Source organism: Rhizobium sp. RAF56 (assembly GCF_052113965.1).
In the GTDB taxonomy this organism is placed as follows: domain Bacteria; phylum Pseudomonadota; class Alphaproteobacteria; order Rhizobiales; family Rhizobiaceae; genus Rhizobium.
Window position 1 is genome coordinate 1 of sequence record NZ_JBFRDU010000001.1, and the last position, 114,620, is coordinate 114,620.

Consider the following 114,620-nt stretch of genomic DNA (forward strand, 5'->3'; position numbering starts at 1 on the left):
GGTTCCGCATCGGTTTCGATGCCCTGCGAAACCATATCATCCATCAGCCCAAAAACGCTGAACTCGCATGGACAACCGCTTGCCCAAAACGCTTCCGCCAAACTTGAGTCGTGTACTGTGGTTTCGAAGAAAAACGGAAACGGTCTAAGGAGAGGACCATGGCAATCATCGAGCGCGAGCGCCACAGCGCGAATGGGGACGAGGCCGGCGGCGATCTGCGTCCGCCGGTGGCGGCGACCGGCGCTGCCGCTATCCGCATCCGCGGCCTCGAAAAGACCTTCGGCGGAAACCGCGTGCTGCGCGGCATCGATCTCGATGTTCCCGCCGGTCAGTTCGTGGCCGTGATCGGCAAGAGCGGCTGCGGCAAGAGCACACTGCTGCGCATCCTGTTGGGTCTGGACGAGCCAACCGGTGGTCATGTGACTTTCAAGACGGCCGGGGAAGAGGCGGCATGGCCGAACGCCCGCATCGTCTTTCAGGAACCGCGGTTGCTGCCGTGGGCGACGGTCGCCGACAATGTGGCGGTCGGGCTCGGCGAGGGGGCACCGCCGCTGGAGGCGAAGCGCAAGGTGGGCGCCGTGCTCTCTGAAGTGCAGCTCACGGAAAAGGCCGGCGAGTGGCCCGCCCGTCTCTCCGGTGGCCAGCGTCAGCGCGTGGCGCTTGCTCGCGCGCTGGTCAGCCGCCCCGGCATCCTGGCGCTCGACGAGCCGCTTGGCGCGCTTGACGCGCTGACGCGCATCAGCATGCAGCAGCTGCTCGCCCGCGTCTGGAAGGAACTCGGGTTCACGGCGCTGCTCGTGACCCACGACGTCAGCGAGGCTGTCCACCTCGCCGACCGTGTGGTGGTTCTCGACCAGGGTCGCATAGCGCTCGACCTAGCAATCCCGCACCCGCACCCCCGCCGCCACGGCAATCCGGCGCTTGCCGAGCTCGAGGGCAAGCTGTTGGCGGCGATACTGGGCGAGGAGAAAGTTGGCGCATAGCGCCCTTCGAGGTCCATCTCACTTGTCTACGTCCGCAGGAGGGGCGTCATCGTCCTTCACTTCTGCCTCGGAGGTTTCCGCAACATTCGCATTCGGTGCCGGCTTCTCGTCGGTGGCCGGCTTATCGCTCTGCGGCGGATCACAAGGTTGGCATTCGGGTTTGCAGTCGCGGCAGGCATCGTCATCGGGAAGATTGTCGAGCCGGGCAGAGCGCGGGCCGAGATTGTCGGACATGTCCTGCCATATCCGCCGCAGGCGGCGGATATGGATGTCATCCGAGATCCAGGCCATCAGATGCTCAACGCAGGCCTTCTCCCGTTTCGGCTCGGTCGCGATCATCCGGCGCGCCCAGAGGCAGTAGTCCTCGATCGACGCCAGCTTTATCGCGTCGCCTTCCTTGATGAAGGGCTGGATGCCGCTGATGGTACTGACGTCTTTCATGGTGCTGGTCGCCATCAGGAGGATGCCAGCGAATATCGTATCGTATTCGTCGGGGCCCGGCGTGCCAGTTGTACAGGTTGCCGTCCGGCCGCTGTTGAAATCGATCGCCCGCTCGAGGTCGAAGATCGTTCGCACGTTCATTTCCCGAAGCAGCAGGAAGCGCTCCAGTCCGGTCACGCAGCAGAGCTGCGCCTGCGCCACCCAGTCGATGCAGCGATAGATGCCAAAGGGCGTCTCGACGTCCAGCAGGATCGGGTTATAGGTGGCAAGGTTCTGGACGTCGAAGATGCCGCATTCCTCAAGGCGGAAGCGGGTCCAGTAGTCGATGCCGTCGATGACGTCGAGCGGCACCGCGCGGGTGATCCGATTGAAGCGATCGTCGTCCAGCTTGATCCAGCCGACGACGCTCTGCATCCGCACAAACAGGAATTTGACGGCACCGCCTGGCAGCATGGCCAGCAAGGGTGCCAACGCCATCCATACCCAGGAAATGTCTTCTGACGGTTTGGTACCCTCGCCGAGAAGCAACGTCTGCACCGGCGTGATCGGGTCGGGGAAAGCGCGGAAGAGGAGAACGACGACAATGACCGAGCTTAGTATCTCGGCGGATTGTCGCAGGAAGGTGTAAGCGGTGAGGTCAAAGACGGCGAGACTTCGCACGAAAATCCTGAGGGCGCTGACAAAAGCTCCGGCGAACGCGATTGCGCCGATAAGCTCCAATTGTTGGTTGGTGACTATGGGAGCGCCGCAAGAGGCGGCGTCCGCTATCAGGCACTTCCCTATTCCCAGGCGCAGGTAGCTGAAGCCGAAATAGGTCAGGATCGAAAAGCCGAGCGCCGACACCAACATCTGGAACCCGACGCCCCTCATCAGGCGCCGAGGCAGCGACATGGCCCCCTCCAGCCGTCGACGAACGGTCATGTCTGCGCCGGTAAGGTCGGTTGGCAGGAGATCGGAGGTATACTTGGAAACGGCGAACTCGAGCGACGGATTGGTCGGCTGCTGGCCGCCGGAGTTCGCAGGACCCGACACGGAACCCGAGGCGGCGCGATCGGTCGCGGGATAGGAGGCGACGAAGTCGCGCAGGTGACGCAACCGGCGTTTTCGCACCTGGGTCCGGCCATGCAGGAGGAGGAGCGGCGTCAGAAGCGCGATCGTCAGCGCTATCCCGTCGAGTTGCGCCCATAAGCTCTTGAGCCAAGGCAGCGCGATCAGTAGAACGCCCTGCCAGGAAGCATCCTGTACATGCTCCATCCCTACATCCCCCAACGCCGCAACGATGAAGCTACAGAATATTAGGGGTCGCTTCTATAAATCGGCTGCAATTCAGGGTTGGTTCAATCTCATGTCCTGCGCGAGCGTGGCGGCTTCCCCCTGCCTACGCCTCGCTGCGATACTTGGCGATCACAAGGTGCCCGGGCGTCGGCTTGCCGTCTTCCATGCGGACATTGATGTCGGTGACTTCGAGCACGTCGAAGCCGGTGTCGGCGAGGCGGTCGCGGATATAGGAAAGCGCGTGGGCGAAGCGCTGGTGCGGGCCGACCATGAAGGAGCGGCCCGCAAGAACGCCTTCGGGCAGCGTCTCGGAGGAAAAGATGAAAAGGCCGCCCGGCGTCATGTTGTCGGCTGCGCCAAAGAAGAGCGGCTCCAGCGCGCCGAGGTAAGGCAGCACGTCGGTGGCGGTGATGATGTCGAAGAGCTCCTCGTCGTTGTCGTCGAGAAAATCCTCGACTTCGGCGACGAAGAGGGTCTCGTAGAGATCCTTCTCGTGGGCGACCTCGACCATCTTTTCGGAGATGTCGATGCCGGTCATGTCGCCGACCACGTCGCGCAGCGTGCCGCCCGTCAGCCCGGTGCCGCAACCGAGGTCGAGCAGGCGACGGAACGGGCCGAGATGCAGCGCCTGCAGGCGCTGGCGCACCAGCATCGGGACATGATAGCCGAGCTGTTCGACGAGGACGTCTTCGAAGACTTCCGCATGCTGGTCGAAGAGCGTCTCGACATAGGCGTCGGGTGCCTTCATCGGCGTTTCCCCGCGCCCCATGGACGCGATCCTCACGGCCGCGCCGCCGTGGTCATCAGGATCGAGCTCGAGTACGTGCTGGTAGGCCTTGACGGCTGCGTCGACGTCGCCGGACTTCTCCAAGGCAAGCGCGCGGTTATAGGCCTCTGCCAGAGCTTCTTCATCGATCTTCTTCATGGCGTCACCTAGCATTCGTTTTTCAGTCCTCTACGGCGACTGCTTGCCTTTTGCAATGCTTTCGCGCTGGGAGCACAATCCCGTTTGCGGTGCTTGGCGCGCGGAGGGCGCGTTCGCAGCTGAAAAACAAAAAGCGCAAGGACCAAGAAAATCGGAGGATCGGCCATGGCTTCGGAACTTACAACACACACCTTGTTGGACAGCGGCGCCACCGAGCGGAAACGGCCTTCCTTGCCTGCCACAGCCTCCGAGATCACCAATACGCTTAGCCACTACTATCGCGGCGAACTTGCGCGCATGACCAGTTGGCGCGACCGCATCGACAGGACGACGAATTGGGCGATCACGGTCGTTGCGGCGCTGCTGTCGGTTTCGCTCTCGACGCCGACTTCGCATCATGGCGTGCTGATCTTCGGCATGATGCTCGTCACGCTGCTATTGCTGATAGAGGCGCGGCGGTACCGCTTCTTCGACGTCTACCGTGCCAGGGTTCGCTTGCTTGAGCGAAACTATTTCGCGCAGATCCTGTCGCCGGAGGCGGAGCTTCATCCGGATTGGGCCGCAGCGATTGCAAAGAGCCTGCGCGCGCCGGTGTTTCTGCTCAGCTACCGCGACGCGGTCCAGCGTCGGCTCGGGCGTAACTATTGCTGGATGTATTTCATTCTGTTTCTTGCCTGGAGCCTGAAAATCTCTACGCCGAAGCTGCAGGTGGAAGGGGTGGCTCAGTTGCAGCCACAATCCTGGTACTATGTGATCGACAACGCGGCTCTTGGCCCGGTGCCGGGCTGGCTGGTCATAATCCTCGTCTTGATCGCCAATGCCGGCGTTCTCTTCGCCACCGTTCACCGCGAAAGGGACGAGGGCGATCTGGCGCACGGCGAGGCGCATGTCTGACGCCGGGATCGACGGTTTGCCTCAATGGAGGATGAGTTCACCCTTTAGCGCGCGCCATTCCGTCGCCGAGATCAGCTTGCGGTGCACGTAACGCACGGAGTGGAGCGGTCCGTCCAGCCGCTCCTGCCAGAATTTCAGGAAACTGCGCATCTCGGGAAAATCCGGCGCCAGGTCGTAGTCCTGCCAGACATAGCTCTGCAGGATCGCCTGATGGTCGGGGAGGCGGTAAAGGATCTGCGCGGTTGTGAGCCCATAGCCCTTGAGCTGTTTTTCCATTTCAGTGTGCATGCGGTTCTCGCTTTCTCCTAATGCGCCCGCGAGTGGCGTGCGCCACCACGAAATGGAAGCACGCCAAGGTTAAGCGAGGCTTGAGAATTGTAGCAAGAACGCAATTTATGTCAAAAAATCAATATGTTGGCAACACATGGCAGGGAGTGCTGCTAAATGTGGGTGCCTAGTCGGAGTCCGCTCCGTCGCTCGTGATGGGCTTGAGGGCGAGGCTCGGACGTCAGCGCCCGTTCTGCGTGAGGGACCAGTGGGTCTGGACGATCTTCCAGCCGTTGGGGTCGTGCCGGAAGACCTCCGTGCAGTTCCAACGCAGGCGCCGTCCTTCGTTGCCTTCATAGGAAATGTAGTTGAAGGTCAGCACCGCGGTGTTGTCGATGAACTGCACCAGCGGATGAAGGATGTCGAAACGTGCCGCGATGATCTTCCCACGGACGCCCTCGTAGTAAGTCGTCAGCGCCTCCAGACCATCGAGACGGCGGGGCACTATCGGATCGAAATAGACGACGTCGGGTGCGCTGATCTCAAGAAAGCCGGATGGATCGCCTTTGCACCAACGCACCAGCGCCCGTCGCTCCATCGCGATGATCGTTTCAGCATCGTCCATACGGCCAGCCCAGCCCCCGTCGCGATCGAAACGAAAGCGACTGATCAGGCATGACACAAAGATCGGCTGAATTCAAGAACAGACAAAGAACGCATGGCGTTGCGCGAAACGCAAGCCAGTTCTCGAGCGCATCGCGGATGCCCGCCGCCGCTACGCTAGCGCTTCAAATGCCGCGTCAAGCGAGCCTCGATCGACGCCCAGAGGTGACGCAGGGCCTCGACGATCGCAAAATAGAAGATCGCCGCCCAGAGATAGGTCTGGTAGTCGTAGGTCTGCGAGAAGGCGTAGCGCGTCTGGCCCATCAGGTCGTAGACGGTGATGATCGCCACGACCGCGGAACTCTTCACCAGGATGATGATCTCGTTTCCGTAAGGCCGAAGCGCCACGATCAGCGCCTGCGGGATGACGACCTTATAGAGGGTGACCAGCGTGTGGATGCCGAGCGAGGCGGCGGCCTCGTGCTGGCCGCGCGGCACGCTTTGGATCGCGCCGCGCAGGATTTCGGCCTGATAGGCGGCCGTATTGATCGTCAGCGAGAAGAGGCCGCAATACCAGGCTTCGCGGAAGAACCACCAAAGCCCGACCGATTCGAGCTCCGGACGGAAAGCGCCAAGCCCGTAGTAGATGAGAAAGAGCTGCGCCAAGAGGGGCGTGCCGCGAAAGATGTAGATGTAGCCGTAGGCAAGGCCGTTGAGGAAGCGGTTCTTCGACATCCGCGCAAGCGTCACGGGTAGCGAGAGGATCACGCCGCAGATGAAGGAGATGACGACCAGTGTCACGGTGGTCCACAGGCCGCTTAGAAAGCGCGGGCCGTATTTGAAGAACTTGTCGTTGTCCCAGTTCGTCACCATGAGCAGGATGAGCGCCAGGCCGAACAGGATCCAGAGCGCCAGCAGGCCGTAGCCGAGAAGGCGCGCGGAGGTCACGGCCGTCTTTGTCCGCGGCGGTGCGGGTTGCGCCGGGATGAGAGCTGCGGCGTGGCTCATCGACGTACCTCCCCGCGCTTGGTCCAGCGATCGATGTAGCCGAGCCCCACCGAGGAGATCACGGCCAGCAGCAGATAAAGCAGGCAGGCGATCAGATAGAAGAAGAACGGCTGCTTGGTGTAGCGCACCGCGATGCCCGTCTGGCGCAGGATGTCGGAGAGACCGATGATCGAGACGTAGGACGTATCCTTCAGCAGGCTCATCCAGAGGTTCCCGAGGCCCGGCAGGGCGATGCGGATCAGTTGCGGAACGATGATGAGCGACATGGTACGGCCGCGGTGGAAACCGAGCGAATCCCCGGCTTCGTATTGTCCCTTCGGGATCGCCTTGAACGCCGACAGGAGAACTTCCGAGCAATAGGCCGAAAAGACGACGGCAAGGGCGATCATGCCGGCGACGAAGGCGTTGATCTCGACGCGGCCGTCATAGCCGAAGGAGGCGAGGACGGCCTGGATGAGGATCTGCATGCCGTAATAGACGATGAAGAGCGTCAGCAGCTCTGGCAGGCCGCGAAAGATGGTGGTGAAGATGCCGGCGGCGGTTCTGAGCGACCGCTCCTCGGACTGCTGGGCAAGCGCGACCAGGAAGCCAATCGAAAGCCCGACAGGAAGCGTGGCCAAGGCGACGCTGATCGTCACCTTCAGGCCAAAGGCTATTTCATCGCCCCAGCCAGCGTCGCCGCAAGCAATGATCGTGCCGCGGCCCAACCAGGTGAAGAGGCCGGCAGGCCCGCATAAAGGATCGAAAATCGTGTTCAACCAGGCCCAAAACGAGCCGAGGGCGGAAAACAATCCGCTCATGCCATAATTCCCCTGCGGCTTCACGCCGAATTTATCTTATCTTACTGTTCTCAATCAAAAATGGCGGAAGAGCAAGTCTTCCGCCATTCACCTGTCGCAAGAAATCTATAGCGGATCAACCGCCGTAGACGTCGAAATCGAAATACTTGTCCTGAATTTTCTTGTAGGTGCCGTCGGTACGGATCGTCTTGATGGCTTCGTTCAGCTTTTCGCGGAGCGCGTCGTCGCCCTTGCGAACTGCAATGCCGGCGCCTTCGCCGTTGATCTCCTTGTCGACGGGCAGGGTGCCGAGGACCTTGCAGCAGCTGCCGGATTCGGACTTCGTCCATTCCGAGAGAACGACGACGTCGTCGATGACGGCATCGAGGCGTCCGGAAGCGATATCGAGCTTGTACTCGTCGGGCGTCGGATAGAGCTTCAGCTCCGCATCCTTCATGTGGACGGTCGCGTAGTTGGCGTGGGTGGTCGAGGACTGCGCGCCGATGGTCTTGCCGGCAAGACCGGCATTGGTCGGCTCGGTGATCTTCGAATCCTTAGGCACGGCGACGGCCGGCGGCGTGTTGTAGACCTTGGACGTGAAGTCAACCTTCTTCAGGCGCTCCGGCGTGATCGACATGGACGAAATGATGGCGTCGAACTTCTTGGCCTGCAGGGCCGGAATGATGCCGTCAAAGTCCTGGTTCACGAAGGTGCACGTGATCTTCATGTGATCGCAGAGTGCCTGGACGACTTCGATGTCGAAGCCCTGGAACTTGCCCGACGCGTCGAGCGATTCGAAGGGCGGGTAAGTGGCGTCTGTGCCGAAGGTCAGTGTGTCTTCAGCCATTGCAGCGCCGCCGGCGAGCGACATGACGGCGAGCGACACGGCAGCGAGCAAACGGGTGGAATTGCGCATGTTCTTCCTCTCTGTTGGTGGCCGCCGGCTCTTGTTGTTTTCGACGGCGGCATAATCGGCTGCAGCTTTATTAGGCTCGCCTTAATAAGACACTCTTCTCGTTTTGAGCAAAAATGCAACGGGGTATTGCGTCGCATATGCGGGGTTAATGGGCCTTTTCAGGGCGGCAAGCTGAACGGTGGCTGGCAGTCATGTTCATGGCGGGTTAATTCCGCGCTTCCTAGAAAGTTCGGAACAAACTGCGGAAGGCCGTGATTTGGCCTCCGCCGGATCGGAAATCGGCCCCATTGCTTGACGATGTGCAGCATGGCTCGTTTTTCGAGACGAAGAATCAAATTGAAAGAGGAGACCTCATGGGTACCAGATCCAGACTGTTCGCAAGTGCCGCCTTTCCGCTGTTGTCGCTTTCGCTGATGCTGCAGCCGGCAGGCGCTGCCCTGTTGCGCGAGCCGGCGGTGGCACCCGTCAGCGTCGCGGCGGCGGACGTGCAGGGAGCTGATGGCATCGAGGTTGCCCAGGAGCAGACGCAACCGGAACAGCCACAGCCGCCGGCGGAGCCGCAGCAGCAGGCAGCGCCGGAACAGGCGCCGGCCGCAGCGGAAGAGGAATTGAAGCCCAAGCACAAGCAGCACGCGGCAGAGGGGCAGGGCGAAGCCCAGCCAGCGCCAGTCCAGGCAGAGCAGCCGCAGGCACCCGCGGCGCCAGCTCAGCCGGAAGCGCAGCCGGTACAAGCGCAGGAAGAGCAGCAGCCTCACAAGAAGCACAAGCAGCAGGAAGAGCCCGCAGCGCTGGCCCAGCCGGCCGTCGAGCAGCAGCAGGCCGCGCCCGCACCGGTAGAACAGCAGCCACCCAAGAAGCACCAAAAGCAGCAGGAGCAGTCCGCCGAACCGGCGCCGCCCGCCGCCGAGGTTCAGCAGCAGGCCGCACCCGCGCCGGCGGAACAGCAGCCGCCCAAGAAGCACCAGAAGAAGCAGGAACAGTCCGCCGAACCGGCGCAGCCAGCCGCGGAGGGCCAGCAGCAGGCCGAGCCCGCGCCGGCTGAACAGCAGCCTCCAAAGAAGCACCAGAAGAAGCAGCAGGAACAGTCCGCCGAACCGGCGCAGCCTGCCGCTGAACCGACTCAGCCAGCCGCGGAGGGCCAGCAGCAGGCCGCACCGGCACCTGCCGAACAGCAACCGCCGAAGAAGCACCAGAAGAAGCAGGAGCAATCCGCCGAACCGGCGCAGCCGGCCGGAGAGGCGCCCGCGCAGACCGAGGGTGCGAAGGAGGCGGTACAGCCCCAGCCGGCCCAGCAGCCACCGGCGCCCGAGAAGGCTGCCGCGCCTGCGGAAAACACGCCGGCTCCCGCCGAGCCAACCGCGCCCGCCAAGGCCGAGGCGGCACCAGCAGCACCTTCGGGCGGCGTGCAGGAAGCCGCACCGCTCGGCGGCGAGCAGGTCTCGCCCGCGGAACTCGAACGCCGCAAGAAGATCGCGGAGAACCCCGCCGCAAGCACAGGCCCGGTGATCTTGCCGGTGCAGAACGGCGCCGCCGTGCTCGACAGCGACAAGGACGCCGCCCGTCGCGGGCATCGTGGTCAACGTCAGAACGGTCAACAGAACGGGCAACAGGACGGACAAGGACAGGCCGCTCAGCCGGCAGCGCCCGCGACCGTGCGCGCGCCGACCTCGGATGCCGACGCGCAGCGTGTCGGCGGTGGCAACCAGGCTCCGGTTCGCATCGAGGCGGTGACCAGCGAACAGGGCCGGCGCCTTGACCGTCGTCCGTCTTTCGCAGCTCCCCAGGGGGCCCAGATCCAGGATAGCCGCGACAACCGCGTTATCATGAACTACGGCGACGGCGCCTTTGTTCGCCATGACGATTCGCGACGCTTCACCCGCGACGGCGAGCGCCCGGTTTATGAAGAGCTCGCGCGCGACCGCTATCGCGAAACCATTGCGCGCCCGGATGGTGATCGCATCGTCACCGTGCGCAACCGCTACGGCGACGTCATCCAGCGTTCCCGCATAGATGCGCGTGGCCGTGAATACGTGCTGTTCTACTCGCCGGAGCTGGAGGACCAGCGCTATGGCGACGACTACTTCCGCGATCCCGGCGACGAACTGCCGCCGATGCGGCTGCGCATCCCGCTGAACCAGTACATCATCGACACCAGCGGCGACCGCAACCGCGACTACTACGACTTCCTGCGCGAGCCGCCGGTCGAACCGGTGGAGCGGGTCTATTCGCTGAATGAAGTGCGCTACTCCGCCCGTATCCGTGACAAGGTCCGGCGCATCGACCTTGATACGATCACCTTTGCGACCGGCAGCGCCGATATCCCGATGGCCCAGGCAAAGACGCTGCGCGGAATTGCCGATGCGATCAGCAAGATCGTGGAAAAGGAGCCGAGCGAGACCTTCCTGATCGAAGGCCACACGGACGCCGTCGGCGCGGCGCAAAGCAACCTGATCCTGTCCGACGAACGCGCCGAATCCGTCGCCAACCTGCTCACGGATGTCTACGGCATACCGCCGGAAAACCTGACGACACAGGGCTACGGCGAGCAGTACCTGAAGGTGAATACGGCGGGTCCGGAACAGGAAAACCGCCGCGTTACCATCCGCCGCGTCACCGCGCTGGTGCGCCCGGTCGCGCAGCGGGATTGAGATGCCTCCCAACAGTGGCCGCCGGGAGAACGGCGGCCACTGTGCTGACCTAAGGCCATCGCCCGCGGCCTCTATCCCTTTTCAGGCAGCCCTAGCTTCGTCGCGATAAAGTCGGCGATCGTCTGCGTGTCGTCGAGATCGAAGACGGCAAGCGAGCCTGCGTCATCGACGGGGTGGTCGGAGGCGATGGCGACGATATGGGGGTCTTGCGGTGCGAGCGGCTCGCGATTGGCCGCTTCTTGCCGGCGCGCCTCGATCTTCGGGATCGGCTCGCGCTTGTACCCCTCGATCAGCACCAGATCGCAGGGTGCGATACGGGCGAGGATCTCCTCGAAGCTCGGCTCTGGGCCACCGCGCAGCTCGTGCATGATGGCAAAGCGCGTGCCGGACACGATCGTCACTTCATGGGCGCCGGCCTCGCGATGGCGAAAGCTATCGGCGCCGACCTTGTCGATGTCGAAGTCGTGATGGGCATGCTTGATCGTTGAAACCAGGTAGCCCCGGCGCGTGAATTCGGCGACAAGACGTACCATCAGCCCGGTCTTGCCGGAATTCTTCCAGCCGGCGATACCGAAGATCCTTGGGGCGGCTTGTGTGGTGTTTGCGGGCGACATCATCCTTCCAGGGCCTCCAGCCATGCTCGCGCCGCGATCAGGTCGTCAGGCGCATTGACGTTGAAGAAGGGATCGAACCTGCCTGCCAGCGTCTCGATCGCGGGAAAATTCACGCGCTTGACGGCGTGGCGTTCGAGGAAGCCTCTGACCCGGCGTTTCTCGTCCTCGGCGATGAAGTGGCGCAAATCATCCGCGGCACTGACCGGCCAGAGGCCGAATACCGAATGCTCGCGGCTTTCGCAGGTGGCGACCGCTATCTCATCCACAGCGCGGATCGAGTCGGCAAGCGTTGCGATCAGGTCCGGCGGAAAGAATGGGCTGTCGACCGCAACGGTCGCAACATGCGAGGCGGTGGGATGGTGCTCGATCGTGTGGAGCAGAGCGGCCAGGACACCCGCAAGCGGCCCGGCCTTGCCCTCGACGGGATCGGCGACGAGGTCGAGGCCAAGCGCATCGGGCCAGTCCGGATCCGCATTGAGCGTCACGCTCTTGGCCTGCGGGGCGACCCTCCGCGCAACGCGCGCCAACAGGGTTTCGCTTCCGAGGATTGCGAAGGCCTTGTTGCTGCCCATGCGACTGGAACGCCCGCCGGCAAGGATGACGGCGGGGATGGACTGCGGTGTCAGCGCCAAACCTCTCATCGGTCTATCTCTATGCCGGTACGCGCGGCTCGGATTCCTGGGCCAGCGGCGTTGCCTGCGGCCGCTTGCTTTCGCGATAGAAGGTATAGAGTCCGGAAGCGATGACAATCAGCGAACCGACGCCAGTCCAGAAATCCGGCATTTCGCCGAAGAATATCAGGCCGAGCAGCGCGGAAAAGATGAGGCTCAAATAGCGGAACGGCGCGACGACGGAAATGTCGCCGGTGCGCATCGCCTGGATTACCGTCTGATAGCCGATCAGTACCATGACGGCGGCGAGGATGATGTGGGTGAGCGACGTCGGGGTGATGGGCCTCCAGCCGCCGAAGGGCGCGATCAGCGCCGCACCGAAGAAGGTGATGAAGATCGCGGTGCAGACCGTCACCATCAAAGAGGGCACGTCCTTGTCGACGTAACGGGTCGCAAGATCGCGACCGGCGGTGACGAAGACGCTCGCGACGACGAGCAACGTCGCGGCCGTGAAGCCCTGCGGCCCTGGCCTGATGATGATCAGCACGCCGATGAAGCCGATGACGATCGCCGACCAGCGCCGCCAGCCGACGGGTTCCTTGAGAAACAGCGCGGCGAACAGGGTGACGGCGAGCGGCAGCGACTGCAGAATGGCCGAAGCGTTGGCGATCGGCATCATGCCGAGTGCGGTGATATAGGTGGCGGCGGCGAGCGCCTCGAAGATGACCCGCAGCATCACCATCGGCTGCAGAATGACCTTCCACGACCGCAACGCGCCCATGCGGCACGCCAGCAGATAGACGAGGATGCTTGTGACGATGCCGCGCAGAAACATGATCTGGCCGGCATTCATCACCGAAATCACCGATTTCGATAGCGCGTCGCTGCACGAGAAGGCGGCCATGGCCGCGGCCATGTAAAGTGCACCCTGCGTATTCCTCGTGCGCGCCATGAACCGATTCCCCCGTCTCTCCGTGCGCACGTCTAGCTTGGATCCGGCCGGATGAGAATGATAAGGAGGGCGAACTTCCTGAGGATGTGGTGTCTATTTGCGCCCACTGTTGCACGGAGGACGCGAGTTTGTTTGGAGCGTCGCCGGCGCCGGCCCGTCAGCCCCCGGTGACACTCATATGGCGGGCGACGGCGGGGCGATTGTGTTCCCGGTCGATGATGAAGTCGTGTCCCTTCGGCTTACGCGTGATGGCTTCATCGATAGCTGAGAAGAGCAGGGCGTCGTCGTCGGAGGCGCGCAGCGGCAGGCGCAAGTCGGCTGCGTCGTTCTGCCCGAGACACATATAGAGCGTGCCGGTGCAGGTCAGGCGCACGCGATTGCAACGCTCGCAGAAATTATGGGTGAGCGGCGTTATGAAGCCGAGCCTGCCACCCGTTTCCGCAACCTGGACATAACGGGCAGGGCCGCCGGTGCGGTAGCCGATATCGGTTAGCGTGAACTGACGTTCGAGATCGGCGCGAAGCTTGGACAGCGGCAGGTAGCGGTCCGTCCGGTCCTCCTCGATTTCGCCCATGGGCATCGTCTCGATGACAGTCAGGTCCATGCCGCGGCCATGGGCGAAGCGCAGAAGTTCGGGAATTTCCGCTTCGTTGAAATCCTTGAGCGCTACGGCATTCAGCTTGATACGGAGGCCGGCTTTCTGTGCGGCATCGATCCCCTCCATCACCTTGGCAAGATCGCCCCAGCGGGTGATGGCGCGGAATTTGTCGGGATCGAGCGTATCGAGCGAAACGTTGATGCGCCTGACGCCGCAGTCATGGAGTTCCTCAGCGTACCGGGCCAGCTGCGAACCATTCGTGGTGATCGTCAGTTCGTCGAGCTCACCGGCATCCACTTTTCGCCCGAGCGCACGGACGAGGAACATGATGTTCTTGCGAACCAAAGGCTCGCCGCCCGTCAATCTGATCTTGCGCACGCCCTTGGCGACGAAGGCCGAACAGAGGCGTTCCAGCTCTTCGAGCGTCAGCAAATCCTTCTTGGGAAGAAATGTCATGTGCTCGGACATGCAATAGCTGCAGCGGAAGTCGCAGCGGTCGGTCACTGAAACACGCAGATAGGTGACCGCCCGGCCGAAAGGGTCGATCATGGGGGACGTTTCCGCACCAAGCGGAGAGGCGCTGCCGACAGGGCCAACGATGCTATTCACGATAATCTCCACATCCCTCTAAATGTGTGCTTAGGCGATTGTTAGGTCAAGGGAAACCGCCGAAATGGACAGGCGGGCGTCCAGTTGCGCCTTCGTTCGGTCTTCAAAGCTCATGACAGCCGAACCCCGAGCGACTGCGTCCAGCGCAGACCGTCGTCCGTAGCACCGCGTGGGCGATATTCGCAGCCGACCCATCCGCCGTAGCCGAGACGATCGAGTTCCGCAAAGACCGCCCCATAGGCGATTTCACCCTCGTCGGGCTCGGCCCGGCTCGGCACGGCTGCGATCTGGACATGGCCGATCAAGGGCATGAATTTTCGAAGGCGGCGAAGCACGTCGCCCTGGCTGATCGCAACATGATAAACGTCGAACATCAGGGCCAGATTGGGGGCGGCGACCTCTTCGATCAGTTGCGCGGCCTCCTCAATGGTCGAATAGAAGTAACCCGGCCGGTCGCGCCTGTTGAGCGGTTCGAGGAGAAGCGTCAGGTCGGGTGCCTCGCGCGCGGCGAAGCTGAGGTTTTCCACGAACACGGCGCTCGCTTGCCGCTTCCTTTCCTGCGGCACGTTGCCGGCCAGCACATGGATCGCCGACGCTCCCGCTTCGCGCGCGTAGGCGATCGCCTGCAGCACGGACGCTTCGAAATCCGCCCGCCGGCCTTCCAGGGCCGCCAGACCGAAATCGCCGCTTGCCGCATCGCCGAAGGCGGCATTCAGCCCTAGCAGTCGGACGCCGTGCGCCACACAGGCATCTCGTACGTCCAGCGCCGGCGTGTCGTAAGGCCAGTGCAATTCGATTGCCACGAAACCAGCGCGGGCTGCTGCCTCGATCCGCGCGAGGAGAGGTATGTCCGGCCAAAGGAAGCCGAGATTGGCGGAGAATTTTGGCATGCGGTCGCATCTATTGGTCGGGACGGCCCGCCTTATCATCAGATTAGGACCGGCGAAAGCCGCAAGCCGGCGCTCGCAGGCAGCATATGGCGAAAACGGGCTTGCACCGCCGCAGATGCCGTCCTACTCCTCAAACATCCGGGACGAGCGTGGGGAAAATCGATGAGCGATGTCTGGCCGACCGAACTGAAGGTTTCAAAGGACCGGCAGCACCTTCTCGTGACCTTCGACGACGGCGCGCACTTCGATCTTCCGGCCGAGATGCTGCGTGTGCTTTCCCCCTCGGCGGAAGTGCAGGGGCACGGGCCGGGGCAGAAGCTGACGGTGCCGGGCAAGCGCAACGTCGCCATCATAGCCGTTACGCCGACCGGCAACTATGCCGTCCGCCTCGGCTTCGACGACATGCACGACACCGGTATCTACACCTGGGTCTATCTCAGGGAACTCGGCGAGAAAGGCCCTGAACTGTTTGCGGCTTACGAGGACGAGTTGAAGGCCAAGGGCATGAGCCGAGATGTTTCGGAGAAGCCACGCTGATAGGAAGCGAGGGCGCTCCAGCGTCATCCCGAGCTTACCCGGCACTCTGGTCCTGCCGTTCGTCCTGCTGCAGCAGGACGATGACTTGCTCCATGGTAGCGGCGATCGTCATGCACTGATCGATCGGGGTCTTTGCCAGCGTGCGCTCGATAAGGGCGGTCTGGATCGTCATCGCCTGCTCCGTCACTCGCCGTCCTTCACTTGTGAGGTGAAGTCGCCAGACGCGCTTGTCGCGCTCGTCGCCGCGCCGTTCGATCAGTCCGCGCTTTTCCATCTGCGGCAGGAGCATGCTCATGTTCGAGCGCCCCACCAGGAGTTTGTGCGCCAGTTCCTGCTGCGAGATTCCCTCGAAACGGTAGAGGTTGATCAGGATGTCTAGGTGCGGCGGCTTGAGGTCGAGGTCGTTCAAGGCGCGCGTCAACGACTGCTGCATCATCTGGCAGGCCCGGGCGACCGCGATCCAGCTGCGAAAACGGGGATGATCCCAAGGAAAGGCTTGATTTTTGTTCATCGTTGTACTTTTTATTGTTCAGTCTTGAGCATTTTCGGATTCACAATATGCCATCCAACGCGCTCAAGGTCACCCGCCTTGTTTTCTCCGGATTGTCAGCGCTTTCGCCGACGCTTGCCGGAAAGGCGGCTTTCCATCTCTTCTGCCTGACGCCGTCGCGCCGGCCGAAGGGGCAGAAGGCGAGGGCGGTTCATGCCGAGGGGGAGGCGCGGCTCAAAGGAGCGGAACGGATCGCGCTTTCTTTCGATGGTGGGCAGGCGTTCGCCTACCGCTGGAACGGCGGCGCAATGGGTCCGCGGCGGCGCTATCTCGTCCTGCACGGCTGGGGATCGTCGATCGCCTACATGACGGATCTGGTGCTTTCACTGGCCGAAACTGGCGCCGAGGTCGTGGCGCTCGATTTTCCCGGCCATGGCCGCGCTCCGGGTCGGTTTCTGAATATGCGGCTGGCAGTGGCGGCCATCGCTGCCGCGCAATCAAGATTCGGCCGTTTCGACGCGACGATAGGTCATTCCTTCGGGGGCGCGTCGACGATGGTTTCGGTGGCCGGGCTGTTGCCCGAAGTCACAGCGGTCGCGGCCGACAGGATGGTGGTGATCGGTTCGCCGAGCGAAATGCTCTATCTCTTCACAAGCTTCGGAAAGATGATCGGATTGAGGGCGCCGGCGCAAGCAGCGCTTGAGGCGGAGGTGGGCCGTGTCACCGGCCGCAGACTTGAAGAATTCGATGCAGGCGCGGCAGCGGGCGCGCTTGGCAAACCCGTTCTCGTCGTCCACGCCGAGGACGACAAGGAGGTGAGCGCTGATCACGCCCGTGCCTACGCTGCCGCCGGCGATCATGTCCGAATGTTCTGGGCAAACGGTTTCGGTCATCGCCGCATCGTCAGCGCCGAGCCGGTGCTTTCCGCCATCCGCGAGTTTCTCGACGAGCGCACTCCGGCCGAGCAAATGAAGGAACGTCCGCAGATCGCAGAGGCACCCATCGAGACCGAGGCCAGACGCGCGTCGTAGAATCCGGGAAAAGCTTTAGGTGGCGTCCGTCTTGTAGATAAGCCAGCTCTTCGCAAAGTCCTTCTGCATCCCCTCCTCGTAGAGGAAAGTGCAGTTGCGGCCGGTATTCTTGGCGCCATAGAGCGCGATATCCGTCTTGCTGTAGAGTTCGCCGGGTTCGGCGGCCTCCGATGCCATGCATACGCCGAGCGAAATGGTGATCGGTCCGTAGTTGATGCGGGTGCGCGAATTCTTGAACGGCGTGGCTTCGAGCGTTCGGCGAACGCGTTCGCACATCGTCATGACCTCGTCGGCGGTGTTGCCTTCGATCAAGAGCGCGAATTCCTCGCCGCCGGTGCGGGCAACGAAAATGTCTCGGCGCACATTGGCGCGAATGACGGAGGCCACGGTGGCGAGGATCTTGTCACCGACCGGGTGTCCGTAGCGGTCGTTGATCGCCTTGAAGTGGTCGATATCGGCCAGCACCAGTGCCGTGACCGGCTTGTTCATGGAATTGTTGAAGACAGCGGCAAGCCGGTCGTCGAAGGCGCGGCGATTTGAGAGCCGCGTCAGCGAGTCGGTATTGGCGATCCGCTTGTACTCGTCGAGTTCCTTGCGCACCTGGTCCATTTCCTGGGAGCGCTGGCTGACGTCCTCGACGGTCTTTTCGCCATGCGAGATCGTGTCGCCCGTGGCTTCGCTGAGGAGTGCGATGGCGTTGCGAAGGAGATCGGCGCTGGAGCTGTTCTTGGAGTTGATCCGGCGGACCGTTTCGCCGAGCAGCTTGTTGTAGCTCTCGAGTGAGTTCTGCTCCTGCCGCAGCACGCGCAGGACGTTGTCGAGTTCGGCAACGATCCGCGTGTGGGCGTTGTCGAAGACCGCGCCGGCATTGTGCGTGAAGTACTGCGCCCCCAGGGCGTCTAATTCTTCCTGGGTCGCCGTGCCGCCAAGGGCCGCGAGATCGCGCGTCAGCGCGGGATTGGATCCGATGTAGGCTTCGTAGAAAAGCTCGTAGTTGCGCGGTATGGGAGCAACCCCCATCGAGCGCATGGCGTAGGTTATTTGCCCCGCGACATCCGGAGCCGGCGCCTTAGGCGTAATCACCGAACTCATAGGCGAACTCCCAACCCCCAACGAGACACACTTACTATCTAACCGAGATTTCTTTTGAAAAGATTAATAGAACGAATGCTAAATTTTATATACTTCCCATGTATTTGAGTGACGTGCCCGGCTACTATTTAATACTGTCTCAAACGTGGAAAAGCGTTTCTGAAGGGGCGCCCAACGGCGCCCCTCCGAAGCTGGATCCGCTCAGCCCAGATTGAGCTCCTGGAAGAAATCATTGCCCTTGTCGTCGATGACGATGAAGGCTGGGAAGTCTACCACTTCGATCTTCCAGACCGCCTCCATGCCGAGTTCGGGATATTCGAGCACCTCGACTTTCTTGATGCAGTCCAGCGCCAAGCGGGCCGCCGGGCCGCCGATCGAGCCGAGATAGAAGCCGCCGTTGGTCTTGCAGGCCTCGCGCACCGCGCGTGAACGGTTGCCCTTGGCGAGCATGACCATCGAGCCGCCGAAGGACTGGAACTGATCGACATAGCTGTCCATGCGCCCGGCCGTGGTCGGGCCGAAGGAGCCGGATGCGTAGCCGGCGGGCGTCTTGGCGGGGCCGGCATAATAGACCGGGTGGTTTTTCATGTAGTCGGGCATGCCTTCGCCCTTTTCCAGCCGCTCGCGGATTTTCGCGTGGGCGAGGTCGCGGGCGACGATGATGGTGCCGGTGAGCGAGAGGCGTGTCTTGACCGGATGGCTGGACAGCTCCGTGAGGATGTCCGCCATCGGCTTGTTGAGGTCGATGCGCACCATCGATTCCGAGAGCTTCGCCTCGTCGATGTCAGGCAGGTACTTGGACGGGTCCGTCTCCAGCTGCTCAAGGAAGATGCCGTCGCGGGTAATCCGGCCCTTGGCCTGACGGTCCGCGGAACAGGAGACGCCGAGACCGATCGGCAGAGACGCCCCGTGGCGCGGCAGGCGGATGACGCGTACGTCATGACAGAAATACTTGCCGCCGAACTGCGCGCCGACGCCGAGGCTCTGCGTCAGCTTATGGATTTCCTTTTCCATTTCGACGTCGCGGAAGGCGTGGCCAAGCTCGGAGCCCTCGGTCGGCAGGCTGTCGAGATAGCGCGTCGAGGCCAGCTTGACGGTTTTCAGGTTCATCTCCGCCGACGTGGCGCCGATGACGATGGCGAGATGGTAGGGGGGACAGGCTGCCGTGCCGAGCGTCAGGATCTTTTCCTTGAGAAACGCCAGCATGCGATCCTGCGTCAACAGCGACGGCGTGCCCTGGTAGAGGAACGTCTTGTTGGCGGAGCCGCCGCCCTTGGCGACGAAGAGGAATTCGTAGGCGTCCGTACCTTCCTCATAGATGTCGATCTGGGCCGGCAGGTTGTTCTTGGTGTTCCTTTCCTCGAACATCTTCAGCGGCGCGAGCTGCGAATAACGCAGGTTCTTCTTTTCGTAGGCGTCCATCACGCCATTGGCGAGCGCGGAATAGTCGCCGCCCTCGGTCCAGACGCGACGACCCTTTTTGCCCATGATGATCGCCGTGCCGGTGTCTTGGCACATGGGCAGGACGCCGCCAGCCGAGATATTGGCATTCTTCAGGAGGTCGTAGGCCACGAACCGGTCGTTGTCGGTCGCCTCGGGGTCGGCGAGGATGGAGGCCAGCTGCGCAAGGTGTCCGGGACGCAGCAGGTGGTTGATGTCCGCGAAAGCTGCCTCCGCGAGCAGGCGCAGCCCCTCGGGCTCAACGGTGAGGACGTCCTGTCCCTTGAAGCTGTCGATCGAAACGAAATCGCCCGTCAGTTTGCGATAGGGGGTGGCGTCGTCGCCGAGGGGGAAGAGATCGTCAGCCATGAGGGGACCTTTCTAGCCGGGTGGGCATGGATTTTGGAAACCCTCTAGATCCGGCAAACGGCAAAAGCAATTGCAGAAAGACGCTGGCAAGCGCCGTTCCCAATCCCAATCGATTGAAAGCGGCGTGACCGCAGCATCCGCTCTGCTGGCGCCGAGAGCCGGTGAGATTCCCTATATCCGTAAAATTTGATCTTTTCCGCGAACCCGATCGAAGGACCGAATGGCGTATTGCGAGGTCACACCGTCAACATTTGCTGGACGGTCGGTTCACGAATGTCTGTCTTCAATCGGTGGCAGATCACCATCATATTTGACGCATACGGGCTCGGCGCTTCGAACGCGACCTGAGAGCCTAGGGAAACAGGGCGATGCATACCTCTCGTCATCATGTCATATCACCGCTGGCGGCAGCACTCGCCGTCTTTGCCGTCGCCCTCCTTCTGATTGGAAACAGCGGCTTTTTCCGTCAGGCATTTCAGCGGGAAATCCTTGCCTCCGTCGACCAAAGCGAGGTTCTCGGGGCGACGGACATGGTTCCCGAGAAGCCGGCTTCGTCCGCGACGGATCGCACGCTCGCGTCAAGCGTCCGCTGATCCGTCACAGGTCAGTGACATCGAGGTGCGTGCGGTCTATTTGGGTCCGATCATCGTTTCCGGGCGCACGATCGCGTCATAATCTTCCCCAGAGACCAGCCCGCTTGCGAGCGCTTCCTCCTTCAGCGTCGTGCCGTTCCTGTGCGCGGTCTTGGCGATCTTTGCGGCATTGTCGTAGCCGATCTTCGGGGCGAGCGCGGTTACCAGCATCAGCGAGCGCTCGAGCCCGGCCTTGATATTGTCCTCGCGCGCCTCGATGCCGACGACGCAGTTGTCGGTGAAGGAGACGGCGGCGTCGCCCAATAGCTGCACCGACTGCAGGAAATTATAGGCCATCATCGGGTTGTAGACGTTGAGCTCGAAGTGCCCCTGGCTGCCGGCAAAGGTCAGCGCGGCGTTGTTGCCGAAGATGTGGGCGCAGACCTGCGTCATCGCCTCGCATTGGGTTGGATTGACCTTGCCAGGCATGATCGACGATCCCGGTTCGTTTTCCGGCAGCGACAGTTCGCCGAGCCCGGCGCGCGGGCCGGAGCCGAGGAAGCGGATGTCGTTGGCAATCTTGAACAGCGCCGCCGCGGCCGCGTTGATCGCGCCGTGGCTGAATACCATGGAATCATGGGCGGCGAGCGCCTCGAACTTGTTCGGTGCGGTGACGAAGGGAAGGCCGGTGATGCCGGCGATTTCCTCGGCCACCTTTTCCGCAAAGCCGACCGGAGCATTCAGCCCGGTGCCGACGGCGGTGCCGCCCTGGGCGAGCTCGCAAAGCCCCGGCAGGCTCATCTCGATGCGCTTGATGGCGGAGGCGACCTGGGCGGCGTAACCTGAGAATTCCTGTCCGAGCGTCAGCGGCGTTGCGTCCTGGGTGTGGGTGCGGCCGATCTTGATGATGTGGCCGAAGGCTTCGACCTTGGTTTCGAGCGCTTCATGCAGATGCCTGAGCGCCGGCAGGAGATGATGGACGATCTCTTCGACGCAGGCGATATGCATGGCCGTCGGATAGGTGTCGTTCGACGACTGGCTCATGTTGACGTGGTCGTTCGGATGAACGGGTTTCTTTGAACCCATCTCGCCACCGAGCATCTCGATCGCGCGGTTGGAAATGACCTCGTTGGCGTTCATGTTCGACTGCGTGCCGGAACCGGTCTGCCAGACGACGAGCGGAAAATGGTCGTTGAGCTTTCCGTCAATCACTTCCTGGGCGGCGGCATCGATTGCCTTGCCGAGGGCTGGGTCGAGCTGGCCAAGAGCCACGTTGGCGCGGGCGGCGGCCTGCTTGACGATGCCGAGCGCTCGGATGATCGAAAGCGGTTGCTTCTCCCAGCCGATCTTGAAATTGCCGAGAGACCGCTGCGCCTGGGCGCCCCAATAACGGTCGCTCGACACCGCGATGGAGCCGAAGGTGTCCGTTTCCGTGCGTGTCGACGTCATTTCTATGCCTTTCCTTGGACATGGGAGCGACCGTGCTCCGCGGCTGCTTATATAGGTCCGTTCTCCGTCGCTGGGAACCTCGCGCGCTTATTCATCAAGGTGGTTGTCATGATCTATTCGACGCGCATTCGCGAAGCGTGCCTTTTATGACACGCTGACGATTTTTCGCGTTGGGGGAGAATTTTGGCCATCAAATAACAGCAAAAAATTAGGTAAAAAATTAACTAATACTTTCATAATTTTGTGTGAACTGAAGCGCGAGTCGCGCCGTCGCTTTCGTCACGCAAAGTTGAGGTGCTGCCATTATCCGGAGGGCTCGTCCATTGCCTATCTATTGAGTATTGCGATGACGAATGTCGCGCGCAATAGACGGCTGTGTCGTTGCCCTCGTTTCGAGCTACCTAATGTCACAGGGACTGATTTCAGAATGAAGCCTTTCACCAAGAATGCTGCATCGTTGCTGCTGCTGACGTGCAGCGTCGCGGCTTTCGCAGCCACCTCCGCGAACGCGATGACGCTGATGGAATTCCTGCGCGGCGGCAGGGGCAGCATACAGTCGCCGCAGATGAGCCCGTCCAGTCCGCGTCAGGCAGCGCCACGGGCGCGAAACACTGCGGAACTGAATGATCCGCTGCCGACCGTCAGCTCGCCGCGCTACTATACCTATAAGCCCGAACCGATGCGGCTCGTGGCTGTCGATAGGTTTGCCGATCCCGTCGTTACCGGCGCCGTCGTCTCTGCTGTCGATGTCAGCGTCGAGCCGGCGACGGTGCAGCGCCGCTACCTCACGGAAGCGCGTGTCATGGCGACCTCCGACGTCGCCAAGGCGTTGGAAGGCTACTATGGCGATCAGAACAGACCGCTTGTCTGGGTGTCGGGCAGCGAGATGAACGACAAGGCCAAGGCGGCACTTGCGGTGCTGGCCGATGCCGGCTCCGTCGGTCTCGATCCGGCCGACTACGTCGTACAGGTGCCGACCGGCAACGCGGGTCTCGATCCGGTCGATCGCGACCGTGCGTTGATGCAGTTCGAACTTAGCCTGTCGGCTAAGGTTCTCGCCTATGTACAGGACACCGTGCGCGGCCGCCTGGATCCCAACAAGATCTCCGGCTACCACGATTTCAAGCGCAAGGACGTGCGGCTCGACCCGGTGCTGAAGCTGATCAGCATGAGCCCGGATGTCGCCGCTTACTTGAGTAGCCGCAGCCCGTCGAACCAGGAGTTCACGGAGATGAAGGCGGAGCTGGCAAAGCTTCGCGCTGAATCCGATGCTTCCGGCGTTCATGTGACCGTAACGCTGGACGGCATCTTGAAGCCGGGCGGCACGTCGCCCGAACTCGCCGACATCGTCAAGGCGATCGAAATTCACGGTTCCGAGGCTCTGAAGCAGGAGCATACGGCGACTTTCTCCTCCTATCAGGGAACGCCTGATTACACACCGGAGATCGTGGCGCTGGTCGAGGGCTTCCAGAAGGAGCATGGTCTCAGCGCCGACGGCGTGATCGGCCAGTCGACCGTGCGGGCGCTTGTCGGCGAAAACAACGACGCGAAGATCCAGAAGCTCGTCGTCGCGATGGAACAGCTGCGCTGGCTGCCGGACGAACTCGGGTCGCGCTATGTCTTCATCAACCAGCCGGCATTCATGGTCTACTACCATAATAACAACAAGGAAGAGCTGGCGATGCGGGCCGTCGTCGGCCAGAAGACGCACCAGACATTCTTCTTCGAAGACGAGATCCAGACCGTCGAGTTCAATCCTTTCTGGGGCGTACCGCAGTCGATCATCATCAACGAGATGCTGCCGAAGCTGCGCGCCGATCCGGGCTATCTCGACCGCATGGGCTATCAGGTCGAGGTGAGCGGTCACGCGGTCGCGTCGTCCAGCGTCGACTGGTACGGTTCTACCGAGAGGATAGCGGTTCGCCAGCCGCCGAGCGACGACAACGCACTTGGCGAGCTGAAGATCCTCTTCCCGAACAGCCATGCGATCTACATGCATGACACGCCGTCGAAGAGCTTCTTCAAGAAGGACATGCGGGCCTTGAGCCACGGCTGCGTCCGTCTTTCCGATCCGCGCGGCATGGCGGCCGCCGTCCTGAAGACCAGCGTTGCCGATGTCGCCAGTCAGATCGCCGCCGGCCAGAACAAGGCCGTGCAGGTGCCCGAGAAGGTGCCGGTCTACATCTCCTATTTCACCGCCTGGCCTAACAAGGACGGCGTGGTGGAATTCTTCGACGATGTCTACGAGCGCGACGCCTACACGCTGAAGGCGCTCGAAGCGACGACCAAGGCCCGCGAAACGCAGATTTGAGCAGGGCTTCGTACTGAAAGCAAAAGGCGGCTCCTCGGAACCGCCTTTTTTGTTGGCCGTCTGTCGATCTCGTCTGACCTATGCCGCAACCAGCAGGCTTTCCACCAGCGCCGGCGTCAGCTCGTCGTAGTGGGCGATGATGCGGTTCGGGTTTAGCGTTTCGACGCCAACGTCGGAATAGCCGAAGGGTACCGCGATCGAGGGGACGCCGGCGTTGCGGGCGACCAGGATGTCGTTGATGCTGTCGCCGACCATGACGGTACGCGAAAGGTCGCCGCCGGCGCGGCTCACCGTGCCGATCAGATGCTGCGCGTCCGGCTTGCGCACCGGAAAGCTGTCACCGCCGGTCACTGCGTCGAAATGTCCCGTCAGCTCGAGGCGGTCCAAGAGCGCAACGGCGAGGGACTCCATCTTGTTGGTGCACACCGCAAGGCGAAAGCCGGCCGTCTTCAGCGCCGCCATCGAGGAGAGAAGGCCGGGGTATGGCTTGCTGTCACCGGGCATGGTGTCGGTATAGAACGCGATGAACCGCTCAAGAAGCGGGGGGAGCGCATCGTCCGAAAGCGGATGGCCTCTCAGCCGGCAGGCGCGTTCGATCATTGCCTTTGCGCCCTGGCCGACGAGGTGCGTCAGGTCCTCATAACCGACCGGTGCGAGGTCGAGTGCGGCGATGGTGTGATTGAGGCTGGTGATCAGATCCGGCGCGGTGTCGATCAGCGTGCCGTCGAGGTCGAATACGACGAGGGGAGATTTCACGGGGCTCAAGCCTTGGTGGAAGTTGATCCGCATCAGGTAGACGGTCGATGGGCATTTTGCAACGTCGCTTGAGGCCTGGCGAAGCGATCCGCATTTCTTGTAGACGCTGCTATTTTGGCTTCCGTTTGCCGAATGAGCCGTGTAAACAGCACTCCACCGGAAACAGTCGGAGCAAATGGCGCATGGACGCCCGCCAAATGAAGATCAAGGCCGCAGAGGCGGCTCTCGCCCATGTCGAGAGCGGAATGCGGCTTGGTATCGGGACGGGAAGCACGGCTGAGGAATTTGTACGCTTGCTGGCTGAGAAGGTCGCGGGCGGGCTCAAGGTCGAGGGCGTTCCGACCTCAGAGCGCACGGCGCGGCTTTGCCTCGAACTCGGCGTGCCGCTTAAGTCGCTCGACGAACTTCCGGAACTCGATCTCACGATCGACGGCGCCGACGAAGTCGATGGCGCCCTTAGGCTGATCAAGGGCGGCGGCGGCGCGCTGCTGCGGGAGAAGATCGTTGCGGCCGCCTCGACGCGGATGATCGTCATCGCCGACGAGAGCAAGGTCGTAGACACGCTCGGCGCGTTTCCGCTGCCGATCGAGGTCAACCCGTTCGGCCTGGTCTCGACGCGTCTGAAAATCGAGCAGGCGGCATCGCGGCTCGGACTTTCCGGTCCGCTGACGCTCAGGCAGTCAGCCGGCGAAAACTTCATGACCGACGGCGGGCACTTCATCCTCGACGCATCTTTTGGCCGTATTCCTGATGCAGAGGCGCTGGCCGCCGAACTATACGCGATCCCCGGTGTCGTAGAACACGGGCTCTTCATCAACATGGCATCACTTGCGATCATTGCCGGACCGGCAGGGGCGCGAACGCTGCAGCCGAAAAATATATAGGAGCACTGAAAATCATGATCAAAATAGCGGGTCTTGGCCGGTTTGCCGCTGCGACCATCGTTCTTTCAGGCCTTGCGCTCGGCTCCGCCAGCGCCCAGGACGTCACCGACGAGCAGATCAAGGCAGCTCGCGCGGCGATCGGCTCTCTCGGCATTACCAACCAGTTCGACGCAATTCTGCCGAACCTGGCCGAGCAGCTGAAGAGCACGATGATCCAGGCCAACCCGAACTTCCAGGACCAGATCAGCGCAACCGTGGACGCGCAGGCTTTGGCACTTGCAGCCCGCCGCGCCGATCTCGAGCGCGAGGCGGCGGCTACCTACGCCAAGAGCTTCACAGTTGACGAACTGAAGGCGATTTCCGACTTCTTCACGTCTGACGCGGGCAAGAAGTTCATCAAGGACAGCCCGATCGCGAACCGAGAACTGATGAAGGCAGCCGACATCTGGGCTCAGGGGATCTCCCGCGATCTCGCAAGCCAGAGCAACACGGCGCTTCAGAAGGTCGTCAAGGTTCCGGCGGCTCCGCCGCTTGCGGATGCCCAGGCGCCGGCTCCCGCCGCCAAGGCGGCCCCCGCCGCCAAGGCCGCTCCCGCCAAGGATGCCGCAGCGCCCGCGAAGAAGAACTAAGCCGTTCATAGGCGCAGTCTTTGAAAAGCCCGGATCCTCCGGGCTTTTCTTATTTCCTCATCGACCCCTATATGAGAGTGGCAACGGCTGCTGGCCGTGGCCGGCGCAACTTGGGCGGTGTTCAAGGCAGGAGCTTTTGCATGTCTTCTTACGATTATGATCTTTTCGTCATCGGTGGCGGCTCGGGTGGCGTGCGCAGCGCGCGCGTGGCGGCATCGCTCGGCAAGAAGGTCGGCATCGCTGAGGAATACCGCTACGGCGGCACCTGCGTCATTCGCGGCTGTGTGCCGAAGAAGCTCTTCGTCTACGCCTCACAGTATCACGAGCATTTCGAGGATGCGGCCGGCTACGGCTGGAGCGTCGGTGAGACGAGCTTCGACTGGAAGAAACTGGTCGCAGCCAAGGACAAGGAGATCGCCCGCCTGGAGGGGCTGTACCGCAAGGGCCTCGACAACGCCAAGGCTGACATCTTCGACACCCGCGCGGAACTGGTCGATGCGCACACCGTCCGCTTGCTGAAGAACGGCAAGACGGTGACGGCGGACCGCATCGTCATCGCCGTCGGCGGCGCCCCCAATCCGCACGCAGCCTTGCCCGGCCACGAGCTCTGCATTTCATCCAACGAGGCGTTTCATCTGGAGACGCTGCCGACCTCTATCCTGATTGCCGGCGGCGGCTATATCGCGGTGGAATTCGCCAATATCTTCCACGGCCTCGGCGTCAAGACGACGCTGATCTATCGCGGCGCGGAAATTCTCTCCCGCTTCGACCACGACCTGCGTAAGGGTCTGCATGAGGCGATGGAGGCCAAGGGCATCCGCATTCTCTGCCATGACGTGATGGAAGACGTGACGAAAGCGGGCGAGGGGCTTCGCGTTCGGACGAAAAACCACGGCACCCTCGACGTCGAGACTGTCATGCTGGCACTCGGCCGCGATCCAAACACCAAAAATCTGGGCCTTGAGGCGGCAGGCGTGAAACTCGACGAGCGCGGCGCAATCGTCGTCGACGAATATTCGCGCACCTCCGTGCCCAATATCTTCGCTCTCGGCGACGTCACCGACCGGGTACAGCTGACGCCGGTCGCGATCCACGAGGCGATGTGTTTCATCGAGACCGAATACAAGAACAATCCCACCAAGCCGGACCATCAGCTGATCCCGACCGCGGTCTTCTCCCAGCCGGAGATCGGCACCGTCGGCCTGAGCGAGGAGGACGCCGCCAAGGCCCACGCGGAACTCGAAGTCTACCGCGCCCAGTTCCGCCCGATGAAGGCGACGCTGTCGGGCCGCGACGAGAAGATGATCATGAAGCTGATCGTCAACGCATCGGATCGCAAGGTCGTCGGCGCCCATATACTTGGCCATGACGCTGGCGAAATGGCGCAGTTGCTCGGCGTGACGCTGAAGGCCGGCTGCACCAAGGACGACTTCGACCGCACCATGGCGCTGCATCCGACGGCTGCGGAAGAGCTGGTGACGATGTATACGCCAAGCTATCGGATCCGGAACGGCGAGAGGGTGTAAATCGCGTCGCGAAGTTCCTATCTTGGCTTCGGCCAGCGCGTCAAAACGCTGCAAAATCAACTCCGCGGGCAATGACGGAACTGGGCTAGGGCTGCTATGCAAGCCGCCATCAAAGGTTTATAAGCCCCGCGATATCGTGGACGACGGACATCAGGCGAAAGCCGGATGCAACACAGGTGAAGTGACATGGCACAGAACTGGACCCCGAATAGCTGGCGGCAAAAGCCAATCCAGCAGGTGCCGGACTATCCGGATCAGGCAGCGCTCGCGGCCACGGAAGCACAGCTGGCAACCTATCCGCCGCTCGTCTTCGCCGGGGAAGCGCGCCGCCTGAAGAAGCATCTCGCCAATGTAGCGGAAGGCAACGGCTTCCTGCTGCAGGGCGGCGACTGCGCCGAAAGCTTCGCCGAACATGGCGCGGACAACATCCGCGACTTCTTCCGTGCATTTCTTCAGATGGCCGTCGTTCTCACCTTCGGTGCGCAGCAGCCGGTGGTCAAGGTCGGCCGTATCGCCGGCCAGTTCGCCAAGCCGCGCTCGTCCAATATCGAGACCCAGGACGGCGTTTCGTTGCCAAGCTACCGCGGCGACATCGTCAACGGCATCGAATTCACCGAGGAAGCGCGCATTCCGAACCCGGAACGCCAGGCGATGGCCTACCGCCAGTCGGCTGCGACGCTGAACCTTCTGCGCGCGTTTGCGATGGGCGGCTACGCCAACCTCGAGAACGTCAACCAGTGGATGCTCGGCTTCGTCAAGGACAGCCCCCAGGGCGAGCGCTATCGCAAGCTTGCCAATCGCATCGCCGAAACCATGGACTTCATGCGGGCGATCGGCATTACGGCGGATAACAATGCGAGCCTGCGCGAGACCGATTTCTTCACGAGCCATGAGGCGTTGCTGCTTGGCTATGAGGAAGCGCTGACCCGCGTCGACTCCACCTCTGGCGACTGGTACGCCACCTCCGGCCACATGATCTGGATCGGTGACCGCACGCGCCAGGCCGACCACGCGCATGTCGAATATTGCCGCGGCATCAAGAACCCGCTCGGCCTCAAGTGCGGTCCGTCGCTGCAGGCGGACGACCTCTTGAACCTGATCGACATCCTGAACCCGGCAAACGAGGCGGGCCGTCTGACGCTGATCTGCCGATTCGGCCACGACAAGGTAGCCGACCACCTGCCGCGTCTGATCCGTGCCGTCGAGAAGGAAGGCCGCAAGGTCGTCTGGTCCTGCGACCCGATGCACGGCAACACGATCACGCTCAACAACTACAAGACGCGTCCCTTCGAGCGGATCCTGTCGGAAGTCGAAAGCTTCTTCCAGATCCACCGCGCCGAGGGCACGCATCCAGGCGGCATCCACGTCGAGATGACCGGCAAGGACGTGACGGAATGCACCGGCGGCGCTCGCGCGCTTTCTGGCGATGACCTCGCCGACCGCTACCACACGCATTGTGATCCGCGCCTCAACGCCGACCAGGCGCTGGAGCTGGCCTTCCTGCTCGCCGAGCGGATGAAGGGCGGTCGCGACGAGAAGCGGATGGCGATCACCGCCTGATCGGTGAGCGGCCTGCAGCGCCGCGACCGACTTGGAACTTAAAGCGAGGCCATCGAAGGATGGCCTCGCTTTTTTCTTACTGGACCAGAACAGGCTGTTGGCATCGCGCGTCCGTGACGCGGACATCCGCCTCTCCGACTTTCACGCCGAGGAGCAGCAGGGTGTTATAGAGAAGGTCATCCAGCGGTGCCGTCAGTCCCGACAGAGTTTTTGCGACAGCTGCCTCGACTGCGTCATTCGTCCCGAGCTTGATGAAACCGAGCAATTGAACATCGATCTTGGCGTTGGTGAGCAGCGAGGTCACCGTCGAGGTGAGCGTATCCTTGGTGGACACGTTCTTGATCGTGGCCGCGGCGATATCGGCGGCGGAGAAGCTCAGCGTACTCTTCGTCATGTTGGTGATGTTGACGCTGGACAATGCCGTGACCTTCGCGAGGCCCGAGTCGATCAGCGTGGCAGCCTTTACCCTCGGCTTGCTGGTGAAGTATGCAAACGACGCGGGATCGGCCTCGCCGAGTTCAATATCGGCAATGCCGGGTATGGCATCGACGGCGACGTTGGCATTCTGCGGACCGCCGCCGAGGCATGTGATATTCGCCAGATTACCCTCGGCGTAGGCGACTTCGACATAGAGCGGAACCTGCAGCGACAGGCCAGCGACAGCCGCCAAACCAGAAACGGTAAGCTTGAGTTGCACGCGGGTTTGGGCAGTACGGATCTTTGCGCCGACACCGCCGACAACCGTGGCCGGCGTTTCCTGCGGCGGCTCGCCGATCGCCAGCATCAAGGTAACGTTCGCGATGCCGGGAACTGTGGCGCCGAGATCCACTGCGACCTGCTTGTTCAGGTTGGCGGCGCGTGCCGACGCGTTGATAAGTGACATCGCGCTCGCATCAATGGAAAGATGCGAGCCGCTGCCGATCGGGCGTTGCTCCAGAGGCCCGAGATCGAGGATGTCGCCGATCGTGAATTTCACCTTGGTTGTGTTGGCGGCGTTCTGAAGGGTCTTCAGCGCGGCTTTTGCAGTGCCGGAAAGATTTGCCGACTTGGCGACGCTGTTCATGAACTGGCTGAAGGAAATCTGCGTGTCGAGCACATCGGAGTAGGTGAGCGCGGTCAGATTGAGATCGGTGGCAAGCGTGTCGATAACCGACAGGAGATTGACATCGGCGGATACCAGTGCGTCGTAATCCATGGCTTTCAGCGAGATCGTGGTGCCGAGGAGGCTGCCGAGAAGCCCGTTCAAAACGCCGCCGTTGAGGCTCGCCAGGCGCGAGCCGATGGAGAACGCGGCGATCTTTTGCGTCGATGCAGTGCCGACGGCAGCAAGCGTCGGAGCCGTCGAGATGGGTGATGCAAAGTACACTCTCCCCATCTGCTGGATTGCAACTTTCACCGCGTCATAAGGCTGCGCCCCAGCAACGAAACGCTTAGCCACGTCGGTTGCGGGATCGGCAACATAGGTGCCGGGAGTAATCGTTGCTATCCCGTCAAATTTGTTCGCCTCGGCGACTGCCAGTTGCACCAGATTTGCCTTCGAAACACCGCTAGTATCGGTCTGAATGATGAAATTCAGGCCGTTCTGCTGGAAGTTCACGCGGAGGTTCGCCTCGGCGTTCTTGGCGTCGGAGGCGGCGACCATCGCCGCAAGATCTGCGTCCTGCTGGAGCCTGCGCTGCTGCAGCGTCAGCATGCCGTAGTCGACACCAAGGCTGAGCGAATAGAGGACGAGCGGCGCGCCGACAGCGGCGGCGATGGCGATATTGCCGGCGCGACAGCCTTGCAGGCGGAAAAATTCGGTTGCCTTGAACATCAGATGCCCCCCATCCGAATGGTCGCGAAGCGTCTGATGACTTCATCGGGCAGGGCGTAGCTGAAGAGGTTCCAGATCGGCAGGTTGGAGGCGTCGTATGCGAGTGAAACGGTGAACTGATTGCTGTTTGCCGGGTCTTGCGTCACCGCGACAACCAGATTCTTGCGGTTCACAAAGCCGTCTCCGATCGTCGACCGGTCGATATAGGTCTTGACGAATTTTTCGCGCTCTGCATTGGAGACGCCCGCCACGGCGGTGCGGGCCGCATCGGCCGCGAGCTGTTGTATCGAGTGTGCCGCGGCGAGATAAATACCGTAGGCAATCAGGGTCATTAGGGTCAGAATAAAAATAGGCGCAATGATTGCAAATTCGACGGCTGAGGATCCGTCACGGGCTGAGGCCAGCTCCCGCGCTTTTCGCATTGATAGTCTCCACAAATATCGCTATAAAATATCGTCTTAGGAGTGTATTTTTGTTGATATGCAATAATAACAAGAATTGTTTGAAAGAGTTTAAGGCAAGAGACTATTTATTGCCTTTTACTGAGCTGTTTTGCAAATCGTTTTAGCAATAGTCGTGAACGATGTATTCGGTGTGCCGGAAAGAATGGTTAGAATCAGGTCAGCTATTCTAAATTCGCGGATATGATGTATTGCTAATATACTCAGCTGGCAAAAATGCATTATAAACGGAAAAACCATGACGGAAGAACATTCAGGCTCCTGCCTTTGTACGCGGTCCGCTTTCGGACACGTGGAGAGCTGCGCGAGGTGGTGGGCTGCCACTGCACGCAATGCCGCAAGCAGACGGGCCTCTACGTTGCCGCGACGAACGTGGCGCTCGACCGCATCGTCATCGAGGGCGAGGAAGCGATCACCTGGTTCAGTGCGAGTTCCTTCGCGCGCCGAGGCTTCTGCGGCACTTGCGGCTCGCTGCTCTTCTGGCAGGCGAACGAGGGCCAGGAGATCTCCATCATGGCCGGCGCCTTCGATAAGCCGACCGACCTCAAGCTCGCCTACCATATCTTCTGTGCCGACAAGGGAGATTTCTACGAAATCACCGATGGCCTGCCGCAATACCGGCAGGGACGGCCGGGGCTTGCCACGGCGGGATCAACGGATTGAATATCCGGCAGTCAACCCTTGGCGGTCAACGCCTGGGATAGCCGCGCGACGTCCTCGCGCAGCGCGGCAAGTTCGGCCAGCACCTTCACATCGATCTTTTGATGCAGCGACAGCACTTCGAGTTCGGCCTTCAGGTTGACCTCATAGTCCTTTGCGGCCTCGAAGCGGTCGCGCTCGGTCTGCCGGTTCTGCGACATCATGATGATCGGCGCCTGGATCGCGGCCAGCATCGAGAGAATGAGATTGAGGAAGATGAAGGGGTAAGGGTCGAAGGCGCGGGTTACGAGGACGATCGTGTTGACGACGCACCAGAATGCCAGGAAGACCAGGAAGGTGACGATAAACGCCCAGGACCCGCCGACGCGGGCGATATTGTCGGCCAGCCGTTCGCCGAGGCTCGCTCTCGCGGAGAAAGCCGCATTCACATCCGTGGATATGACCTTGCGTTCGTGGGCCTTCGCCAGCACGCGCTTTTCGATCTCGCCGAGTTCGTCGGCGGACTTGTCGAAATGCATGTGAATAAAGTTCGGCAGGGTGGACATGGGAGACTCCGGATATCTTGGCTAGAGCAGGTCTGCTTTTCTTTGACCGCAGATCCGCTCTATCTTTTTGTTTTCACGCAATTCCGGACGGAAAACCGTTTCACACTTTTCCTGGAACTGCTCAGGGCGCGGCGGCCGCAAGTATCCGAAGCTTCTCATGAATTGCAACGGCAAAGCCGTCACCGGTCGTCAGGTGCTCTGCCCGGTCAACCAGGCATGCGACGGGAAGAAGCGCCCAAGCCCATATTGATGGCCGAACATCATGTCGTATTGCAGGTAGCGATAGTCCCGTATCAGCGGATCGAGTTGCCTGTCGTCGCGGCCCCAGTCGGGAAATGTCTGGCTGTCGCGCGTTGCGAGCTGGTAACGGTCGACGATGTTGTATTTCTTCTGCACGCGGCCAAGGAAGCCCGTATAGAAGGGATGCTCGAAGCCGGCGGTCTTCAAGAGGTTATAGGGCAAGAGCGCCGGGCTGATGGTGCCGATATCCTTGCGAACGCCTTTCTTGCTCGACCAGATGACGAGCGGCGTTTCGTGCTCGCGCTTCATGACGTCCAGCGACGCCTTTCGGGTCGCTACCTGCTCGGGCATATAGCCGGTATCGGGATAGACGGTGCCGAGCGGCGGCAGATGATCGCCCCAGAGCACGATGATGGTCTCGCGATTGCGCTTGGACGCCCAGTCCATCAGCATCTTCAGGCTTTCGTCCGCTTCGCGCACGCCCTGGGCATAGGTGGCAAGGGTCTCGCGGTCGGCGTCCGGCAGATTGCCTTCCACGGCAACGGTGTTTTGGGCGTAGCGGTGCGCTTCGTAGGGGCCGTGTCCTTGCAAGGTGACCCCGAAGAAGAAGAAGGGCCGATCCATGGCGTCGCCCTCCCGCATGATCTCCTTCATCATCGAATCGTCGGAGGCGAACAAGCCGCGCTTGTCCATGGCGGGTAGGGTTTCCTCGGTGCGGAATTCCTCGAAGCCGAAATCCTTGTAGACCTCGTTGCGGTTCCAGAACCAGCCCTCGAAGGGATGAATCGCGCGTGCCGCATAGCCTTCGCCGCGGAAGAAGGTGGCGAGCGACGGTACCTGATGGCGCACATATTGCTGATAGGGAATGCTGCCATAGGGCAGGAAGGCGTTGGAGAAGCCGGTCAGCGCCTCGAACTCGACATTGGCCGTCATGCCGCCGAATTCCGGCGAGAACACGTGGCCGGATTGCGCGGCGCGGATGTTCGGCAGCGGATCGGGGGAAAGCCTGATGTTGGAAAGCCTCGTCGGATCCCAGAAAGACTCGCTCATCAGCATGATGACGTCGGGCTTTTCACGCGGGCCGGCAAGGTAGGAGTAGTTGCGGGCAGGGATCGCGTCGAGCGCATCGTGATTGTAGCCCGCCGGCGCCTTGAGGTGCGCCATCGGCAGGTTCAGCGAAAAGGCGATGATGAAGCCGTTATAGCTGTAGTTTTCCTTCTGATCCCAAACGATCGGGATAATGCGGAGCTTCTCGCGCAGCCAGGAATACTGCTGAGCATCCATCTGCGAGACGAAGACGGCGAAAAGCGGCAGGCAGATCGACAGGCGCAGAGTTCGCGCCCGGCGCGAGAGCCGGCCGGCATGGCTCCAGCCGTAGCGCCAGAGATAGACGAGGCCGGCGATGGCGACAAGCAGCCCGGCGACGATGGCAACGGCCGTCAACGGGCGCTCGCGGACCATCACCGGCATGAGTTCGACGATCTGGCGGGCAAACAGGATGTCGGAGGGATAGAGCGGATCGGAAAGATAGTGCTGCTTTTCGTTCGACACCAAGGCCGGAATGACCACGAGCGGCGCCACGACGAGGACGGAGAGATGCGCCCGGCCGAAGATGCCGTCCAGCCCCAGGATGACAAGGAGGAGCAGGCCGATGGTGGTGAGCCCGGGCTTGATCGGCGAGGTGAGATATTCGGGAATATCCGCCAAGGAGCCGCGGCTGATCCACTCGACGACCACCACGGTCGCAAATGCGATCGCAAGCGTCAGGCAAAGGCTCAGCAATTGGCGGGAGAATGCCGATCGCGGCGATACAACCCCACCGGGCGCCGCAACAAATAGCCGATCGATGGAAGTCGAGCGCGATGACGGAGTCGCCAAGATTTTCTCCGGATTTCTTACAAAGTTCACCTTACTGTCACACCACTGTCATGAATGCTGGATGAACCGCAAGGCGCCAGATGGCCATTCAGTTGTTTTCGAATGTGAAAAAAACACGTGCAGACGGTGACTTCGGCGGATGGCGCCGCGGAGTGGTTGCGGAAGAACGCCGTCGTCGCTAAATCTATGGCATGACAGAACAAAGCGTCCTCACTGACACTCTTCGCATTGCCGTTGCCCAGCTCAATCCGACGGTTGGCGACATCGCCCGCAACCTTGCGAAAGCGCGGGAAGCCCGCGCCGATGCGGCGCGTCAGGGTGCTCATCTGCTTCTGTTGACGGAACTTTTCATTTCCGGCTATCCGCCGGAAGACCTGGTGCTGAAGCCTGCCTTTCTGAAGGCCTGCCTCAAGGCCGTCGAGGATTTCGCAGCCGATACGGCCGATGGCGGCCCAGGCGTGGTCGTCGGTTTCCCGCGGCTAGGTGCGGTTGGGCCGCACAATTCCGTGGCACTGCTCGATGGCGGCAGGATCGTCGCCCTGCGCGACAAGGTGGATCTTCCGAACTACGGCGAGTTCGACGAGAAACGCGTATTCGTCGAGGGCTCGATTTCTGGCCCCTATAATTTCCGAGGCGTACGGCTCGGGATTCCGATCTGCGAGGAGATCTGGAACGACTTGGACGTCTGCGAGACGCTGGCGGAAGCGGGGGCCGAAATTCTTCTGGTGCCGAACGGTTCGCCCTACTATCGGGGCAAGCTGGACGTCCGCCATCAGGTGGTGTTGAAGCAGGTGATTGAAAGCGGCTTGCCGCTGCTGTTCGCCAACCAGGTGGGCGGCCAGGACGAGCTTGTGTTCGATGGTGCGAGTTTCGCCTTCAACGCCGACAGGACGCTTGCCTTCCAGATGAGCCAGTTCGAGCAGACGCTATACGTCTCCACATGGAAGCGTCGCGCCGGTGGCTGGCGATGCGAAGAAGGCCCTTCCTCCAAGGTTCCCGAAGGCGAGGAGGCAGACTATCGCGCCTGCCTTCTCGGGTTCCGCGACTACGTCAACAAGAACGGCTTCAAGACGGTCGTCCTCGGCCTTTCCGGCGGCATCGATTCCGCCATTTGCGCGGCGATCGCCGTCGATGCGCTTGGCGAGGAGCGTGTGCGGGCCGTCATGTTGCCCTATCGGTACACCTCGGAGGACTCGCTGAAGGATGCCGCGGATTGCGCCAGAGCGCTTGGCTGCCGCTACGATATCGTGCCGATCGAGGAGCCGGTCACCGGCTTCGTGTCGGCGCTCGCGGAGCTTTTCGAAGGCACCGAAAGCGGCATCACCGAGGAAAACCTGCAAAGCCGCGCGCGTGGCACAATCCTGATGGCGATCTCCAACAAGTTCGGCTCGATGGTGGTCACGACAGGCAACAAGTCGGAAATGTCGGTCGGCTATGCGACGCTCTACGGCGATATGAACGGCGGTTTCAACCCGATCAAGGACCTGTACAAGATGCAGGTCTACGCGTTGTCGCGCTGGCGCAACGCGCATGTGCCGCCGGATGCGCTCGGGCCTTCGGGCGAAGTCATCCCCGCCAACATCATCGAGAAGGCACCATCCGCGGAGCTTCGGCCGAACCAGACGGACCAGGATTCGCTGCCTCCCTATCCGATGCTCGACGACATCCTGGAATGCCTGGTGGAAAAGGAGATGGCGGTCGAAGAGATCGTCGGCCGCGGTCATGATGTCGCAACCGTCCACCGCATAGAGCATCTGCTCTATCTCGCCGAATACAAGCGACGGCAATCCGCCCCCGGCGTGAAGATCACCAAGAAGAACTTCGGGCGCGACCGACGCTATCCGATCACCAATCGATTCCGGGATCGTTAACCGCAATGATTGAAGTGGCTTCGCCTTTGCACCATTTTGTTGTTTCCTAGGGTGGATACCATGGAGGCACAAACGTGGAGAAAGCGACGCGGAGGGTTGGCGTTTTCGTCGATGCGGAGAATTTACCGGCACGGACGGCTGCTCGGATTTTCGAGGTTGCATCTTTCTACGGCCAGATCGTCGACCGGCGCGTCTATGGCGATTTCGCGCGTGAGATGTTGCGGCCCTGGGCGGAGATGGTACCCCACCACGCTCTCAGCCTTCAGACTGCTCAAGCGTCGATATCCGGCAAGAACAGCAGCGACATCCTGCTCGCCGTAGACGCTACGGAACTGCTGGGCAAGGAAGACTTCGACGTTTTCTGCATCGCCAGCACCGATAGCGATTTCTCGCATTTGGCTAGCCGGATACGAATGCGCGGTCGCAAAGCGATTGGCCTCGGTGGACCAAAGGCGACCGAAAAGTTCAGGGTCGCTTTTGATGCGTTCTACGAACTGGAGATCCAGGCCGCCCCCGCGCAGCCGAATTCGCCGAACGTCGTTGCGCTGAAGCAGACCGCTGACGTCAGGCCTTATATAGTGCAGGCGTTCAATTCTCTGGGGCACAAGCCGCACGAATGGCTGGATGTGTCGCTGCTCGGTCACGTAATAAAGAAACTGTATCCGACGTTCAGTGCGAAGGACTTTGGCCACTCAAAGTTCGGTACGGTTTTAAAGAACGCCACCTTCCTCGAAGTCCAGATGAATGGGCAAACCATGCAAATCAGGATCAAGCGGCAACGCGAGACGGGATGAATAACTCTGCGCCGTGACCGCCTCACGCGCGCGCGTTGACAGGCTGCCGTTTGATCGCGCATAGCTTGAACGTCAGGTGCCCGCGCAAGCGGGAGAATCGGGAAGCCGGCGAATTTCCGGCGCGTGCCCAACGCTGTGAGGCGGATGTCTGCTGTGCGGAAGGATTTTGTCATTCTTTCCGTAGGATGCCACTGGTCTTTAAACCGGGAAGGCAACGGCAGGCAGGCGAAGCCAAGCCAGAAGACCGGCCTGACATGATAGACCGCACCGCGCGGACGGCGGCAGGTTGGCATTGTTGAGGAGCAAACGATGCGACCGAATTCGAAGGACGATCTCGTCCGCGTGCAAGCCTTTTCCTTAGCCGAACGCGCTGCCGTCTACCGCGCCATCGAGACGCGACGCGATGTCCGCGATCAGTTTCTTGCCGATCCGCTGCCGGATGCGCTGATTAGCCGGCTACTGAGTGCCGCCCACAGCGCGCCGTCGGTTGGCTTCATGCAGCCTTGGAATTTCGTGCTGGTGCGCGATCCGGCGGTTCGCCAAGCGGCCTGGGAGGCATTTTCCCGCGCCAACCAGGAAGCGGCCGAAATGTTCGAGGGCGAGCGGCGCGATACCTATCGGTCGTTGAAGCTCGAGGGCATCCGAAAGGCGCCGCTCAGCATCTGCGTCACCTGCGATCCGGATCGCTCCGGCAAGGTCGTGCTCGGCCGCACGCACAATCCGCGCATGGATGCCTATTCGACGGTCTGTGCCGTGCAAAACCTCTGGCTTGCGGCGCGCGCCGAAGGCGTCGGCGTCGGCTGGGTGAGCATCTTTCATGATGCTGACATAAGGGCCTTGCTCGGTATCCCCAAGCGGATCGAGATCGTCGCCTGGCTCTGCCTCGGCTATGTGGACGAGCTTTATCGCGAACCTGAACTGGCGGTGAAGGGCTGGCGGCAACGGCTTCCGCTCGAAGAACTGATCTTCAACGAGCGCTGGGGAGGCGACTAACCTATTGTTGCGGCTGTGGGCCGGGTACTGCCGGGTGGAGGTCGATCGCGCCCAGATCGCTTCCGAGAAACTGCGGCCCGACCCTGCGTACCTTGTTCGAGGGATCATAGGGTCGCTCTGGCGCCGGCACGGCTGGCGTAGTGCTCGCGGACGCTGCGGGCGGCTTCGGCTTGGCAGTTTCGATGGTGATGATCGAGCTGGGCGACGTGCCGGTATCCGGTGCGCTTGCTGCCTTGTCGCGCCGCATTTCCTCGTAGTAGGCGGGTAGATTGCAGCTGCAGGCGGATTTCTCGCCGGGCTTGCGCTTGCGATAGGCGAATGCGTAGGGCATGGCGCTGTAGCGAAGTCCGTTCGCCGCCGAGACCATATCCGACGACTCCTGGCCGGGCAGATAGCGGTAAAAGAGCTCAGTCGAAACGTCGGGGCACATGCGGGCACAGGTGTTTGCATCAGCCTGAAAGTTGAGCGGCGTCGCATTGGCCGTCATCGGAAAGAAGCCGCCGTCGCAGGTGCGCACGCAGACGGTCTGCATGCCCGCGCCGCCGGCGTATGGTGAGATAGCGGGGGCGACCGTCTCCTCTTCGCCCATCGGCGGATAGAAGGTGTCGGTGCGCATCGCCTGCTGTTCGGGCGTCGTCAGCGGTTCTTCGCGGTTGCCGACAATCTCGGTGTCATCGTCGACAGGCGCGTCGCAGCCGTTCTCGCGCAGGGCGGCTTGCAATTGGCTGCGCTCTGCCCCTTCCTCACTGGTCTCGGCCTGCCGTGCCAGAAGATAGCGGAGGTTTTCCTGCATGCGGGCGAGCGAACTCTGCAGCTGATCACAGACAGCCGCATCCTCCGGGCCGATGAGTGTTGTGCTTCCCTGATTGTGACAGCCGCGATCGTTGAGTTCGTTCTCGATCATGCCGATCGCGCTGTTCTGATCGCCTGTTGCATCCGACGTTCGCCGGGCCTCGCGGCCGGTACTGATCGTTTCGCTCACATTGGCGAGCCGGCCGCGCAGGTCATCACAGACAGAGTTGGATTGTGCGGCGGCGGCCGTCGCCAAGGCCAATGAGGCCAGCAGAATGAAGGAAAAGCCTCGACCGCGTTCCACGTCCCGCCCTCGTCCGCAACGTCTCGCCGCATGCGCGGCCATGGCATGCTGGATGTATAACCCATAGCCACTTAACAAGATGCTGAAATTGGAACCCGGATAGGTCGGTGAGGCATCACGCCGCGGGCGACGGCAACCGGTGTTGGCGGCTGGATCAAATAGGTTGCGATGCCTCGACGACTGCCAATGCGGCCATGTTGACCACGCCGCGCGAAGTCACGGACGGCGAGAGAATATGGGCAGGCATTGCCGCGCCTAGAAGGATCGGTCCTACATGCAGGCAGTCCATCATCGTCTTCACGACGCCAAGGGTGATGTTGGCGGCATCGAGGTTCGGGAAAACCAGGAGATTTGCCTCGTCGGTCAGCGTGCTGTCGGGCATGACGCGGCGGCGCAGCGTTTCGGAAATGGCGCTGTCGCCATGCATTTCGCCGTCGACGATGAGGTCGGGAGCCGCCTCCCGCACAAGGCTGAGTGCTTCGCGCATCTTGGCGGCGCTTTCGGACTCACGGGAGCCGAAATTCGAATGGGAAACGAGCGCCGCGCGTGGCGTCAGGCCGAAGCGTTTGATCTCTTCGGATGCGAGGATCGCGGATTCGGCGATTTCCTCGGCCGTGGGATCATAGGTGACGTAGGTGTCGGTGAAGAAGGTGGCGCCGCGCTGCGAGATCAGCAGGCTGAGGGCGGAGAAGTCGCGAACGTTTTGCCGCTTGCCGATGATCTGCCGGACATCGCGCAGGTGCCGGTCGTAGCGCCCTTCGACGCCGCAGATCAGGGCATCCGCTTCGCCGCGCTTCAAGGCGAGTGCGCCGATGACGGTCGTGTTCGTGCGCACGATCGTGCGGGCGGCTTCGGGAATGACGCCGCCGCGGCCGACCAGCGAGAAGTAAAGATCGACATATTCGCGGAACCGGGGATCGTCTTCCGGATTGATCACCGCGAAATCCGTCTGCGGACGGATTTTCAGGCCGTAGCGCTTGAGGCGCGTTTCGATGACTTGCGGGCGGCCAATGAGGATAGGGGTAGCGGTATTTTCCTCGATGAGAACCTGGGCGGCGCGCAGCACGCGCTCGTCCTCGCCTTCCGCGAAGACGACGCGCTTGCGCTCGGCGGTTTTGGCGGCAGCGAAGATCGGCTTCATCACGAAGCCGGAGCGGAACACGAAACGGTTCAACTGGTCGAGGTAGGCATCGAAATCGGCAATGGGGCGACGCGCGACGCCGCTGTCGGCCGCAGCTTTCGCCACCGCCGGTGCGATGCGCAGAATGAGGCGCGGGTCGAAAGGCGAGGGGATCAGATAGTCCGGCCCGAAAATCGGCGTCTCGCCGGAATAGGCGCGCGCCGCAACGTCCGACGGCTCCTCGCGGGCGAGCGCCGCGATCGCCCTGACGGCGGCCATCTTCATCTCTTCGTTGATGGTCTCGGCCCCGCAGTCGAGTGCGCCGCGGAAGATATAGGGGAAGCAGAGGACGTTGTTGACCTGGTTCGGGAAATCCGAGCGGCCGGTGCAGATCATCGCGTCAGGACGGGCGGCGCGCGCCAGTTCCGGCATGATTTCCGGCGTCGGGTTGGCGAGCGCCATGATCAGCGGCCTGTCGGCCATCTGCGCCAGAAGCTCGGGCTTCAGGACACCGGCCGCCGACAGCCCGAGAAACACGTCCGCGCCACCGATTGATTCTGCGAGCGCGCGTTTGTCGCTCGGTTGCGCGTAGACCGCCTTCCACTGATCCATCAGCTCGACGCGGCCCTCATAGACGAGGCCTTCGATGTCGTGGACCCAGATGTTTTCGCGCCGGGCGCCGAGCGTGACGAGGAGGTTCAGGCAGGCAAGCGCTGCCGCGCCCGCACCCGACGCGACGATCTTCACGTCCTCGATCTTCTTGCCCGCAAGTTCGAGGCCGTTGAGGATGGCGGCGGCGACGATGATCGCGGTGCCGTGCTGGTCGTCATGGAAGACCGGGATCTTCATCATCTCGCGCAGACGCCGCTCGACCTCGAAGCATTCCGGAGCCTTGATGTCCTCGAGGTTGATGCCGCCGAAGGTCGGTTCAAGCGCGGAAATGCAGCTGACCATCTCCTCGACCGTTGGGGCCGCCACTTCGATATCGAAGACGTCGATGCCGGCGAACTTCTTGAACAGGACCGCCTTGCCCTCCATAACCGGCTTGGAGGCGAGCGGGCCGATATTGCCAAGGCCGAGAACGGCTGTACCGTTCGAGATGACTGCGACCAGATTTGCACGTAGCGTATATTCGGCGGCCATCTCCGGGTTGTCGCGGATGGCAAGGCAAGGGGCGGCCACGCCGGGTGAATAGGCAAGCGCCAGATCGCGCTGGTTGCCGAGCGGCTTGGTTGCCTGGATTTCGAGCTTGCCGGGGCGCGGATAGCGATGGAAGAAGAGCGCCTGCTCGTCGAGATCGCCGCCAGGTCCGTTTTTCGGCGTCTTCGATGAGTCGTGCGCGTCCATCATGCGTCTCCATTTCGCTGCAATACGATCACCCCTGCATACAGCAATCCGCTGGGGCCGACAGTACCTTTTCAAAGCAGGTTCGCGATTTTGCGGCGCACATTTCGCCACGGTTTTTGATTGCGGCGGCGTGCCGGAATGCGCCTGTCATCTTCCTGAAACACGAGTCTGGTTTTGGATTGCCATTGAAGACGGGGCGCGGGCCATGGGTTCGCGATGAAGATCATGGATACCAGACGCTATCGCACGCTGTTCATTTCCGACGTGCACCTTGGTTCGAAGGCGGCCAAGGCGGATTTCCTGATCGATTTCCTTAGGCACAACGACGCGGACACGATCTATCTGGTCGGCGACATCGTCGACGGTTGGCGGTTGAAACGCAGCTGGTACTGGCCGCAGGAATGCAACGACGTGGTGCAGAAGATCTTGCGCAAGGCGCGCAAGGGCACGCGGGTCGTCTATATTCCGGGCAATCACGACGAATTCATGCGGGATTTTCCGGGCGTGCATTTCGGCGGCATAGAGGTCGCCGAGCGTGCTACCCATGAGACGGCCGACGGCAAGAAATATCTGGTGCTGCACGGCGATGAATTCGACGTGGTCGTTCGCAACGCCCGGCTGCTCGCCTATCTCGGCGATTGGGCCTACGACACGGCGATCCTCATCAATATCGCACTGGCCGCCGTGCGCCGCCGTCTCGGCATGCCCTACTGGTCGTTTTCCGCCTGGGCGAAGCTGCAAGTGAAGCACGCCGTCAACTTCATCGGCGAGTTCCAGCGGGTGGTGGCCGACGAAGCCCGACGACACAAGGCCGACGGCGTCATCTGCGGCCACATTCATCACGCCGTGATCGAGGATCATGACGGGATCCGCTATATCAATACCGGCGACTGGGTGGAGAGTTGCACCGCGATTGCCGAACATGACGATGGATCGTTCGAATTGATCACCTGGCGGGAAATCAAGGGTGCCGAACCCGTCACGGCCGCGCTCCCCGACCACACGCCGACATTCGGCGCTCAAGCTGCCGCCTGACGGTCTGACCGCGTGGCTGAAGGGTAGGGCGCAGCTGCACCTGCGTTGCTGCGCGAATACATCGGCTGCATTTTTTCGCATGTGCTGACGAAGGGCTATTTCTGGCCATAGTCGTGGTTTTCATGACGTGTTAGGCACAGACCAGTTTCCCTTCAGGCCGGTTATGATTCCCGTGACAGATTCTCAGGTGGGCATAGGCGCGCCGCCACATTTTCGGCTGCGCACCGCTTTGTCCTATTGCGCGCCGCTGCTGGTCAACGGCATTGCCTTGCCGTTCTTTCCGGTGTGGCTGGCGTCGCTGAACTTCAACGATCATGAGATCGGCACCATTCTGGCGGTGCCGATGGTGGTGCGCGTTCTCGTGGCGCCGATCGTCGCAATGATCGCCGATCGCATGGAAGAGCGGGCGAATGTGCTCTTCGTTTCGGGCGCCCTATCGTTTCTGACGGCCTTGGCGTTGTTCTGGACCAGGGATTTCTGGCCGGTCCTGATCGTCTACACCCTGCAGGGCGCAACCTATTCGCCTTATGTGCCAGTCGTCGAATCGATCGCCATTTCCGGCGTGCGCCGCTGGGGCTTCGACTACGGCTCCATGCGGGTGTGGGGATCGGTCGCCTTCATCTTCGCAACCCTGATCGGTGGGCAGCTGATCGGTGTCTGGGGAGGGGGCATGGTGCCGCCGGTGATGGCGATCGGTTTCGCGCTCACCATCGCCATGTCGCTCTATTGTCCGAGGATAGGGCCGACCCGTCGGCGCGGCCAGCCGATCAATCTACAGGCGCCGGGCGGCTCGCTTTTGAAACCGCAACTGCTCGTCACCATGCTCGGCGTATCGATCCAGCAGTCGAGCCATGCGGTGCTCTATACGTTTTCATCGATCTACTGGCACGAACTGGGCTTTTCGGGGATGCAGGTCGGTGTTCTCTGGGTCGTCGGCGTTGCGTCGGAAGTCATGGTCTTCTTTCTCTCGAGGCGGCTGAGCCGCCGTTTCAGTGCCTGGACGCTCATCCGCATCGGTTCTGCGGTGAGCGTCTGCCGATGGCTGCTCTTTCCCACGACCTTCAGTTTCTTCGGCTTCTTCGTTCTCCAGTGTCTTCACTCGTTCACCTATGCCTTCGTCCACACGGGCATCCAGCGCCGGATCGTTGCAACGGTTCAGGAGGCGCAGGAGTCGTCCGCGCAGGGCGTCTACTTCTTCTATAACGGCATGTTTCTGGGTCTGATGACCCTTGCCTCCGGCTATCTCTACGGCCAGCTTGGCCCTGCCAGCTACTACGTGATGGCGGCGGTGGCTTTCTTCGGCCTTTGTCTGGTGATCGTGGCCAACTATCTTCAGCCCCAGAGTTCCGCCGCCGGCGGGAAGACGAGCGAAGTCTCGTAGCGCAGGCCGGGTTCGCGGTCGCGGGCAAGCAGCAAGGGGCCGTCGAGATCGACGAAGTCCGCATCCTGCGCGAGCAGCACGGCGGGGGCCATCGCAAGCGATGTCCCGACCATGCAGCCGATCATGATGCCGAATCCGAGCCGCTGAGCCTCCAGCTTCATGGCGAGCGCTTCGGTCAGGCCGCCGGTCTTGTCGAGCTTGATGTTGATCGCGTCATAGCGGTCACGCAGAGCGGCGAGATCGCCGGTATGGTGCACGCTTTCGTCGGCGCAGACCGGAATGGGCCGGGCGATGTGGGCCAGCAGCGCATCCTTGCCGGCCGGCAGAGGTTGCTCGACAAGCGCGATATTTTCTTCCGCCGACACTTGGAGATGCCGGGCGAGCGCGTCCTCCGGCCAGCCTTCGTTGGCGTCGAGGATGATCGCCGCCTTCGGCGCTGCGGCGCGCACCGCGCGGATGCGGCTTTCATCGTCGCCGGTGCCGACCTTCACCTTGAGTAACGCCCGGTGCGCATGCTCTCGCGTCTGCGCGGCCATCGCCTCCGGCTCGCCGAGGGAGATCGTATAGGCTGTGGTGAGCGCCCTTGGGGCCAGAAGGCCGAGGCTGGTGGCCACCGACATGCCCGACCGTTTGGCCTCCAGATCCCACAAAGCGCAGTCGACCGCGTTGCGAGCGGCACCCGGCGGCATGGCCAGCGAGATTTCCGCTCGCCCGGCTCCGCCTTCGATGGCGTTCCTTACGGCGGCGATCTGCTCGACGACGCTTTTGATGCTTTCGCCGTATCGGCGATAGGGAACGCATTCACCACGGCCGATCCTTCCGTCCTCCTCGATCGTGCAGGTCACGACATCCGCCGAGGTCTTCGCCCCGCGTGAGATCGTGAAGGTCCCGGCAATCGGAAATGAGGTCATCTCAATGTCAAAGCGGCGCGGCATATATTCGCATCTCCTGCGGCATGGAATTTGTGTGCGGACTGGTTATAGTAAACCGCCGCGTCGTGCGAGGATTCCCGAGTCGGCCCCGATGCCGCAAGACTGAAAGACGCATGAGCTTGAAAGCAGCCGAACAGACCTCCGATTCCCCGACGATCGACGACCAGGCCGATGGCACGGGGCATCGCTACCGGCTGGAAGGCTGCTGGCGGAGCGCCAACGTCCACGGCGTGCTGCGCCGTATCGACGATCTGTCGAAGCGCAGCAGCGGCGGCGCGGTGGTCATCGATCTCGCCGGGCTCTCCGATGTCGACACCGCGGGCGCGCTGCTGATTGACCGGCTGAAGAAGAGCCAGGAGCAACACGGGGCGACCGTCAGCATCGAAGGCTCTACGCCGCACGTGGACGAACTTCTCGGCTCCTTCGCGGAGGAAGAGGCCGAGCTGCCGGAGGCGCCGCCGAAAAAGCCGTTGATCGACCGGATATTCGCGCCGATCGGCGAGGCCGTCTACGACCTCGCCAACAATTTCATAGCGGCCATGTACATTCTCGGCTCCGCTGTGCGCGGCGCGCAGCTGAAGCTCGGCCGCAGCAGTGGCGTGTCGCCGGCGGCGATCGTCAACCAGATCGATCATATGGGCGTTCGCGCCGTGCCGATCATTCTGCTGATGTCCTATCTCATCGGCGCGATCATCGCTCAGCAGGGCGCCTTCCAGCTGCGCTATTTCGGCGCTGAGGTCTTTGTCGTCGATCTCGTCGGCATCCTGCAGCTGCGCGAAATCGGCGTGCTTTTGACCTCGATCATGATCGCCGGCCGATCGGGAAGCGCGATCACCGCCGAGATCGGTTCCATGAAGATGCGCGAGGAGGTCGACGCGCTGAAGGTGATGGGCCTCAATCCGATCGGCGTTTTGATCTTTCCGCGGCTGGTCGCGTTGACGGTCGCGCTGCCGCTGTTGACCGTCATTGCGAATTTCGCCTCGCTCGCGGGGGCGGCAACGGTTGCCTATACCTATTCCGGCATCACTTTCGCGACCTTCCTCTCCCGCTTGCAGGAGGCAGTCAGCCTTTCCACGGTCATCTCGGGGATGATCAAGGCGCCGTTCATGGCGCTGGTGATCGGTATCGTCGCGGCCGTCGAGGGGCTGAAGGTCGGCGGCAGCGCCGAATCCCTCGGCCAGCACGTCACCTCGGCAGTGGTGAAGGCGATCTTCGTGGTGATCCTGATGGACGGCCTGTTCGCCATGTTTTACGCATCGATCAATTTTTAGAGGAACATTGGTGGCAGCGCTTCAATCCGAAACGAAGGAAAGAGCCGAGGAGCGGCGCCAGGGCCGCGATATCGTGCTTTCCGTGCACGACGTTACCGTCGCCTTCGGATCGAAGGTCGTGCTCGACAAGCTCAACCTTGATGTTTACCGCGGCGAGATCCTCGGCTTTGTCGGCGCATCGGGAACCGGCAAGTCGGTGCTCATGCGCACGGTCCTGCGGCTGCTGCCGCGCCGATCCGGCAAGATCGAGATTCTGGGTGAGGACTATGATGCGCTGGACGAACGCGATCGCAACCGGCTCGACATGCGGGTTGGCGTGCTTTTCCAGCAGGGAGCTTTGTTTTCGTCGCTGACGGTCAAGGAGAACATCCAGGTTCCGATGCGCGAATATCTCGACCTGCCGCAGGCGCTGATGGACGAGTTGGCGCATCTGAAGATCCGGATGGTGGGCCTGGCCGCCGATGCAGCCGACAAATACCCCTCCGAGCTGTCTGGAGGCATGATCAAGCGCGCAGCGCTTGCCCGCGCACTCGCCCTTGATCCCGATCTCGTTTTTCTCGACGAGCCTACCTCCGGCCTCGACCCGATCGGCGCCGCTGAGTTCGACGAGCTGATCGCCAGGCTGCGCGATACGCTCGGCCTTACCGTCTACATGGTAACCCACGATCTCGACAGCCTATTTTCCGTCTGCGACCGTATTGCTGTGCTCGGACAGAAGCGGGTATTGGTGGAGGGGACGGTGGACGACATGCTTGCCTGCGAGGAGCCCTGGGTAAAATCTTATTTCCGGGGGAAGAGGGCGCGCTCAATCGTGACGACGGAAGAAGACGCGCATCCGAACGGCGGCGGCGCAGACGCGCATGGCCGCGAGAAGTGACTGGAAACGATGGAAACTAAAGCCAACTATACGATCGTCGGAATCTTTACGCTGCTGGTCATCGCGGCCGCTTTCGGCTTTGTCTATTGGATGGCGCAGTATGGGCGCGGTGGTCCCACGGCCGAGCTTATCGTGCGTATTCCAGGTTCCGCGAACGGCCTGAGCGTCGGCTCGCCGGTACGCTTCAACGGCATCCAGGTTGGCACGGTCAAGAACCTTTCGATCGATGCAGACGATCCACGCTTCTCGCTTGCCTTCACCGAAGTGAGAGCCGACGCGCCGGTCTACTCCTCGACCAAGGCGGTTCTGGAGATCCAGGGCCTGACGGGAGCGGCCTACATCGAGCTCTCCGGCGGCAGGAACGGCGACGAAAATATCCTCAAAAGGTCGCTCGATACCGGCAAGCGCGCGGTGCTTTTGGCTGACCAGTCGAGCGTGACCAACCTGCTTGCCACCGCCGACAAGATCCTCAACCGCGCCAACGACGCGGTCGGGGACATCCAGTCCTTCGTGGCGGATGCGCGCGGACCGTTGACGGAAACGGCGCGCAACGCCGACAAGTTTTCCAAGGCGCTCGCCGACAATTCCGACAATATCGACAGGTTTCTGGAGAGCATCGGCAAACTCTCGGAAACCTTCACAAGCGTTTCAGGCAAGATCAATTCGACGTTTGACGCGGTGGAGAAGCTGGTGCGCGCCGTCGATGCGAAGAAGATCAACGATGTGGTCGACAATGCCGACCGGCTGACGGCAAATGTTGCTGACGCATCCAAGGACCTGAAGGCGACGATCGAAAGCATAAAGCGCACGGCCGATACCTACAATGATTTCGGCAAAAAGGCCCAGCAAACGCTGGACCGCATCGACGTGCTCGTGGCGCAGATCGATCCGGCAAAGGTCAAAGGCACTGTCGACGACATCTCGAAGGCAACCGCGGATGCACGCGTCGCCGTCGCCTCGATCCGAGATGTCGCCAACACGGTTTCCAGCCACCAGAAGGATATCGACCAGACGATCGAGAACGTCTCGCAGATTTCCACGAAGTTGAACGCTGCCTCGAGCCGCATCGACGGCATTTTGGTGAAAGTGGATTCGCTGCTTGGCTCCGACAGCACGCAGTCGCTCTTCGTACAGGCACGCAATACGCTGGATTCGTTCAAGAAAGTTGCGGACAATCTCAACACGCGAATAGGGCCTATCGCCGATAATCTGCAGAAATTTTCCGCAGGCGGTTTGAGCGACGTCCAGACGCTGGTGAACGATACGCGCCGAACGGTCCAAAATCTGAACGACACGATCAGCAATTTCGATCGCAATCCGCAGCGTCTGCTGTTTGGAGGTGACACGGTGAAACAGTTTGACGGCCGGGCACGGCGTTAAAGATGGAATGAGGGTGGCCGTCCTGAGATCGAAATCGATCCGGGGTAGCTTGAATGGACTGCGCAGAACCCGTTAAATCCGAATCGGTCTGGATTGGGATTTTGCGCAGATTCAAAGTGCTACAGGGTTCGAGGGACAAGCGGGACATGATTGCATCTAGTTCGGTTCGGCGGGCATCGGCCGCGCGCAAGGCGGTCGTTGTGCTGCCGCTGCTCGCAGCGCTTCTCGCCGGCTGCGGGACGGCGGCAAAGAACGACACCTTCGACCTTTCCGCCATTTCCAGGGCCGAGGGGCCGTCGGCGCGAGGCAAGCAGATCCTGATCCCGCAGCCCACCGCGCTCGGCGCGCTCGATCGCGAACAGATCGTCGTCAGGGTCACAGCCTCGCAGATCCAATACCTCGCCAAGGCGCAGTGGAGCGACAAGCTCTCGCGGATGGTGCAGTCGAAATTCGTCACGGCTTTCGAAAATAGCCGCGAAGTCGGCGGCGTCGGAGTGCCCGGGCAGGGGCTGGCGATCGACTATCAGGTGGTCACCGATATCCGCTCCTTCGAGATCGACGTGACGCAACACGTGGCGGTGGTCGAGATTTCCGCCAAGATCCTCAACGATCGCAACGGCACGATCATCGCGCAGAACGTCTTCCGCAGGACGAGCCCGCTCGGCGGCGCCGGCAACGAGGACTATATCCGGGCGCTCGACAGGGCGTTCGCGTTAGTCACTTCCGATATCGTCGCGTGGACGCTGCGCGCAATCTGAGCCGCGGCGCTATCGCTCCATCAGCGTTTTGAGTGTTGCGAGGTCACGGCGCACGTGGTCGGCATCGGCCTGGATCTGTTCGTCCGTGAGGCCCGGCTGCCGGAGCAGCGTGAACATTACCTCGCAGCCATCGCCATTCGGGACCACGCGCAGGGCGTTGTAGACCCTTAGCCCCGACTCGATCGTGACGGTATGATCGATGACGCCAAATTTGTTGGGCGGAACGAAGCTGACGCGAACGGAGCCGAGTGGACCGTCTGCGATCCAGTCGTCGCCGTCCTTCTCCAGTCCGGAAGCAAGGCCAGAAGCCCACAGCGGCATATTTTCCGGACGTGCTGCGAAATCGTAGACGTGCTGCCAGTCGCGGTCGATGGAGGTATGGATGATCTGGGCGGGCATGATCGCCATGGCAAGCTCCAAAAAACGGTTCCTTGGCGCCGACGCCGGGGCCTTCTCTCGCATCATAGACCGGTAAGGCCGGACTTGCGAAGCCTGCCGAGCACTGCGTCATTCGCATGGCCGCATCGAGCCGATTGGGCTTGCCGTTTTTAGCCTCTAGTGCCACAACAGCCGTCGCTGAAATTTTTATTGGAGAAGTGTCGTGGAGAAGGCGGAAATCGGACTGATCGGTCTTGCGGTCATGGGATCCAACCTGGCGCTCAACATTGCCGAAAAAGGCAATCGTATCGCGGTCTTCAACCGGACGCCGCAGGTAACGGATGAATTCTACGCGAACGCCGGCGCTCTGAAAGACAAGGTCATCCCCTGCAGGACGATCGAGGAATTCGTCGATGCAATCCGGCCGCCGCGGCCGATCATCATCATGATCAAGGCGGGCGATCCGGTCGACCAGCAGATGGCGGCGCTGCAGCCGCATCTTGCCAAGGGTGACATCATGATCGATGCCGGCAACGCCAATTTCCGCGACACGATGGCACGCTTCGCCCGCCTCAAGGATACGGGGCTCACCTTTATCGGCATGGGCGTTTCCGGCGGCGAGGAGGGCGCGCGGCATGGTCCTTCGATCATGGTGGGCGGCACGGAGGAATCCTACAAGCGCGTCGAGAAGGTGCTGACATCCATCTCCGCCAAATACAAGGACGACCCGTGCGTCGCCTGGCTCGGCAATGACGGGGCAGGGCATTTCGTCAAGACGATCCACAACGGTATCGAATATGCCGACATGCAGATGATCGCCGAAATTTACGGCATTCTGCGCGACGGCCTCGGCAAGAGCGCCGCCGAAATCAGCGCCATCTTCGGCGACTGGAACAAGGGTCGGCTGAACTCCTACCTGATCGAGATCACCGAAAAGGTGCTCGCCGCCAAGGACGCGGAGACTGGCAAGGCCGTACCCGACATCATCCTGGACAAGGCCGGCCAGAAGGGTACCGGCAAGTGGTCGGTCATCGAAAGCCAGCAGATGGGCATCCCGGCAACGGCTATCGAAGCGGCGGTCGCCGCCCGCAGCCTGTCATCGATGAAGACGCAGCGCGAAGCCGCCGAGAAAATCTTCGGCACGCCGAGCTACGACTTTCCGCTCGCCTTTGGCCCCGATCTGATTAAGGACCTCGAACTTGCGCTGTTCGCCGCCAAGATAGGGGCCTACGCGCAGGGCTTCGCAGTGATGGCGGAGGCCTCAAAGGAGTTCAACTGGTCGCTGCCGATGCCCACGATCGCCAGGATATGGCGCGCCGGCTGCATCATCCGCTCGCAATTCCTCGACGAGATCACCAGCGCCTTCACCAAGGCACCGGATGCGGCCAACCTGATCGTGACCCCGGCGTTTGCCGAGATGGTCAAGGAGTCCATTCCGGCGCTCAGGCGCATCGTGGCGGCGGCGCTGAGCGCTGGCCTGCCGGTCCCGGCGCTCGCTTCGGCGCTCACCTATTTTGATGCTTATCGTCAGGCGCGAGGTACGGCGAACCTGATCCAGGCCCAGCGCGACTTTTTCGGCGCGCACGGCTTCGACCGCATCGACGGCAAGGATATTCATCACGGACCATGGGGCAGCGGCCACGGCTGATAGCTGGCTCGCATCAGCACCGCCAAGCGGTGGAGGAAATTCGGTGGGCCCGGAGAAATCCGGGCTCTTCGTTTACCCGGGAGGCCCCGATGCTGCCCGTCTTACCCGTTGAAAGAGGCCAAGCTCGCTTCGCGCGTGACGCGGAGTTGGGATGTCAGCCCTCGGGCCATATTGGCGAGCTGATGCTTTGCAGCTCCTCCGGCTCTACGCCTTCGATCCGTCGGATCACCGCGCGTGCCAGCTCCCGCCCGGCGTGGCGGACGTCTTCGAAGCAGGTGAGCATTCGCGGGCTGATCCAGTTCAAGATCTCGGTCGACTGTTTGGAAACCACGTCGACGTCGCGTCCGACCGAAAGCCCGGCGGCTTCGATGCCCGCATTGACGGCGATCGCGCCGCTTGCCGATGACGATACGATGCCGTCAGGCGCATGCGGCGATCGCATCAATGCCTCCACGGCGTCGCGGATGTCGGGAAGCGGCGAGTCGATGTTGATCCTAAGCGGTACCTCTTCCGCGCCATACTTGCGCAGCGCCGTCTGAAAGCCGATCTGGGTATGCCCGTAGTAGGTCAGGCGGCTCGGTGGCTGCAGAAGCGCGATGCGCCGCCGGCCCTTGTCGACCAGCGCCTTCACGGCTTCGCGGGTATAAGCCTCGCTGTCGAAATCGTGATAGGGATGAACAAGCCCGCTTTCCGTGCGGCCGTGGGTGGCAAAGGGCATGTTGTGTTCGGCAAGCAGCCGCACACGCGGATCGTCCGGTTCGATGCGGGATATGATGACGCCGTCGGCCGACGCGGTATCAACCACATAGCGCACGGGCACCAAGGGATCGCGGCTGAGCGAATAGGGGGTGACGACGAGGTGATAGGGCGTGCCCGTAAGCACGTCGGATATCCCGAAGACCATCTGGCTGGTGAAGCCCATGATCTCCTCATCGACGCTGAGCACGAGCGCGATGACGTTGGTCTTGCCGGTCCTCAGGCGCACGCCGGCACGATTCGGCTGGTAGCCGAGTTGCCGGGCCACCATGCGCACGCGCTCCTTGGTCTCGGCGCCGATGTCGGGCGCATCCTTCAGCGCCCGCGACACGGTGGTGATGCCCAATCCCGTCATGAATGCGATTGTCTTGAGGGTCGGTCGCTCGGCCGCGCCAGCCCTTTGGCCTGAATTCTTTCTCTGATCCATCACTTCGACGCCGCTCCCCCCGACCTAACCGCCATCCGATGCGGCCACGCCGCCGGTTGGGCGAAAAGTCGCTCCTCCCAACTGCCAAAACTGTAACGTTACAGTTAGAAAGTCGAGATTTTTTTTGAGCGGTCGTTCCGAGTACGCGCCCTCAAGTTGAGCTTGGTCTTTATTAGCGCTTTTTGATCAGTATTGGATTCTCAATTTATCATACAAATTATGCGCGCAGAAAATACAAATAAAAACAGCGAGAAGGCGGCGATATCTGTGCGGAGAACTCATTTTGGCTGCCTGAGGCAGGGGCCTTTGATTGAATTTGAATGCTCGCACTGGTAGAGATTTCGACCGCTAGCAAAAATATTCCGAGTAGGCTGTTGCGCGTCAAAATCTATTCGACTAGGTTTTTCCGGCAACGTTTCAGTGAGGGAGGAACTCATGAATTTTCGTTTGATGGCGGCTGCGCTTGCCGCTTCCGTCGTGCTGCCGCTTGGCGTGGCGAACGCAACCGATCTCGAAGTCACCCATTGGTGGACGTCCGGCGGCGAGGCAGCTGCCGTGAAGGAATTCGCCAAGGCTTTCGATGCCACTGGCAACCATTGGGTTGACGGCGCGATCGCCGGTGCAGGCGATACCGCCCGCCCGATCATGGTCAGCCGCATCACCGGCGGCGACCCGATGGCCGCTACCCAGTTCAACCACGGCCGCCAGGCCGAGGAACTCGTTCAGGCCGGCCTGATGCGCGATCTCACCGATCTCGCCCAGAAGGAGCATTGGGCAGACTTCATCCGTCCGGCAAGCTTGCTGACCGAATGCACGCTCGATGGCAAGGTCTACTGCATTCCCGTCAACATCCACTCCTGGCAGTGGCTGTGGCTGTCGAATGCGGCCTTCGCCAAGGCCGGCGTGCCGGTTCCGAAGAACTGGGACGAATTCGTCGCTGCGGGACCGGCGCTTGAAAAGGCCGGCATCATTCCGCTCGCCGTCGGCAAGCAGTCCTGGCAGACCTCCGGCGCATTCAACGTGCTGATGCCGGCCATCGCCGGCAAGGACATCTATCTCAAGGTCTATAAGGACCGCGACACGACCGTGGCCGGCGGCCCCGAAGTGGCGAAGGTCTTCAAGGCGGCTGACGATGCCCGCAAGATGTCGGCGAAGTCGAACGTGCAGGACTGGAACCAGGCAACCAATCTCGTCATCACCGGCCAGGCGGGCGGCCAGATCATGGGTGACTGGGCGCAGGGCGAATTCCAGGTCGCGGGCCAGGTGGCCGGAAAGGACTATACTTGCCTTCCGGGCCTTGGCGTCAACGCGCTGATCTCCACCGGCGGCGACTCCTTCTACTTCCCGAAGCTCACTGATCCTGAGAAGAGCAAGGCGCAGGAAGTGCTCGCATCCGTGATGCTGGCGCCCGCCACGCAGGTCGCCTTCAACCTCAAGAAGGGTTCCGTTCCCGTGCGCGGCGACGTCGACCTGACGGCTGCCAACGACTGCATGAAGAAGGGTCTCGATATCCTCGCCAAGGGCAACATCATCCCCGAGACCAACCAGATGATGACCGAAGATACAAACACGCAGATCAACGATCTGTTTGCGGAATTCTTCGCTACTCCGTCGATGACGACCGAGGATGCGCAGAAGCGGTTCGTCTCCATCATCGCTTCGGCCAAATAATCCGTCTGCGGCTACCAATCCCGGCGCCGGGCCCTCCGGCCGCCGGGATGTTCGGATCGGGGCGGGCGCGGGGCTTTTCGCCCCGTCCCAATCCGTAACCGGACCCATTTTCCGGAGGCAATTTCATGACCGAACAAACGATCGGGCGTCCGTATAGGCCGCTCCGCAATATCAGTGCCAAGATCGCTGCGATCCCGATGGCGCTGACGGCGCTGGTGGTCTTCTTGGGCGGCACGGCCTGGACCGTGCTTTATTCCTTTACCGATTCAAAACTGCTGCCGCGGCTGAATTTTGTCGGGCTCGAGCAATATTACCGGCTCTGGGCGACGCCCCGTTGGCTGGTGGCGGTGGAAAACCTCTTCATCTACGGCGTGCTCTCGCTGATCTTTCAGCTCGTCATAGGTTTCCTGCTGGCGACCCTGCTCGACCAGAAGATTCGCTTCGAGGATGCGTTCCGGACGATCCTGCTCTATCCCTTCGCGCTGTCTTTCATCGTGACAGGCCTCGTCTGGCAGTGGATTCTCAATCCTGATCTTGGCGTGCAGCATGTGGTGCGCTTGCTCGGTTGGGAGAGCTTCACCTTCGACCCGCTCTACAATTCCCAAATCGTCATCTACGGGGTGCTGATCGCCGGTCTCTGGCAGGGGACGGGGCTCGTCATGTGCCTCATGCTTGCCGGCCTTCGCGGCATAGACGAGGATATCTGGAAGGCGGCGCGCGTCGACGGTATTCCCGCATGGCGGACTTACATCTCTATCATCATCCCGATGATGCGTCCGGTCATGATCACCACCGTCGTCATTATCGCCTCCGGTATCGTCAAGGTGTACGACCTCGTCGTTGCCCAAACCTCCGGCGGTCCCGGCATTTCGTCGGAAGTGCCGGCGAAATACGTGTACGAATACATGTTCCGTGCACAGAATCTCGGTCAGGGCTTTGCCGCCTCCACGATGATGCTCGTGTCTGTCATCGTCGTGGTCGTGCCGTGGGCCTATTTCGAATTCGGGCGCAAGAGGTAGCGGAATGAACAAGACAACAACGCCGTCGCCAGCCCTGGCCACTTCGGGTCCTAGCGGCGCCAAGCCCAAGCGCATCATCTCGTCCCGCAACATCATCGTCTACGGCGCGCTGTTCGTCGTCTCGGCCTACTATCTGCTGCCGCTTTACGTGATGGTCGTGACGTCGCTGAAGGGCATGCCCGAGATCCGCATGGGCAACATTTTCGCGCCGCCGATGGAAATCACGTTCGAGCCCTGGGTCAAGGCGTGGGCGACGGCCTGCACCGGGCTCAATTGCGACGGCCTCAGCCGCGGCTTCTGGAACTCGGTCCGCATCACCGTGCCTTCGGTGATCCTCTCGATCGCGATCGCGTCGGTCAACGGCTACATGCTGGCGAACTGGCGCTTCAAGGGGGCGGACACGTTCTTCACGATCCTGATCGTCGGTGCCTTCATTCCCTATCAGGTGATGATCTATCCGATCGTCATCATCCTGCGCGAGATCGGCATCTACGGCACGCTGACGGGCCTGGTGCTGGTGCATACGATCTTCGGCATGCCGATCCTGACGCTGCTCTTCCGCAACTATTTTTCCGGCCTGCCGGAGGAACTGTTCAAGGCGGCCCGCGTCGACGGCGCCGGCTTCTGGGGCATCTATTTCCGCATCATGCTGCCGATGTCGCTGCCGATTTTCGTGGTCGCGATGATCATCCAGATCACCGGCATCTGGAACGACTTCCTTTTCGGCGTCGTCTACACCAAGCCCGATACCTATCCGATGACGGTGCAGCTGAACAACATCGTCAATTCGGTGCAGGGCGTGAAGGAATACAATGTCAACATGGCCGCCACGCTGCTTACCGGTGCGGTGCCGCTCATCGTCTACTTCCTGTCGGGACGGCTTTTCGTCCGCGGCATCGCCGCCGGCGCAGTGAAAGGTTGATCATCCTATGAACACCAGTGTTTCCATCAAGGACCTGTCGCTGAACTTCGGCCAAGTCAGCGTTCTTCAGAACCTCAATCTGGAGATCAATGACGGCGAGTTCCTCGTCCTGCTCGGCTCTTCCGGCTGCGGCAAGTCGACCCTGCTCAACTGCATCGCCGGCCTGCTCGACGTCAGCGAAGGGCAGATCCACATCAAGGGGAAAAACGTCACCTGGGAAGAACCGAAGGACCGAGGCATCGGCATGGTGTTCCAGTCCTACGCGCTCTATCCACAGATGACGGTCGAGAAGAACCTCTCCTTCGGCCTGAGGGTTGCGAAGGTGCCCCAGGCGGAGATCGACAAACGTATTGCGCGCGCTGCCGAGATCCTGCAGATCCAGCCGCTCTTAAAGCGCAAGCCCGCAGCCCTTTCCGGCGGCCAGCGGCAGCGCGTTGCGATCGGCCGCGCGCTTGTTCGTGACGTCGACGTGTTCCTCTTCGATGAGCCGCTGTCCAACCTCGACGCCAAGCTTCGCTCGGAATTGCGCGTCGAAATCAAGCGGCTTCACCAAGCGCTGAAGAACACGATGATCTACGTCACCCACGACCAGATCGAGGCGCTGACGCTCGCCGACCGCATCGCGATCATGAAGAGCGGCATCATTCAGCAGCTCGCCGACCCGACGACGATCTACAACAGGCCGCGAAACCTGTTCGTCGCCGGCTTCATCGGTTCACCCTCGATGAATTTCCTGCGTGGAGAGCTGGTCGACAACGGCGGCAAGGCGGCGTTCGTCACCAATGGCGTGACCTTCTCGCTCGATGGCTACGAGACCGCCGAGGCGTTGAAGCCCGGTCGGGCCGTCGTTCTCGGCGTGCGTCCTGAACACGTCAAGGTCAACGAGGATATCAAGCCGGGCGCGGAAACCCACGATGCGGTCGTCGATATCGAAGAGCCGATGGGCGCCGACAACCTGCTTTGGCTGAAGCACGCCGGCCACACCATGTCGGTGCGCATCAACGGCTCACGGCGTTTCAGCCCCGGAACCGCCTTAAAGCTCGGTTTCGATATGAGGCTCGCGTCGCTCTTCGACGCGGAGTCCGAACTCAGGATCTGATGCCTGGAGAACAGGACGATGCCGGAAGCCGGCGCCGTCCTCATCTTTGTCAGGACAAGTTATGGCGTTTCCCATGTCTAACATTTCGACCGTCGATCTCGCCGGTGAGTGGCGGCTGACATCGCCCGGCAGCGACCACGACCTCAGCATGCCCATTCCGGGCGACGTGCACTCGGCGCTTCACGCAGCCGAGCTCATTCCGGAACCCTATTTCGGGCGCAACGAAGAGGTCGTGCAATGGGTCGCGGAGCGCGACTGGGTGATCGAGCGGCGCTTTCTGCTCGATCATGCCGAGGGCGACTGGTACCTCGACATCGACTACCTCGATACGGTGGCGACCGTGTTCGTCAACGATGTCGCGGTGCTTCAAGCCGACAATTGCTTCCGCCGCTATCGCCCGGATGTCTCGACGGCTTTGCGAACAGGTGAGAACACCATTCGCATCATGCTGCATTCCAGCGTCACTGCGGGGGCGGGGCTGCAGAAGAAACAGCCCTTCTACGTGCCCTATCATTCCGGCAATTCGCCAATCCCGAACGGCAACATGCTGCGCAAGCCGCAATGCCATTTCGGCTGGGACTGGAACATCGCGGTAGCGCCGCTCGGTCTCTACGGCACCATCGCGCTGAGGAAGCTCGATACGGCGCGGATCGAGCATGTCGTGACGCGTCAGGTTCATAACGGTGACGGATCGGTCGATCTCCACGTCATAGCCACCTTCTTTGCGAAGGCTCCGGGGACCGTTCCCCTCTATGTTTCGCTGGAATCAGAGGGCGTGCGCCTGGATTGCGGCGTTTCCGCCGGCGAGACGAGCGTCACGCATGTCTTCCACGTCGAAAAGCCCCGGCTCTGGTGGCCGGCGGGGAGTGGCGAGCAGGCGCTCTACGCGCTTTCCGTGGCGATACCCTCCGAAACGGTCACGCGTCAGATCGGCCTGCGTACGGTCGAGCTGATCACCGACAAGGACGAGGCCGGAAGCCGATTCGCGCTCAAGGTCAACGGCCGGGAAATTTTCTGCCGTGGCGCCAACTGGATCCCGGCCGATGCGCTGTTCTCGCGCTCGAGCCCTGCCTTGACAGAAGACCTGCTGCAGTCGGCCGCTGACGCCAATATGAACATGATCCGCGTCTGGGGCGGCGGCTTCTACGAGCACGACTGGTTCTACGATAGCTGCGACCGCCTCGGCCTGATGGTCTGGCAGGACTTTATGTTCGCCTGCAACCTCTACCCCTCGACCGGCGATTTTCTCGACAACGTCGCGCTCGAAGTGGACTATCAGGTCAAGCGGCTGGCAACGCATCCGTCGATCGCGCTCTGGTGCGGCGACAACGAGTTGGTGGGCGCTCTCACCTGGTTCGACGAGTCCCGTAACGACCGCGACCGCTACCTCGTCTCCTACGATCGGCTCAACCGGACGATAGAGGTCGCGATGAAGAAGGCGGCGCCCGACGCGATCTGGTGGCCTTCGAGCCCGGCATCCGGCTATCTCGACTTCGGCGATGCCTGGCATGCGGACGGCTCCGGCGACATGCACTATTGGTCGGTGTGGCACGAGAACAAGTCGTTTGACAATTATCGCTCGGTCAAACCACGCTTCTGCTCTGAATTCGGCTTCCAGTCCTATACCTCGTTGCCCGTGATAAAGACCTACGCCGACGCCAAGGACATGAACGTCGCTTCGCCGGTGATGGAGTTGCACCAGAAGAACCTCGGCGGCAACGAGCGTATCGCCGGCACGATGTTCCGCTATTTCCGCTTCCCGAAGGACTTTGCGAACTTCGTCTATCTGAGCCAGATCCAGCAGGGGCTCGCCATCAAGACCGCGGTCGAATATTGGCGGTCGTTGAAGCCCCACTGTATGGGCACGATCTACTGGCAGCTCAACGACACCTGGCCGGTTGCCTCCTGGTCAAGCCTCGACTACGGCGGTCGCTGGAAGGCGATGCACTATCTCGTGCGCCGCTTTTTCCAGCCGGTCGCGGTCGCCGCGATCCCTTCGGCGGACGGCAAGCAGATTAACTTCTCGCTGGTCAACGACACAACGGCCGATGTCGAGGTCGAGATCGCCGTTTCGTTGCTGACTTTGAGCGGCGAGCGTCGCCCGCTGACCACGGCGAAGGCCGCGTGCACGCCTGATGCCGCGGTGACGGCGCTGACGCTCGACAGGGCTTCGATACCCGAGGATTGCCTGCTCGCATGGCATTTCAAGGCGTCGAACGGAATGGAAGGCGAGGGGCACTATGTGCACGGCACCTACAAGGGTCTGGAGCTGCGGCCGGCCGGCCTGACTGTCGCGACCGAGAAGGTCGAGCGCGACGGGACGGTTGAAATCAATGTCACCGCTAAAGGACTGGCGCTCTTCGTGATGATCGAGAGCGAGCTGGACGGGCGCTATTCCGACAACGCCTTCGATCTTGCCGCCGGCGAGAGCCGCCGCATCGTCTTTGCTCCCGCAAAGCCGCTCGGTGAGGGCGTCACCCCCTCGTTCCGTATCTACGACCTGGAATCCTGCCAGTCGGTGGATTAATCGCTCCGCCCCCATGGGCGGCTGATTTGGGGATCGGCGGGTTCGCCGCCGGTTCTTAAGAAGACGGCCGCAAGGCCAATGGAGGAATATCGATGACGACACTCGGTTTTCAGCTTTATAGCGCGCGCAACTTTCCGCCTTTTTCCGACGTTCTCACGAAGCTCGCCAAGGCGGGATACAAGGAAGTCGAAGGGTTCGGCGGCATGTACGGCGACCTCGACGACGCCGGCCTGAAGAGCCTTCGCGCCGATCTCGACAAGAACGGGCTCACCATGCCGACCGGCCATTTCGCCGTCGACATGCTGGAAAACGCACCGGATCACGCCCTGAAGATCGCGAGAACGCTTGGCGTCCAGTCGATCTATGCGCCCTACCTGATGCCGGAAGAGCGTCCGACGGACGCAAAGGGCTGGCACGCGTTCGGCGCTCGCCTGCAAAAGATCAGCAAACCGTTCAAGGATGCCGGCTTCGACTTCGGTTGGCATAACCATGATTTCGAGTTCTTCGCGCTCGAGGACGGATCGCTGCCGATCGAGCAGATCTTCGCGGGCGGGCCGGATCTTTCCTGGGAAGCTGATATCGCCTGGGTCGTTCGCGGCGACTCGGATCCCTTCAAGTGGATCGAGACCTATGGTTCCAGGATCACGGCGGTGCACGTGAAGGACATTGGGCAGAATACGGACGAGGGCGGCTGGGCCGATGTCGGTCACGGCGTGCTCGACTGGGCGAAGCTGATGCAGGCGCTGCGCAAGACCCGCGCGGCCCACTACATCGTCGAACACGACAATCCGAGCGACCTTGACCGTGTCGTCACGCGCTCCATCGCATCCTTCAAGACCTACTGATCGAGGCAATCCATGGCTAAGGAACTTGGCGTCGGCATCATCGGATGCGGCAATATCTCAACCACCTATTTCGGGCTCGCGCCGCTCTTCAAGGGATTGAAGGTGCTCGCCTGCGCGGACATCAACATGAACGCGGCGGAACTGCGCGCCGAGGAATACAAGGTCAAGGCGCAGACGATCGACCAGTTGCTCGCCAACGACGAGATCGACGTGGTCGTCAACCTGACGATCCCGGACGCGCACTATCCCGTATCCAAGCGCATTCTCGAAGCGGGCAAGCACGTCTATTCGGAAAAGCCGCTGGTGCTTACGCTCGAACAGGGCGAAGAGCTGCGGCGTATCGCCAAGGATAAGGGGCTCGCGGTCGGCTGCGCGCCCGACACCTTCCTCGGCGGCGCCCACCAACTCGCCCGCAAATTCGTCGATGACGGCGGCATCGGCCGCATCACCTCCGGTGCCTGCTATGTCATGGGCCCCGGCATGGAGATGTGGCATCCGAACCCGGATTTCTTCTTCCTGCCGGGCGGCGGGCCGATCCTCGATATGGGCCCCTACTACATTGCCAGCCTGATCAACCTCATCGGTCCGGTGAAGGGGGTCGGCGCCTTGACGTCGATGGCGCAGACGAACCGAACGATCACCAGCCAGCCGCGCTCGGGCGAAGTCATACCGGTGAAAACGCCGACGAACATCCAGGCCTTGCTCGAATTCGTCTCCGGCGCAACTGTGACGCTGACGGCGAGCTGGGATGTCTGGTCGCACCGCCACGGCAATATCGAGCTTTATGGCACCGACGGTTCGCTCTTCGTGCCGGATCCGAACTTTTTCGGCGGCACGGTCGAAGCGAGCGGCCGTGACAAGGAGATCCGGGCGCTGGACGGCTGGGACCATCCCTTCGGCATCTTCAACCAGGAGAGCCCGCAGGGGCCGCGCGCCAACTACCGCACGGCCGGCCTTGCCGATATGGTTGCCGCGGTGATCGAAGGACGCGACGCCCGCTGCTCGCTTGACCGGACGCTGCACGGCGTCGACGTCATGACGTCGATCCTGAAGTCCGGCGCGGAAGGCCGCTTCGTCGATTTGACCACAACCTGCACGCAGCCGGCGGCCCTCGGCATCGCCGAAGCACAGGCGCTCTTGAAGTAGCCGCTTCCGGGACTATTGTTCGCGCGGGCTTCAATGCCCGCGCGTTTTCATTTCAGAAGGATCGAGACCATGAGCTGGCAACCGGCCGAAGACCGCTATTCCAAGATGAAGTATAACCGGGTAGGGCGCTCGGGGTTGAAGCTGCCGGCGATTTCGCTGGGGCTCTGGCACAATTTCGGCGGCGACACGGCGCACGACCGCAAGGTCGATATGTGCCGCACGGCCTTCGACCTCGGCATCACCCATTTCGATCTCGCCAACAACTACGGACCGCCTCCGGGTTCGGCCGAGACGGCGTTCGGCGAAATCCTGCGCACCGAGTTTGCCGGCTTGCGTGACGAGCTGATCGTTTCCTCCAAGGCGGGCTATGACATGTGGCCCGGCCCTTATGGCGAATGGGGCAGCCGCAAGTATCTGGTCGCCTCGTGCGACCAAAGCCTGAAGCGCATGGGCCTCGACTACGTCGATATCTTCTATTCGCACCGCTTCGACCCCGATACGCCTCTCGAAGAGACTTGCGCCGCGCTCGACCATATCGTCCGCTCCGGCCGCGCGCTCTATGTCGGCATCTCCTCCTACAATTCGCAGCGCACCCGCGAGGCCGCGGCGATCCTCAATGATCTCGGCACCCCCTGCCTGATCCATCAGCCGAGCTATTCGATGCTGAACCGCTGGGTCGAGGATGACGGCCTCGTCGATACGCTCGAAGAACTCGGCGTCGGCTCCATCGTCTTCTCGCCGCTGGCGCAGGGTATGCTGACGACGAAATATCTGGGCGGCATCCCCTCCGACAGCCGCGCGGCGCAGAATCACTTCCTCAAGAAGGACTTCATTCGCCCTTCGATCATCGACAACATACGCAAGCTCAACGAGATTGCTGAAAAGCGCGGGCAGACGCTGGCGCAGATGGCGATCGCCTGGGTTTTGCGCCGCGGTCGGATCACCTCGGCGCTGATCGGCGCCAGCCGTTCGTCGCAGATTGTCGATTGCGTGAAGGCACTCGACAATCTCGATTTCACGGACGAGGAGCTCAAGGAAATCGACGTCTACGCCCGCGAGGCCGACGTCAATCTCTGGGCCAAATCCGCCGAGCGTGACTGATATTGTGTGCCGCCCGGCGCGCCTGGGCGGCCATTATTCTGATTTTTCCGAGGCTGTGGGTACTGCGCCCGCCACGCCGTCGAAGGAGATGGTCCATGATCCGCAATCCGATTCTGCCGGGCTTCAACCCCGACCCATCCATCTGCCGCGTCGGCGACGACTACTATATTGCGACGTCTACCTTCGAATGGTTTCCGGGCGTTCAGATCCATCACTCGCGCGATCTGGTGAACTGGACGTTGGTTCGGCGGCCGGTAGAGCGCAAGTCGCAACTGGATATGCGCGGCGACCCGGACAGCTGCGGCGTCTGGGCCCCCTGTCTTTCATATGCCGATGGGCTGTTCTGGCTCGTCTATACGGACGTCAAGCGCTTCGACGGCAATTTCAAGGACGCCAACAACTACATCATCACCTCGCCCTCCATAGAGGGAGAATGGTCCGATCCGGTCTACGTCAATTCGTCCGGATTCGATCCATCGCTTTTCCATGACGACGACGGCCGTAAGTGGTTCGTCAACATGCAATGGAATCATAGGCCGGAAGCGTTCCACAGCGCGGGTCATACGGCCTTCGACGGCATTTTGCTGCAAGAATGGGACGCTCGGACGAAATCGCTGAAGGGACCGATCAAGAATATCTTTGCCGGCACCGATCGTGGCCTGGTCGAGGCACCGCATCTCTTCAAACGTAACGGTTGGTACTACCTAACCACGGCCGAGGGCGGCACGGGCTATGACCACGCGGTTACCATGGCGCGATCGCGCAACATTGACGGTCCCTACGAGCTGCATCCGAACAAGTATCTGATGACGACGAAGGATCATCCCGACGCGCCGCTGCAGCGCACCGGCCACGGCCAGTATGTCGAAACGCCGGATGGGAAGGTCTACCACACCTATCTCTGCGGACGACCGCTTGCTCCACATCGTCGCTGCACTCTCGGTCGCGAGACGGGGATAGCGCGCTGCGTCTGGAAGGACGACGGATGGCTCTACCTGGAGAACGGCACGATCGTACCGGATGTGGAAGTCGAGGGCTTGAATGGCGCCACGCCGATCGAGAAGCCATGGCGCAGCGAGTACAGTTTCGACGGATCGATACTACCGCTCGATTTCCAGTGGCTGCGTACGCCCGAGCCGGAGCGCATCTTCTGCTTGACTGCGCGGCCGGGCCATCTGCGCCTCTTCGGCCGACAGAGCATCGGCTCGTGGTTCGAGCAGGCGCTGGTGGCGCGTCGGCAGGAGCATCACAGCTTCCGGGCAGAGACCGTTGTCGAGTTCCAGCCCGACACCTATCAGCAGGTCGCCGGCCTGACGCATTATTACAACCGCTACAAGTTCCATGCGGTGGCGGTTACACTTCATGAAAAGCTTGGGCGCTGCGTCACCATCCTGTCCTGCCCGGGCAACTTTCCGGATGGCAGTCTGGTTTTCCCTGTCGGTCTAGGGCTTTCGGTGCCGGATGGGCGCATTCAGCTGGCGATGGAAGTGCGCGACAACGACCTGCAGTTCTTCTGGCAGGCGGAGGGCATGGGCGCCTGGCAGCCGATCGGACCGGTACTCGACGCAGGAGTGGTGTCCGACGAGGGCGGCCGGGGTGAGCATGGGTCCTTCACCGGTGCGTTCGCCGGCGTCTTCGCCTTCGACACCTCCGGGCGCGTCAAGTCTGCGGACTTCGACTGGTTTAATTACGACCGGCTGTAAATCCCTGATGAATAGTTGTCTTTGACAAGGAAGGCGCGGTCGCCGGCTGCGCCTTCTGCATGTCTGTGGGTCTATTGTTAGCCGGAGACATAGAAGCCCGGATGATATTCGACGTTGCCTTGAGGGGTGTCGTCCGCCAGGGCCAAGCATTGGAAATACTCCGGCGGGACGTCGGCGAGCCGCAGGCGGCTGTCGGCGCGAAAGCCAAAGCGGCCGTAGTATCCGGGATCGCCGAGCACGACGCAGCCGCGCGCGCCTGTATGTCGCAGCCGCTCCAAACCCTCGCGGATCAATGCTTGACCGACCCCTTGGCCTTGCCATTGCGGTTGCACAGCGACAGGGCCGAGCCCGTACCACCCGACGAAAGCGCCATCGACGTCGACGGGTGAAAAGGCCACGTGCCCGACGATATCGTCTGCCTCGACGGCGACGAGCGTGACCGTCAATGCGGCCGCTGTCCGCAAGGCATCGACGATTGCCGCTTCCGTTCCGCTGCTGTGTACGGCATTCAAGAATGCCGCGGAAACCAAGGCGCGGATAGCTTCGGTATCGCCGGGCTGTTCTTCACGGATCGCCATGGAATGTCCTCTGTGCCTATGTCGAGCCAAGCGGGTTGGGCATCGTTGGCATTCACCGCCAAAGAAAACCGCCCGCAGCGATGGCTGCGGGCGGAAAATGCAATTGGGATGATCCCGGACGCAATCAGCTGAAGCGGCCTGCCGCGTGGGCGAGCATGGTGTAGACCTTGCCGGTGTCCGAGGTCAGGTAGGATTGAGTGACGCTCTTGTCGCGGTCAGTGCGGGCAACGTCGGTCAAGAGCTTCTCGAAGTCGCCGATATAGCGGTCGACCGCGGTGCGGAACTCCGGCTCACGATCATACTTGCGCTTGATGTCGTCGAACGTCTGTTGGCCCTTCAACGTGTACAGGCGACGTGTGAAGACATCGCGCTCGCCACGCTGATAGCGCCGCCACAGCTCGACCGAGGCGTCGTGGTCGATGGCACGGGCTATGTCGACCGAAAGCGAGTTCAGCGATTCGACCACATGGCGTGGATTGCGGCTGTCGTTGCCGCGTGGCGCAGCGGGAGCAGCGTCGGCCGGGCGAGGCGCGGCGGCGCGGGCCGGTGCGGCCTCGTCGGCGTCTTCACGCGAGGCGCCGCGCAAGAGATCGCTGATCCAGCCGCCGCTCGCGGGCTCCTGGCGCGAGACGACCGTTTCTGCTGGACGCTGCTGCTGAAGGACGGGGCGCTCGGGCGAAATCGTTCCGCGCAGCAGCGGAGCCGCCGAAATGACCGGCTGCTGAGGCTGCTGCTGCACCGGCTGTGGAGCCTGCTGCTGAACCGGCTGAGCAGGTGCTGCCGGGGCCGGGGCCGGACGGGCGGGTGCAGGCTGTGCTGCTGCCGGAGCCCGCGCCGCGGGCTCGGAGATCTCGAGCTGCTGCGTCGAGCGGCCGACAAGCTGCGAAATATCCTGCAGCGCCTTGATCTGCTCAGCGACGGCGCGACGCATGGCTGCGGCACTCTCCTTGGCTTCCTCGGGAAGATCGAAGGCGCCGCGCTTGAGTTCGCTGCGGGTCAAGTCGAGTTCCTTGCGGATATCGCCGGCCGAGCGGCGGATCTCGTCGGTTGCGCCGGAGAAGCGGCTGATTGCCTCGTCAACGGCCACGCGCAACGTCTCGCGCAGCTGATGGGCTGCTGTGTCGGAAGTCTTGCCGGCTTCCGAGAGCATCCGGTCGACGTCGGAAAGGGAGGAGGCGATCCCGCCACGCAAACGGTTGGTGAGTTCACCCGACCGGCGCTCCGCATTTGCAAGCGTGCCCTCGAGCGAGAGATTGGCTTCCTCGCCGGCCTTGGCAAGGGCTTCCCGCATCGTCTCGATCGTCTTGTCGGCATCCTCGCCGGCCTTCGACAAGGCGCCGCGCATGGCGTCAGCGGTCTGGTGCGCGCGCTGTTCGGCTTCCGAAAGCACGCGACCGATATCGGCGAAGGATGTCTGCACGCCCTGGCGCAGATTACTCGTGACCTGGTTCGAACGATGTTCGGCGCGATCAAAGGCGCTCTCGACCATGCTGCCGAGCGCGCGCATGGTGTTTTCGATTTCTTCCGAGCGCTGGACGAGACCGATCGCAAGGCTCTGCAGCGCGCCTTCGCGCTCCTCAAGGGTCGAGACGAGGTTGGACTGCGCCGCGGCCAGAAGCTGCGAGGCCTGTCCCAGCACCTTGGAGTGCTCGTCGAAGCGGCCGATGATGCCGCCCACCTGCGCCAGCGTATGGCCTGAGACGTCGGAGAGCTTGTCGACCTTGCCTTCGAGAAGGCGCGTCGAAGCCGACACCATTTCCGAGGCCTTGTTGGCCGAGTCCGCAAAGCGCGAGGAGGTCGCGCCGAGGCGGCTGTCCACTGCGGCGAGCTGCTCGGAGGCTTCGTTCAGCATTCCGACGACCGAGGCGTTGTTTTCCGCAAGGCGGTTGATCACGCTGTCGACGCTGCCGATGAGGTTTGCTTCCAAGGCCCCGACGACGCTTGCGGCATTTTCGGTACGGGCGGAGATCGCGGCCAACGTCTCGGTGGTGCGGGCGGCGATGGCGTTGACGAGGGCCGCATTCTCGGCGCTCAGCCGCTCGGCGCTTTGCTGCGCCGCGGCCGTGATGCGGTTTGCCGCCTCTTCGCCGGTCGCGGCATAGCGGTCGAGCAACGGACGGGCCTTTTCGTCGATGAGGCGAGCAAGCTCGGTCGAGCGTCCGGCCAGCATGGAGTTGAGGTCGCGGGTGCGTTCGTCGAGCGTTGCGCGGATGGATGCGCCGCGGGCTTCGAGCGCTTTGTCGACGTCGCCAAGGGCCGTGTCGATGTCGCGCGCGCGCTCCTCGAGGCCGACGCGGATAGCGTTGCCTCGTTCTTCGAGGGCCCGTTCGACCTGGCTCATCGTGTCGGCGATTTCCTGGCTGCCGGTCGTCAGGCTGCTGCGGATGAGAGCGCTATGGCTTTCCAGCGATTGCTCGGCGTCGGTAAGCGCTCTGGAGATGGCGCTGACCTGGCTGCCAACCAGGCTTTCGGCCTCGGCAACCTTGTTGACGATGGCGTTTCCGGCCTCTGAGAAGGTCTGCGCGACAGCCGCGGCCTGGCCGGCGAGCCGGCTCTGCGTTTCCGCGACACGGTTGACGATCGCTTCGGCGCGTTCGTCCATCGTGCGGGTGAAGAGTTCGCTGCGGCTGCCGAGGTCGTCGGCGAACTGTTGGCCGGTATGGGAAAGGAGGTCGGCGGTGCGTGTCGCTTCCGTCTCCATTCCCTGGGCGGCGTCGGCGACCGCCGTGCGCAGCGTGACCGCAAGGTTTGTGGCCTTGCCTTCGATCGTGCGATTGACCGCCTCGAGGCCGATATTCAGCGCACGGTCCATCGTCGACAGGCGCTCGTCGATGCGCGAGCTGCCGCGATCCATGGCTTCGCTGAGAAGTGCGGTCTGGCTTTCGATCGTTCCGGCGAGGGTATTGGTGCGCTCGTCGACGGTGCCGGCAAGCGAGGAGCTGTGTTGGGCGAACGCGTCGTTCAGGCGCGATACGGCGTCGCCACTGGCGCGGTCGATCCGCGAAGCGCCGCTCGCGAGCGTTTCGGACAGGCGATTGTCGACTGCATCGACCTGCACAGCAACGACGCTGACGCTCTCGTGAATGCGGTTCTCAAGCGCCGACAAGCTGGCTTCCACGCGAGTGCCGGTATCGGCGAAGCGATCCGTCATGCCCGCGACAGACTGGTCGAGATGTGAGGAGAAGCTCTCGGCGGAGCGGTAGATCTCGCTCGCCGCGTCGCTCAAACGGCCGGCAACGTCGCCGACGCTGTCGCGCAGGCTTTCCTCCAGGGAACGCGTGCTGATGTCGATCGTCCGACGCAGGGAGGCCTCGCGATCCTCAAGCGACATTTCCAGCATGCTCAGGCTGGTCGCGATCGAGGTTCCGATGGAGGTCGTATGTTTGGTGAGCGTGCCGTCGAGCTGGCCTTGAGCCTCGTGTAGCGTGACGTTGATGGCGTTGGCGCGATTTTCGAGCGTCGACTGGAGCCGCTGGTGGGCGGAATCCAGGGTGTCGTCCATGCGGGCAAGGCCGCTTCCGAGGGTTTCTTCAAGACGACCTGCCGTTTTATGCAGCGCTGTCTCGACACGGGCGGAGGAGCCGCCGATGACGGTTTCGATCCGCTCGCCGCCGCTGTTGAGTATGCCGGCGAGTGCATCGGTGTGGGAGCTGAGCGTCCGATCGAGGCGGTCGTGATTGTCGGCATAGGCGGCGCGGATGGCGTCGGCGCGATCGCCGAAGGCGTTGGTGAGCCGCGCCTCGGCGCCGGAGACACTGTCGATGATTGCGTTCGTGCGCGACTCCAGCGCGGAATCGAAGCGATGCTGGCTTTCGTCGAGGGAAATGGCGAGCGCCATGCTCTTTTCGTCGAGCGCGTCCGCGAGGCGCGCATGGCCGTCGCCGACGGCGCTTGCAAAGGCCTGCGTATGGCTTGCGAGCGTATCTTCCAGGCGTGCCTGGCTGTCGGACATCGAGATCGCCAGCATCATTGCGCGATCGTCCAGTGCCTCGGTCATCCGTTCGTGACCGCCGCTGATAGCGTCGGCAATGGCTTCCGCCCGGGTCTTCAGCGTTTCGTCGAAGCGTGCCTGATTGTCGGAAAGCGAGATGGCAAGCGCCATGGCGCGCTCATCGAGCGTGTCGGCCAGGCGTTCATGCCCGTCGGCAACGGCTCTGATGATGGTTTCCGAGCGATTGGCAAGCGTCTGCTCGAAGCGCACGTGGCTGTCGGTGAGGGCATTGAAGAGCGCGCCGCTGCGCTCGACCATGACGCCATCGATCCGCTCGTGAGCGGTCCCGAGCATGTGGGTGATTTCGTTGCTGCGCGCCGACAGCATGTCGCGGATTTCACCGGCGCGGCCGGTAAAGGCGGTCGTCAGCCCCTCCGTGCCGGAGGAAAGCGCCGAGGTGACGTCCGAGGTCGCACTGCGGATCGCATGGGTGAATTCGCCGGAACGCGACGACAGCGTGTCGGCAAGCTCGCTGGAACGGCCTTCAAAGGCTGCGTTGAGCTTGTCGGTGCCTGTGACAAGCGCGGAGGAGATGCCGGCTGTGGCGTTCTTGACCGCGGAGGAGAACTCGCCTGAATGGGCGGCGAGGGTCTTTTGGAGTTCGCTGGTACCGCTGGTAAGCGAGGTAGAGATCTCTTGCGTGGCACCGCTGAGCGCCGAGGTGAATTCCTGCGCGCGGGCGGCGAGGGTGGTGTTGAGTTCCCCGGTGCCGCTCGCGAGCGAGGAGGATATCTCCTTTGTCGCGCCTCGTACCATCGAGGTGAACTCCTCGGTGCGGGAGGCTATCGTGCTTGCGAAATCGCCAGCGCCGCCGTTGAGAGCGGCGGAGATCTCGCTGGTCGCGCCGTGTAGCGCCGAGGTGACCTCGCTGGTGCGTGCCTGAAGTGCCGAGGTGATGTCATTCGCCTGGGATCCGAGCGCGCTTTCAAGCACGTCCTGGTTGGTGGCGAATGCGGTCGCAAGCTCGAGCGAATGGTCCGTCAGCGAAGCGCCGAGGCGTTCGATGCTGGAGGTAAGAATGCCGTCGATCGCTTCCGAACTGCCGGAAAGCGTCTGGTTGATGCGTGCAAGGCTGTCCAATAGCTTGCTGTCGAGCGAACCGGCCCGTTTGTCGAAGGCGCTCGTGAACTCGGAAACGCGCTCGTCGAAGGTGGTCGAGAGCTGGGCGACCGTTGTCTGCAGACGCTCCTCGAAGAAGCCGGTGCGCAGATCGAGATCCATGATCGTATCGTCGGCGGCCGACTGCAGGTTTTGACGGAAGCTTGCGCCCTTTTCGTCGAGCGACTTGTTGAGCTTCGACAAAACGTCGTCCAGCGTTCCCGTGATGGAGCGCTCGCCGCCGTTCAGGCTTTCGGTGATGTCGCGGGTGCGCGCAATCAGGGTCTCGTTCAGCTGGCGGGCGCGATCGTTGAGGGCGGCATTCAGCTTCTCGGTGTTGCTATCGAGCGTGGATGCGCGGGTCTCGAACTGGCTGAGAAGCACGTTGCCGCGCTCCGCCAGCGTTGTTGACAGGTTCTCTAGCCGGCTGTCGAACTCCTCGCTCAGCGCAAGGCCGGAGGCCGTGAGGTTCTGCAGCATGCTGTCGGTCTTGGCCGTCAACAGGGAGCCGAGGGTCTGGATCGCTGTATTCGACGTTTCCGTCAGCGTTGCCGCGCGGGTGTCGATCATCGAGGCAAATGCCTCTCCCGACGTCGCAAGCCGAACCGAGATTTCCTCGGTCGCCAGCGACAGGTCTTCCTTGATCTGGTCGTGCACGCCGACGATCGAGGCGCGGATGCGCTCGGCGTGATTGATGATGGCCTCGCGCTCGGAGCCAAGGTTATGCACCAGGCCACGGACGCGCAGTTCGTTGTCGGCGTAGCTGCGTTCGAGTGCGTTGACCTCGGAATGAACGAGCGTTTCGAGCTCCGTGGCGCGGGCGATCGTGCGCTCGATGCCTTCGTTCATGGCGGACACTTCGCGCCGCACCGCCTGTCCGACCGTCATGATGCGCTCGGAGGCAACGGTCTCCGGTTCCGACAGGCGAAGCGCCACTTCCGCCATGGAGCGGGCGGCGTTGCGCATATCCTGGGCACGCGCAATCATGATCGCGAAGGCGTAGAACATCATCACCGGCAGTACGATGCCGACGATGCAGGCAATCACGCCCGGCAGTGCCAGCAGATCGGCGGCGGAGCGAACCTGCCAGATCTGAGGCGAATAAAGAAGCGAAATGAGGCCTACGCCGCCGGCGATCCAGAGCAGCGAGAAGATGGTGGCGTTTCGCATGGCCTTGCTGCTGGAGCCGCTGTCGAGCGACTTCAATATGGAGGCGGGGCTAGCCCGGTTTGCGTCATTGGCGGGTGCGGGCGTTGGGGTCTTCGGCATTTCCGCCGCGCGGTTGGCGACGGCGGCACGCGCCGCCGCGGCCCTGCGTGCGGCGTCGTCCTGAGGAACCTGCCGTGTGCGCTTTGCCGGAGTGTCGGGCGCTTTGGCTTCGGAGGCGGCTTGAGACGTCTGCGCGGATCGGGACGGCGGGATGCCTTCCTCGCTGAAGTCAATCTGAAGAGCTTCGTCCAAGGCCTTGAAAGCCTTGTCTTCGACCGACTCGCTGTACTTGTTGTTCGCCATGCGGTTACGCCTCGTTACTGCTCGGCCGGAGCCGCTTGGGCCCTGCCGGAAAGTCGCCTGGTTACGGAGCGAACGCTCATTCGCCCATCACAATCCCAACCCCTGAAACGGGAGCAGATTCCCGTTGTATTTCATAGCGGATAACCGCTTTTCCAAACGGATGGTATCAAAACATTACCATTATCCACCCAAGGGGCAAAGCTGCGCCCCTTTTGCCCTAGCCACCAGTATCGTAGTGGCACATTCCAATCTTCTATACAATTATCCCGGCTCGTTAGGGGTGAGTGCATTAAGGCATTGTTAACACCTTTCAAATCAATGCATTGCCAAAAAGGCGATTATCTAGCCATGTTTAACGATCGTTAACCATATCGCCAGATTTTCGGTGCCGGGGCGCCGGATTTAAGGGCATTGCCACGCCGCTGCCGCAAGCTGACGCCAAGCACGAGGCCTTTCAGAAATAAGGGAACGGCTATGGCAACACCCCGCATCGCGTTCGATAGACCCGACGAGCCCTGTGGCCCGTCTTCCATGGGCCGCCCGATCGACTTTGCCCATCTCGAACGTCAGACGATGGGCGACAAGGCTTTGGAAGCAACCGTGCTTCAGCTGTTTTCGCGACAGGCGCGGTCTTGTCTCGCCGAGATCGGCAGCGGCGAGCCCGACAAGATCAAGGCGAGCGCGCATCTTCTTAAGGGTGCGGCAGGCGCCGTCGGCGCGGTGCGTGTGATGCATGCGGCGGCTGCCTGCGAGGCTCGCCCGCGCGATGCGGCGGCCCTCGCGGATGCCTGCGCGGCGGTCGTCGAGGTGGAGAACTATATCCTCGGCCTCATGCGGTGACGTTGACGCCGCTCTTGGGGTCCCGGAGTGGGGTCTCGGAAATGTGAGTGACGCGATGGCCTGGCAGCCAGTCCGCGGCCTCCGTTTCCGGCACGCCCGTGTTGACTGGTCTTTCGAATTGTTGGAAGGAGAAATCCTCAATTCATGATGACCGGAAGACAGCTCCATGACACAACTGACCATCGTCGCTTTTGACGGCACCCGCTTCGACCTGCAGGCCGACGAGGGCTCCACGGTGATGGAAAACGCCGTCCGCAACTCGGTGCCGGGCATTGAGGCGGAATGCGGTGGTGCGTGCGCCTGTGCCACCTGCCATGTCTACGTGGACGATAGCTGGGTCGAGCGTGTCGGCCCGCCGGCGCCCATGGAAGAGGACATGCTGGATTTTGCGTACGACGTTCGCCCGAGTTCGCGGCTTTCCTGTCAGATCAAGATCACGGCGACCCTCGACGGTCTCGTCGTGCATGTTCCCGAGCGTCAAGCCTGACGCTTCACCGTTGCTGCTAGGTGTCAAAAAAAGCCTCGCTCTTCTGATAGCGATGAGCGAGGCGAGGCGGGCGCGTCACCAGCAGGCGAGGGAGGAAGCACCTGCGGCTTCGGGACACGCCAGGAGAACCTAAGAAACTCAAACGCAGATTTATCGGCTGCGTGACGTATAGGGAAGACCTATTTGAGATTCGCGTAAAGTTCAAACGACAGAAATTGCCGACGATTCACAGCTATAGTGACAAGTTTCGCACAGTCGTGGACCTGCGCTTGCGACGCTTCACTTGCGACCCAAGCGTGAATCCCATTATTTTCCAGTATTTTGCGTCGCCGTCTTATTGTAGCTCAGCCGCCGAACGCGATTTTCGAAATTTGCCGCCTCGACTGCGTCGAAACGCGCCTGATCCCTGTCATGGAGTGAAATCGCGTGCTCCGTCGTGCGGCTGACCTTGTCCTGGAGGCGGTCGCAATCGGCCTGCGAACCGAGTGCCAGGATGGCGTGTTCCATGCGGTGCGCATGGTCCCTGGCGATCTCGACGTGCCGGGCCTCGTGTCGCTTGATGTCGGCAAGGAGCATTTCCCAGACGGCAGAAAGCCTCTTTTCGGCGTGGCGGCGGTCGCGCCAGCGGGGCAGGATGATTTCGGTATCGACCGTCACCCGGACACCGCCGATGTAGCAGCGACCGCCTCGTTCGACATAGGTCGCCTCGCCGCCGAAGCGGATTCGGGTCGCCGCGGGATGATGGCTGGTCGCGCCGGCGGCCTCCGGACCGAGCGTATTGAGCGCCGCATCGAGTTCGTCGGCGGTATTTCCCTTTACATCGAAAAAGGAAAAGGACTTGCGGGCGACGACTTCGGCGCTGACTGCGCTCCCAGTTCCGCACAAGAGACTAAGGGCGAGCAGGACGGAACTCGCGCGGCGGAACTGCGACGGCATTCTTCAGCAACCAGGTTGAACTTCGCCGGAGCTTGCGGCATAGGCTGCGCAAGCGCAATATCGGCGCGGTATTTTTTCTGTTTCCAACGGGATAGGTGCTTTTTGACGGAGCTTCGCGAGACTGTCTGGCACGTGGCGCATGGGCGCAGCCTGCCGCTCGGCGCGACAAGCGTGGTCATGGCGATCGTCAACGTCACGCCGGATTCCTTTTCCGACGGCGGCCAATACGAGGCGACGGACGCGGCCGTGGCGCATGCGCTGGATTGCGCGGCAGCCGGCGCCGGCATCCTCGATATCGGCGGCGAGTCGACGCGGCCGGGCGCCGAGCCGGTAAGTGCAACCGAAGAGCAAGGCCGCATTCTTCCTGTTGTCGAAGCGCTGCGCGGCAAGACCGATGCCCTGATCTCGATCGATACCTACAGGGCCGACACCGCGCGTCTCGCTATCGGCGCCGGCGCGCATATCATCAACGATGTCTTTGGCTTACAGCGCGATCCTGACATGGCAACGCTCGCCGCCCAGACCGGGGCAGGGCTCTGTATCATGCATACCGGCAGAGGTCGGGAGAAGCTGCCTGACATCATCGACGACCAGCTGCTGTTTCTCGAACGCTCTCTCGAAATCGCGGCGGCCGCCGGCATCGCCAGGCATCAGATCATACTCGATCCAGGCTTCGGCTTTGCCAAGGATTCGCAGGAGGATCTGGAACTGATGACGCGGTTCGATGTCCTGCGCCGTTTCGACTTGCCGTTCCTGGTCGGCACCTCGCGCAAGCGTTTCATCGGTGTCATCACGGGGCGCGATACGCAGGATCGGGACGTCGGCACCGCGGCCACCAGCGTCGCGCTGAGATTGCAGGGTGCTGCGATTTTCCGGGTGCACAATGTCGCAATCAATAGGGACGCGCTGGCGGTTGCCGATGCTATTCTCGAGACCCGGGCGCGATTGGCATCCAGATCAGGCGGAACGAAATAATGAATGACACTTATACCATCACGCTGCAGAACTGCGCGTTCTTTGCCCGGCACGGCGTGCATGACGAGGAGGAGTTTCTCGGGCAGCGTTTCTTTGTCGATGCCGAGCTGGACGTCGGCGCCGGACAGGCTCTGGAAAGCGATTCCATCGACGCTACAGTCAATTACGGCGTAGCCTTCACCGTGATCGAGGAGATTGTCACCGGCAAACGCCGCTATCTCATCGAGGCGCTGGCACTTGATATTGCCAAGGGCCTATGCAGCCGCTTTCCGCAGATCCAGCGGGCGAAGATCAACATCCGTAAGCCGAACGCGCCTGTTCCAGGCGTCCTCGACTATGTGCAGGTGAGCGTTGAACACTTTGCCTGAGGCGGGATTCACCCGCGCAAGCCTCGGTCTCGGGGGCAATATCGGCGAGCCGGTGCGCGCCATGGCGACGGCGCTTAAGGCGTTGAACGAACGCGACGACTGCCGCGTGGTCGCAGTCTCGCGGCTCTATCGCACACCGCCGTGGGGCAAGACCGACCAGTCCTTCTTCTATAATGCTTGCGCCATTTTGGACACGCGGCTCGATCCGGAAGCACTGCTTACGCTCTGTCTCGAGATCGAGCGCGAAATGAAGCGGGTTCGCAACGAGCGCTGGGGGCCGCGCACGATCGATATCGACATTCTGACTTACGGCGAGGTCGAGAAAAGCCTTCCGTCGCTGGAGCTTCCGCATCCGCGCATGACCGAGCGCGGCTTCGTCCTGATGCCGCTCGCCGATATCGCAGCCGATCTCAGCGTCGGTGGCCGCACCGTTGCCGAGTGGTTGAAGGATGCCGATGTCGCTGGGATAGAGGTCGCCGACGAGAGCGGCGACTGGTGGCGCGCCGCGTGAGCCTCAATCTCTGAAAGCTGAAAAGTCAAACGGCCGGGAAATGCTTTCCTGGCCGTTTGACACGTACTCTGCTGCGGCAGTGCTACTGGATCGAGCCCACCGCTACTTCGTCGACCTGCCGCTTCAGCGTGAGGCCGATGACCGGAACCATCTGATCCTCGACCTTGACCGAGACCGTGATGTTCATCGCCTTGTCGTTTTGCACGCGGGCGATCATGGCGCCGTTCAGCTTTTGACGGTTTAGGCCCATGACGACGGTGTTGTCATTGACTGTACCGGAGATCACGTCGAGGCCCTTGCCGGCCGCGCCATCAAGAAACTTGCCCTTGTACGTGCCGCCGTTCTGGGAAATGACGGCCGACATCGGCTGCTGGAAGACGCCGACGCGGCATGTGCCGTCGAGCTTGATACCCGGCTCGCCCCCGTCTGTCGGCGAACCGGTCAGATTGCAGGTGAACTTCGTGCCCTTGTACTTGCCGGCGACGATCTCGCCGGGGCCTTGCCAGACGCCGGCAACCTGTTGAAAGAACGCCTTGTCGCGGGAAGCGGCATTGGCCAACTCTGTTCCGCCGGCGAGAGCCAGGGCGGCGGCGGCTGTACCGCAAACGATAAAAAACTGACGCGAAAACATGGGCTTTCCTTGGCAAAGAGAACCGGAAACTGGGTGTCAGTTTTGCCGTAGAATGGTTAACGCTTGGTTTCCGTGGGGCAAAAACCCTTTAAATGAAATGGCTTTCTGGACCTCATCGCGCGGTCGGGCGCGGCGTGAGATCGCCGATAAAGTCGCTTATGCCTGGCCGTTTCAGGGCGCTGAATGGCAGCGGACGGCAAAGATCCATGGCGGCGATACCGATGCGGGCGGTCATAAGCCCGTTGACTACGCCTTCGCCGAGCCGCGCCGACAATTTTGAGGCAAGACCGTGACCAACGATCTGTTGCACAAGGCTGTCGCCGACGGCGATCGAACCGGTGACGGCCAGATGCGCCAGCACGTCCCGCATCAGTCTTAGCATGCCGAGCGTGCCGGGCCGACCGCCATAGAGATCGGCCATGGCGCGCACCAGGCGTGCCGATTCGAAGAGGACATAGAGAAGATCGACCAGCGCGCGCGGGCTGACCGCCGTCACCACAGAAACGCGTTTGGAGGCGTTTAAAATGAGGCTGCGAGCCTGCCGATCCAGCGGGCCTAACAACTCGCGCTCGGCAAGGGCGATGAGATGCGGGGCGTCGATGACGTCGCCTTCCGTCGCCATGAGCGTTGCACGACCCTTGGCGGTCTCGGGCTTGGCGGCGAGGAGGGATGAAAGGTGATCGACAAGGCGTCGCGCCCGCGCCGGCCGTGTTTCTTGAGCGGCGGCTTCCGCCTCGGCCTTGATCGCATGAACTGCGGCAAGCCGCATCATCCCCGCGGTTTCGCGAATGACGATGCCCAGCACCGCAGCCACGCCGATCGCCAGGACGGCGAGCGCGGCATAGCCAAGCCAGTCGGAGCGCGTGAAGAGATCACGGATGAGGGCATCGACCCACAGCCCGACGGCAAGGGAAAGGAGCGTGCCAAAAGCGACAGCCGCAACCTTGGCGAACGAGAAACGTTTTCGCACGGGCTCCGGCGGCGTATTGACGGTGGCCAGAACCGGATTGAGAAACGGATCTTCCTCGTCAGGCGTCAGGATCACGTCGGCATCGAAGGCTTGCGGCTTGCGGGCTCTCTCAGTTTGGCGAGCCTGCGAGCGCGACGGTTCAGGGTCCAGGGGAAAGGCCGCGGGGCGCCGGATCGGTGGATCGTTTGACTTGGTCATGCGAGGCGGTCTCCGAAGAGGAACTGCATGGCGCGGTCAAGGCGAATGTGGGGCACCGACAGAACAATGCCGCCGGCCGTTTGGTCCAGTTCAGGCGGACGGAAGCGCACCACGTTGACGGCAGGCAGTTGCGGATCGATTGCGTTGGCTTCCAGCGCCTCGAACAGGTGTTGCGGATTTTCCGGCAGGTCGCCCGGAAAGATCGCCGTCTTGCGCTCGCCGTCGAAGACTTCGCCGTCGATTTTTTCTCCTGCCATCGGCGTGCCAACGATGACCGGCAGCAACTGACCGTCGCGCGTCACCGTTGCCTCGCGCGTTGCGCGCACGGACGCCAGCGCCATCACCTCGATCCCGGCACCGGCCATGCCGATGCGCTCGATCGCCCTGTCGACAAGCCGACGCGTCAGCGCCTGCAGGCGGTCATGGCTTTCGTGATGCAGGTGATCCGCTTTCGTCGCGGCCACAAGCACGCGGTCGATGCGACGGCCGAGCAGGGATGAGAGGAACGAGTTCGTGCCGGGGCGGAAGCAGGCCAGCACATCGGTCAGCGCCCGTTCCAGGTCTTGCACCGCCTCCGGGCCGCGATTGATCGCCTGCAACGCATCGACGAGCACGATCTGACGGTCGAGACGCGCGAAGTGCTCACGGAAGAACGGTTTGACGACCACGGATTTGTAGGATTCATAGCGGCGTTCCATCATCGCCCACAGCGATCCTCGCGGCGCGTTTCCCTCGGGGGGGAGCGCGAGCGGCGCGAAGGTCAGCGCCGGCGAGCCCTCGAGGTCTCCAGGCAATAGAAACCGGCCGGGCGGCAGCGTCGAAAGCGACCGCTCGTCGGACTTGCAGGCCTGCAGGTATGTGGAAAACGCAACGGCGAGATCGCGTGCCCGCATCTCGTCGGCGGCTGCCGAGGGGTCGGCATTGGCCGTCGCGGCAAGCCAGTCGCGCGACAATTCCGCACGGATGCCGTTCTCGGCCAACGCCATCGTCTCTGTGCTGAACGTGCGGTAGTCCTTGGCAAGCAGCGGTAGGTCCAGCAACCATTCGCCGGGATAGTCGACGATGTCGATCGACAGGCGCCCCGGCGAAAACAGACGGTTCCAGCCGCTGGCGCTCTGATAGTCGAGCGTTATCCTCAATTCGGAAATGGCGCGCGTGGAATCTGGCCACTGACGCTCGTTGACGAGCGCCCTCACGTGGTCCTCGTATTGGAAGCGCGGCACCGCGTCGTCCGGCTGCGGCTCGAGGCGGACACTTGAAACGCGGCCGGATTGGGTTGCCTCGAAAAGCGGCAGGCGGCCCTCGTGCAGCAGATTGTGCACCAGCGAAGAAATGAACACGGTCTTGCCGGAGCGGGAGAGCCCTGTGACACCGAGGCGGATGGTGGGATTGACAAGGTTCGCAGCTCGGTCTGCGAGATTGTCGAGCGCGATCAGCGCGTCGTCCGTAAACGTGGTGAGACTGGGCGGCACGGCAGGATCCCGAAATGACATCGTCACGGCAATATAGGCAGCCGCATGCCGCGCGAAAAGGCGCAAGGCGGCGACTGAATGGCGGTCAGCCGGTCAGGAAGTCGCTGAGGACCCAGCCCGAGGGCGTCGAAAGGCTTGCGACGCGTGCGTCGATCACGGCGAGGCCGCCGGTCGGGTATCCAAGGGGCAGGGCGCCTTCGAGCGCCTCCTGGCCGATCAAACCTTCGAGCGTCTGCTCGATGGTCGGATTGTGCCCGACCAGCATGACCGAGCTTTCCGCCACCTGCGAGGCAATCATGTCCAGATAGGCAGAGGGGCCGGCGTTATAGAGCGCATCGAGATAGCGAACCTCAATCGACCCGCCGAGCGCGCGGCAAACGACCTCGACGGTCTCGCGGCACCGTCGCGCCGGCGAGGCAAGAATGAGGTTCGGCTTATAGGCCTGGTCGGCTGCCTGTTCGGCGACGGCGCCGGCTTCGATCAGCCCGTGTCTGCTGAGCGGACGCTCGATATCTCCCTGGCCCCTTGCGGCAGGCGCGGCTTCGGCATGGCGCAGGAGATAGATCCGGAATGGGGGCGGTATGATGCTTTTCATGGATCTGGATCCTACGGGCTTATTGATACGCTGACGTATCGTCCGACGGGCTCACCCGTCAACAGGCGAGGTTTCTAGTGCCGTGAGGGCGTTTATGACGTTCACGTAATGGTTACGTTGCGTGGATTTTTTCGAAACTGCGAATATATGTTGAATAAATAGTCAGTTAGCCGAATTTTATGACAGATTTAAAAAACTGTTGACTCGCTTCATTTGGCTTGAATCGGCACTACCGGTTGGGATATACAGCCGCCATATGAGATGTTCTTCAGGAGAATCGCGTTGAGTGAGAAGATCGATCTTAGCAGCTACGTGCCCTCGGAGGACGAGGAGTTCATGAACATGCACCAGAAGGCCTATTTCCGAGCGAAACTGGTGGCATGGAGAAATGATATCCTGAGAGAGGCACGCGAAACATTGGGGCACCTCGCAGAGGAAAGCGCCAACCACCCCGATCTAGCAGACCGGGCATCCTCGGAGACCGACCGCGCCATCGAGCTCAGAGCTCGTGATCGTCAGCGCAAGCTGATCTCGAAGATCGACGCAGCCCTTCAGCGCATCGATGATGGCACCTACGGCTACTGCGAGGAAACCGGCGAGCCGATCGGCCTGAAGCGTCTGGATGCCCGGCCGATCGCAACGCTGTCGATCGAGGCGCAAGAGCGTCACGAGCGTCGCGAGAAGGTCTATCGGGACGAATAGGCCCATCGGCTTTTGGGGTCTGCATAAGCTCAAGGCACGGCAATTCTTTTTGCCGTGCCTTTTTCTATTGCCAAGTTCGCCACCAAGCGGCGGCATCACTTGTCGCGATTGACGCTCATTTCGCCGAAGATGCGAGCGACTTCGCTCTGAAGCGCGTTGTCGCTTGCAGCAGGCGGGTCCAGTTCCGGCTCGCGACGCTCGCCGGCCGCTGGCGGTTGCTGCACTTGACGCTGCGCGCCGGGCTGAGGCGCATTCGGGATGATCCGCTCGGCCCTCAAATTGTTGGACATCTCCTCTTCCAAGATGCTCTGGAAATCTCCACCCAATTCGCGCTGATGCGTTTGTGCCGACTGGTTGGCGCTGGATGCGTCAACCGAAGCAGCGGTGAGCGGAGGTGATACGGGCCGCACGGCGGCGTCTGCCACACTGACCGGGGTTCCGCTCGCGACAGTCGGAATGCTTTGTGCAGGGGGCGTAGCGACCTGAGGTTCGACACGCTGCGGCGCTGGTCGCTCGGCTGCCGGCTCGCGCCGTGCGCCCATGGCGACCTCCAGCGTCGGGGTTGGCCTTGCTTGGGCAACGCGCTCGGCGGCGACAGGCGGAACGGTGCGTGCGGGAGGCTCGACAGCCGCGACCTGGTGACGCTGCGCGGCGACTGCCGCCGGAAGCGGCGCATAGACCTCCTCCATCGGCTCTAGGGGGGCGGGTTGCGGTGTTGCGGGACGCCGCGGCTCTGGCTGCGCTTCCACGATGACCGGGGCTGGACGCGTTTCTCCGCTTGAGGGGCGCTCCGCCGCCACTGGAGTTGAGGTTGCGACCTCGAAGGAAGCGGCCGGCACTGCGGTTTCCTTCGAGCCATCGGAGATGCGTGATTCGATGACGATATCGGTCGGGCCGCCGATCATGATAAGGTGTTCGACATCGTCGCGGCGCACGAGAACGAGGCGACGCCTTGCGTCGACCGCTGCCGCGTCCAGAACCTGCAGCCGCGGCTGGCGATTCTTGCCGCCGCGCACAAAAGGAGACGGCCCCCGGCGCCTGCGCATCAGCCAGAGTAACGCGACAAGGCACAGTAGGGCGACGCCCACGCCGCCGGCGGCAAGGAGAAAACGGCTGCCATAAGCCCCGGCGATCTCGTCAAACATTTCTCACTACTCCCATTCTGCCGCGGACCGCCGTCCAGCGTGACACTGCGTTCGCCCCTGGGCGCCGCGCGGCGATCATAGAGACAGTTACGCCTGCGAAACAAGATGCGGCTGCCGCTTGTGCAGTGCTCTTACCAGGCGGCAGCCGCCATATGGCTGCAAGGTGGCGCGGTTGCCTGTGAATTCAAGCCTTTCTGCAGGGCCGGCGCTTTTTGCTTTAGCCGCAACTTGGTAAAGAAGATTCGAGCGCCCGAATCCGAACTTCGTCAAGTTCATTGACAAAGATGTGGAACTGGCGACCACGAGGGATTTATGACGAAGCAACGTCCGTCTGACGAGTATCGCGTAGCGCTGGTTGACAGCGGGGTCCGTTCGGGCACGGTGCTGCGCATCGTCCTGCTCGCCTTTGTCCTCGTGGCGGCCGCGGCCGCCTTTGTCGTCTTCAAGAGTTCGCTCGACAACGAGGCTGTGCTCGGGGTGCTCGGCATCCTCGCCATGGTCGGAATTTTCTTCCTGGTTTCCTCTGTGATCGGTTTCGTCGAGGTCATGCCGCAGACGCAGTCCGACGATTTGGCGCGCGCTTTCCTCGACAGCCAGCCCGACGGGACGCTGATCACCGAGGGCAAGGGCCGCATCATCTATGCGAACGCCGCCTACGGCGAGCTGACCGGTGCGGCGAAGGCGAGGGATGTGCAGTCTCTCGAAACGCTGTTGTCGCGAAACAGCGAGTCCAACGAAGCCCTCTTTCGGCTGTCGAACGGTCTTCGCGAAGGGCGGGAAGGCAGCGAGGAGTTTCGTCTCCTTCGCCCGCTCGGTGCGAGCGCCGGGGGCGCCGGGGCGCATTGGTATCGATTGAAGGCGCGCCTGCTGCCGGCGAGCCGCAATCGCGGCAAGGCTCTGGAGATTTGGCAGCTTACCGACATCACGTCCGAGCGCGACGACCAGGAGCGCTTCTTCAAGGAACTTCAGAACGCGATCGACTATCTCGATCACGCGCCGGCTGGCTTCTTCTCGGCGGGTCGCAAGGGCGAGATATTCTATCTAAACGCCACCCTCGCCGAATGGCTTGCGCTTGACCTCACCAAGTTCGTTCCGGGATCGATGACGATCGGCGACCTGGTCGCCGGCGAAGGGCTGGCGCTGATCGAATCCGTGCAAGCGGAACCCGGACTGAAGAAGACGGTGACGCTTGATCTCGATCTCAGGCGTGCCAACGGCCAGAGCCTCCCCGCTCGCATCATCCACAGCGTCACGTCGGCCCGCGACGGCGCGCCGGGTGAAAGCCGTACCATCGTGCTCGGCCGTCAACAGGGTGACGAGGGAGAAAAGGCGTCGGCTGCGGCAATGCGCTTCACGCGCTTTTTCAACAATACGCCCATGGCGATCGCCTCCGTCGACGGCGAAGGCAAAATTCTCCGTACCAACGCGCCCTTCCTCAGGTTGTTCTCAAGCGTCGTGTCGCGCGACGACATCGAACGCGGCGCGCTATTGGAAACGATCGTCAACGAGAGCGAGAGGCCGCAGCTCGCGCAGGCGCTTGCCTCGGCACGGGATCGCCAAGGCGACATTCCTCCAATCGACACCCGCAACCCGACGGACGAGACCCGGCATTTCCGTTTCTACGTCAACGCCGTGATCGACCAGAGCGACGAGGCGCCGGAAGAGGCAGCCATCGTCTACGCCGTCGAGGTGACCGAGCAGAAGGCGCTCGAGGCGCAGATGGCGCAGACGCTGAAGATGAACGCAGTGGGGACGCTTGCAGGCGGTATCGCGCACGACTTCAACAACGTGCTGACCGCGATCCTGCTTTCGTCGGACCACCTGCTGCTGCAGGCGCGGCCCGCGGACGCAAGCTTTGCCGACCTTATGGAGATCAAACGCAACGCCAATCGTGCCGCCGTGCTCGTTCGCCAACTCCTGGCGTTCTCGCGCAAGCAGACCATGCGGCCTGCGGTGCTGAACCTTACCGACGTGATCGGCGACCTGCGCATGCTCGTCGACAGGCTGCTGTCCGGTACGCATGTCAAGCTCGACGTCGACTACGGGCGTGACCTATGGCCGGTCAAGACCGATCTGTCCCAGTTCGAACAGGTGATCATCAACCTTTGCGTCAACGCGCGAGATGCAATGCCGCACGGCGGCAAGCTGATGCTGCGAACCCGCAATCTGTCGGCCGCCGAGGTTTCAGGCTTCAACTACGCCTACCTGCCGCACGAGGATATGGTGCTGATCGAGGTGAGCGACACGGGAACCGGCATCGCTCCTGAAATCATGGACAAGATCTTCGAACCCTTCTTCACCACCAAGGAAGTCGGCAAGGGCACGGGTCTAGGTCTTGCCATGGTCTACGGCATCATCAAGCAGACGGGTGGCTATATCACGCCGGAATCCGAGGTCGGGAAGGGCACGACCTTTCGCATCTTCCTGCCCCGCCATATCGTCGCGCCCGATGCAGCGCCGGTCGAAGGCCGGATGATGGCCGCCTCCGGTGAGAGCCTTGCCGCTCTACCGCCGGCCGAGCCTACCGATCTGACCGGCCAGTCCGCGGTCGTCCTGCTGGTAGAGGACGAGGAGGCGGTCCGCCGCGGCGGCAAGCGCATGCTTGAGACGCGCGGATACACCGTCTACGAGGCGGGGTCTGGCGTGGAAGCACTCGATATTCTCGAAGAGCTGGACGGTCAGGTGGACGTCGTCGTCTCCGACGTCGTCATGCCGGAAATGGACGGGCCCACGCTGCTGCGCGAACTGCGCAAGAAATACCCCGACCTGAAATTCATATTCGTGTCGGGTTATGCGGAGGACGCCTTTGCGCGCAACCTGCCGGCAGACGCCAAATTTGGCTTCCTGCCGAAGCCATTCTCGCTGAAGCAGCTGGCCGTTGCCGTGCGCGAAACCCTGGACAGCCCGGACTAAGCAGCTAGCCGCGCCGGGCGATCAGGATGCCGACGAGAACGATGGCGCCGCCGATCGCTTGCAGGCTGCCGACGGCTTCGCCGAGCAGTCCCCAGGCGAGAAGTGCTGCGACTACCGGCTGGATCAGAAGTGTCAACGAGGAAAAGGCGGCCGGCAGATAGGCGAGCGCGTAGGTGATCGCCACTTGTCCGCCGGCATGGCTGACGAAAGCCAGCCCGAAGAGAATTGCCCAGCCATAGAGGCTTGGCGGCAGCAGCGTACCTTCCAGGAAAAAGGCCAGTGGAAAGATCAACGCCGCTGCCGAAGCCGTGCTCCAGATCATGATGCGCACGGTATCGAAGCGGCTGCGCAGGCGGCCGATCGCCAAAATATAGCCGGCGTAGAAGATTGCGGCGATCACCGCGACGCCATCGCCTGCCAGCTGGCCGTCGCCGAGCGCTGCCGGTCCGCCCTTAAGCGTCACGATGCCGGCAAGGGCCGTTGCCAACCCCAACGTAAAGATCCGGCTCACCGCCGACCGGAAGAGCATCCAGCCGATCAGCGTCACGAAGACCGGCGCCAGGTTGGCAAGCAGCGTCGCGTTGGCGACCGACGTCATGTGCAGAGAGAGATGCCAGGCGCAGAGATCGGCGGCAAGCATGAGGCCAGGAAGCAGGAGAAACGCATAATCGGAAAGCGTTTCGGGCTTGGCGCCCTCCGACCGTCCCTTCATCGCCGAGAAGGCAAACAGCGGGATCAGCGCCAGCGCCACGCGCCAGAAGGCCGTCGCCATCGGGCCAACCTCAGACAGCCGCACGAAGATAGGCGAGCCGCCGATGGCGACCCCACCGATCAGGAGGGCTGCGAGAGCAACGCGGTTGTCGGCCGCGGGTGCTGCGGATGAAAGCTCAGACACGTCGTGATTCCGTATGGGGGTTTTACGAGGAGGCGAGGGCGACCGCGATCTTGGCGGCGAGGCGCGCATTGCTCTCGACCAATGCGATATTGGTCTTGAGGCTGCGGCCTTCCGTGAGTTCGAAGATCGTGCTCAGCAGATAAGGCGTTACCGCCTTTCCGGCGATCTCCTCGCGTTTTGCGCTGTCGAGCGCGCGGGCAATGTAAGTTTCCATTTCCTCGCGAGGGATTTCGTCGGCTTCCGGCACGGGGTTGGCGACGAGCATGCCGCCGTCGATGCCGAGTTCCTCGCGCGTCGCTTGGAAATTGGCGATCGCCGCCGGGGTGTTCAGCGAAAGCGGACTCGGAAGGCCGGAGGAGCGGGACCAGAAGGCCGGGAACTCGGTGCTGCCGAAGGTGACGACCGGAACGCCGCGCGTTTCCAGCACTTCCAGCGTCTTCGGAATGTCGAGGATCGCTTTCGCTCCGGCGCAGACGACGATCACGCCGGTGCGGGCAAGTTCCTCCAGATCGGCGGAAATATCGAAGCTCTGTTCGGCGCCGCGGTGGACGCCGCCGATACCGCCGGTCGCAAAAACGCGCACGCCGGCATGCGCGGCGGCGATCATCGTTGCGGCGACCGTGGTGGCGCCGGTGCGGCGCTCGGCCACGGCAAAGGCTAGGTCGGCACGCGATACCTTCATCGCATCGGTGGTCTTTGCGAGAGCCTCCAGCTCCTCCGGCTCCAGGCCGATGTGCAGCTTGCCGTGGATGACGGCGATGGTCGCGGGCACGGCACCTTCCTGGCGGATGATCGCCTCAACGCTGCGTGCCATCTCTATGTTGCCCGGATAGGGCATGCCATGGGTGATGATGGTCGATTCCAGCGCCACGATCGCCGCGCCGCTGAGCTTGGCGGCGGCGACTTCCTTGGAATAGGAGATCGGCAGAAGCGGCGTGATGGGCTTGCTCATGGGACTATCCACTTATCTTGACGGTGTCTGCGGGGAATTGCCGCCTTCATGACAGCATTTTTGCCTCGCCCACAAGACCTAGCGTCGATATCATAAGGTCGGCAGAGAGATTTTCGGCAACCGCAAACGGGGATTGCACGGTGATCGCTGCCGCCGCAACGCCGTGGCGAAGTGCCTCGGGCAGGTCCAATCCCGCAAGCAGTGCGGAGAGGACGCCTGCGGCGAGCGAGTCTCCCGCACCGGTGACGTCGCCGAGTTGCTCTACCCTCGGCGGCTCGATGGTTGCCGTGGTATCGCCGGAAAACGCCACGATTTCCCTGTGTCCCCGCGTGATGACGCCGCCTTTCAGCCCGAGAGCACGCAGCGAGCTCACCCACTGGCGCGGGTCGTCGGCAACGCCGCCGGTAAGCGCTGACGCTTCCGCCTGATTGAGGAAGAGGTAGTCGATGCCGGCAAGACACGGCCGCAGCCTCACGACCTTTGCCGGCGATATGGCGATCGCCGCAAGCGGCTTGCCGCAGCCGGCGGCGCGTTCGGCGATTGCGCCAAGTGTTTCCTCCGGCAGGTTCGCGTCGCAGACGATGAGGTCTGCCGCATCGAATGCGTCGCGCACCGAGCGCACCGCGAGCCGGCGGGGGACGAAGAACCCGTAAAGTTCCATGTCCGCGAGCGCGATGACCAGATTGCCGTCGTTCTCGATGATGGCGGTGTAGCTCGGCGTTTTGCGGTCGAGGAAAATAAACGGCCTGTCGTCGACGCCGGCCTGGCGAGCCGCTTCCGCCACCATTTCTCCGGTCGCGTCGCCGCCGCGCGGCGAAATCAGGCGGACGTCGAAGCCGAGGCGGGCAAGGTTTCGTGCCGCGTTGAAGCCGCCGCCGCCTGCCTCCTCGAACCAGGCGCCGGGATTGCTTGCGCCTGCCACCGTGTCGCCGAAGATACGGCCGCGACGATCGATATGTGCGCCGCCAAGGACGAGAACAGACTTATTCATACCGGTTGTCTTAAGCCCTTCCCGCCACGAATCGTGCGCGCCGGACGCGCGCTTTTCAGCCCTGCCGCAGGTTCGCGCGACGTAGCGTAAGTCCTTGCGCCAAAAGAGGAAAACAAAAGTCGAACGGAAATCATTTTACCTTTTTCTTTCAACTGTTTGGCGAGGGCTTGTGCGCATAGAACAAATCAGGTACAAACTTCGCATCGGCGGCTACATTGCCTAGGCGGCTTCAATAACCTAAAGGTGGATCGAATGTCTCAAAATAGTTTGCGGCTCGTAGAGGACAAATCGGTGGACAAAAGCAAGGCGCTTGAAGCGGCACTCTCCCAGATAGAGCGGTCGTTCGGCAAGGGCTCGATCATGAAGCTGGGGTCGAATGAAAATGTAGTTGAGATCGAGACGGTTTCCACTGGCTCTCTCAGCTTGGACATTGCCCTTGGCATTGGCGGCTTGCCCAAGGGGCGCATTGTCGAAATCTACGGGCCGGAAAGCTCGGGCAAGACGACGCTGGCGCTGCAGACTATCGCTGAAGCGCAGAAGAAGGGTGGCATTTGCGCCTTCGTCGATGCCGAACATGCGCTTGATCCGGTCTATGCCCGCAAGCTCGGTGTTGATCTGCAAAACCTTCTGATCTCGCAGCCGGACACCGGCGAGCAGGCGCTGGAAATCACCGACACGCTGGTGCGTTCCGGCGCGATCGATGTTCTCGTGGTCGACTCGGTGGCGGCGCTGACCCCGCGCGCCGAAATCGAAGGGGAAATGGGCGACAGTCTGCCGGGTCTTCAGGCTCGTCTGATGAGCCAGGCGCTGCGCAAGCTGACCGCTTCGATTTCCAAGTCGAACACCATGGTGATCTTCATCAACCAGATCCGCATGAAGATCGGTGTCATGTTCGGGTCGCCGGAAACGACGACCGGCGGCAATGCTTTGAAATTCTATGCCTCGGTTCGCCTCGACATCCGCCGAATCGGCGCCGTCAAGGAGCGCGACGAGGTGATCGGTAACCAGACCCGCGTCAAGGTGGTGAAGAACAAGATGGCGCCGCCCTTCAAGCAGGTGGAATTCGACATCATGTATGGCGAGGGCGTCTCCAAGACCGGCGAGCTCATCGACCTCGGTGTCAAGGCAGGCATCGTGGAGAAGTCCGGCGCATGGTTCTCCTATAACAGCCAGCGCCTCGGCCAGGGCCGCGAAAACGCGAAGATGTTCCTGCGCGACAATCCGGATCTCGCGCGCGAGATCGAAACGTCTCTGCGTCAGAATGCCGGACTGATCGCGGACCGCTTCCTTCAGAACGGCGGTCCCGACAGCGGCGATGACGAAGCCGCCGCGGATATGTGATCGCTGGTCGACTGAGCCAGCAGAATAAGCGGTTTGAAGCCGGTCGCACGTCGAGAGAGTGCGGCCGGTTTTGCTTGTTCGGCTGGACAGGGGGCGGGGCGAGCGATAAAAGCCGGTAAATTTGAGAGATGAACTGCCTTCGGCAGCAATGAAGGGCATAAAATGAGTGGTGTGAACGAAATCCGGTCGACCTTCCTCGACTACTTCAAGACGAACGGCCACGAAATCGTTCCGTCGAGCCCGTTGGTACCGCGCAACGACCCGACGCTGATGTTCACCAATGCCGGCATGGTTCAGTTCAAGAACGTCTTTACCGGTCTCGAGCAGCGCCCCTACAAGACCGCATCGACCGCGCAGAAGTGCGTCCGCGCCGGCGGCAAGCACAACGACCTCGACAATGTCGGCTATACCGCGCGCCACCACACCTTCTTCGAGATGCTCGGCAACTTCTCCTTTGGCGATTACTTCAAGGATCGCGCCATAGAGCTTGCCTGGAACCTGATCACCAAGGAATTCGGCATCGACGCCAGGCGTCTGCTGGTGACGGTCTACCACACGGACGACGAGGCCTTTAACCTCTGGAAGAAGATCGCGGGCCTTTCGGATGACCGGATCATCCGCATTCCGACCAGCGACAATTTCTGGGCGATGGGCGATACCGGCCCCTGCGGTCCGTGCTCGGAAATCTTCTACGACCACGGCGATCACATCTTTGGCGGCCCTCCGGGCTCGCCGGAAGAGGACGGCGATCGTTTCATCGAAATCTGGAACCTCGTCTTCATGCAATACGAGCAGGTGACGAAGGAGCAGCGCATCGACCTGCCGCGTCCGTCGATCGATACCGGCATGGGCCTGGAGCGCGTCGCAGCTGTCCTTCAGGGCAAGCACGACAACTACGACATCGACCTGTTCCGCGCGCTGATTTCTGCTTCGGTCGAGGCGACGGGCGTCCCGGCCGAAGGCGAGCGCCGAGCCAGCCACCGCGTCATTGCCGACCATCTGCGGTCGTCGGCCTTCCTGATCGCAGACGGCGTGCTGCCGTCGAACGAAGGCCGCGGCTATGTGCTTCGCCGCATCATGCGCCGCGCCATGCGCCACGCACAACTGCTTGGCGCCCGTGATCCGTTGATGTGGCGCCTGCTGCCAACGCTGGTCCAGGAGATGGGCCGCGCCTATCCGGAACTGGCTCGCGCCGAGGCGCTGATTTCCGAGACGCTGAAGCTTGAGGAAACCCGCTTCCGCAAGACGCTCGAACGCGGCCTCTCGCTCCTGTCGGATGCGACCGCTACCCTCGGCAAGGGCGACATGCTCGACGGCGAGACCGCCTTCAAGCTTTACGACACCTATGGCTTCCCGCTCGACCTGACGCAGGATGCGCTCCGTGCCCGCGGCGTCGGCGTCGAACTCGGCGGCTTCACGGATGCGATGGAACGCCAGAAGGCCGAGGCGCGCTCGCATTGGGCGGGTTCCGGCGAGAAGGCGACGGAGACGATCTGGTTCGAGCTCAAGGAAAAGCTCGGCGCCACCGAGTTCCTGGGCTATGACACCGAGACGGCGGAAGGCGTCGTCCTGGCGATCGTCAAGGATGGCGCAGTCGTCGAGGCTGCCTCCGCCGGTGAAACGGTGCAGATCGTCGTCAACCAGACACCGTTCTACGGCGAGTCCGGCGGCCAGATGGGCGACACCGGGATCATCGCCAGCGATCATGCCAAGCTCGAGGTGGCCGACACGCAGAAGAGGGGCGAAGGTCTCTTCGTTCATGTAGCGTCCGTCGTCGAAGGCACGATCAAGACCGGCGAGCCGGTGGCGCTGACGGTCGATCACGCTCGCCGCGGCCGCCTGCGCGCCAACCATTCCGCCACCCACCTGCTGCACGAGGCGCTTCGCGAAGTGCTCGGCACGCATGTGGCCCAGAAGGGCTCTTTGGTGGCGCCGGAGCGCCTGCGTTTCGACGTCTCTCACCCGAAACCGATGACGGCTGACGAACTCAAGGTCGTCGAGGAAATGGCCAACGAGATCGTGCTGCAGAACGCGCCGGTCACGACTCGCCTGATGAGCGTCGATGATGCGATCGCCGAAGGCGCGATGGCGCTGTTCGGCGAGAAATACGGCGACGAGGTCCGGGTGGTGTCGATGGGCACCGGTCTGCGCGGCGCCAAGGCTGACAAGCCCTACTCGGTCGAGCTTTGCGGTGGCACGCATGTTGCTGCCACCGGCCAGATCGGCGTGGTGCGCGTTCTCGGCGAAAGCGCCGTCGGTGCCGGCGTTCGCCGCATCGAAGCGGTCACAGGGATAGCGGCGCGCGATTACCTTGCCGAGCAGGACGACCGCGTAAAGGCGCTTGCAGCAGCGTTGAAGGTTCAGCCGGGCGAGGTGCTTGGCCGCGTCGAGGCGCTCATGGACGAACGCCGCAAGCTGGAGCGCGAGCTGGCGGATGCCAAGCGCAAGCTCGCCATGGGTGGCGGGCAGGGCGGTTCGGCTGATGCCGTTCGCGAAGTCGCGGGCGTCAAGTTCCTCGGCAAGGCTATTTCGGGCGTGGATCCGAAAGATCTGAAGGGCCTGGCCGACGACGGCAAGGCGAGCCTCGGTTCCGGTGTCGTCGCGCTGATCGGCGTATCCGAGGACGGCAAGGCGAGTGCCGTGGTCGCCGTCACACCGGACCTCGTCGGCCGCTTCAGCGCCGTCGATCTCGTGCGCGTCGCCTCGGCGGCTCTCGGGGGCAAGGGCGGCGGCGGCCGTCCGGACATGGCCCAGGCCGGTGGGCCGGATGGCTCCAAGGCTGACGAAGCCATCGAGGCCGTGGCGCTCGCGCTCGCGGGCTGATCGTAGGCCGATTGGATTTTCGAGGGGCGGCGGAGGCGATTGCTTTCGCCGCCTTTTTTGTTTCGAAACGCCAAGTCAGCAAGATTTGTCAAACCGCACTATGCTCTTCTGAACCCGATCGATTTGCATGAGGTTCGGCATGAACGGCGAAACGGCATGGGCTCTTTATGAAACCCGCCTCAGGCGGGTCACGGCCTACATCCACGAGCATCTCGATGAAGAGCTCGACATGGACAGACTTGCCGAGATCGCCTGCCTGTCGAGCTATCACTGGCACAGGATCTATCGAGCGATATACGGCGAGACACTGGCGGCAACGGTCAAGCGACTGAGGCTCCATCGCGCTGCCGGCGATATCGTTCGCACGAGCCTACCCATCGGTGAGATTGCAGGGCGATCGGGCTATCCCAACCTTCAGTCGTTCAACCGCATTTTCAAGACGGTGTACGGCATGCCGCCAGCTCGGTACCGCAAGGAGGGCAGCCACAGCATCTTCCAACCTCTCAGCCACGGAAGGCCACGGCCATGTTCGATGTCAAGCTTTGCACCATACCTTCTCTCGACCTCATCGGTGTTTTTCACCAAGGCTCCTACATGGATATCGGGCGCGCCTTCGAGGCTTTGTTCGGAACGCTGTTTGCGCGCGGGCTCGGCAGAGCGGACATGCGCATGATCGGGGTCTACCTCGATGATCCCGACATTGTCGCGACGGAAAGCTACGCTCTTTCGCCTGCGTGGAGGCGGGAACGGAAGTCCCGGCGCAAGCGCCGTTGGAGCGGCGCTCCGTCGACGGCGGCGACTATGCCGTGCTGCGCCACAAGGGCCCCTATGCGGACATGCACAAGGCCTACCGCTGGCTCTATGCAGAATGGCTGCCGAACTCCGGGCGGCAACTTAGGGACACTGTCATGTTCGAGGATTACCTCAACAATCCGCGTGAGGTGCCCCCCACCGAGCTCTTGACCGACATCTACATGCCGCTTCAGCCACCCTCACCATAAGCTTCATAGACGGGTTATAACTACCTGTTTTATCAAGCTTGCGGCTGTGCCGGAATCGCTGCGTTGTCGATCTCCGTCGCGCGCTGGTAGGCTTCGCGACTGCTGAGGCGGTTCCAGTAGTCTAGGAAGGCCTGCCGCTTCTCGATCGAGCCGAAGCGCAGGCCCCAGCCGACCTGGGAACCGACATAGACGTCGGCGGCTGTAAAACGCTCGCCGGCGATATAGGGCGATTGTGAAACCGCATATTCAAGCGTGTCCATGACATTGCCAAACCCGCCGCAGCCCATCATGCGCAGGCGATCCGCGGGTGGCTCGAACCCCAGCGATTTGATTGTGACCGCCATCTCGAGCGGGCCGGCGGCAAAGTACATCCAGCGGTAATAGAGCCCGCGCTCGGCGTCGGTTGGCGCAAGTCCCTTTTCGGGAAAGGTTTCGGCCATGTAGGCGCAGATGGCCGCGCACTCCGTGACGACCGTCTCGCCGTGCTGGATGGCCGGCACCTTGCCCATCGGATTGACAGCGAGATAGGCAGGCGACTTCATCGTCGTGCCGAAGTCGAGATATTCGGTCCGGTAGGGTACGCCGCTTTCTTCGAGCATCCAGCGGGCGATGCGCCCGCGCGACATCGGGTTGGTGTAGAAGACGATTTCGTCAGCCATGCCTCGCTCCTATGGTTTGCGTCGAAGATAGCAGAACGAAGTGCGTGGAACAGCGTTCCCTCCGTTCACAATGCCTTGCGGTATTGAATGAAGCCGGACTTTTCCGCGATCTTGTCGTAGAGGCGGCGTGCCGTCGCGTTGCTTTCGTGCGTCATCCAGTAGAGCCGACCGGCATCGTGTGCCCGAGCGAGATCCGCGACCGCGTCGATCAGTGCCGCGCCGGTTCCAAGGCCGCGCTGATCCCCTCCGACATAGAGATCTTGCAGATAGCAGGTCCATTGCGGCAGCCAGGTGGAACGGTGGAAGATCGCGTGGACAATGCCGACCAGTCGGCCCTCGGCGTCGAAAGCACCGAACGCATGCATCGGTTCTATCGGTTCGTGGAAGCGCCCCCAGGTCAGGTCGGTCGTTTCAGTGGGAATGACCACCTCGTAGAAGCGCTGATAGGCTTGCCACAGCGGCTCCCATGCCGCGCGATCGGAGGGGGACAAGGGGCGGATCGTGTTCGTCATGCTCTCTCTCCTGCGCAAACAAAAAACGGCGGGGAAGACCCCGCCGTTCACATGCTAACCGATGATCCGGTTAGGCCGCCATGGCCTTCTGCAGGTTTTCATCGATCTTGTCGAGGAAAGCGGTGGTGGAGAGCCAGGGCTGATCAGGCCCGATCAGCAGCGCCAGGTCCTTGGTCATGTAGCCGGATTCCACGGTGTCGACGCAAACCTTTTCAAGCGTGGAGGCGAAGTTTGCGAGCTCCGCGTTATCGTCGAGCTTGGCGCGATGCGCGAGACCCCGGGTCCAGGCGAAGATCGAGGCGATCGAATTCGTCGAGGTTTCCTGGCCCTTCTGATGCTGACGGTAGTGGCGGGTCACCGTGCCGTGCGCGGCTTCGGCTTCGACCGTCTTGCCGTCCGGCGTCAGGAGAACCGAGGTCATGAGCCCGAGCGAACCGAAGCCCTGGGCAACCGTGTCCGACTGAACGTCGCCGTCATAGTTCTTGCAGGCCCAGACATAGCCGCCGGACCACTTCAGCGCCGAGGCCACCATGTCGTCGATCAGGCGATGCTCGTAAGTGATGCCGGCTTCCTTGAACTGATCCTTGAATTCAGCCTCGTAGACTTCTTCGAAGATGTCCTTGAAGCGGCCGTCATAGGCCTTGAGGATGGTGTTCTTGGTCGACAGGTAGACAGGCCACTTGCGCATCAGGCCGTACATCATCGAAGCGCGGGCGAATTCGCGGATCGAGTCGTCGAGGTTGTACATGGCCATGGCGACGCCGGCACCCGGCGCGTCGAAGACTTCGCGCTCGATGACCTGGCCGTCTTCGCCGACGAACTTGATCGTCAGCTTGCCCTTGCCCGGGAACTTGAAATCCGTTGCGCGGTACTGGTCGCCGAAGGCGTGGCGGCCGACGACGATCGGCTGCGTCCAGCCCGGAACGAGGCGCGGAACGTTCTTGCAGATGATCGGCTCTCGGAAGATGACGCCGCCCAAGATATTGCGGATCGTGCCGTTCGGCGACTTCCACATCTGCTTGAGGCTGAATTCCTTCACGCGGGCTTCGTCCGGCGTGATCGTCGCGCACTTGATGCCGACGCCGTACTTCTTGATGGCGTTTGCAGCGTCGATCGTCACCTGGTCGTTGGTGGCATCGCGGTTTTCGACCGACAGATCGAAATAATCGATATCGATGTCGAGGTAGGGGAAGATCAGCTTGTCTTTAATGAGCTGCCAGATGATGCGAGTCATTTCGTCGCCGTCGAGATCGGCAACGGGGTTAGCGACCTTGATCTTCTTCATGTATCTGCCTCGTGTGCTTTGGGACCGGATGGTCTTGGACGTGGGGTATAAAATTCCCGAGCGCTATAGCACCGGCAGCCGGGAACGCAAAGCCGGAAGCGGTGGCGCAGAAGCGTTTTTGTTGGCCGTGGTCTGCGCTGGCCGCATGCAAGATTTTGAAACAAGCGCCATTGCCAAAGCGATGGATGCGGCTAATGTCGCGCATGTTTTTCGGACTGCCTACGGAACCCTCATGCCCAGACTAGCTGCCGCCGCTTTCTTCATTTCTCTATCCTCCCTCGGCTTGTCGCCGTCCGGCGCGTACGCCACCGTCGATGCCGCGGCGCCGGTCAAGGCCGTGATGGATGCGACTGTCGCAAACTGGTCGGGCGGCGACAGCGATTGGCAGGACATATTCGAGGCAAGCAAGCTCGCTGAACTCTACAGCAAGGATTTCGTCGAGAAGTACCAGGCTGCCGCGAAGTTCCCGGCGATCGACGACGATGGTATTTCGCCGTTTGATTTCGACGTCATCGTCGGCGGTCAGGACGCATGCCCGCTCGAAGACGTCACGATTACGCCGCAGGCGCCTGCTGGGCCGATCACCGAGGTGGTGGCCCGCTTCAAGAAGTCGACCTGCATGGGTACGGCCGCTGAATTCCAGTCCTATACCTCAGTGCGCTTCGAGGTGACGCAATCTGACGGCAAGCCCGTCATCGATGATATCCTGACCGTGGACGACGACGGCAAGACCAATTCTCTGAAGGACATGATGGAAAGCATCGTCAAGGAGCAGCAGGCGCAGCCGCAACAACCGCAATGAGCGGCAAGGACAGGCGCTGACGCAGCAAAAGAGCGCGAGAAGGGGCCGCATGCAGCTGGGTCATCAGCTTCGAGACTGGCTGGTCGCCAACGACCCCGCCTTTTCGCGCCTCAGGCAGGCATCGCGCGTCACGCTGACGATCGCCTTTTCGTTCACGATCCTATTTGCCATTCACCTGGCCATCGTGCCGCTGCCGACCATTGCCTACGCGCTCGGCATTCTGCTTTCCATCCAGGCCGGTTTGACCGTCCGCGACAACCTTCCGTCCGAGCAGCTGGTAACCCGGCTAATCGGCTGCCTTGTCAGCATTCTGGTGGTCAGCCTTGCCGCGGTGCTCGAAAGAGATCGGTATTTTACCGATTTCGCTTTCCTCATGCTCATCTTCGCCATCAGCTGGGCACGCGCGCTCGGTGTGCGCTGGAATGCGGTCGGCATGTTTGCCTTCATGTCCTATTTTATGGGCGCCTATTTCCGGCCGCCGCTTGCCGAAATGCCGCTCGTGGCGCTGGCGTCGGTCGTTTCAGCGTTGGTGGCGCAGGGCGTGCGCGTTTTCCTCCTGCCCGACAATTGGCGGCGCGATCTTTTGAGAGCGCTTGAGAGCGTGCGCGGCAGGATCAATCAGATTCTGGTGGAACTGGCAGCAAGCGTCGCCGACGGGCAATTGTCCGAGCAGGAGGGGCACGCGCTCACGCAGTCCGAGGAGCGGTTGAAGGACGCCGTTCTGATGGCCGAAAGCTTCATTCCCAAGTCCGCGGACGGTACGCCGACCATTGATACACCGGCATCCGAGGTGACGATGCGTCTTTTCGACGTCCATCTGGCCGCCGAAAGCGTCATCATGCTCAGTCAGCAGAGTGTGCCGCCATTCGCCATGGTCCACGCCATCATCGACGGCGACGAGGCGCTGGTGGCGTCCGCGATCGACGCCAGCAAAGCGGCCGGCAACAAGAGCAGGGAGGAAACCGCGCGTGCGCTCCTGTGGCTGAGCCAAGCTCGGGACGCCTTGGCCGACTCCATCGAGCGTGGGCGTCGCACCGGCTTCGAAGGCATTGCCTCCCCGGACCCTGCTCCGACGATATTGAAATGGCCGAAACCGTCGCTCTCGGATCCTGCGATGCGCGTGGCGCTGCAGATCACGATTGCAACCGGCATTGCCATGGTTTGCGGCCTGATGTTGTCGCGCGAGAGATGGTTCTGGTCGGTGCTGACGGCTTTTCTTGTCTTCAACAATACCAATTCGCGTGGCGATACGGCGATCAGGGCCTTGCAGCGATCGATTGGGACAGTGCTCGGCATTGCGATCGGCATGCTGCTCGCGGCTGTTTGCGCCGGGCATCCGGGCGTCGCGGTCGGGCTTTCCGTCGTGTCCATATTTCTGGGCTTTTACTTTCTTCAGGTTTCGTACGGGGCGATGACCTTCTTCATCACCATCGTCCTTTGCCTGATCTACGGCATGACCGGGGCGCTGACGTTTGATCTCCTGAGTTTGCGCATCGGCGAGACGATCATCGGAGCGACCGCCGGGACGCTCGTCGCATTCTTTGTCTTCCCCTCCAAGACCCGCGGAGCCCTCGATGCGGCAATGGCGAAATGGTACGATGCCCTGCTCAAGCTTTTGAAGGCGGCTTCCGGCGATTGCGAAGGAATGGAGGTCATCAAGTTGTCCCAAGCGCTCGACGCGGCCTACAGGGATGTGGCGACGGCAGCCAAGCCGCTCGGCGCCTCATGGTATCTCGTTCGGCGCCCGGGCCACATCCGCCAGACGCTGGCGATCTTGATGGCATGCACCTATTGGGCCCGTGTCTTTGCCCGCAACGTCGCCTTTTCGCGCGAGGATCCTGATGGCGCGATCCGCGCCGATATCGAAGCGGATATCAAACGGCTGGAGGCGGTCGCGCCGCGCAAGGGGGATTGCTTCTTCGTTGCGCGCAAGACGCCGCGGACCGCCGGGCAGCACTTGCCGCTGTCGCGTCAGGGCAAGCGGCTCGGCATCGAAATGGTCGGATCGATGCTCGACCGGCTCTATCCCTGAGCCTCTTGCCGTTTTGGGGCCGCACCGGTATTGCCACTGCGATTGCGCCAAGGTTGGGCGCGCGGAGACTTGGAGCACATGGCAGGCACGAACAGCGAGCGCGAACTTCTGGCGGAAGGCCCGGTCATCATTCTGGTCGAGCCGCAGATGGGCGAGAACATCGGCATGGTGGCGCGCGCCATGGCGAATTTCGGGCTCGCCGAACTGCGCCTCGTCAACCCGCGCGACGGTTGGCCGAATGAAAAGGCCGAAGCCGCGGCATCCAAGGCCGACCACGTGATTGCCGGCGTCCGCGTCTTCGATACGCTAAAGCAGGCAATCGCCGACCTCAACTTCGTCTATGCGACGACCGCGCGCGAGCGCGATGGCTACAAGCCAGTGCGTTCGCCCGTGGAAGCCACGCAGACCTTGCGGCGCAAATTCCTCAACAACGAGAGGACAGGCATCCTATTTGGCCGCGAGCGCTGGGGCCTTACCAACGAAGAAGTGGCGCTCGCCGACGAGATCGTGACCTTCCCGGTCAATCCCGCCTTCGCCTCGCTCAACATTGCGCAAGCGGTACTTCTCATGTCCTACGAGTGGATGAAATCCGGGATGGAGGACCTGTCGGCCGTGCCGTTCCAGGCAACGGGGCAGCGACCCTCGACAAAGGAACAGCTTTTCGGCCTCTTCGATCATCTGGAGGAAGCGCTCGATGCCCGCAACTATTTCCACCCTGCCGGGAAAAAGCCCAAAATGGTTGACAATCTACGCGCCGTTCTCTCCCGCCAGGCCTTCACGGAGCAGGAAATCAGCGTGCTGCGCGGCGTGATTTCGTCCCTTGACCGCTTTTCGCGCAAATCGCCGCGCGGCAGCGGCAGGCCTGCCAAGCTTGAGGAAGCGCCCGACGATGACAGCACCGGTGAATGAGCTGAAGCCCGTACTCGTTTTCGATTCGGGAATAGGCGGGCTGACGGTGCTGCGCGAGGCGCGGGTGCTGATGCCGGAGCGCGGCTTCATCTATGTCGCCGACGACGCCGGCTTTCCCTATGGCGGCTGGGAAGAAGAGGCTCTGAAGGAGCGGGTCGTCTCGCTCTTCAGGCAGCTACTGACCGACTATGATCCGCAGGTCTGTATCATCGCCTGCAACACCGCGTTCACGCTGGTTGGCGCCGATCTGCGCGCCGCCTTTCCGCACATGACCTTCGTCGGCACCGTTCCGGCAATAAAGCCGGCGGCCGAACGCACGCGTTCCGGCCTCGTTTCGGTCCTGGCGACGCCAGGCACGGTGAAGCGCGCCTATACGCGCGATCTCATTCAGTCGTTCGCCACCCAATGTCATGTCCGCCTCGTCGGCTCGGAAAATCTGGCGCGCATGGCCGAGGCCTATATTCGCGGCGACAGTGTCGCCGACGAGGCGGTCTTTGCCGAAATCGGCCAATGCTTCGTGGAAAGGGAAGGCGAGAGGACGGACATCGTGGTGCTCGCCTGCACGCATTACCCTTTCATGGCCAATGTCTTTCGCCGCCTGGCTCCCTGGCCCGTCGATTGGCTCGACCCCGCCGAAGCGATCGCCCGCCGCGCGCGCTCGCTAGTGCCGCAAGCCGGCGATGCCGTGCATCCGGACCATTTCGATTTCGCGGTCTTCACGTCGGGCAACCCCGATTTCGCCACCCGTCGCCTGATGCAGGGCTTCGGGTTGCGGGTGTAGGCGCATCGACCCACTTGAACGCGGCCGCCTCTGTGTTACATTTGTGTACACAAATGTGGGGTTGGTATGGTTGAAGAAGTACACAAGGAAGATACGCTTAAGATCCGAGTTGATCAGCCGACGCTGCATCTGATGGAGACAGCAAGGCGCTATCTCAAGCTCGATAAAAGCAAGTTCATTCGTCAGAGCATTCGGGAAAAAGCAGAATCCGTCATCGCCGAGCATGAGCGGACACGCTTTTCGGCGGAGGATTGGGACATGTTCTTCGCCCGGCTAGACCAGCCCGCCAAGCCGACCGCTCGTATGGAAAGAGCGGCTCAGAAGTACCGCGATATCATCTCCGGCTCATGAATTTCGAACCGCTTGATCCCAACCGTCACGATCGCCAGAGCTTCGACTGTGGCGTTGACGCTTTGAACATCTACCTTCAGCGTTTTGCCAATCAGGACGTACGGCGCGGACTGACGAGGACTTATGTCCTTGCCGACAAGATGCATATCGTCGGTTACTATACGTTGAGCGCGCATTCGGTGCTGCGGGACGATCTACCGGAAGAGGTCAACGCCCGCGCATACCGCGAGTTGCCGTTTCTTCTGCTTGGCCGTTTGGCTGTGGACCTTGCCGATCGTGGCCGCGGATATGGGGATGTTCTGATCGTCGATGCGTTTCGCAGGACGCGATTGGTGGCGCAGCAAGTGGGCATTATGGGAATGATTGTGGACGCCAAAGACGATCGTGCTGCTCAATTTTATGAGCGATTTGGATTTCAGCGGCTGAGCGGAACGGTCGGGCGCCTAGTTTTGCCCCTGAATGCCATGGATTCGCTAATCGACTGATCCGAGGCAGGCCGCCGGCCAGCATTCCCCTGTGAATTCCAAGATTGCGCGCGCGTAAAGCTTGAAAATCTTTGATAGACGGAGGCGCGGCGTTTCGGGAAGAATGGGCGTTCGCGAGATTCGAGTCTCATTTGAAGGGATAGTGTATTGCAGGTCGGCATCGATATGGGAACGACGTCCGGGGGGACCTCTGCCCAGCTCGATATCGAGGAGCTGTTGGCGACCCGTCTTCTGGTGCAGGGCAATTCCGGCTCTGGCAAGTCGCATCTCCTGCGTCGGCTTCTGGAGCAATCGGCGCCGTGGGTGCAGCAGTGCATCATCGACCCCGAAGGCGATTTCGTAACGCTGGCCGATCGGTTCGGCCATGTGGTGGTCGACGGTGAGCGCACCGAGGCGGAGCTGACCGGTATCGCCAACCGCATCCGCCAGCACCGCGTTTCCTGCGTCCTGACGCTCGAAGGGCTGGACGTCGAACAGCAGATGCGTGCCGCGGCCGCCTTTCTCAACGGCATGTTCGATGCCGACCGTGAATTCTGGTATCCGGTGCTGGTGGTGGTCGACGAGGCGCAGATGTTTGCGCCCTCGGTTGCCGGCGACGTCTCCGAAGACGCGCGAAAAATGTCGCTCGGCGCCATGACCAACCTCATGTGCCGTGGCCGCAAGCGCGGGCTTGCCGGGGTCATCGCGACGCAGCGCCTGGCGAAGCTTGCCAAGAACGTTGCCGCCGAAGCCTCGAACTTTCTGATGGGCCGCACCTTCCTCGATATCGACATGGCCCGCGCCGCGGACCTGCTCGGCATGGACCGCCGTCAGGCTGAAATGTTCCGCGACCTGAAGCGCGGGAATTTCGTAGCGCTCGGACCTGCGTTGTCGCGACGGCCGCTGCCGATCGTCATCGGGGCAGTGGAGACGTCGGCGCGCTCGTCGAGCCCAAAGCTGATGCCGCTTCCGGATGCGCCTCAAGATGTCGAGGATCTGATCTTCACGCCGGACCCGGAAGAGTTCCAGCGGCCGATGGTACGCCGCACACCGCCCGCGCCACGCCCGACCACGGACATCCTTGCCGAACTATCGCGCGCGCCGCCGGCCGCTTCGCCGACACCTGCCGAGCCGCGACAGAGCCAGCCAGAGCTGACGGCCGAAGAGAGGGAAGGGCGGCTTTCCGAGGTGCTGCTGGAAATTCTCGGTGATCCAGATGCCGCGTTCCGGACCGATTCGGTGCTCTACCAGGAGTTCCTGGTGCGGTTGAGGATGCGCCGCGTTCCCGGCGGGGCGATCTCGCTGCCGGAGTTTCGCCGGCGTGTGGCGATTTCCCGATCCGGCGTCGATGCCGCGACTGCCGAGACCGAGGCCTGGACAACGGCACTCTCGTTGTCGTCAGGCGTCACCGACGACCTCCAAGGCGTTTTCCTGATGCTCGCCAAGGCGGCCGTTTGCGGCGAACCATGTCCCTCGGATGCCCGCATCGCGCGTGCATACGGCACCCATTCCGCTCGCCGTGCCCGTCGTCTGCTTGGCTACTTCGAGGAACAGGGCAGCGTCGTCGTCCACACGGATTTTTCCGGCAAGCGCATCGTCGCTTTTCCAGATATGGCCTGCCAGACCGCGCCGGGTGATGCCAACGCGCCAGATACGGACCCTCAACAGCAAACGGCTGCCGAATAATAGCTGCAGATGCATCTATCTGGATTTATGGCGGTTTCGTCACACACGCTTCATATCGACAGGACAATAAGACGCACGGGCTCATAGAGGGCGCGGCAGTTTTCCCCTCAGGAGATATCGATGCGATCCATCATTCAAAATAATTTTTCACTTTTTCTCGCTGCCACCATGCTTGCGTCGTTTGCCGTGCAGCCGACCCGTGCCGATGAGGCCGCCGACAAGCTGCTGGAACGCGGCGCGCTGGGAGAGCTCAGCGCCCCCGGCGGCGCGCGGCGCCTGACCGGCGATATCACCGCCGCCTACACCTCCGCGATCGTCGGTGGCCGTCCGAAGAACGTCATCCTGCTCATCGGCGACGGCATGGGCGATTCGGAGATCACCGTTGCGCGCAACTACGCGCTTGGCGCCGGACAGTACTTCAAGGGCATCGATGCGCTTCCGATCACCGGGCAATACACCCACTATTCGCTCGACAAGAAAACCGGCAAGCCGACCTATGTGACGGACTCCGCCGCCTCGGGGACGGCCTGGGCGACCGGTGTAAAGAGCTATAACGGGGCAATTGGCGTCGATATCCACGAAGTCGCCCACGAAACCCTGATCGAGAAGGCCAAGGCGGCCGGTCTCGGCACCGGCAACGTTTCAACCGCCGAGATTCAGGATGCAACGCCCGCCGTACAAATCGCGCACGTCATGCAGCGCAAGTGCTACGGCCCGGAAGCGACCTCGGAAAAGTGCGCGTCCAACGCAATCGAAAACGGCGGCAAGGGCTCGATCAGCGAGCAGCTTTTGAACGCCCGCGCCGACGTGACGCTTGGCGGCGGCGCAAAGAGTTTTTCGGAAACGGCAAAGGCCGGCGAATGGCAGGGGAAAACCTTGCTCGCGCAGGCCGAGGCGCGCGGCTACAGAATCGTCCACAACGCGGGCGAACTGGAAGCCATCAAGCAGGCCGACGACACGGCGCCGCTTCTCGGTCTCTTCGCCGAGGGTAATATGCCAGTGCGTTGGGAAGGCCCGAAGGCAAGCCATCATGGCAATATCGACAAGGAGCCGGTTGTCTGCGCGCCGAATGCCAAGCGCGGTCCTGAAGTTCCGACGCTGGCTCAGATGACGGCAAAGGCCATCGAGCTCCTCAGCGCCAACCCGAAGGGTTTCTTCCTTCAGGTCGAAGGCGCGTCGATCGACAAGCAGGATCATGCCGCCAATCCGTGTGGTCAGATCGGCGAGACGGTCGACCTCGACGAGGCCGTTCAGGAAGCGCTGAAGTTCGCCAAGGCAAGCGGCGATACGCTGGTCATCGTCACGGCCGACCATGCCCATGCGAGCCAGATCATCGACGCGGATACCAAGGCGCCAGGGCTGACGGAGGCGCTGATGACGAAGGACGGCGCGGTCATGGCCGTCAGCTACGGCAATTCCGAGGACGAGAACGATCAGGGCCATACGGGCGCGCAATTGCGCGTCGCTGCCTTCGGCCCGCGCGCCGCGAACTTTACCGGCCTGACCGATCAGACGGACATGCATTATACCATCCGTGACGCGCTCGGCCTCAAGTGAACGCGTAACGGAGGAAGCGCGCCGGTCTGAACGCGGATTGCTGTTGACATTCCGGTGACTACCCCCTAAAGACCCCCTCAACGCCGGGCAGAAATGTCCGGTGTTTCATTTAACATGTCCCGTGGTTCCATCCGTTCGCAAACGTGAGGAACCTGTCAGAGCTCGAAAACGGAGTTCAGAGGAGGGCGTGTTTCCTTCGAGCGGTTTGGCAACAAACCGCCGCAACGTCTTGAAAGGAAATACGATGAGCAAGCGCGAATCGGCTAAGTACAAAATTGACCGCCGTATGGGCGAGAACATCTGGGGTCGTCCGAAGTCCCCGGTAAACCGTCGCGAATACGGCCCGGGCCAGCACGGCCAGCGCCGCAAGGGCAAGCTTTCCGACTTCGGCGTGCAGCTGCGTGCCAAGCAGAAGCTGAAGGGCTACTACGGCGATCTGCGCGAGAAGCAGTTCCGCGCCATCTTCGCTGAAGCCGACCGCCGCAAGGGCGACACTTCCGAAAACCTGATCGGCCTGCTGGAATCGCGTCTGGACGCGATCGTTTACCGCGCCAAGTTCGTTCCGACGGTCTTCGCTGCCCGTCAGTTCGTCAACCACGGCCACGTCACGGTCAACGGCGTCCGCGTCAACATCGGTTCCTACCGCTGCAAGGCTGGCGACGTCATCGAAGTCCGCCAGAAGTCCAAGCAGCTCGTAACGGTTCTGGAATCGGTCGGCCTCGCCGAGCGCGACGTTCCGGAATACATCGAAGCGGACCACAACAAGATGGTTGCGACCTTCGCTCGCGTTCCGGCCCTCGGCGACGTACCGTACCCGGTCGTCATGGAACCGCAGCTGGTCGTCGAATTCTACTCGCGCTAATCGGCGCTTGTTGTTTCGCGAATTTGAAAGCCGCTCCTCGGGGCGGCTTTTCTGTATCCGGAGAGACGCGTGATGAATTTGCAGGCAATTCTCGACAGCATCTACGGCGAACTCCAGCCGCGCCTCGGCGAAGGCAAGGTGGCGGACTATATCCCCGAACTTGCCAAGGTCGATCCCAACCAGTTCGGCATGGCGATCGCGACCGTCGACGGCAAGCTTTATAGCGTCGGGGAGGCGGATACTTCATTTTCGATCCAAAGCCTTTCCAAGGTTTTCATGCTGACGCTCGCGCTCGGCAAGGTGGGCGAGGGGTTGTGGAAGCGCGTCGGGCGGGAGCCTTCCGGCTCCTCCTTCAACTCGATCGTCCAGCTCGAACGCGAGGAGGGAATTCCGCGCAATCCCTTCATCAATGCCGGTGCGATTGCCGTGACGGACGTCGTCCTTGCCGGTCACGCGCCGCGTGAGGCGATCGGCGAATTCCTGCGCTTCGTACGCTACCTCGCCGACGACGAGACGGTCACCATCGACCAGAAAGTCGCGCAATCCGAGACGCAGACCGGCTTCAAGAACATCGCGCTTGCCAATTTCATGCGCGCCTACCGCAATCTCGACCATCCGGTCGAGCACACGCTCGGGGTCTATTTCCATCAGTGCGCGCTTGCGATGAGTTGCCAGCAGCTCGCCAAGGCAGGCCTCTATCTGGCCGCGCGCGGCAGCAACCCGTTGACCGGTCATTCCGTCGTCTCGCCGAAGCGGGCGCGCCGCATCAACGCACTGATGCTGACCTGTGGCCATTATGACGGTTCCGGCGATTTCGCCTACCGCGTCGGCCTGCCGGGCAAGAGCGGCGTCGGCGGCGGCATCCTGGCCGTGGCGCCCGGTCTAGCGTCGATCGCCGTCTGGTCGCCGGGGCTGAACGAGGTCGGCAATTCGCAGCTCGGCTCGGCGGCGCTGGAGATGCTGGCGGCCCGCACCGGGTGGTCGGTCTTCGGCGATTGAGCGTGTCGAACCGCTGCTCTTTCTGCTATGGGCTTGATCGGGTTTTCGATTGGATGACGAGATGAATATCGCAACGGCAGTGGTGGACGATCTGGATGCGGGCGCGGAAGACGGTGCGGCCGTGCACCCGCTCTTTGCCGACGCGCCGCGTTCGGTCTCATTCAACAAGCTGCGCAAGCGGCTGCTCAGGCAGGTCCGGCAGGCATTCGACGATTTCGACATGCTGAAGGGGCAAAAGCGCTGGCTCGTCGGGCTCTCCGGCGGCAAGGATTCCTACGGTCTGCTGTCGATCCTGCTCGATCTCAAGTGGCGCGGTCTGCTGCCGGTCGAGCTGATTGCATGCAATCTCGACCAGGGGCAGCCGAATTTTCCGAAGCACGTCCTGCCCGAATATTTGACGAAAATCGGCGTCCGGCATCGCATCGAGTATCGCGACACCTATTCTATCGTGAAGGAAAAGGTGCCCGAGGGCGCCACCTATTGTTCGCTCTGCTCGCGCCTGCGCCGCGGCAATCTCTATCGCATCGCCCGCGAGGAGGGGTGCGAGGCGCTGGTCCTCGGTCATCACCGCGAAGACATCCTCGAAACCTTCTTCATGAACTTCTTCCATGGCGGGCGTCTTGCCTCGATGCCGGCAAAGCTGGTCAACGACGAAGGCGACCTTATGGTCCTTCGGCCGCTCGCATATTGCGCGGAAGACGATCTAGCCAAATTCGCGACCGCCATGCAGTTCCCGATCATTCCCTGCGATCTCTGCGGCTCGCAGGACGGCCTGCAGCGCAACGCCATGAAGGACATGCTGGCCGATATCGAGCGCCGCATGCCCGGCCGCAAGGACACGATGCTGCGCGCTCTGGCGCACGTGAACCCGTCGCATCTGCTCGATCCCAAGCTTTTTGATTTCTCATCGCTCGTCGTTGCGCCTCAAGCGTCAGATCTCTAGCCAACTCGACAGCTGGGCTATGATCCGGAGAGAAATCGCCGGATACTGATGTTCAACCGTTGAAGAGGATTGAAAATGGCCGCTGTCGATGTGACCGCTCTTGCCGATCTCCTGCGCCGCACAGCCAAGGCCGAAATCCTGCCGCGCTTCCGAAGGCTCGATAGCGGGGAGGTTCGCTTCAAGAGCGAACCGAGCGATCTTGTGACCGAAGCGGACGAGCAGGCCGAGCGAATGATCAAGGCGGAAGCCATCGGGCGCTGGCCCGCGGCTGTTTTCGTCGGCGAGGAATCGGTAGCCGAGGACCCAGCGCTTTTGGATGCCCTTAAAGGTGCGGAACTTGCTGTTGTCGTTGATCCGATCGACGGCACCTACAATTTCGCCTCGGGCATTCCGGCCTTTGGCGTCATGGCGGCGGTCGTCGCGAAGGGCGAAACGGTTGCCGGCATCATCTACGATCCGATGGGAGACGACTGGGTGCTGGCGGAGAAGGGTTCAGGCGCATGGTTGAAGCGCCCTGATGGAAGCACCGAGCGCCTGCGCGTTGCGAACGCCGTGCCGCTGGAGCAGATGGTCGGCATGGCTTCGACCGGCTTCCTGCCCAAGAACAAGCGCGCCGAAGTGCTTGCCAACCTGGCTCAGGTGCGATTCTTCGCCAACTACCGATGCGCTGCCCACGAACACCGAGCCATGGCCGGAGGCCATGCGCAGTTCCTGATGTACAACAAGCTGATGCCCTGGGACCACCTGGCGGGCACGCTGATTTGCGAAGAGGCCGGCGCATACGCCGCCCGCTTCGACGGCTCGCCATATCTCCCCCATCATGTCGATGGCGGCTTGCTGATCGCGCCGGATCGCGAGACCTGGGATCTCCTGAGACAGAAGGTATTCACCGTCTAACCCGATTGCCGCGGAAACGACGAAGCCCGCGTTGATGTCATCGCGGCGGGCTTCCATGGCTTTGGTATCGGGCGCTCAGATATGGCCGGCGCCCGCTTCGATCTGCGGGCTGTCGCCGGGATGGGTGAAGAGCTTGCCGCCCTCGGCCCATAGCGTCGCGACGATGGTCAGCGCACCGAAGACCGCGAAGCCGCCGAAGAGCGGAAGCACTGTGCCGTCGAACATCTGTCCGAGCGCGCCGCCGGCAAGCGCGCCGCCGGTGGTCGAAACGAAGCCAGTGATGGCCGTCGCGGTGCCTGCGAGATGGCCCATCGGCTCCAGGCAGATCGCGGTGAAGTTGGTGGCGATAACCGCAAACATCATCAGCATCAGCGAGAACAGCAGGTAAGTGACCGCGAAGGCCGGCGTGCCGCTGAGCGCGATGAGGTAGCCGAGGATGGCGAGAGCGGTAAAGGCGAGCATCGCCGCGTGCGAAATCCGCCGCATCCCGAAGCTGCGGACGAAGAAGCCATTGGCGAAGTTGGCAACCGCGATGCCTGCCGCGGTCGCGCCGAAGGCCATGGGAAGCCATTCGCCAAGACCGTAGACTTCGCCGAAGACCTGCTGCACCGACATCACATAGGCACTGATGACGCCTGTGAATAGCATCATGCCGATCATGTAGCCGCAGGTGATGCGATTGGTGAGCACCGTCTTGAAGCCGTCGAGGACGGAGACGACCGACAGCGGCAGGCGCTCTTGCGCCGGCAACGTCTCCTTCATGCGAAGGTACGCCCACACGAAGAGGAGCGCTCCGGCGGCGCCGAGCAGGATGAAGATCCACTGCCAGCTCGAATACGTCACGATCAACTGTCCGATCGACGGCGCGAGGATCGGCACGATCATGAAGACGATCATCACGTAGGACATGACGCGCGCCATCTCGCGGCCGCCGAAACAGTCGCGCACGATCGCCATGGTGGTGATGCGAACGGCGGCACCACCGACCCCTTGCGCGAAGCGCAGCGTCAGAAGCGCGGTGAAGCTCGCCGTCCATGACGCGGCAAACATGGTGATCGCGTAGAAGACGAGGCCGCCGAGCAGGATCTTTCGCCGACCGAACGTGTCGGACAGGCTGCCGAAAAAGAGCTGCGAGACGCCGAAGCCGAGGAAATAGACGCCGATGACAAGCTGGGTGTCGTTGGAGTTGGCAACGGCCAGCGATTCACCGATCTTCGGCAGGGCGGCTAGCATGCTGTCGATTCCGAGCGCGATGCTCGCGGTCATCAGCGCGACCGTGATGATGAATTCGAAGAGCCCCATGCCGATTCGGCCGGAGCCGGAAGGCGTCGCTATGGATGCGGAAGATGCCGTCATTGTGAAATCCTGTCAGTGATTGATGCTGGCAAGAGATGGGTCGGTCTCGGGCGGTGCGTTATGGGGGTGGAAGAGCTTGCCCTTTTCCGCCACCAGCACGAAGAGAAGGCCGATCACCGAAACGGTGAAGTAGCCGATGACCATCGGTGTCGCCGTCCCATCGAAGGCCTGCCCGATGGCAGCTCCGATCAGCGCGCCGCCGACCGTGCTCATGAAGCCGAGTACGGAGGAGGCGGTGCCCGCGACATGGCCGAGCGGTTCCATCGCGAGTGAATTGAAGTTCGAGCCGATCCAGCCAAACTGGAACATCGCGATTGCAAAGAAGCTGATGAAGAGCGCGAAGGGCATCGGCTGCGGCCCGAAGAGCTGCACCATCAGCCAGATGAACGTGACGATGATGAAGCCGACCAGCGACCCGTGCGACAGGCGCCGCATGCCGTAGCGGCCGACGAACCGCGAATTGATGAAGGAGGAAAGCGCCATCAGCAGCGCCACGCCCGCAAAGGCAACCGGGAAATAGGGTCCAAGTTCGTAGATGCCGACATAGATCTGCTGCGCGGAATTGATGAAGCCGAACAGCGAACCGAAAATGAAGGTCGTTGCGATGGCGTAGCAGAGCGCCGTGCGGTTCGTCAGCACGATCGCGAAACCGCTCAGCACCGAGCGAACCGTGAACGGCCGCACGTCCTCCGGCTTCAGCGTATCCGGCATGCGCAGATACATCCAGATCAGCACACAGGTGGCGAGCGCCGCGATGAAGACGAAGATCATGTGCCAGGTGCTGACGAGCATGATCAACTGGCCGGATGCCGGCGCGATGACGGGCACGATCATGAATACCATCATGATCAGCGACATGACCTCGGCCATCTGGCGGCCGCCATAGATGTCGCGAACCATCGAGATGGTGATGACGCGCGTCGCCGCCGATCCGAGGCCCTGGACGAAGCGCAGGGCGAGCAATCCGGCAAAGGTCGGCACGATCGCGATGCCAAGCGCCGAGACGATATAGATGACGAGGCCGATCAGGAGCGGAATGCGTCGGCCGAAGCGGTCCGACAGCGGCCCATAGAAGAGCTGCGCTCCGCCGAATCCGAGGAGATAGGCCGAAACGATAAACTGGCGGTGGTTTTCGCTCTCGACGCCGAGGCTCTGGCCGATCTGTTGCAGCGCAGGCAGCATGATGTCGATCGCCAGCGAATTGACGGCCATCAGCAGCGCCGCCAATGCGATGAATTCAAGCTTGCCCATCGGGATTTGCGCGGTGGTTACCGTCTTGGAAGAGTTCGTCACGGTGATATTCCCATAAACAAGCCAAGGCGCTGTCAGGGACAGCGCCTCTTAGATCAAGATGGATATGGAAACCGGACGAAGGCGCCCGGTGACCTGTCAGGCGGCGCCGCGCACGGTGATGCCGTTATCCTGGAAATGCTTCTGCAGCTCGCCGGCCTGGAACATCTCACGTACGATATCGCAACCGCCGACAAACTCGCCCTTGATATAGAGCTGCGGGATGGTGGGCCAGCTGGAATAGTCCTTGATGCCCTGGCGGATCTCCGCGTCGGCAAGAACATTGACGCCCTTGTAGTCGACGCCCACGTGGTCGAGAATCTGCACGACCTGGCCCGAGAAGCCGCACTGCGGGAACTGCGGGGTGCCCTTCATGAAGAGGACGACGTCGTTGCTCTTGACTTCGTTTTCGATGAATTCGTGAATACCGCTCATGCTGCCATCCTTTTCACATGCGGATTCAAGGTCCGCAGGGACAATTTTCGTACTACATAGCATGTAGATATTCGATTTCCAGACGCAATATCGCATGGCTGCATTTTTGATTTGAGCATCGCGCTTTATCGCCGCACCTGCTACTGCCCCGCCGATAGCATATTCATCCATTTTGCGCGGGCTTCCGGTGCCCGCACCAAGACTTTTGGAAATAGAATGAATCTCATTGAAAAGAGGGTGGTTCTCCACTTTCCCGGCTTCGAGCCATTGGATGCCGCCATGCATAGAGCCCGCTACGAGCGTTCCGCAAGGCAGAGTGCAGCAGTCTGGGGCTATAGCGTCGAGACAGGGCCGCTACGCATGGCCGGCACGACAGCTCATTTCGATGTCGGCGCAAGCGGCGTCGGCTGGAGAAACGAAAGCCGGTTCTTTGTGTTCGACCACAACGACCTTGTCGGCAAGTTCAACGAAGGCGGTCTCGTCTCAAGGCTGGCCCAGGGGTATTGGGCAGCGCTGAGAGTGACGGTGAACGGCGGTCTTGCCGGCTATTTCCGCCATGCATGGCGTTTCGGCCTATTCTTCATCTTTCCCTTCCTGCTGATGCTGGCGGGCTTGGCGGCGAGCCTTGCGCTTGCGCTTGCGCCGTGGATCGCCGGCCTGTCCGCGTGGCATCTCGGCTGGAGCCTTCCGCTGGCCGCGCTCTTCTTCACCAGCGGCTTTCTCCCGAGGGCGGAGCGGCTGCATACGCTGCATCTCTTCGGCAACTGGCGAATGGCGATGGCGATGGCGGCGCTGGATCGGCAGGAAGCCGAGGACTGGATTCAGCGATCCGCCGAAGGCGCGCGCCGCGCGTTCGGTGAGCCTGCGGACGAATACGTCGTTTCATCGCACAGCATGGGCGCCAACATGGCGGCGCATGTCATCGGGCTTCTGCTGGAGCGCGAACCGCATCTGCTGGACGGCAAGCGCGTCGTCTTCGCAACGCTTGGTGGCGCTATTCCGCAATGCGCGTTGCTGCGACCGGCCTCGGTCTTGCGCTCACGGGTCGGGTTGATCGCACGTTCTCTCCAGATCGACTGGCTCGACGTCCAATGTCTGACTGACGTCATCCATTTCTACAAGGTGAGTGTCGCAGCGGTTTGCGGTCACGACGATACAGCCCATGCACGCATCCTCTACGTGCGCTTCAAGACGATGATGACGAGGGAGCACTATCGGAAGATCAGGCGCGATTTCCTGCGGGTGCACCGCCAGTATGTGCTTGGCCCCGACCGGCAGGCGTCCTTCGACTTCACGTTGATGACCGCTGGCCCCTTGTCGGTATCCGATTTTACGCCGGCGGGCATGGCCGATTTGGCGGCAGAGCGGGCGATGGCGTCCTAAGACATGTTACCGGACTGCGGGAGGGAGCTTTACCCCGCGAAACGTGACCAAGTGCCGCAGGCCGGATCACGGGCCGAAGCGCGATTTAATGCACCGAAGGCTCGGAATCGTCGAAGAAGGCGCGAATGCCGTCGCGCGCGATCGTCGCCAGAAATTCGTCGAACGCCTCGCGGTCTGTCGCGAAGGGCTCTTCCCACTCGATCAGATCTTCGTCGGGCGTGACGACTTCCATGCGCCAATCCTCGTTGGTGCCGGCGGGGCGGAAGATGTCGACAAGGACGGTCACGTCATCTTCGGTGAACTCGCCGGACAATTCCGAATGTTCGAGTTTTTTCTTGGACATCTCACCCGCCGCTGGCTGAACTGATATCGAAAATTATCGGCTCAAAAATTGAAGCATTGACAAGAATATGCCCGGTGTCGGACCGGGCATCTCAACCGTGTCGTCTCAGCGCCGTCATTCCGGCGCGGAGGTCTGAAGCGCCAGCGCGTGCAGCGTGCCGCCCATGTTGCCCTTCAGGGCGTTGTAGACCATCTGATGCTGCTGAACGCGGCTCTTGCCGCGAAAAGCTTCGGCCACGACCTCTGCGGCATAATGGTCGCCATCCCCGGCAAGGTCGCGAATCGTCACCTTGGCGCCGGGAATGCCGGCCTTGATCATGTCTTCGATATCGCCGGGATTCATAGGCATGATGATAAAGCTCCCTTAATTCCACTTCAGCAGGAGCTGCCGCACCTGCACTTATGAAGTGAGGGAACACGATTCAGGGGGCGAAAGCAAATACTGAATTGTTCAAGGGCTTACAGCCGCAGGGATAACCGGCGGCGCGCATCGCGTCGTTGGGCAGAGGTGTCCGTAGGATCGGAACGGTGCCTCAAACGCTCAGTTTTCCGGCGCCAGATCACCCGCCATGAAGGCCGGGAACCAGGCTTCGTGCGCATTTCGGAGATGCTCGACCGACACGTCCAGCAAACCGTCGAGAGCAAGGGCATCACCTCCGACGCGGCCGAGGCGGCGGAACGGAACGCCTGCGTCCTCCGCATTGATGCAGACGAAGTCTGCGAGCTCGGCCGGGACGGTGATGACGTAGCGGGCCTGATCCTCGCCGAAGAGAAGCGCATGCGCGTGGCCCTTGCACTCTTTGAGCGTGACACGAAGTCCCTTGCCGGAGGCCATTGCCATTTCGGCGAGCGTCAGCGCCAGGCCGCCGGAAGAAATGTCATGGCACGCGGTGACCTGGTCGTTGCGGATGGCAGAGCGCACGAAGTCGCCGTTACGGCGTTCCGCGAAGAGATCGACTTCGGGCGCGGGTCCCCCGGTCTCGCCGAGGATATCGCGGATGTAGATCGAAGAGCCGAGATGGCTGCCGTCAACGCCGATCATGATGATATGATCGCCGTCAGCGGCGCTGCCGATGCGGGCCATCTTGCTCCAGTCGGGCAAGAGGCCGACGCCGGCAATCGTCGGCGTCGGCAGGATGGCGACGCCGTTGGTTTCGTTGTAGAGCGAGACGTTGCCGGAAACGATCGGGAAACCCAGCGCCCGGCAGGCTTCGCCGATGCCGCGAACGGCGCCGACGAACTGACCCATGATGTCAGGCTTTTCCGGGTTGCCGAAATTCAGGTTGTCGGTGGCGGCCAGCGGCTCGGCGCCGGTCGCGGTGATATTGCGCCAGCATTCGGCGACCGCCTGCTTGCCGCCTTCGAACGGATCGGCCTCGACGTAGCGCGGCGTTACATCGGAGGAGAAGGCAAGCGCCTTGGTCGCGTGGCCCTCGACGCGGACGACGCCCGCATCGCCACCGGGAAGCTGCAGCGAATTACCCTGGATCAGCGTGTCGTATTGCTCGTAGACCCAACGGCGGCTCGACTGGTTGGCTGAGCCGACGAGCTTCAAGAGAGCGTCCGCATAGTCGGCGGGTGCCGCGACAAGATTGGCCGGAAGCGGGGCGCGCTTGTCGGATTCACGCCAGGGACGGTCGTATTCCGGCGCCTGGTCGCCAAGATCCTTGATCGGGAGGTTGGCGACTTCTTCGCCCTGGTGCAGGACGCGAAAGCGCAGATCGTCGGTCGTCTTGCCGACGATCGCGAAATCAAGCCCCCACTTGACGAAAATCGCCTTGGCGACCTCTTCCTTCT

The 114,620-nt window shown here is 61.9% G+C and carries 98 protein-coding genes, 2 pseudogenes and 1 riboswitch (1 of these 101 running past the window's edge); of the genes and pseudogenes, 54 read left to right on the forward strand and 46 right to left on the reverse strand.

All coding sequences use genetic code 11. The features are described 5' to 3' along the window. Positions 1–158 precede the first annotated feature (158 nt). Entirely contained in the window at positions 159–983 is an 825-nt protein-coding gene (locus AB4048_RS00005; RefSeq protein WP_442199849.1) for an ABC transporter ATP-binding protein, read from the forward strand. Positions 984–1,001: 18 nt separating this feature from the next. Here AB4048_RS00005 and AB4048_RS00010 read toward each other — a convergent pair whose 3' ends face one another. Together AB4048_RS00010 and AB4048_RS00015 are read right to left on the reverse strand one after the other, a co-directional pair. After that, positions 1,002–2,678, reverse strand: a complete 1,677-nt coding sequence (locus AB4048_RS00010; protein WP_442199850.1) for a hypothetical protein — start codon at positions 2,676–2,678, stop codon at positions 1,002–1,004. Positions 2,679–2,802: 124 nt separating this feature from the next. After that, a complete protein-coding gene (locus tag AB4048_RS00015; protein ID WP_442199851.1) occupies positions 2,803–3,624 on the reverse strand; it encodes a methyltransferase domain-containing protein in 822 nt (273 codons plus the stop codon). A gap of 165 nt (positions 3,625–3,789) precedes the next feature. Here AB4048_RS00015 and AB4048_RS00020 point away from each other — a divergent pair, with 165 nt between their 5' ends. Further along, entirely contained in the window at positions 3,790–4,518 is a 729-nt protein-coding gene (locus tag AB4048_RS00020; RefSeq protein WP_442199852.1) for a DUF2270 domain-containing protein, read from the forward strand. Positions 4,519–4,539: 21 nt separating this feature from the next. On the opposite strand, the gene AB4048_RS00025 is transcribed toward AB4048_RS00020, so the two are convergent. The 5 genes from AB4048_RS00025 to AB4048_RS00045 all read right to left on the reverse strand — a co-directional run bounded on the left by AB4048_RS00025 (position 4,540) and on the right by AB4048_RS00045 (position 8,091). Beyond that, complete coding sequence (locus tag AB4048_RS00025; RefSeq protein WP_442199853.1) at positions 4,540–4,806, reverse strand: usg protein; 267 nt, start codon at positions 4,804–4,806, stop codon at positions 4,540–4,542. Positions 4,807–5,026: 220 nt separating this feature from the next. Next, positions 5,027–5,410 (reverse strand): YybH family protein, encoded by a 384-nt coding sequence (locus AB4048_RS00030; RefSeq protein WP_442199854.1) that lies wholly within the window; start codon positions 5,408–5,410, stop codon positions 5,027–5,029. A gap of 155 nt (positions 5,411–5,565) precedes the next feature. Continuing rightward, positions 5,566–6,396: an ABC transporter permease gene (locus AB4048_RS00035; protein ID WP_442199855.1), complete on the reverse strand. Its 831-nt coding sequence runs from the start codon at positions 6,394–6,396 to the stop codon at positions 5,566–5,568. Then, the gene (locus AB4048_RS00040; protein WP_442199856.1) at positions 6,393–7,196 is read right to left on the reverse strand and encodes an ABC transporter permease; all 804 of its coding nucleotides are present in this window, start codon (positions 7,194–7,196) and stop codon (positions 6,393–6,395) included. The genes AB4048_RS00035 and AB4048_RS00040 overlap by 4 nt, the downstream gene beginning before the upstream one ends. A 115-nt stretch (positions 7,197–7,311) precedes the next feature. Continuing rightward, a complete protein-coding gene (locus tag AB4048_RS00045; protein ID WP_442199857.1) occupies positions 7,312–8,091 on the reverse strand; it encodes a transporter substrate-binding domain-containing protein in 780 nt (259 codons plus the stop codon). A gap of 353 nt (positions 8,092–8,444) precedes the next feature. On the opposite strand from AB4048_RS00045, the gene AB4048_RS00050 reads away from it, so the two are divergent. After that, complete coding sequence (locus tag AB4048_RS00050) at positions 8,445–10,739, forward strand: OmpA family protein (protein WP_442199858.1); 2,295 nt, start codon at positions 8,445–8,447, stop codon at positions 10,737–10,739. A gap of 71 nt (positions 10,740–10,810) precedes the next feature. On the opposite strand, the gene mobB is transcribed toward AB4048_RS00050, so the two are convergent. The 5 genes from mobB to AB4048_RS00075 form a co-directional block, all read right to left on the reverse strand. Continuing rightward, entirely contained in the window at positions 10,811–11,353 is a 543-nt protein-coding gene (gene mobB, locus AB4048_RS00055; RefSeq protein ID WP_442200203.1) for a molybdopterin-guanine dinucleotide biosynthesis protein B, read from the reverse strand. Further along, positions 11,353–11,994, reverse strand: a complete 642-nt coding sequence (gene mobA, locus AB4048_RS00060; protein WP_442199859.1) for a molybdenum cofactor guanylyltransferase MobA — start codon at positions 11,992–11,994, stop codon at positions 11,353–11,355. The genes mobB and mobA overlap by 1 nt, the downstream gene beginning before the upstream one ends. A 10-nt stretch (positions 11,995–12,004) precedes the next feature. Continuing rightward, a complete protein-coding gene (locus AB4048_RS00065; RefSeq protein WP_442199860.1) occupies positions 12,005–12,916 on the reverse strand; it encodes a DMT family transporter in 912 nt (303 codons plus the stop codon). A 157-nt stretch (positions 12,917–13,073) separates the two neighbouring features. Then, the gene (moaA, locus tag AB4048_RS00070; RefSeq protein WP_442200204.1) at positions 13,074–14,063 is read right to left on the reverse strand and encodes a GTP 3',8-cyclase MoaA; all 990 of its coding nucleotides are present in this window, start codon (positions 14,061–14,063) and stop codon (positions 13,074–13,076) included. 170 nt (positions 14,064–14,233) lie between these two features. Then, on the reverse strand, positions 14,234–15,013 hold the full coding sequence (locus AB4048_RS00075; protein WP_442199861.1) for a hydroxypyruvate isomerase family protein: 780 nt from the start codon (positions 15,011–15,013) through the stop codon (positions 14,234–14,236). A 162-nt stretch (positions 15,014–15,175) separates the two neighbouring features. Here AB4048_RS00075 and AB4048_RS00080 point away from each other — a divergent pair, with 162 nt between their 5' ends. After that, the gene (locus AB4048_RS00080) at positions 15,176–15,550 is read left to right on the forward strand and encodes a gamma-butyrobetaine hydroxylase-like domain-containing protein (protein ID WP_442199862.1); all 375 of its coding nucleotides are present in this window, start codon (positions 15,176–15,178) and stop codon (positions 15,548–15,550) included. 34 nt (positions 15,551–15,584) lie between these two features. Here AB4048_RS00080 and AB4048_RS00085 read toward each other — a convergent pair whose 3' ends face one another. Continuing rightward, complete coding sequence (locus tag AB4048_RS00085; RefSeq protein ID WP_442199863.1) at positions 15,585–16,061, reverse strand: MarR family winged helix-turn-helix transcriptional regulator; 477 nt, start codon at positions 16,059–16,061, stop codon at positions 15,585–15,587. A 47-nt stretch (positions 16,062–16,108) separates the two neighbouring features. On the opposite strand from AB4048_RS00085, the gene AB4048_RS00090 reads away from it, so the two are divergent. Continuing rightward, entirely contained in the window at positions 16,109–17,071 is a 963-nt protein-coding gene (locus AB4048_RS00090) for an alpha/beta hydrolase (RefSeq protein WP_442199864.1), read from the forward strand. A gap of 15 nt (positions 17,072–17,086) precedes the next feature. Here AB4048_RS00090 and AB4048_RS00095 read toward each other — a convergent pair whose 3' ends face one another. Both AB4048_RS00095 and AB4048_RS00100 read right to left on the reverse strand, forming a co-directional pair. Next, positions 17,087–18,163, reverse strand: a complete 1,077-nt coding sequence (locus AB4048_RS00095; RefSeq protein WP_442199865.1) for a GGDEF domain-containing protein — start codon at positions 18,161–18,163, stop codon at positions 17,087–17,089. 201 nt (positions 18,164–18,364) lie between these two features. Then, entirely contained in the window at positions 18,365–19,972 is a 1,608-nt protein-coding gene (locus AB4048_RS00100) for a fumarate hydratase (RefSeq protein WP_442199866.1), read from the reverse strand. Between the two features lie 368 nt (positions 19,973–20,340). On the opposite strand from AB4048_RS00100, the gene AB4048_RS00105 reads away from it, so the two are divergent. Then, positions 20,341–20,565: a hypothetical protein gene (locus AB4048_RS00105; RefSeq protein WP_442199867.1), complete on the forward strand. Its 225-nt coding sequence runs from the start codon at positions 20,341–20,343 to the stop codon at positions 20,563–20,565. Between the two features lie 36 nt (positions 20,566–20,601). Here the strand turns inward: AB4048_RS00105 and fumC are convergent, their stop codons facing one another. After that, a complete protein-coding gene (fumC, locus tag AB4048_RS00110; RefSeq protein ID WP_442199868.1) occupies positions 20,602–21,993 on the reverse strand; it encodes a class II fumarate hydratase in 1,392 nt (463 codons plus the stop codon). Positions 21,994–22,420: 427 nt separating this feature from the next. Here fumC and AB4048_RS00115 point away from each other — a divergent pair, with 427 nt between their 5' ends. Then, a complete protein-coding gene (locus AB4048_RS00115) occupies positions 22,421–24,304 on the forward strand; it encodes a L,D-transpeptidase family protein (protein WP_442199869.1) in 1,884 nt (627 codons plus the stop codon). A 78-nt stretch (positions 24,305–24,382) separates the two neighbouring features. Here the strand turns inward: AB4048_RS00115 and AB4048_RS00120 are convergent, their stop codons facing one another. Then, positions 24,383–25,093 carry an HAD family hydrolase gene (locus AB4048_RS00120; protein ID WP_442199870.1) on the reverse strand — a complete coding sequence of 237 codons (711 nt, stop codon included), beginning with the start codon at positions 25,091–25,093 and terminating at the stop codon, positions 24,383–24,385. Positions 25,094–25,242: 149 nt separating this feature from the next. Here AB4048_RS00120 and rpiA point away from each other — a divergent pair, with 149 nt between their 5' ends. From rpiA to AB4048_RS00140, 4 genes are all read left to right on the forward strand, one after another. Beyond that, positions 25,243–25,944, forward strand: coding sequence for a ribose-5-phosphate isomerase RpiA (gene rpiA / locus AB4048_RS00125; protein WP_442199871.1), 702 nt, complete (start codon positions 25,243–25,245; stop codon positions 25,942–25,944). Between the two features lie 14 nt (positions 25,945–25,958). Next, positions 25,959–26,573: a DUF2059 domain-containing protein gene (locus AB4048_RS00130; protein WP_442199872.1), complete on the forward strand. Its 615-nt coding sequence runs from the start codon at positions 25,959–25,961 to the stop codon at positions 26,571–26,573. Positions 26,574–26,713: 140 nt separating this feature from the next. Continuing rightward, positions 26,714–28,099, forward strand: coding sequence for a glutathione-disulfide reductase (gene gor / locus AB4048_RS00135; RefSeq protein WP_442199873.1), 1,386 nt, complete (start codon positions 26,714–26,716; stop codon positions 28,097–28,099). Between the two features lie 186 nt (positions 28,100–28,285). Beyond that, positions 28,286–29,659, forward strand: coding sequence for a class II 3-deoxy-7-phosphoheptulonate synthase (locus tag AB4048_RS00140; protein ID WP_442199874.1), 1,374 nt, complete (start codon positions 28,286–28,288; stop codon positions 29,657–29,659). Between the two features lie 76 nt (positions 29,660–29,735). Here AB4048_RS00140 and AB4048_RS00145 read toward each other — a convergent pair whose 3' ends face one another. Further along, positions 29,736–31,472 carry a TadG family pilus assembly protein gene (locus AB4048_RS00145; protein ID WP_442199875.1) on the reverse strand — a complete coding sequence of 579 codons (1,737 nt, stop codon included), beginning with the start codon at positions 31,470–31,472 and terminating at the stop codon, positions 29,736–29,738. Continuing rightward, the gene (locus AB4048_RS00150; RefSeq protein ID WP_442199876.1) at positions 31,472–31,894 is read right to left on the reverse strand and encodes a TadE/TadG family type IV pilus assembly protein; all 423 of its coding nucleotides are present in this window, start codon (positions 31,892–31,894) and stop codon (positions 31,472–31,474) included. Before AB4048_RS00150 ends, AB4048_RS00145 begins: the two co-directional genes overlap by 1 nt. Before the next feature lie 277 nt (positions 31,895–32,171). Here AB4048_RS00150 and AB4048_RS00155 point away from each other — a divergent pair. After that, positions 32,172–32,596 (forward strand): annotated as a pseudogene (locus tag AB4048_RS00155) (GFA family protein). A gap of 11 nt (positions 32,597–32,607) precedes the next feature. Here the strand turns inward: AB4048_RS00155 and AB4048_RS00160 are convergent. Further along, positions 32,608–33,138, reverse strand: coding sequence for a DUF1003 domain-containing protein (locus AB4048_RS00160; RefSeq protein WP_442199877.1), 531 nt, complete (start codon positions 33,136–33,138; stop codon positions 32,608–32,610). Between the two features lie 189 nt (positions 33,139–33,327). Beyond that, positions 33,328–35,160, reverse strand: coding sequence for an LTA synthase family protein (locus AB4048_RS00165; protein WP_442200205.1), 1,833 nt, complete (start codon positions 35,158–35,160; stop codon positions 33,328–33,330). Positions 35,161–35,447: 287 nt separating this feature from the next. Here AB4048_RS00165 and AB4048_RS00170 point away from each other — a divergent pair, with 287 nt between their 5' ends. The 3 genes from AB4048_RS00170 to bluB all read left to right on the forward strand — a co-directional run bounded on the left by AB4048_RS00170 (position 35,448) and on the right by bluB (position 38,914). Continuing rightward, entirely contained in the window at positions 35,448–37,127 is a 1,680-nt protein-coding gene (locus tag AB4048_RS00170; RefSeq protein WP_442199878.1) for an NAD+ synthase, read from the forward strand. A 74-nt stretch (positions 37,128–37,201) separates the two neighbouring features. Beyond that, a complete protein-coding gene (locus tag AB4048_RS00175) occupies positions 37,202–37,921 on the forward strand; it encodes an NYN domain-containing protein (protein ID WP_442199879.1) in 720 nt (239 codons plus the stop codon). Between the two features lie 57 nt (positions 37,922–37,978). After that, positions 37,979–38,188, forward strand: a riboswitch (cobalamin riboswitch). 42 nt (positions 38,189–38,230) lie between these two features. Then, entirely contained in the window at positions 38,231–38,914 is a 684-nt protein-coding gene (gene bluB / locus AB4048_RS00180) for a 5,6-dimethylbenzimidazole synthase (protein WP_442199880.1), read from the forward strand. A 1-nt stretch (position 38,915) separates the two neighbouring features. Here bluB and AB4048_RS00185 read toward each other — a convergent pair whose 3' ends face one another. Both AB4048_RS00185 and AB4048_RS00190 read right to left on the reverse strand, forming a co-directional pair. Next, a complete protein-coding gene (locus tag AB4048_RS00185; protein WP_442199881.1) occupies positions 38,916–40,052 on the reverse strand; it encodes a DUF2865 domain-containing protein in 1,137 nt (378 codons plus the stop codon). Between the two features lie 112 nt (positions 40,053–40,164). Further along, positions 40,165–42,477: an NADP-dependent malic enzyme gene (locus tag AB4048_RS00190; protein ID WP_442199882.1), complete on the reverse strand. Its 2,313-nt coding sequence runs from the start codon at positions 42,475–42,477 to the stop codon at positions 40,165–40,167. 225 nt (positions 42,478–42,702) lie between these two features. On the opposite strand from AB4048_RS00190, the gene AB4048_RS00195 reads away from it, so the two are divergent. Further along, positions 42,703–43,512: a UDP-2,3-diacylglucosamine diphosphatase gene (locus tag AB4048_RS00195; RefSeq protein ID WP_442199883.1), complete on the forward strand. Its 810-nt coding sequence runs from the start codon at positions 42,703–42,705 to the stop codon at positions 43,510–43,512. Positions 43,513–43,675: 163 nt separating this feature from the next. Continuing rightward, entirely contained in the window at positions 43,676–44,893 is a 1,218-nt protein-coding gene (locus AB4048_RS00200) for an MFS transporter (protein ID WP_442199884.1), read from the forward strand. On the opposite strand, the gene dgcA is transcribed toward AB4048_RS00200, so the two are convergent. After that, positions 44,845–45,828: an N-acetyl-D-Glu racemase DgcA gene (gene dgcA / locus AB4048_RS00205; protein WP_442199885.1), complete on the reverse strand. Its 984-nt coding sequence runs from the start codon at positions 45,826–45,828 to the stop codon at positions 44,845–44,847. The two genes, AB4048_RS00200 and dgcA, sit on opposite strands and share 49 nt — an antisense overlap. A 110-nt stretch (positions 45,829–45,938) precedes the next feature. On the opposite strand from dgcA, the gene AB4048_RS00210 reads away from it, so the two are divergent. The 4 genes from AB4048_RS00210 (at position 45,939) to AB4048_RS00225 (ending at position 50,111) form a co-directional block, all read left to right on the forward strand. Continuing rightward, positions 45,939–47,096 (forward strand): ABC transporter permease, encoded by a 1,158-nt coding sequence (locus AB4048_RS00210; RefSeq protein ID WP_442199886.1) that lies wholly within the window; start codon positions 45,939–45,941, stop codon positions 47,094–47,096. A 10-nt stretch (positions 47,097–47,106) separates the two neighbouring features. After that, positions 47,107–47,973, forward strand: a complete 867-nt coding sequence (locus AB4048_RS00215; RefSeq protein WP_442199887.1) for an ABC transporter ATP-binding protein — start codon at positions 47,107–47,109, stop codon at positions 47,971–47,973. Between the two features lie 9 nt (positions 47,974–47,982). After that, a complete protein-coding gene (locus AB4048_RS00220) occupies positions 47,983–49,353 on the forward strand; it encodes an MlaD family protein (RefSeq protein ID WP_442199888.1) in 1,371 nt (456 codons plus the stop codon). A gap of 146 nt (positions 49,354–49,499) precedes the next feature. After that, complete coding sequence (locus AB4048_RS00225; protein WP_442199889.1) at positions 49,500–50,111, forward strand: ABC-type transport auxiliary lipoprotein family protein; 612 nt, start codon at positions 49,500–49,502, stop codon at positions 50,109–50,111. Between the two features lie 9 nt (positions 50,112–50,120). Here the strand turns inward: AB4048_RS00225 and AB4048_RS00230 are convergent, their stop codons facing one another. Continuing rightward, positions 50,121–50,519, reverse strand: a complete 399-nt coding sequence (locus AB4048_RS00230; RefSeq protein WP_442199890.1) for an SRPBCC family protein — start codon at positions 50,517–50,519, stop codon at positions 50,121–50,123. Positions 50,520–50,712: 193 nt separating this feature from the next. Between AB4048_RS00230 and gndA the strand changes: the two genes are divergently transcribed. Beyond that, the gene (gene gndA / locus AB4048_RS00235; protein ID WP_442199891.1) at positions 50,713–52,137 is read left to right on the forward strand and encodes an NADP-dependent phosphogluconate dehydrogenase; all 1,425 of its coding nucleotides are present in this window, start codon (positions 50,713–50,715) and stop codon (positions 52,135–52,137) included. A gap of 154 nt (positions 52,138–52,291) precedes the next feature. On the opposite strand, the gene AB4048_RS00240 is transcribed toward gndA, so the two are convergent. Next, positions 52,292–53,320 carry a LacI family transcriptional regulator gene (locus AB4048_RS00240; protein ID WP_442199892.1) on the reverse strand — a complete coding sequence of 343 codons (1,029 nt, stop codon included), beginning with the start codon at positions 53,318–53,320 and terminating at the stop codon, positions 52,292–52,294. 435 nt (positions 53,321–53,755) lie between these two features. On the opposite strand from AB4048_RS00240, the gene AB4048_RS00245 reads away from it, so the two are divergent. The 9 genes from AB4048_RS00245 to AB4048_RS00285 all read left to right on the forward strand — a co-directional run bounded on the left by AB4048_RS00245 (position 53,756) and on the right by AB4048_RS00285 (position 65,353). After that, positions 53,756–54,991, forward strand: coding sequence for an ABC transporter substrate-binding protein (locus tag AB4048_RS00245; protein ID WP_442199893.1), 1,236 nt, complete (start codon positions 53,756–53,758; stop codon positions 54,989–54,991). 125 nt (positions 54,992–55,116) lie between these two features. Beyond that, on the forward strand, positions 55,117–56,010 hold the full coding sequence (locus AB4048_RS00250) for a carbohydrate ABC transporter permease (RefSeq protein WP_442199894.1): 894 nt from the start codon (positions 55,117–55,119) through the stop codon (positions 56,008–56,010). Positions 56,011–56,014: 4 nt separating this feature from the next. Continuing rightward, positions 56,015–56,932, forward strand: a complete 918-nt coding sequence (locus AB4048_RS00255; protein WP_442199895.1) for a carbohydrate ABC transporter permease — start codon at positions 56,015–56,017, stop codon at positions 56,930–56,932. A 7-nt stretch (positions 56,933–56,939) separates the two neighbouring features. Beyond that, the gene (locus AB4048_RS00260; RefSeq protein ID WP_442199896.1) at positions 56,940–58,031 is read left to right on the forward strand and encodes an ABC transporter ATP-binding protein; all 1,092 of its coding nucleotides are present in this window, start codon (positions 56,940–56,942) and stop codon (positions 58,029–58,031) included. A gap of 73 nt (positions 58,032–58,104) precedes the next feature. Then, the gene (locus tag AB4048_RS00265) at positions 58,105–60,558 is read left to right on the forward strand and encodes a beta-mannosidase (protein ID WP_442199897.1); all 2,454 of its coding nucleotides are present in this window, start codon (positions 58,105–58,107) and stop codon (positions 60,556–60,558) included. Positions 60,559–60,650: 92 nt separating this feature from the next. Continuing rightward, entirely contained in the window at positions 60,651–61,403 is a 753-nt protein-coding gene (locus AB4048_RS00270) for a sugar phosphate isomerase/epimerase family protein (protein WP_442199898.1), read from the forward strand. 12 nt (positions 61,404–61,415) lie between these two features. Further along, the gene (locus AB4048_RS00275; protein ID WP_442199899.1) at positions 61,416–62,549 is read left to right on the forward strand and encodes a Gfo/Idh/MocA family protein; all 1,134 of its coding nucleotides are present in this window, start codon (positions 61,416–61,418) and stop codon (positions 62,547–62,549) included. 69 nt (positions 62,550–62,618) lie between these two features. Beyond that, positions 62,619–63,650 carry an L-glyceraldehyde 3-phosphate reductase gene (gene mgrA, locus AB4048_RS00280; protein WP_442199900.1) on the forward strand — a complete coding sequence of 344 codons (1,032 nt, stop codon included), beginning with the start codon at positions 62,619–62,621 and terminating at the stop codon, positions 63,648–63,650. Between the two features lie 95 nt (positions 63,651–63,745). Further along, positions 63,746–65,353 (forward strand): glycoside hydrolase family 43 protein, encoded by a 1,608-nt coding sequence (locus AB4048_RS00285; RefSeq protein ID WP_442199901.1) that lies wholly within the window; start codon positions 63,746–63,748, stop codon positions 65,351–65,353. 77 nt (positions 65,354–65,430) lie between these two features. Here AB4048_RS00285 and AB4048_RS00290 read toward each other — a convergent pair whose 3' ends face one another. Beyond that, positions 65,431–65,931 (reverse strand): GNAT family N-acetyltransferase, encoded by a 501-nt coding sequence (locus AB4048_RS00290; RefSeq protein ID WP_442199902.1) that lies wholly within the window; start codon positions 65,929–65,931, stop codon positions 65,431–65,433. Between the two features lie 124 nt (positions 65,932–66,055). Next, entirely contained in the window at positions 66,056–72,532 is a 6,477-nt protein-coding gene (locus tag AB4048_RS00295) for a hypothetical protein (protein ID WP_442199903.1), read from the reverse strand. A gap of 474 nt (positions 72,533–73,006) precedes the next feature. Between AB4048_RS00295 and AB4048_RS00300 the strand changes: the two genes are divergently transcribed. Together AB4048_RS00300 and AB4048_RS00305 are read left to right on the forward strand one after the other, a co-directional pair. Then, positions 73,007–73,372, forward strand: coding sequence for an Hpt domain-containing protein (locus tag AB4048_RS00300; protein ID WP_442199904.1), 366 nt, complete (start codon positions 73,007–73,009; stop codon positions 73,370–73,372). Between the two features lie 166 nt (positions 73,373–73,538). Further along, the gene (locus tag AB4048_RS00305; RefSeq protein ID WP_442199905.1) at positions 73,539–73,859 is read left to right on the forward strand and encodes a 2Fe-2S iron-sulfur cluster-binding protein; all 321 of its coding nucleotides are present in this window, start codon (positions 73,539–73,541) and stop codon (positions 73,857–73,859) included. Positions 73,860–74,165: 306 nt separating this feature from the next. Here AB4048_RS00305 and AB4048_RS00310 read toward each other — a convergent pair whose 3' ends face one another. Continuing rightward, a complete protein-coding gene (locus AB4048_RS00310; protein ID WP_442199906.1) occupies positions 74,166–74,795 on the reverse strand; it encodes a DUF922 domain-containing Zn-dependent protease in 630 nt (209 codons plus the stop codon). A 102-nt stretch (positions 74,796–74,897) separates the two neighbouring features. Here AB4048_RS00310 and folP point away from each other — a divergent pair, with 102 nt between their 5' ends. Genes folP through folK form a run of 3 tightly spaced genes read left to right on the forward strand, consistent with a single transcriptional unit; the run spans position 74,898 to position 76,649 of the window. Then, positions 74,898–75,770: a dihydropteroate synthase gene (gene folP, locus AB4048_RS00315; RefSeq protein WP_442199907.1), complete on the forward strand. Its 873-nt coding sequence runs from the start codon at positions 74,898–74,900 to the stop codon at positions 75,768–75,770. After that, positions 75,770–76,138 carry a dihydroneopterin aldolase gene (gene folB / locus AB4048_RS00320; RefSeq protein ID WP_442199908.1) on the forward strand — a complete coding sequence of 123 codons (369 nt, stop codon included), beginning with the start codon at positions 75,770–75,772 and terminating at the stop codon, positions 76,136–76,138. The genes folP and folB overlap by 1 nt, the downstream gene beginning before the upstream one ends. After that, on the forward strand, positions 76,131–76,649 hold the full coding sequence (gene folK / locus AB4048_RS00325; RefSeq protein ID WP_442200206.1) for a 2-amino-4-hydroxy-6-hydroxymethyldihydropteridine diphosphokinase: 519 nt from the start codon (positions 76,131–76,133) through the stop codon (positions 76,647–76,649). Before folB ends, folK begins: the two co-directional genes overlap by 8 nt. Positions 76,650–76,731: 82 nt before the next feature. On the opposite strand, the gene AB4048_RS00330 is transcribed toward folK, so the two are convergent. The 4 genes from AB4048_RS00330 to AB4048_RS00345 all read right to left on the reverse strand — a co-directional run bounded on the left by AB4048_RS00330 (position 76,732) and on the right by AB4048_RS00345 (position 80,515). After that, entirely contained in the window at positions 76,732–77,280 is a 549-nt protein-coding gene (locus AB4048_RS00330; protein WP_442199909.1) for a hypothetical protein, read from the reverse strand. Between the two features lie 112 nt (positions 77,281–77,392). Further along, entirely contained in the window at positions 77,393–78,448 is a 1,056-nt protein-coding gene (locus AB4048_RS00335) for a YcjF family protein (protein WP_442199910.1), read from the reverse strand. Further along, a complete protein-coding gene (locus AB4048_RS00340; RefSeq protein ID WP_442199911.1) occupies positions 78,445–79,920 on the reverse strand; it encodes a YcjX family protein in 1,476 nt (491 codons plus the stop codon). Before AB4048_RS00340 ends, AB4048_RS00335 begins: the two co-directional genes overlap by 4 nt. Before the next feature lie 85 nt (positions 79,921–80,005). Continuing rightward, entirely contained in the window at positions 80,006–80,515 is a 510-nt protein-coding gene (locus AB4048_RS00345) for a SixA phosphatase family protein (RefSeq protein WP_442199912.1), read from the reverse strand. 282 nt (positions 80,516–80,797) lie between these two features. On the opposite strand from AB4048_RS00345, the gene dksA reads away from it, so the two are divergent. Continuing rightward, a complete protein-coding gene (gene dksA, locus AB4048_RS00350; protein ID WP_442199913.1) occupies positions 80,798–81,217 on the forward strand; it encodes an RNA polymerase-binding protein DksA in 420 nt (139 codons plus the stop codon). A gap of 95 nt (positions 81,218–81,312) precedes the next feature. Here the strand turns inward: dksA and AB4048_RS00355 are convergent, their stop codons facing one another. Then, entirely contained in the window at positions 81,313–82,362 is a 1,050-nt protein-coding gene (locus AB4048_RS00355; RefSeq protein ID WP_442199914.1) for a flagellar biosynthetic protein FliO, read from the reverse strand. A gap of 312 nt (positions 82,363–82,674) precedes the next feature. On the opposite strand from AB4048_RS00355, the gene cckA reads away from it, so the two are divergent. Continuing rightward, complete coding sequence (cckA, locus tag AB4048_RS00360; RefSeq protein ID WP_442199915.1) at positions 82,675–85,275, forward strand: cell cycle histidine kinase CckA; 2,601 nt, start codon at positions 82,675–82,677, stop codon at positions 85,273–85,275. Positions 85,276–85,279: 4 nt separating this feature from the next. Here the strand turns inward: cckA and AB4048_RS00365 are convergent, their stop codons facing one another. Genes AB4048_RS00365 through AB4048_RS00375 form a run of 3 tightly spaced genes read right to left on the reverse strand, consistent with a single transcriptional unit; the run spans position 85,280 to position 88,113 of the window. After that, a complete protein-coding gene (locus AB4048_RS00365; protein WP_442199916.1) occupies positions 85,280–86,170 on the reverse strand; it encodes a DMT family transporter in 891 nt (296 codons plus the stop codon). A 22-nt stretch (positions 86,171–86,192) separates the two neighbouring features. Beyond that, positions 86,193–87,122, reverse strand: a complete 930-nt coding sequence (locus AB4048_RS00370) for a pseudouridine-5'-phosphate glycosidase (RefSeq protein ID WP_442199917.1) — start codon at positions 87,120–87,122, stop codon at positions 86,193–86,195. A 46-nt stretch (positions 87,123–87,168) separates the two neighbouring features. After that, positions 87,169–88,113: a carbohydrate kinase family protein gene (locus AB4048_RS00375; protein WP_442199918.1), complete on the reverse strand. Its 945-nt coding sequence runs from the start codon at positions 88,111–88,113 to the stop codon at positions 87,169–87,171. A 252-nt stretch (positions 88,114–88,365) separates the two neighbouring features. Here AB4048_RS00375 and recA point away from each other — a divergent pair, with 252 nt between their 5' ends. The 3 genes and pseudogenes from recA to AB4048_RS00390 all read left to right on the forward strand — a co-directional run bounded on the left by recA (position 88,366) and on the right by AB4048_RS00390 (position 93,278). After that, positions 88,366–89,454, forward strand: a complete 1,089-nt coding sequence (recA, locus tag AB4048_RS00380; RefSeq protein ID WP_442199919.1) for a recombinase RecA — start codon at positions 88,366–88,368, stop codon at positions 89,452–89,454. A 162-nt stretch (positions 89,455–89,616) separates the two neighbouring features. After that, positions 89,617–92,277 (forward strand): alanine--tRNA ligase, encoded by a 2,661-nt coding sequence (alaS, locus tag AB4048_RS00385; RefSeq protein ID WP_442199920.1) that lies wholly within the window; start codon positions 89,617–89,619, stop codon positions 92,275–92,277. A 139-nt stretch (positions 92,278–92,416) separates the two neighbouring features. Next, positions 92,417–93,278 (forward strand): annotated as a pseudogene (locus tag AB4048_RS00390) (AraC family transcriptional regulator). A gap of 32 nt (positions 93,279–93,310) precedes the next feature. On the opposite strand, the gene AB4048_RS00395 reads toward AB4048_RS00390, so the two are convergent. The 3 genes from AB4048_RS00395 to AB4048_RS00405 form a co-directional block, all read right to left on the reverse strand. After that, positions 93,311–93,937 (reverse strand): glutathione S-transferase family protein, encoded by a 627-nt coding sequence (locus AB4048_RS00395; RefSeq protein WP_442199921.1) that lies wholly within the window; start codon positions 93,935–93,937, stop codon positions 93,311–93,313. Positions 93,938–94,002: 65 nt separating this feature from the next. After that, on the reverse strand, positions 94,003–94,449 hold the full coding sequence (locus tag AB4048_RS00400; protein WP_442199922.1) for a GNAT family N-acetyltransferase: 447 nt from the start codon (positions 94,447–94,449) through the stop codon (positions 94,003–94,005). A gap of 70 nt (positions 94,450–94,519) precedes the next feature. Next, positions 94,520–95,734: an NADP-dependent isocitrate dehydrogenase gene (locus AB4048_RS00405; RefSeq protein ID WP_442199923.1), complete on the reverse strand. Its 1,215-nt coding sequence runs from the start codon at positions 95,732–95,734 to the stop codon at positions 94,520–94,522. On the opposite strand from AB4048_RS00405, the gene AB4048_RS00410 reads away from it, so the two are divergent. The 12 genes from AB4048_RS00410 to AB4048_RS00465 all read left to right on the forward strand — a co-directional run bounded on the left by AB4048_RS00410 (position 95,721) and on the right by AB4048_RS00465 (position 108,017). Next, a complete protein-coding gene (locus AB4048_RS00410) occupies positions 95,721–96,536 on the forward strand; it encodes a hypothetical protein (RefSeq protein ID WP_442199924.1) in 816 nt (271 codons plus the stop codon). The two genes, AB4048_RS00405 and AB4048_RS00410, sit on opposite strands and share 14 nt — an antisense overlap. A 49-nt stretch (positions 96,537–96,585) precedes the next feature. After that, positions 96,586–98,568 (forward strand): FUSC family protein, encoded by a 1,983-nt coding sequence (locus AB4048_RS00415; RefSeq protein ID WP_442199925.1) that lies wholly within the window; start codon positions 96,586–96,588, stop codon positions 98,566–98,568. A gap of 78 nt (positions 98,569–98,646) precedes the next feature. Next, positions 98,647–99,477 (forward strand): RNA methyltransferase, encoded by an 831-nt coding sequence (locus AB4048_RS00420; protein ID WP_442199926.1) that lies wholly within the window; start codon positions 98,647–98,649, stop codon positions 99,475–99,477. Then, complete coding sequence (gene murI, locus AB4048_RS00425) at positions 99,458–100,258, forward strand: glutamate racemase (RefSeq protein WP_442199927.1); 801 nt, start codon at positions 99,458–99,460, stop codon at positions 100,256–100,258. The genes AB4048_RS00420 and murI overlap by 20 nt, the downstream gene beginning before the upstream one ends. Before the next feature lie 66 nt (positions 100,259–100,324). Beyond that, entirely contained in the window at positions 100,325–100,609 is a 285-nt protein-coding gene (locus AB4048_RS00430) for a type II toxin-antitoxin system TacA family antitoxin (protein WP_442199928.1), read from the forward strand. Further along, positions 100,606–101,094 (forward strand): GNAT family N-acetyltransferase, encoded by a 489-nt coding sequence (locus tag AB4048_RS00435; RefSeq protein WP_442199929.1) that lies wholly within the window; start codon positions 100,606–100,608, stop codon positions 101,092–101,094. The genes AB4048_RS00430 and AB4048_RS00435 overlap by 4 nt, the downstream gene beginning before the upstream one ends. 147 nt (positions 101,095–101,241) lie before the next feature. Beyond that, the gene (locus AB4048_RS00440) at positions 101,242–102,759 is read left to right on the forward strand and encodes a helicase HerA domain-containing protein (RefSeq protein WP_442199930.1); all 1,518 of its coding nucleotides are present in this window, start codon (positions 101,242–101,244) and stop codon (positions 102,757–102,759) included. 120 nt (positions 102,760–102,879) lie between these two features. Beyond that, on the forward strand, positions 102,880–104,316 hold the full coding sequence (phoA, locus tag AB4048_RS00445) for an alkaline phosphatase (protein WP_442199931.1): 1,437 nt from the start codon (positions 102,880–102,882) through the stop codon (positions 104,314–104,316). Between the two features lie 244 nt (positions 104,317–104,560). Beyond that, positions 104,561–105,178: a 30S ribosomal protein S4 gene (gene rpsD, locus AB4048_RS00450; protein WP_442199932.1), complete on the forward strand. Its 618-nt coding sequence runs from the start codon at positions 104,561–104,563 to the stop codon at positions 105,176–105,178. Between the two features lie 69 nt (positions 105,179–105,247). After that, a complete protein-coding gene (locus AB4048_RS00455; RefSeq protein ID WP_442199933.1) occupies positions 105,248–106,177 on the forward strand; it encodes a glutaminase in 930 nt (309 codons plus the stop codon). Between the two features lie 61 nt (positions 106,178–106,238). After that, positions 106,239–107,120 carry a tRNA 2-thiocytidine(32) synthetase TtcA gene (gene ttcA / locus AB4048_RS00460; RefSeq protein WP_442199934.1) on the forward strand — a complete coding sequence of 294 codons (882 nt, stop codon included), beginning with the start codon at positions 106,239–106,241 and terminating at the stop codon, positions 107,118–107,120. A gap of 75 nt (positions 107,121–107,195) precedes the next feature. Continuing rightward, positions 107,196–108,017, forward strand: a complete 822-nt coding sequence (locus AB4048_RS00465; RefSeq protein WP_442199935.1) for an inositol monophosphatase family protein — start codon at positions 107,196–107,198, stop codon at positions 108,015–108,017. A gap of 75 nt (positions 108,018–108,092) precedes the next feature. Here AB4048_RS00465 and AB4048_RS00470 read toward each other — a convergent pair whose 3' ends face one another. From AB4048_RS00470 to grxD, 3 genes are all read right to left on the reverse strand, one after another. Next, positions 108,093–109,373, reverse strand: a complete 1,281-nt coding sequence (locus AB4048_RS00470) for a multidrug effflux MFS transporter (protein WP_442199936.1) — start codon at positions 109,371–109,373, stop codon at positions 108,093–108,095. 12 nt (positions 109,374–109,385) lie between these two features. Further along, positions 109,386–110,624: a multidrug effflux MFS transporter gene (locus AB4048_RS00475; protein ID WP_442200207.1), complete on the reverse strand. Its 1,239-nt coding sequence runs from the start codon at positions 110,622–110,624 to the stop codon at positions 109,386–109,388. Positions 110,625–110,762: 138 nt separating this feature from the next. After that, on the reverse strand, positions 110,763–111,098 hold the full coding sequence (gene grxD / locus AB4048_RS00480) for a Grx4 family monothiol glutaredoxin (RefSeq protein ID WP_442199937.1): 336 nt from the start codon (positions 111,096–111,098) through the stop codon (positions 110,763–110,765). A 216-nt stretch (positions 111,099–111,314) separates the two neighbouring features. Here grxD and AB4048_RS00485 point away from each other — a divergent pair, with 216 nt between their 5' ends. After that, positions 111,315–112,481: a hypothetical protein gene (locus tag AB4048_RS00485; RefSeq protein WP_442199938.1), complete on the forward strand. Its 1,167-nt coding sequence runs from the start codon at positions 111,315–111,317 to the stop codon at positions 112,479–112,481. A gap of 85 nt (positions 112,482–112,566) precedes the next feature. On the opposite strand, the gene AB4048_RS00490 is transcribed toward AB4048_RS00485, so the two are convergent. The 3 genes from AB4048_RS00490 to purL all read right to left on the reverse strand — a co-directional run. Further along, positions 112,567–112,824, reverse strand: coding sequence for a hypothetical protein (locus tag AB4048_RS00490; RefSeq protein ID WP_442199939.1), 258 nt, complete (start codon positions 112,822–112,824; stop codon positions 112,567–112,569). 114 nt (positions 112,825–112,938) lie between these two features. Next, positions 112,939–113,172, reverse strand: a complete 234-nt coding sequence (locus tag AB4048_RS00495; protein ID WP_442199940.1) for a BolA family protein — start codon at positions 113,170–113,172, stop codon at positions 112,939–112,941. 192 nt (positions 113,173–113,364) lie between these two features. Beyond that, on the reverse strand, positions 113,365–114,620 hold the 3' portion of the coding sequence (purL, locus tag AB4048_RS00500; protein ID WP_442199941.1) for a phosphoribosylformylglycinamidine synthase subunit PurL. Its footprint extends 973 nt past the window's final position; only the last 1,256 of its 2,229 coding nucleotides appear in the window; the start codon falls outside the window, past its right edge; it ends in the stop codon at positions 113,365–113,367.

Bases quoted from the DNA above. Each gene is read 5' to 3' on its own strand.
- AB4048_RS00095 (WP_442199865.1), bottom strand. From the start codon at position 18,163: ATGAGTTCGGTGATTACGCCTAAGGCGCCGGCTCCGGATGTCGCGGGG.
- AB4048_RS00090 (WP_442199864.1), top strand. From the start codon at position 16,109: ATGCCATCCAACGCGCTCAAGGTCACCCGCCTTGTTTTCTCCGGATTG.
- ttcA (WP_442199934.1), top strand. From the start codon at position 106,239: ATGAATATCGCAACGGCAGTGGTGGACGATCTGGATGCGGGCGCGGAA.
- rpsD (WP_442199932.1), top strand. From the start codon at position 104,561: ATGAGCAAGCGCGAATCGGCTAAGTACAAAATTGACCGCCGTATGGGC.
- AB4048_RS00290 (WP_442199902.1), bottom strand. From the start codon at position 65,931: ATGGCGATCCGTGAAGAACAGCCCGGCGATACCGAAGCTATCCGCGCC.
- AB4048_RS00035 (WP_442199855.1), bottom strand. From the start codon at position 6,396: ATGAGCCACGCCGCAGCTCTCATCCCGGCGCAACCCGCACCGCCGCGG.
- AB4048_RS00470 (WP_442199936.1), bottom strand. From the start codon at position 109,373: ATGACGGCATCTTCCGCATCCATAGCGACGCCTTCCGGCTCCGGCCGA.
- AB4048_RS00485 (WP_442199938.1), top strand. From the start codon at position 111,315: ATGAATCTCATTGAAAAGAGGGTGGTTCTCCACTTTCCCGGCTTCGAG.
- AB4048_RS00240 (WP_442199892.1), bottom strand. From the start codon at position 53,320: ATGGATCAGAGAAAGAATTCAGGCCAAAGGGCTGGCGCGGCCGAGCGA.
- AB4048_RS00105 (WP_442199867.1), top strand. From the start codon at position 20,341: ATGCATACCTCTCGTCATCATGTCATATCACCGCTGGCGGCAGCACTC.
- AB4048_RS00085 (WP_442199863.1), bottom strand. From the start codon at position 16,061: ATGAACAAAAATCAAGCCTTTCCTTGGGATCATCCCCGTTTTCGCAGC.
- fumC (WP_442199868.1), bottom strand. From the start codon at position 21,993: ATGACGTCGACACGCACGGAAACGGACACCTTCGGCTCCATCGCGGTG.
- murI (WP_442199927.1), top strand. From the start codon at position 99,458: ATGACAGCACCGGTGAATGAGCTGAAGCCCGTACTCGTTTTCGATTCG.
- AB4048_RS00250 (WP_442199894.1), top strand. From the start codon at position 55,117: ATGACCGAACAAACGATCGGGCGTCCGTATAGGCCGCTCCGCAATATC.
- AB4048_RS00435 (WP_442199929.1), top strand. From the start codon at position 100,606: ATGAATTTCGAACCGCTTGATCCCAACCGTCACGATCGCCAGAGCTTC.
- AB4048_RS00195 (WP_442199883.1), top strand. From the start codon at position 42,703: ATGGATACCAGACGCTATCGCACGCTGTTCATTTCCGACGTGCACCTT.
- AB4048_RS00305 (WP_442199905.1), top strand. From the start codon at position 73,539: ATGACACAACTGACCATCGTCGCTTTTGACGGCACCCGCTTCGACCTG.
- AB4048_RS00150 (WP_442199876.1), bottom strand. From the start codon at position 31,894: ATGCGAAAAGCGCGGGAGCTGGCCTCAGCCCGTGACGGATCCTCAGCC.
- AB4048_RS00115 (WP_442199869.1), top strand. From the start codon at position 22,421: ATGAAGCCTTTCACCAAGAATGCTGCATCGTTGCTGCTGCTGACGTGC.
- AB4048_RS00490 (WP_442199939.1), bottom strand. From the start codon at position 112,824: ATGTCCAAGAAAAAACTCGAACATTCGGAATTGTCCGGCGAGTTCACC.
- AB4048_RS00130 (WP_442199872.1), top strand. From the start codon at position 25,959: ATGATCAAAATAGCGGGTCTTGGCCGGTTTGCCGCTGCGACCATCGTT.
- AB4048_RS00080 (WP_442199862.1), top strand. From the start codon at position 15,176: ATGAGCGATGTCTGGCCGACCGAACTGAAGGTTTCAAAGGACCGGCAG.
- AB4048_RS00065 (WP_442199860.1), bottom strand. From the start codon at position 12,916: ATGGCGCGCACGAGGAATACGCAGGGTGCACTTTACATGGCCGCGGCC.
- AB4048_RS00120 (WP_442199870.1), bottom strand. From the start codon at position 25,093: ATGCGGATCAACTTCCACCAAGGCTTGAGCCCCGTGAAATCTCCCCTC.
- AB4048_RS00370 (WP_442199917.1), bottom strand. From the start codon at position 87,122: ATGAGCAAGCCCATCACGCCGCTTCTGCCGATCTCCTATTCCAAGGAA.
- AB4048_RS00310 (WP_442199906.1), bottom strand. From the start codon at position 74,795: ATGCCGTCGCAGTTCCGCCGCGCGAGTTCCGTCCTGCTCGCCCTTAGT.
- mobA (WP_442199859.1), bottom strand. From the start codon at position 11,994: ATGAGAGGTTTGGCGCTGACACCGCAGTCCATCCCCGCCGTCATCCTT.
- rpiA (WP_442199871.1), top strand. From the start codon at position 25,243: ATGGACGCCCGCCAAATGAAGATCAAGGCCGCAGAGGCGGCTCTCGCC.
- AB4048_RS00335 (WP_442199910.1), bottom strand. From the start codon at position 78,448: ATGACCAAGTCAAACGATCCACCGATCCGGCGCCCCGCGGCCTTTCCC.
- mgrA (WP_442199900.1), top strand. From the start codon at position 62,619: ATGAGCTGGCAACCGGCCGAAGACCGCTATTCCAAGATGAAGTATAAC.
- AB4048_RS00025 (WP_442199853.1), bottom strand. From the start codon at position 4,806: ATGCACACTGAAATGGAAAAACAGCTCAAGGGCTATGGGCTCACAACC.
- AB4048_RS00345 (WP_442199912.1), bottom strand. From the start codon at position 80,515: ATGAAAAGCATCATACCGCCCCCATTCCGGATCTATCTCCTGCGCCAT.
- AB4048_RS00245 (WP_442199893.1), top strand. From the start codon at position 53,756: ATGAATTTTCGTTTGATGGCGGCTGCGCTTGCCGCTTCCGTCGTGCTG.
- AB4048_RS00160 (WP_442199877.1), bottom strand. From the start codon at position 33,138: ATGTCCACCCTGCCGAACTTTATTCACATGCATTTCGACAAGTCCGCC.
- AB4048_RS00255 (WP_442199895.1), top strand. From the start codon at position 56,015: ATGAACAAGACAACAACGCCGTCGCCAGCCCTGGCCACTTCGGGTCCT.
- recA (WP_442199919.1), top strand. From the start codon at position 88,366: ATGTCTCAAAATAGTTTGCGGCTCGTAGAGGACAAATCGGTGGACAAA.
- AB4048_RS00045 (WP_442199857.1), bottom strand. From the start codon at position 8,091: ATGCGCAATTCCACCCGTTTGCTCGCTGCCGTGTCGCTCGCCGTCATG.
- AB4048_RS00225 (WP_442199889.1), top strand. From the start codon at position 49,500: ATGATTGCATCTAGTTCGGTTCGGCGGGCATCGGCCGCGCGCAAGGCG.
- AB4048_RS00010 (WP_442199850.1), bottom strand. From the start codon at position 2,678: ATGGAGCATGTACAGGATGCTTCCTGGCAGGGCGTTCTACTGATCGCG.
- AB4048_RS00495 (WP_442199940.1), bottom strand. From the start codon at position 113,172: ATGCCTATGAATCCCGGCGATATCGAAGACATGATCAAGGCCGGCATT.
- AB4048_RS00075 (WP_442199861.1), bottom strand. From the start codon at position 15,013: ATGCCAAAATTCTCCGCCAATCTCGGCTTCCTTTGGCCGGACATACCT.
- AB4048_RS00420 (WP_442199926.1), top strand. From the start codon at position 98,647: ATGGCAGGCACGAACAGCGAGCGCGAACTTCTGGCGGAAGGCCCGGTC.
- AB4048_RS00465 (WP_442199935.1), top strand. From the start codon at position 107,196: ATGGCCGCTGTCGATGTGACCGCTCTTGCCGATCTCCTGCGCCGCACA.
- AB4048_RS00300 (WP_442199904.1), top strand. From the start codon at position 73,007: ATGGCAACACCCCGCATCGCGTTCGATAGACCCGACGAGCCCTGTGGC.
- AB4048_RS00030 (WP_442199854.1), bottom strand. From the start codon at position 5,410: ATGGACGATGCTGAAACGATCATCGCGATGGAGCGACGGGCGCTGGTG.
- AB4048_RS00210 (WP_442199886.1), top strand. From the start codon at position 45,939: ATGAGCTTGAAAGCAGCCGAACAGACCTCCGATTCCCCGACGATCGAC.
- dgcA (WP_442199885.1), bottom strand. From the start codon at position 45,828: ATGCCGCGCCGCTTTGACATTGAGATGACCTCATTTCCGATTGCCGGG.
- AB4048_RS00015 (WP_442199851.1), bottom strand. From the start codon at position 3,624: ATGAAGAAGATCGATGAAGAAGCTCTGGCAGAGGCCTATAACCGCGCG.
- AB4048_RS00330 (WP_442199909.1), bottom strand. From the start codon at position 77,280: ATGTTTTCGCGTCAGTTTTTTATCGTTTGCGGTACAGCCGCCGCCGCC.
- moaA (WP_442200204.1), bottom strand. From the start codon at position 14,063: ATGATCGACCCTTTCGGCCGGGCGGTCACCTATCTGCGTGTTTCAGTG.
- AB4048_RS00200 (WP_442199884.1), top strand. From the start codon at position 43,676: ATGATTCCCGTGACAGATTCTCAGGTGGGCATAGGCGCGCCGCCACAT.
- gor (WP_442199873.1), top strand. From the start codon at position 26,714: ATGTCTTCTTACGATTATGATCTTTTCGTCATCGGTGGCGGCTCGGGT.
- AB4048_RS00020 (WP_442199852.1), top strand. From the start codon at position 3,790: ATGGCTTCGGAACTTACAACACACACCTTGTTGGACAGCGGCGCCACC.
- AB4048_RS00190 (WP_442199882.1), bottom strand. From the start codon at position 42,477: ATGGACGCGCACGACTCATCGAAGACGCCGAAAAACGGACCTGGCGGC.
- AB4048_RS00040 (WP_442199856.1), bottom strand. From the start codon at position 7,196: ATGAGCGGATTGTTTTCCGCCCTCGGCTCGTTTTGGGCCTGGTTGAAC.
- mobB (WP_442200203.1), bottom strand. From the start codon at position 11,353: ATGTCGCCCGCAAACACCACACAAGCCGCCCCAAGGATCTTCGGTATC.
- AB4048_RS00265 (WP_442199897.1), top strand. From the start codon at position 58,105: ATGTCTAACATTTCGACCGTCGATCTCGCCGGTGAGTGGCGGCTGACA.
- grxD (WP_442199937.1), bottom strand. From the start codon at position 111,098: ATGAGCGGTATTCACGAATTCATCGAAAACGAAGTCAAGAGCAACGAC.
- AB4048_RS00295 (WP_442199903.1), bottom strand. From the start codon at position 72,532: ATGGCGAACAACAAGTACAGCGAGTCGGTCGAAGACAAGGCTTTCAAG.
- AB4048_RS00400 (WP_442199922.1), bottom strand. From the start codon at position 94,449: ATGACGAACACGATCCGCCCCTTGTCCCCCTCCGATCGCGCGGCATGG.
- AB4048_RS00145 (WP_442199875.1), bottom strand. From the start codon at position 31,472: ATGTTCAAGGCAACCGAATTTTTCCGCCTGCAAGGCTGTCGCGCCGGC.
- AB4048_RS00415 (WP_442199925.1), top strand. From the start codon at position 96,586: ATGCAGCTGGGTCATCAGCTTCGAGACTGGCTGGTCGCCAACGACCCC.
- phoA (WP_442199931.1), top strand. From the start codon at position 102,880: ATGCGATCCATCATTCAAAATAATTTTTCACTTTTTCTCGCTGCCACC.
- AB4048_RS00395 (WP_442199921.1), bottom strand. From the start codon at position 93,937: ATGGCTGACGAAATCGTCTTCTACACCAACCCGATGTCGCGCGGGCGC.
- AB4048_RS00375 (WP_442199918.1), bottom strand. From the start codon at position 88,113: ATGAATAAGTCTGTTCTCGTCCTTGGCGGCGCACATATCGATCGTCGC.
- alaS (WP_442199920.1), top strand. From the start codon at position 89,617: ATGAGTGGTGTGAACGAAATCCGGTCGACCTTCCTCGACTACTTCAAG.
- AB4048_RS00230 (WP_442199890.1), bottom strand. From the start codon at position 50,519: ATGGCGATCATGCCCGCCCAGATCATCCATACCTCCATCGACCGCGAC.
- AB4048_RS00100 (WP_442199866.1), bottom strand. From the start codon at position 19,972: ATGGCTGACGATCTCTTCCCCCTCGGCGACGACGCCACCCCCTATCGC.
- AB4048_RS00475 (WP_442200207.1), bottom strand. From the start codon at position 110,624: ATGGGCAAGCTTGAATTCATCGCATTGGCGGCGCTGCTGATGGCCGTC.
- folB (WP_442199908.1), top strand. From the start codon at position 75,770: ATGAATGACACTTATACCATCACGCTGCAGAACTGCGCGTTCTTTGCC.
- AB4048_RS00170 (WP_442199878.1), top strand. From the start codon at position 35,448: ATGACAGAACAAAGCGTCCTCACTGACACTCTTCGCATTGCCGTTGCC.
- AB4048_RS00405 (WP_442199923.1), bottom strand. From the start codon at position 95,734: ATGAAGAAGATCAAGGTCGCTAACCCCGTTGCCGATCTCGACGGCGAC.
- cckA (WP_442199915.1), top strand. From the start codon at position 82,675: ATGACGAAGCAACGTCCGTCTGACGAGTATCGCGTAGCGCTGGTTGAC.
- AB4048_RS00430 (WP_442199928.1), top strand. From the start codon at position 100,325: ATGGTTGAAGAAGTACACAAGGAAGATACGCTTAAGATCCGAGTTGAT.
- AB4048_RS00355 (WP_442199914.1), bottom strand. From the start codon at position 82,362: ATGTTTGACGAGATCGCCGGGGCTTATGGCAGCCGTTTTCTCCTTGCC.
- AB4048_RS00260 (WP_442199896.1), top strand. From the start codon at position 56,940: ATGAACACCAGTGTTTCCATCAAGGACCTGTCGCTGAACTTCGGCCAA.
- AB4048_RS00270 (WP_442199898.1), top strand. From the start codon at position 60,651: ATGACGACACTCGGTTTTCAGCTTTATAGCGCGCGCAACTTTCCGCCT.
- AB4048_RS00140 (WP_442199874.1), top strand. From the start codon at position 28,286: ATGGCACAGAACTGGACCCCGAATAGCTGGCGGCAAAAGCCAATCCAG.
- bluB (WP_442199880.1), top strand. From the start codon at position 38,231: ATGCGACCGAATTCGAAGGACGATCTCGTCCGCGTGCAAGCCTTTTCC.
- AB4048_RS00050 (WP_442199858.1), top strand. From the start codon at position 8,445: ATGGGTACCAGATCCAGACTGTTCGCAAGTGCCGCCTTTCCGCTGTTG.
- AB4048_RS00285 (WP_442199901.1), top strand. From the start codon at position 63,746: ATGATCCGCAATCCGATTCTGCCGGGCTTCAACCCCGACCCATCCATC.
- AB4048_RS00220 (WP_442199888.1), top strand. From the start codon at position 47,983: ATGGAAACTAAAGCCAACTATACGATCGTCGGAATCTTTACGCTGCTG.
- AB4048_RS00005 (WP_442199849.1), top strand. From the start codon at position 159: ATGGCAATCATCGAGCGCGAGCGCCACAGCGCGAATGGGGACGAGGCC.
- AB4048_RS00185 (WP_442199881.1), bottom strand. From the start codon at position 40,052: ATGGCCGCGCATGCGGCGAGACGTTGCGGACGAGGGCGGGACGTGGAA.
- AB4048_RS00275 (WP_442199899.1), top strand. From the start codon at position 61,416: ATGGCTAAGGAACTTGGCGTCGGCATCATCGGATGCGGCAATATCTCA.